The sequence below is a fragment of the [Actinomadura] parvosata subsp. kistnae genome (genome assembly GCF_900323885.1).
Classification (GTDB): Bacteria; Actinomycetota; Actinomycetes; order Streptosporangiales; family Streptosporangiaceae; genus Nonomuraea; species Nonomuraea composti.
In genome coordinates, this window is sequence record NZ_OOHJ01000030.1 from 788,683 (window position 1) to 891,307 (window position 102,625).

The window sequence follows — 102,625 nt, forward strand, 5'->3', positions numbered from 1 at the left end:
CCTCACGCCCGAGCAGCTCCGGCATCCAGAACGCCCGCCACCCCTGCTCCTCCAGCTCCTGGACCGACTCGCGCATCCGCGCGGCCGGTTGGAACTCGAAGTCGAAGGTGTAGATGCCGAACGTGCCCAGGTTCAGGCCGTCGATACCACCCATGGGAAGTCCCCCCTGTACTCGTAGATCGATCCGATATGTGACACCGCCACCCCGATCCGGCCGCCGGCGGCTCAGAGCTGCGTGGCCAGCCAGATGGTGTGGGTGTCGAAGACGGTCTCGAACCGGCACGCGATCCCATCCACGAGGTGCCAGACGTGGACGAACCTGGCCGCTCCTACCTTGCCGGTCGTGCGGTTCACGCCGCGGTACTCGCCCTGGGCGAAGAGCCGGTCGCCCACCGGGGTGAGCTCGAACGTGGTGATCGTGAAGTCGGACCAGTCGACGGCGATCGGCGCCATCGCCTTTTCCACCACCTCCTGCGGGCTGTGGTAGGTGCCGCCGGTCGCGCCGCCGGCCGCCACCGTCCACGTGATGTCGGGTGCCAGGAGCTCCATGAACCCCTGCATGTCGCCCGCGGCCAGCGCCGCGTAGATCCCGGTGACGGTCCGGAGGTTGGTCCGCTCGGCCGGGGTGAGGGTCTTCGTCTCGGTTTCCATGATGTACGGCTCCTCAGTCGTTCGATCTGCTGCCGCCAGACCACTACCAAGAACTGCTCATTTCCCAGACCGTCCGGCCGCCGATTTCCGTCCACCGGGCGTACTGGAGCGGCACGCCCAGCCCGGGAGCACCGTCGCGCGGCCCGCACCATGGGCGTCTCATCCCGTGGCACAGGCTTGATCAGGATTGGGCACGGCGAGATGCCGCGGTGCCGGTGACGGGAAGGACTCCCGCCACGCAACGACGCGCGAACGAGGAGCAGCAGATGACGGCTGACCAGCACGACCTCGCCACCACCGTAGAAGCGGTCATCGACCGGATGCGCCGGATCGGCCAGGACCTCGACCCCCTCGACGGGGTCGCCTGCTTCAACCGGATGTACCTCCAGGTGACCGAGCTGGTCGCGGCCAACCTCGTGGAGGGCTTCTTCGACGACGCCCCCTTCGTCGAGCGCCTCGACGTCGTCTTCGCCAACCTCTACTTCCACAACGTCGACGCCGCCCCGCGCGGACACAAGCCCGAGGCCTGCTGGGCGCCGCTGTTCGAGGCCCGCGACGACCGCACCATCTGGCCGGTCCAGTTCGCCCTGGCCGGCATGAACGCCCACATCAACCACGACCTCGCCCTCGCCGTCGTCCAGACGTGCAAGGAACGCGGCACCACCCCCTCCACTCCCCCGGTCCACGCCGACTTCCTGAAGGTGAACGAGCTGCTGGCCAAGGCCGAGTCGCAGGTACGCCAGTCGTTCGAGACCCAGCTGGTGCGGCTGGCCACCAAGGACGCCGAGGCGCTCAAGCACATCGTCGGCAGCTTCAGCATCGCCCGCGCCCGCGACGCCGCCTGGGCCACGGTCACCATGCTCTGGCCCCAGCGCGACACCGCCTTCCTCTTCGACGGCTCGACCGCCACCCTGGCGCAGACGGTTGGCACCGCCGGCCGCCTGCTTCTCACCCCGGTGATCCCCCCGCCGGCGCAGTAGTCCGTTTCACGGCGCCGGCTTCGCGGGATCTCAGGCGTCGACGTCGGCCAAGTAGCCGGCGTCCGCGCTCGACCGGCTGGCCGGCTCGGGGTCGTCGTGAGTCTCGCCGGCCCGTCGTCAGGGACGGAGGTCGAGCCAGGCCGCCACCTCGTCCCCGTCCCTGGTCAGGGTGGCGCCCAGGTCGGCGAGGATCCGCCGCATGGGCGCGTTGCCGGCGGTGGTGCTCGCGTACAACCGGCGGGCGCCGCGCGTGCGGGCGAGGTCGGCGAGCTGGGCGAGCACGGCGGTGCCCACGCCCTGACCTCTGTGTGAGCGCCCGATCCAGATGCCGGCCTCCACGGCGTCGTCCAGCGGGTACAGCCGGGCGGCGCCGGCTGCGCGGCCGGCGAGCAGGATCACGTAGGTGTCCTCCACGGGCTCCGGGGCCAGCGCTCTCGATCGGTGGAAGCTCAGGAAGGCCTGGTGCCGCTCGGTCGTCCAGCCGTCAGGGCCCGGCACCGGGGGCATCACCTCCAGCGGGTCCGCGTCGGCCACCGCGCAGGCCAGCAGCTCCGGCAGCAGGCTCTCCGTCAGCCGCGCCATCCTCACCTCAGAGCGCACCGCTCCTCCTTCCGCCTCGTCGGGGTCACGACGGGTCGCGCAGGCATTCGGCGAGGAAGCGCTCCAGGCTCCACCACGCCCGCTCCGCCGAGCGGCGGCTGTACCGGATGCCGAGCTCCGGGCTGTCGGCCTGCTCCGCCATGAACGAATGGTAGGTGTGGCCGAAGGCGTGGAGCTGCCAGTCGGCGCCGGCGGCGGTGAGCTCGGCCGCGAGCGCCGTGACGTCGTCCGGCCGGGCGAACGGGTCCTCCCAGCCGTGGTAGACGGCGACCTTGCACGAGGTGGGCCGCGGCGTCCAGCCCGGCGGCGGGGTGAGCACGCCGTGGAAGCTCGCCACGCCGCGGACGGCCGCGTCGTGCCTGGCCAGGTCGAGGACGCACAGCCCGCCGAAGCAGAACCCGATCGCCGCCAGCCGGGACGCGTCCACCTGCGGCAGCCCCGCCACCGTGGCGACGACCGTGGACAGCCGGTCCGCCAGCATCGCCCGGTCCTGGAGGAACGGCCTCATGAGCGCGTCGAACTCCTCGGCCGTGGAGCCGGTGACGCCCTTGCCGTACAGGTCCATGACGAACGCCTGGTAGCCCCACCGCAGCAGCCGAACGGACATCTGCACCAGCACGTCGCTCCTGCCCTCGGCACCGTGGCAGACCAGCACGGTGGGCGCCGGCTCGGGGATCATGTCCCCGTGCAGCAGCAGCCCTTCCATCACGGCGGAGCCGTGACGGTACTCGACCGGCGTCGAGATCACCAACCCAGGTTTCATGTCCTCACGTCCTCTCTGCGGAAGCTCGATGATCTTGGCATGGAGCGCTCGCAGAACGATCACATGGCGCTGACATCCGTGAAATCGCTTCCTTAGTTTCACGACCGCCCGGTCGATCATGACCGGTCATCGCCCCCTGGTGACCATTCGCCGCACCCCGCTCAAAAGGCCGTCGATCACGCCGTCCGGGCCGCTTAGCGTCCCTTTGCCGCCGGACGGCGCGGTCAACCGTATGGCATTTCTCTGAACGGGAGCGGAAAAGACGATGCGTGGTAACCGATGGCGAACAATCCGCGGGCTGGCCACCGCTGCGATCCTCGGTGCGGGGGTGAGCCTGGTCGCCCTGCCAGGGCCCGCGTCCGCCGGCACGCCCGCGATCGACCGGCCGAGGTGCACCGGCTACGTGGGGCTGACCTTCGACGACGGGCCCACCCCCGGCAACACCCCGGCCCTGCTGAAAGCGCTGAAGGCGGCCGGGTTACGGGCGACCATGTTCAACGTCGGCCAGAACGTGCAGGCGAACCCGCAACTCGCCAAGGACCAGGTCGCGGCGGGCATGTGGATCGGCAACCACAGCTGGGACCACCCGTACATGACCCGGCTCGGCGCCGAGGAGCAGGCCGCGCAGATCTCCCGCACCCAGGACGCCGTCAAGGCGGCCACCGGGATCACGCCGCAGTTGTTCCGGCCGCCCTACCTCGACACCGACGACGCCCTGCGGGCGGTCGAGCGCCAGTACGGGCTCACCGAGATCAACGCCGACGTGGACTCCCAGGACTGGAACAACGCCACCGCCGCCCAGATCGTGGCGAGCGCCCGCAAGCTGCAGGCAGGCGACGTGATCCTCATGCACGACTGGCCGGCCGCCACGGTCGAGGCCGTCCCGCGCATCGCCGCCGACCTGCGCCGCCGCGGCCTGTGCGCCGGCATGATCTCCCCGGACACCGGCCGGGCGGTCGCGCCCCGCGACGTGCTCGCGCAGGCCCACACCGCCGGACGTGTCCAGGACCTGGGCACGAGCGTGCGCTACACCTGGCCGGGCGTCTCCTTCGAGGGCCGCTTCCGCGGCACCGGCGTCGGGATCGTGCTGAACGACGCCGCCAACGACTACGACGTCCAGGTCGACGGCGCCGCCCCGGCCACGCTGCGCACGCCGGGCAGAACCACGTACTGGGTGAGCGGTCTGCGCGACGGCACGCACACCGTGCGGGTCGCCAAGCGCACCGAGAGCCCGTGGCAGCCGGGCGAGTTCGGCGGGTTCGTCGCGGCTCCGGGTGGGCGCGTCCTCGACGGGCCCGCTCCCCGCGCGCGGCAGATCGAGTTCATCGGCGACTCCTGGACCGCCGGCTACGGCAACATGTCCACCGTCCGCGACTGCGGCGCGACCGGCGGCGTCAACCCCAACTCCAACGCCGACCAGACCTTCGGCGCCCTGACCGCCCGCGGGCTGAACGCCGACTACCAGCTCACGGCCTGGTCCGGCATGGGCATGGTGCGCAACTACAACGGCGGCAACCCGGGAACCACCTTCCGCACCTTCTACGACCGCACCCTCCAGGCCGCCGATTTGGAGGTGTGGCAGCCGCCGCGCGGCTGGCGGCCGCAGCTCGTGGTGGTCGGGCTGGGCATCAACGACTTCTCCACCGCGCTCAACCCCGGCGAGCCCTGGGCGGACCTCGACGCCCTCGCCGCCGACTACCGCGCCGCCTACCTGGGCTTCCTGGACACGCTCAGGGCCAGGTACGGCAAGAGCACCTACATCGTGCTGACCTACCCCACCATGTCCAACACCACCGCCCTGGCCGACTCCGTGCAGCAGATCGTGCGGCAGCGCAACGCCCAGGGGGACGGCCGGGTCAAGGCCCTGCACTACGACAACGCCGCGCTGGGGCTCGACCTGCTCGGCTGCGACTGGCATCCGTCCCTGCACGACCACAAGGCGCTGGCGGGCGCCCTCGGCTCGTTCATCGCCACCCTGCCCCTGAGGTGGTGAGCTCCTGAGATCCTCCCGCCCGGCCGCCGGGCGGGAGGGCGTCAGCTGGTCTGCGGCGGCTCGCGGAAGGTCATCAGCTGCCGGGACCGGTAGATGAACGACGGCGCCGTGTTGCCGCTGACCAGAATGTCGCTGATGGGAGAGCCCTCGTGGGCGACGAGCCCGATGCCCGACCTGATCTTCCCCTGGTAGTCGGGGACGAGCGGGCCCACGGTGTTGCCGGTGATCTCCACGGTGGTCAGCGGGTTGGCCTCGGTCTCGGACGCCCGGACGTACACGCCGCCGTTGCAGCCGGTGATCCGGTTGTTCCGGATGTGAACGGCCTCGGTGTTGAACGGCGTGATCGCGTCGTAGCTGGTGTTGTCGACCACGTTGTCCTCGATCCAGACCCGCGAGTGCCGCACGCCGGGCACGGCCGTGTGCGATCCGACGAGGGTGCCCCAGGGGCCCTGCGATCCCGACTTGTCGCACGTGTTGCCGAGGACGCGGATGTCGGTGCACGGGGTGTTGTCCCTCGCGCCCGCCCACGTGTTCTTGGCGCCGGCCAGGTCGAGCTGGATGGCCTCGCCGTGGTAGCGCTTGTCGGCGTACTGGGGGTCGAGCACCCAGCCGTACAGGGCGCAGCCGCTCACGGTGGCGTTCCGTACGGCGTTGAGCTCGATGGCGTGGTACCACTTGACGTTGTAGATGGTCAGGCCGACCAGCTCGACCCCCGACGTGTGCTGCATCGTGATGACGTTCGACGGCGGCGGCGTCCGGCCGTCCTGGAGGTACTGCCAGATCGGGTCCCAGGAGCCGCCGGTGATCCTGATGGTGCCCGGCGCGTCGTACCGCCCGGTCGTCGCGCTGGGAACGTGGTTGAGCACCATCGTCTCCGAGGTGCCCGGCGAGGTGAAGGCGGCGACGAACCGGGCGTTCGTCGCGTCCAGGTGGGTGTTGCCGCCCACGATCAGCCGCCCCTTGAGCACGTGGCGATGGTTCGCCGTGGCGCGGACGATGATCCGCCCCTGGGCGTCGCGCCCGGCCGGCCCGGCGATGCCGTTGGCGGCGTTGTCGAGCGCGCGGCGCAGCGCGACGACGACGCTGTCCTCGCCCGCCGGATAGGTGTTGACGGCGCCGGCCGCGTGAGCGGCGGGCGCCATGCGCAGGACGCCGCCGCCCGCCAATGCGGCCAATCCCAGTTTGACGGCTTCCCGACGGCCTAATTCCATGACGGTGTCTCCGATCCCCCGCGATTCGGTACGCCGCAGAAAAGCGGCCCTGGATTGAAACACGGGCCCGTTTTCCCGGTCAAGACAGCGCAATCGGGAAATCGCGCGGGCCGAAGGCGCGGCGTCTTTCGACGGCCGCGCCTTCGCCGGAATTCACCCGCGGGTTTTCAGTCCAGCCAGCGCCCGACCCCGCGCACGGTGATTTCGAGCAGCTCCGCCGGATCATCCGGATCGGGATAGTAGATGATCATCGTGGTGCCGGCCGGAAGCAGCATCTTGACGGCCTGGATGCACCCCGCCACCGCCTGCCGCTGCCGGTCGGGCCCGGTGCCGGTGAGCGGCACCGCGTCGCAGACGCCGCCCGGGTTGTTCATGACGAGCCGCAGCGTGGAGTCGCGCAGGGCCACCTCCCGCGTGGCGACGCGGTAGGCGAGCTGCGTCTCCAGGTGCCAGGCCGGAGGCGCCATGGGCAGGCCGAACTGCTGCCGGTACAGCAGGTCGAGGCGGTTCTCCAGGGCGGCGAGGTCGTCGTGCAGGCCGCTCTCGACCGTGTAGTTCGCCCATTTCGACAGGTCGTCGGCGGGGGGCAGGCTCGCGATCGGCAGGCCGTTCGCGTCGAGCACCCGCCCGGACTCGTCGACGATGTAGCCCTGGTTGTTGAGCTGCTTGATCGATTCGCTGACGTCCCTGAGCTTGCTCGCGGCGTCCGCGTACGGGCACTGCCCGCCCTCCTGGACGCAGCCGATGGGCAACATCCGCACCAGCGAGGTCGCCAGCGAGGACTCGTAGGTCGCCACGATGATCGTGCGGTCGGACATGTGGTGGAGCAGGTACATCGGCCCCCAGATCGAGTTGTACTCGGCGAAGCGCAGCTCCTCCGGGATGAGCGACTCCACGAAGGTGCCCTTCCACTGGCTCGCGTTCTCGTTCCAGTTGGGATCCTCCGACAGGTCGAAGGCTCCGGTGATGCAGTCCGAGAAGCTGGACACCCGGCCGCTGAGGGCGCCCTTGAAAGCGGACTTGCAATCGCTGATCATCCCGTACTGCTGGGCGGCGTTGAACAGGTCCAGCGCGGTCAGGCTGATGTACTCCTCGGCGAGACGGTGGGTCTCCGTCTCCCGGTCGGAGATCCCCGTCTTCGCGGCGGAGAACAGGGGGCTCATGACGACGGACAGGCACGCGTCCAGTGCCTTGCCGACGAACTGCCGCCGGCACTGCTCGGCGTTCGCGTGCGCGTAGCCGTCCGGGTCGTGCAGCGGCCCCTTGGGGTCGTTGAGAATGTCCTCCACGTAGGCGCTGCAGTCGTGGTATCCGGGCAGGCCGTCCTCCGGCCCCCATTTGCAGTGCCCCAGCCATTCGCCTTTCAGCGTGTTCAGGCGGCGCTGGGCCTCTTCCCGGTAGTGGTCGAACACCTCGGCGGCGATCCTGGCCGCTTCCGAGGCGCTGTTGCCGGCCCGGATCTGCGCAGCGTACGCGGTGTCGTAGGCGGCGTAGGCGCCGGCCGCGTCCTGCGCCGCCGAGACGGCGGACGCGCGGGCCCAGCGGGCTGACAGCGACGCCCTGCCGGCCGACTGCTGCGCCTGCTGGGCCGCCGCGGCGGCGGTGCGCACGGCCTGCGCGGCCCGTTCGGCAGAGGCGGCGGCGTCGCGGGCGTGGGCGACGGCCTCGGTGGCGTACGTCCGCGCCTGGTCGGCCGCTCGGCCGGCGGCGTTGGCGTACCCGATGGCCTCCTCCGCCGCGCCCCGGGCCTCCGCCGCGGCGGCCTGCGCGGTGCGGGCGAAGTCGACGGCGCGCTGCGCGATCTCCGACGTCTCGATCATCAGGGACGTGGCGATGTAGTTGTGGGTGGCGGTCGCGTAGTCGCGCTCGGCCGCGCGGTGCCGCTCCACCTCCAGGAACTCGGCCTGCATCGCCGTCGTGCCGGCCAGCGCGATCTGGGCGCCGTTGCGCACCTCGGTGCCGTTGGAGGCGTCGCCGGCGATCGCGCCGACCTTCGAGCGGATGTCCATGGTGTAGGCGGTGTTGTGCTTGACGTCCAGGAACTCCTGGAGGGCGCCGGGGTCGTCCGAGCGCAGGGCGAGGTTCGCCGCCTCCTCGGTCTGGGCGTGGCCGGCCTCGCGGGCCTCGGCGAGGATGCGGCCGACCTGCTCGCGCTGCTCGGCGGCCAGCTCGGGATAGTCGGGGTCGTCGAGGAAGGCGACGACGTCGGCCCACGCGCCGTCGAGGGCTTGCTGCGCGGCGGCTCTCATGGCGGGGGTGCCGGTGGGCATGAGACCGGTCAGGGTCGTGCGGTCGTCCTGCTCCTCGGCGGCGGCGAGCCCGGTCTTGACGAAGGCGACGGTACGGACGTCGTCGTCCTCGCCGAGCGCCGCCATGGCCGCCGAGCTGGTCCACGTGCCGGGCACGGTCGCGAAGTAGCGGGCCACCTCGCGCGCCTTGCGGGCGGCCGTCGCGATGTCGGCCTGCGGGTTCGCGGCCTCGGCGATCAGCGCGTCGATCTCGGGCGTGTGGTAGCGGCGCATCGGCGCCGCGAAGCCGCGGGCGTCGCCCAGGCGGGCCTCGGCGGCCTTCTGGCTGACGTGCCGGGCGAAGGACAGCTCGAGTTCGAGCTCGTGCTTGAGCCGTTCGGCGTCCGCCGCGCGTGCCGCCTTGTAGACGGTCTGCGCCGTCTCGGCGGCCTGCAAGGCGTCCTCCGCCGCGCGGTAGGCGTTGTTGGCGTGCTGCGTCGCCAGCTCGGCCGCGTTGACGGCGTTGCCCGCGTGCTCGGCCGCGCTCTTCGCGGCGCTCGCCGCCTGCTCGGCGTACGTCACCGCGCGCGTCGCGGCGTCCCGGGCCTTGCCGGCCGCGTCCTTGGCGATGTCGGCCTGGCGCACGGTCTCCTCGGTGGCGCGTTTCGCCCGCTCGGCGCTGGCTCCCGCGCGGGCCGCCGCCGCGAACGCGGCCTTGGCCTCGGCGCTGGCCTGCCCCGCGTACCGGCCGGCGGCCTCGGCGGCGCGCCCGGCGGCGGCGGTGTTCGCCCGCGCCGAGTCGGCGGCGGCGACCGCGGCGTAGGCCTGCTGCGTCACGGCGGTGATCTGGTCGATGGGCGAGAGCCAGGCGGTGATCTGCGGCCCGATCTGCTGCATGACCCGGTTGTGGTTCTCCGCGTCGGCGGCGGCCTTGGCGTCCAGCTCCGCCGCCGCCGCTGCCGCCCACGCCTCGTCGGACTTCGTGTGCGCCCGCGCCGCCGCGGTCGCCGCGCGTCCGGCGGCGCCGGCCGCCGCGCGGGCGGCCTGCGCGGCGGCCCGCGCGGCCTGGACGGCGATGCTGGAGGCGACCGCGGCGCGGTCGGCGGCCTCGGCCGCGCGCCGGGCCTGCCGCTTGGCCTCCGCCGACTCCTGCCCGGCCAGCGAGGCGAGGCGTTCCGCGTCCTGCGCGTCGGCCTTGGCCGCCGCGGCCTCGGCTTTCGCGCGGTCGGCCTGCGCGACCGCGGAGACCGTCTCGAACGCCGCGAGCCGGGTCGCCTCCGTGGCGCTCGCCCGCAGGTCGTTGAGGGTCTGGTTCTCGTTGTCCCTGGCCTGGGCCACGCCCCAGTCGATCTGGACGAATCTCTCCTGCATCTCCAGGCTGCCGTCCTGCAGCGCCCGGTTCGCCGCGGCCTGCACCTGCGGGCCGCCCTCCGCCATCGCGCGGTTGACGACCGCCCGCAGGTCCAGCTTGTACGGCAGCCGCCACCCCGACTCGATGAACTGCCCCAGGGCCTCGCGCGACCCGTTGCGCAGCACCGCGTTGGCGGCGGCCTTGACCTCGGGCCCGCCGGCCGCCTTCATCCGGTTCACGCCGGCGCGCAGGTCGATCTCCCGCGCGCTCTGCCAGCCGCCGTCGAGAAACTTTGACACGGCGCCGGAGTCGTCGGAGCGCAGCGCCGCGTTGGCGGCGGCGGCCACCTCGGCCTCGCCGTGCGCCTTGATGCGGCCGACCTGCTCGCGGTCGTCCTGCGCCGTGAGGCGGGGCAGCTCGGCCAGCATGGCGCAGATCGCCGCCTTGTCCCCGAGCAGGGCCTGCTCGGCGGCCGGGCGCACGTTCACGCCGCCCGTGACCCACGCCTCCAACACCACCTGGCGCTCGCACACCGGCGCGGCCGGCGGGTCCGCCGCCGCGGCCTCGGTGATCGGGCTGCCCACGAGAAGCAACGCGAGCACGCTGCCCACGACTCCCGTGCCACGTAACGCTCGATTCGTCTTCACGTCCACCGCTTCCGTCCACACGATCAAGGAATGGGGGAACGGCCGGCCCCCGGACGGTGGCCGGCCGTCACGTTGTCAGGCGACGACCCGCAGCTCCAGCAGGGTCTCGCGGCAGTTGTCGGGATAGTCCGGGTGTCCCTCGTCGCAGGTGGTGTCCGTACGCCCGAACTGCTCGCTCTCGTCCCGCTCGACGCGCTTGGTCCGCTCCGCGCCGGAGGACACGTTCACGACCGTCGCGTCCACGTCATGGCCGGCCCCTGGCGAGCGGCTGTCCCCCTGCACCTCGTAGACGTTCGGGATGCGCAGCTTCACCCAGCCGCCGGCGCCGAGCACCTTGAAGCAGACCGCCGTCACGCCGAGATGCGGCTCGCCGATCTCGGTCTGGCCGTTCAGCAGCCCGGGGAACACCTTGATCACGCCGACCCCGTTCTCGGGGGACACGGTGCACGAGACCCAGATGAGCCCGCCGTTGCCGGAGATCAGCTCGAAGTTGCGCGCCTCGGCCTCGTCCGTGCCCCAGTCGGCCTGGCCGGAGGTGCCCGCGTAGGCGTGCGGGAAGTTCAGGGGGTAGGCGTACCGCTCCACGATGGAGTCCTGGCCGATGACCGGCGTCACCGTGACCGGCACCACCCGTACCGGCGGGAGAGCCCGTCCGGCGAAGTAGGTGATCCCGTCGCCCGGCCGGTAGAGGAACAGGTGGCTCTGCCCGCCCGTGCCGCGGTAGTCGAAGGCGATCATGCGGTCCTTCGCCATCTCCAGGTCGTAGCCGCCGATGCCGGCCGAGCTGTGGAACACCGCCGTGAACGCGTTGCCCGCGCCGTGCTTCAGGATCCAGGCCGTCTTCCCGCCGGGACGGTAGAGCAGCAGGTGGTCCAGCCGCCCCGAGTGCTCGTAGTCGTAGGCGATGATCCGGTCGGCCGTGCTCTTCAGGTCGTAGCCGCCGATGCCGGTCGAGCTGTTGAAGACGGCTCTGAACGTGGTGCCCGTGCCGTGCTCGAGGATCCAGGCCGTCTCCCCGCCCGGGCGGTAGAGCACCAGGTGGTCCAGCTTGCCCGTGCCCTCGTAGTCGAAGGCGATGATCCGGTCCCGGACGTCCTTCATGTTGTAGCCGCCGATCCCGCCGTCGACGGTGGCGAAGACCGGCGCGAACGCGGCGCCGCCGCGCTGCAGGATGTGGACCGTGCCGATCCCCGGCCGGTACAGCAGCAGATGGTCCTGCTTGCCCGATCCCGCGTAGTCGAAGGCGATGATCTGGTCCTCGTCCCGCTTCAGGTCGTAGCCGCCGATGCCGTCCGAGCTGTGGAAGACGGCCTTGAACGTGGTGCCGGTGCCGTGCTCGAGGATCCAGGCCGTCTCCCCGCCCGGGCGGTAGAGCAGCAGGTGGTCCAGCTTGCCCGTGCCCTTGTAGTCGAAGGCGATGATGCGGTCCCGCGCGTCCTTCAGGTCGTAGCCGCCGATGCCCGTGGTCGAGGAGAAGACCGAGGCGTAGGTGCCGTCGGTGTTCCGCTTGACGATGGAGACGATCTGCGTGCCCGGCCGGTAGAGCACCAGGTGGTCGAGCTTGCCCGAATGCTCGTAGTCGAAGGCCACCACCTGGTCGCGGTCGTCCTTCAGGTCGTAGCCGCCGATCCCGGTCAGGCTGGACCCGTACTGGGCGAAGGACGTGGTGGGTTCGGGGGCGGCGGTGCGGATCCAGCTCGCCAGGTCGTCCACCCGCATCGCGTCGCCGCCGCGCGTCCCGTCGGCGGCGGCGCCGAGGCAGCCGCCCTGTCCCGAGCCGGAGCTGAGCCCGACGAGCTCCGCGCGGCTCCCGTTCGTGCGGAGCACCGGCGCGCCCGCGTCCCCCTGGCAGGCGCTTACGTCGCCGCTCGCCGCGCTCCAGCCGAACGAGCCGGCGGCCACGGTCCCGGCCACGACCGGCGCGGCGTGCAGCAGGCCGGGCGCCCACTGCTCGGCGGTCCGGCCGAAGCCGGCGACCTGCAGCGCGTCCCCCGAGACAGGGGCGGTGGAGCCGAGCGTGACAGGCGTGATGCCGACGGCCCGCAGGGTCAGCTTGACCAGGACGACGTCCCGGGTGGGGTGCGGGTGGATCCACTCCACCGGCAGCACCCGCCCGCCCGTACCGGACAGGTCCGTCCTGCCGACCGTGACCGTCGTCGCGGTCTTCGGCGCCCCGCTCGTCAGCGGCTGCCCCGGGGAGGCGAAGCAACTGGTGGCGGTGAGCACCCACTGCGGGCTGATCAGGGCTCCGGTGCAGCCGTGGGTCTCGCCCACGTTCACCTTCGCCACGAAGCCCCAGGTGCCGTCGGTCACGGGGCCGCCGCCCCGCACCGCCTGGGCCGGCGTCGCCCCTGCCCAGAGCACCGCCGAAGAGATGACCATCAGGAGCGAGAGGGTCGTGATGGGTAAGGACCGGATGATTCGCTGGAGTTTCACGGCTCGATTGTGAAGATCACGCCGTACGCGAACCAGGGCGTCACCCGGGCATAAGGCGGGCATTTCCCGCCTCAGCCCCTACGGCTCCGGGGTCAGCTCCTTGCGCGCGCTCGCCGCGGCCGCCACCACCGCGTCCTGCTGCGCCCCGGTCAGGCGCCCCGCCCGCACGAACTCCGCCGCCGTCCTCGCGACCGTGGAGACGAACGCCCCGTGGGTCGCGAACGGCGCCTGGTCCCACACCACGTCGAGGAACGTCAGGCCGTCGGTGCCGGGCGACGGGATCCCGCTGACCGGGACGTCGTACTTCGGCAGCCCGTCGTCGCGCCTCACGTTGGGCACGCCGGAGTCGATGCTCCCGAAGACGATCTGCGGCTCCACCCGGCGGAAGTAGGCGGAATGGGGCTGGGTGTCCCCGACGTACCACGGGCGCAGGGTGAAGCCGTGCGTCGTGAAGAGCGGGTCGCCCGCCGGGCTCGTACCGGCCGGCGTGATGGCGGCGCGCGCGTAGTCGCCGTCCCGCTTGAGGTAGCGGTAGAGCGACAGCTCGCGGTAGCCACCGCTCCCGGGGTCGCCGACGATCGGCATGAGCAGGGGGCCCCACATGACCGACTGCGTGTCCGGGCGGTCGAGGGCGCGCTCGATCCGGATGCCGAACGGCATCGACACCTCGACGACGTCCCCACGGCGCCAGGTGCGGCGCAGCGTCACGTACGTGCCCGGCTTCGCCGCCCCCACCGGCGCCCTGGTCCCGTTGACCAGCACGGTGAAGCCGTTGCGGGCCCAGGCGGGGACGCGCAGCCTGATGTCGAGGCGGCCGCTGCCGTCGATGCGCAGCCTCGTCCCGGCCTCGCGCGGGAAGGCCGTCTCCTGGGTCACGGTGAAGCCCTTCTCCGCCCACGTCACGGTCGAGGGCACGAAGAGGTTGACCCAGAGGGCCGAGCCGTCGGCCGACTTGAAGTAGACGGTGTCCTGGTACTTGGTGTGGTTCTCCAGCCCCGTTCCGCCGCAGCAGGTGCCGGTGTTGCCGTACGACCTGCTCGCGCCCGGCCCCACCGGCTGGAAGTAGGTGACCTGCGGGTTGCCCGTCGTGGCCGTGTCGGCCCGCGAGCCGGCGATCTGGTTGAGGACGGCCCGCTCGTAGTAGTCGACGTAGGCCGGGTCCCGGGTGTGGAAGAAGAGGTTGCGGGCCAGCTTGGAGACGTTGTAGACGGAGCAGGTCTCCGCGCCGCTCTGGGCGAGCGCGTTGGCGATGTTGTCCCGGTTCTGGAACATCTCCAGGTTGTTGTTGGAGCCCGGATAGTTCCCGCCGGTGCCGCCGTGCGAGAACATGCGGTGCGGGACGACCATGCCGAAGAAGTTCGCCGCCGCCCGCAGGTAGTCCGGGCCGCCGCCCTGCTCGAAGATCCGCAGGTAGCCGACGAAGTTGGGCACGTGCTGGTTGACGTGCAGCCGGGCCGGGCGGCGGCGGCCGAGCTTGGCGGGGTCGGTCACCACGAGGATGTCGCGGTTCTCGACGCAGGCGCCGAAGAGGGACTCCCGGTTGTCGAACAGCTTCGCCGTCTCCAGGTGCCGCTCGTCGCCGGTCAGGGCGTAGATCTCCGGGAACACCTCGTTCGCGCCGCCGTACTCGCCGGCGATGTAGGTGTCCCACATGAGGTCGAGGTCGCTCCTCGTGATGGGGCCCTCGTACTGCGGGTGGTTCTTGTCGCCGACGGTCAGGGCGAGGTGCGCCCACTCCGCCATCCTGACGACCACGTCCCGGGCCCGCTCGTTGCCGGTCAGGGTGTACGCGTCCAGCAGGCCCCGCATGATCTTGTGCTGGGTGTACCAGGGCGCCCAGACGTTCGTGTCGGGGTTGCTGCCGTACACGGCGAACCGGGGCGGCCCCAGCCGGATCACCGCGTCCTCCGGGACGGCGCCGAGATAGCCGGGATGGGTGGACACCCATAACCCGCCGCCGCCCTGCGTGACGGGGACGATGCCGGCGTCGCGGCCGTTCGGTGAGGAGTCGAGCGCGCTCGACCCGCCGTCCTCGTCGAAGCGGTACCAGGCGATGTTCCCGCCTCCGGTGGAGCCCGCGGCCGACGTCGTGAGGGACTGGACCTCAGCGGCGCCGAGGGCCCGGTCGAAGATGTGGAACTCGTCGATCGTCGCGTCGAGCAGCGGGTCGCCGTACTGGGAGCGGCCGATCCAGATGTTGCCGGGGACGCCGAGGCTCGTCGGGTCGAGCGACATGCCGGGGTTCGTGGCCACCGCCGCGCCGTTGACGTACAGCGTCCCGACGCCGCCCGCGAGGGTGACGGCCAGGTGCACCCACTCCCCCGCCGGCACGGCCGACGGGCCGGTGATCTGCTGCTCCTGGCCGCTGCCGCCGACGGTGATGGCGAAGCGCGGCGGGTTTCCCGCCGCGCCCGAGCGGGCCGTCAGGAACATGTTCACCGTCGTGTTCTGGCCGAAGTCGAAGATCCTGCTCCAGGTCTGTGCCGTGGCGAGGTTGACCCAGGTCGCGATCGTGAAGTCGGTGAGCTGCGACACCGCCTCCTGCGGCAGGCGCAGGTGCTCAGCGCCGCTGCCGCCGTTGAGTCGCAGGCCCTTGCCGAAGCGTCCCTCGACCCGGCCGATGACCGGCTCCTCCGGCTCATTGCCCCCGCCGGGCGTGTCCATCCGGGCGGTGATCGCGGCCTGGCACGCGGCCAGCTCGTCCACCATCCAGTCGAGCTTGTCCTTGAAGACCTGCTCGCCCTGGTCCGCGTACGCCTGGGCGAGGGCGCTCAGGTAGTGGCCGGCCCAGTGGCCGCTCAGCAGCCCGCCGTCCTCCCAGCCGCCGGGCAGCTGCAAGCCCGGCGGGTTCGGCCGGCCGGCCTGGTCGTTGAAGAGCATGAGGAAGCGGCGTTCGTCGTACGCCCGCAGGAACGCCTTCATCCGGTCCCGCTTCTCCTGCAGCAGGCCCGCGTTCAGGCGCACCTCACCGAGCGGGAACGGCCTGACCGGCGTGTTGCTGCCCGCGCCGACGTACGGGATCCCGGCGGCCCCTGGGGCCGAGGTCCGCGCCGCCGCCGGGAGCGGCCTGGCCGTCGCGGCCAGCGCCAGCCCGACGGCCGACGCGCGGACGAAGGTGCGGCGGCTGACTCCTGGCTGGTCGGAGGCTGTCATGGTCCGTCTTCCCTTCACTCGGCAGTGTTAGCGCTAACATTCCGTGGCCGACGTCAACCTGGGAGGCTGGGCCGAAGAGGACGTCTGATGACATCAGTAACCTTCGCCGGACATGATCGACCAGAGCGGCCCGGTAAAATGTTACTAAGGCGTTGCAAAGCAGGCCGGCCGTCATCCCCCACCCATGCCGGCTCCGGCTCAGTCGCCGGGCTTCCGGGTGTCGCCGCCGTCACGCTGGTGCCCGCGCCGCGCGTCCCGGTCGAAGATGCCCATGATCTCGCACGGCCCGCCCTCGGCGCCGATGGCGTGCGGCATCATCGTCGGGAACTCGGCGGCCTGGTTGGCCTCCAGACGGATGCGGCGGTGGCCCAGCATGAGAGCCGCCGTGCCGGACAGGACGACCAGCCACTCCCGGCCCGGATGGGCGCGCATACGGGCCGGGTTGTCGGGCGGCGGCTCGGTCAGGCGCCGGCGCATGACGGTCATGCCGGGGTCGCCCTTGACCGGCCAGCGCATCCAGCCCTGCGTGCCGTCGATCTTCGGGCTGATGACGACGTCGTCACTGGCGGTCTCGACCAGCTGGTCGAGTGAGGTGTCCAGGGCGCGGGCGAGGGTGACGAGCTGATCGAGGGCGAGGCGCCGCCGACCGTTCTCGATGCGGCTCAGCGAGGACTGGCTGAGCCGGGCACGGGTGGCCAGCTCCTCCAGGGACCAGCCCTGCGCGACCCGGAGGGCGCGGATGCGTTTGCGTACGAGGCTGTCCAGGTCCTCATCTTCTTGCTTCATAGGCAAGATGCTATGCCCATCGTGCAAGGCGTGGCTAACGTCGCCGATGGCGGCCTCGGCCTGCCTTGATCGAGAGGAACCTCATGAGCACCAACCACGCGGAAACCGGCGTGCCCGACGCGCGCCGGCTGCGCACCATCCTGATCGCCGTCTGTGTCGCGTTGATGGCGGTCATCGCCTCGGTGACCGGGCTGAACGTCGCCCAGCCCGACATGGCCGTCGAGTTCGGCGCCTCGCAGACCACCATCCTGTGGATCATCAACGTCTACACCCTCACCCTGGCCGCCCTGCTGCTCCCGCTCGGCGCGATCGGTGACCGGCTGGGCCGCAAGCCCATGCTGGTCAGCGGCCTGATCATCTTCGGGGCCGCCAGTGCGCTCGCGGGCCTGGCCCCGTCCGCCGACGTCATGATCGCCGCCCGCGTGCTCAGCGGCGTGGGCGCGGCGGTGATCATGCCGATCACCCTCGCCGTGATCACCTCGACCTTCCCCGACGAGCAGCGCGGCAAGGCGATCGGCGTGTGGACCGGCGTCGCCGGAAGCGGCGGCATCATCGGCATGTTCCTGTCCGCCCTGCTCGTGGACGTCGCGCACTGGCGGTGGCTGTTCCTGCTGCCCGTCGTCCTGGTCCTCGTCTCGCTCGGCATGATGCGATCGGTGCCCGACTCCCGCGAGCGCTCCGGGCACCCCTTCGACACCGTCGGCGCGCTGGCCTCCGTCGTCGCCGTCGTGGGCCTCATCTTCGTCCTCCAGGAAGGCCCGGAGCGCGGCTGGAGCTCCCCCGTCACCCTGGCCGCCCTCGTCGCCGGCCTGGCCGCCCTGATCTTCTTCGTGGTCTGGGAGCTGCGCCGCGCGGACGCGTCCCTCCTGGACGTGCGGCTCTTCCGCGAGCGCGGCCTGGCCGGCGGCTCCATCACGCTCCTGGCGGTCTTCGGCGTCCAGGCGGGCGTGTTCGTGGTGCTCTTCCCGTTCCTGCAAGCCGTCCTCGGCTGGTCGGGGCTGCTGTCGACGCTGGCGATGATGCCCATGGCCGTGCTGATGATGGCGACCTCCGGCCTGGCGCCCCACCTGGCCGCGCGCATCGGCGCCCGCGCCACCATGGCGACCGGGATCGCGCTGTTCGGCGCCGGTCTCGCCCTCATGGCCGGCATCGTCTCCGTCGACGGCGGCTACCCGTCCATCCTGCCCGGCATGCTCGCCATGGGCATCGGCATGGGCCTGGCCATGACGCCCTCCACCGAGGCCATCACCGGCTCCCTGCCCCGCGACAAGCAGGGGGTCGCCTCCGCGCTCAACGACATCACCCGCGAGTTCGGCACCGCGCTCGGCGTCGCCCTGCTCGGCGCCCTCCTGGCGAGCGGCTACCGCGGCGCCGTCGACGACCGGCTCGCCGGCCTCCCCCAGGGCGCGGCGGACGCCGCCCGCCAGGGCGTCGCCAACGCCATCGAGGCCGCCGGCAGCGCCGGCCCCCACGCGCGGGCACTGGTCGATGCCGCCCGGCAGTCGTTCGTCGAGGGCTGGCAGCAGGCGATGTGGGCGGGGGTCGCCGTCATGGGCATCCTGCTCGTCTACACCGCCGTCCGCGGACCGCAGCCTGCGGCCAAGGAGGAGACTCCTCCCGCACGGGTGACCGCGTAAGAGCTGCCCCGTCCGGCCATCACGCCCGCGCTCATCCGGAGGCGCCATGAACCGCGCCGGGTGACATGCCCGTCGCCTGCGGGGGCAGGAACGACAATCCGGCAGTGCGAGCGCGGCGGGAGGTCCGATGACAGAGGTGAGCGCCGAGTGTGAACGGGTGGCGCGGCGGGCGCTGGGCCTGACCGACCTGCGGCCCGGCCAGCTGGCCGCGATGACCGCGCTCGCGCAAGGCCGGGACGCCCTGGTCGTGATGCCGACCGGCGGCGGCAAGTCGGCGATCTACCAGGTGCCCGCGCTGCTCCTGCCCGGCCCCACCGTCGTGGTCTCCCCGCTGATCGCCCTGCAGCGCGACCAGGTCGAGGCGCTGCGCGAGCGCGACGAGGAGGCGGTGAGCCTGGACGCCGGCACCCCGGCCGGCGAGCGCAGGACGACCTTCGAGTCGCTGCGGGCCGGGGAGACGGAGTTCCTGTTCTGCGCGCCGGAGCAGCTGGCCAAGCCCGACGTCGTCCGCGACCTGGCCGCCGCCGGACCCTCCCTCCTGGTCGTGGACGAGGCCCACCTGATCTCCTCGTGGGGACACGACTTCCGGCCCGACTACCTGCGGCTCGGGGCGGTGGCCGAGGCGCTGGGCCGCCCGCCGATCGCGGCCCTGACCGCCACCGCCGCCCCGCCGGTGCGGGCGGAGATCACCGAACGGCTGGGCCTGCGCGACCCCATGGAGATCGTCCAGGGCTTCGACCGCCCCAACATCTCGCTCACGGTACGCCGGATGCTCGACGACCCCGCCCCCGACATCGTCGCCACGGTGCGCGAGGAAACAGGGCCGGGCATCGTCTACACGGCGGTACGCAAGCAGACCCACCGCCTCAGCGACCTGCTCACCGACGCGGGCGTGCGGGCCGCCCCCTACCACGCCGGGTTGCGCCGCTCGGAACGCGACGACGTCCACGGCCGGTTCATGGCCGGCGACCTGGACGTGGTGGTCGCCACGAGCGCGTTCGGCATGGGCATCGACAAGCCGGACGTGCGGTTCGTCCTGCACGCCGAGGTGCCCGGCTCCCCGGACGCCTACTACCAGGAGATCGGCAGGGCCGGCCGCGACGGCGACCCCGCCAGGGCGGTGCTGTTCTACCGCCCCGAGGACCTGGGCCTGCAACGCTACTTCACCGCGTCCGTACCGGACCTGGAGACTCTGACCGAGGTGGCGCAGGCCGTCGCCGAGGCCGGCGCGGGCACCGACCGCAAGACGCTGAGCACCCGTACCGGACTGTCGCCCCGCCGCCTGACACTCCTGCTCGACCTGCTGGAAAGAACCGGCGCCGTCCGCCTGTCCGCCCGCCGGATCGAACCGGCCCCCGACGCCCCCAGCCCGGAAACCGCCGCCGACCTCGCCCGCCGGCTGGCCGAACGCCGCCGCGACGTCGAACGCACCCGGCTGGAGATGATGCGCCACTACGCCGAGACCGACGACTGCCGCCGCCGCTTCCTGCTCGGCTACTTCGGCGAGCAACTCACCGACCCCTGCGGCAACTGCGACACCTGCCTCGCCGGCACCCCCGAACGCCGGCAGGAGGAAACCGGCCCGTTCCCCCCGCACGCCCGCGTGGAGCACCGCACGTGGGGGCCGGGCGAGGTCATCCAGCGCGGCGAGGACCGCCTGACGGTTCTGTTCGACACGGCCGGGTACCGCGAGCTGCAACTCGACGCCGTCCTCGAACAACACCTCCTCACCGAAACCTCGCCCTCATAATCCTTGAGGCCGGGCGGTTCTCGACGTTGCATGCTGGAACCTGGAGAGCTGGTTCTCGGAGGCCCAACATGACCGGGTTACTGTCGGTGGTCCTGGCATCGGGGCTGGCCTGGCTGATCGGCAGCCAGATCACCTACCGCTGGGACGACGTCAAACGGCGGCGAGAGCTCGATCTCGCCGCCGTCGAGAGCTTCTATCGCGCCTACGGATGCTTCATCGAGGTCTGGCGCCTGTGGAGCGCGCACAAACGCCATTCACAGCAGGTCACGACTCCGGACGACATGCAGTGGCACTGCCTGCAGCGCGCGGCGGCCGTGGAGGGCAGCCTCGAGGCGATATTGATCAAAATCGTGCTCGAGCGGCGGCTCACGGACGATGACCTGCGGCTGCTGGGCTGCTTCAGGCAGGCGTACCAGTCCCTGCGGGAGAGCATTCGCGCCGACAGTGAACTGCGATGGTACGCCAGTGACGGTGACGACGAGGCTTACCGCCGGTACCGGGCGTTCAAGGCACTCGCCATCTATGCGGCCGATCTCCTGCAAAGCAACCAGACGAGATGGTTCATCGGCAAGCGGCGCACGGACCTCCCTTCGGGGCGGGAGAGCGTCGGCTTCCTGCTGGCAGCGACCGACGTGGCCCGAACCTATGACTGGCTGGAGACAGCCGAGCGCATCCTCGACATCGAGTCCCTGGCACCACGCCGCACCGGCGCCCGCTCGTAGTCCCGCTCCCCCTGGCGGTACGACCGGTCGATCCGGCACCAGCGACTAGGAGGCCGACGTGCCCGCGGCTTGTTCCAGCACCTCCAGGACCGTGCCGGCCAGCAGCGTGACCTTGTAGGCGTTCCCCGATGCCGGCGTGCAGCGAGCGGCGGTCAGCGCGGCCGCCGCCGTGAACGGCTCGCCCGCCAGGACGGCCTCCTCCACCTCGCCCAGCCGCAGCGGGACCCGGGCGACGCCGCCGGCGCCCACCGCGGCGTGGCTGATCCGGGTGCCGTCCAGGACCACGCGGGCGACGGCCTCCACCAGTGGCCACTCGGCCTCGGAGCGGCCGGTGGCCCGGTGGTAGGCCGCGCGCTCGCCGGCGACGGGCGGCGGCAGGTGGATCGCCAGGAGCAGCTCGCCGGGGTCGAGGAGGTGGTCGCGGGACGGGTCGGAGCCGTCCCCGTACAGGCTGGCGATCGGGAGCGGGCCGCGGTCGTGCACCTGGACGGAGGCGTCATAGGTCAGCAGCGCCATGGCCAGGGACGACGGGTGCGGGGCCAGGCAGGGGCCGGTGTCGATCACGGCCGCGTACAGGGTGTCGCCGGCGCGGGCCGGGCAGGAGTTCCCGCCGTTCTGGTGGCAGGTGAAGGCGGGGTTGCGGTAGTACCGGCAGCGGTTGCGCTGCAGCAGGTTGCCGCCGACGGTGGCCACGGCCCGGATCTGGGGGGTGGCCAGCGCCTGCGCGGTGAGGGCCAGCGCGGGGTACGCGGCGCGCAGGCGGGCGTCGCGGGCGAGGTCGGCGATCGTGGTCAGCGCGCCGATGTGGGCGGAGCCGTCCGGCTGCCAGGTGATGCCGGACATGCCGGGCAGGTCGCGCAGGCCCGTCAGGTCCACGTGCGGGCCGGCGGCGGGCCGGCTCATCAGGTCGGTGCCGCCCGCGCGCGGCTCGCCGTCCCGGGCGGCCAGGAGGAGGTCGGCGGGGAGGAGGTCGGTGGGGACGGTCATCGGCCGATCCCTTCGACGAGCCCGAGGAGGCCGGCGGGCAGGAGGCTGGTGGGGGCGGTCATCGGCTGATCCCTTCGAGGAGCCGGTCGGGGCGGATGGGCAGGTCGTGGGGGCGCCAGCCGGTGGCGTTGTGCACGGCGTTGGCGACGGAGGCGGCCACGCCGACGGTGGAGACCTCGCCCAGGCCGACGCCGTGGCCGTTGACGTGCTCCCATCCGTCCTGGTGGAAGTGGATGGTCATCTCCGGGGTGTCGCCGATGCCGGGGATGTGGTAGTCGTCGAGGCCGGCGGTCAGCACGGTGCCGGTGACGGGGTCGGTGCGGCGTTCCTCGTACAGGGCGTAGCCGAGGCCCTGGATGATGCCGCCCTCGCACTGGTTGCGCGCCGGGCGTTCGGCGTAGATGCGGCCGGCGGCGATGCCGCCCCAGACGCGCAGCGGCCTGATCGTGCCCAGGCGGGTGTCGACCTCGACCTCGGTGACGTGCACGGCGCCGCTGAACCCGCGGCCGAGCGCCATGCCGTGCACCGGGAACGGGGTGAGGTAGCCGCCCCGGTCGCCGCGCCGCCGGCCCACGACCTTGGCGCCGGGCCGCAGGCCCTGGGCGCGCAGGAGGCGGGCGGCGTCGCGGGCGGCTGGGGCGACGGAGGCGGTGGTGCGGCTGCCGAGGGCCGGCGGTCCCGGTACGAAGCCGGACCTGCCGATCTCGACCCGGATCCGGTCGGCGGGCAGGCCGAGCTCCTCCGCCAGGACGCCGGCGATCACGGTGCGGGCGCCGGTGCCGATGTCCTGGGTGGCGGTGCGGGCCACGACCGTGTCGCCCTCGACCTCCAGCTCGACCTTGGTGGCGGGGGCGACCAGGTACATCCAGTTGGCGGCGGCCACGCCGACGCCGCGGCGGAACCGGCCGGAGCGTGACCCGGTGCGTGGCCGGTCGCGCCAGATGGGCAGGGCCGCCGCCCAGTCGTAGAGGGCGTGCCGCTTGGGGTTGCCGTCCCAGCGGCGGCGCAGCACGATGGGGTCCTCGTCGAGGCGGTGGGCCATCTCGTCCACGGCCTGCTCCAGCGCCCACAGCATGGGGGGCGCTCCGGGGCCGCGGAACGGCGTGCCGGGGGGCTCGTTCGTGACGATGTCGAAGTCCCGGAGGCGGCGCGGCGCGGTGCCGTACATGAGGCGGGCGAGCAGCGCGGCGGAGGAGCCGATGGCGACGCCGCCGCGGCCGTGCACGTCCATGGCGAGCGCGGACAATTCGCCGCCGCCGTCGGCGAGCAGGGCGATCCTGGTCCGGCTACCGGGCCGGCTGCCCGCGTCGGTGAGCTCTTCGGCGCGGCTGAGCACCACGCGGACCGGTGCGCGGCAGAGCCGGGCAAGCTCCACGGCGGCCACGGCCTCCACGGTGATCCCGGACTTGGCCCCGAAGCCGCCTCCTACGTGGTCGGCGACGACGTGGACCCGGCTCGCGTCCAGCTTCCAGCGCTTGGCCGCCTGCTCGGCGGCCAGGGCCACCGTCTGCGTGGACAGGTACAGGTGCAGATCTCCCCGCTCGTCCCAGCGGGCCACGCACGCGTGCGGCTCCAACGGCGTGTGCACCTGCACCGCCGTGCTGAACGTGCCCGTCACCAGCAGCGGGTCGGCGCGCCGCCGGGCGGCCTCGATGCGGTTCACCGCCGTACGGGAGCGCCGGCTCACCCCCGAGAACGGCCCGCGCACGTTGCCGTTCCAGCCGCCGGGCAGCGTCAGCCCCTCGCTGGAGCTGGGGGCGTGCTTCCTGCTCTGCTCGTCGTAGACGGGCGGGGCGTCCGGGGCGTCGTCGAGGGCGGCGGGGAGGGGTTCGTAGCCGATCCTGGCGCTTTCGGCGATGGCCAGGACCTCCTGGCGGGTGGGGGCGGTGACGGCGGCGATCGGCTGGCCGACGTAGCGGACGATCCGGTCGGGCGGCAGCAGGTCCACCACGTGGGCGTGATCCACCTCCACCGACGTGACCCGCGCGTGCGCCTGCGCGGAACGGATGATCGCGCCTTCGAGCTGGCCGTCCAGCCGGACGTCGGTGGTGTACCGGGCGTGGCCGGTGATCTTCTCCATGGCCTCGACCCGGGCGGGCGCCGCAGCCTCACCGTCGTGCTCGCCCCGGCAGGCGGCCTCGACGGCCGCGTAGATCCCCGCGTACGCGCCGCAGCGGCACAGATGGCCGGCCAGGGCGGCGGCGATCCGGTCGCGCGGCGGTGTGACGTCGCCGTGCTCGGCGCGCCAGGCGTCCACGAAGGCGGCGGCCTCCACCACGAAGCCCGGCGTGCAGTAGCCGCACTGCAGGCCGTCATGGGCGGCGAACGCCCGCTGGACGGGATGGTCCAGCCCTTCCGCCGTGGTGACCGCGCGGCCTTCCACCGCAGCGGCCGGCAGCAGGCAGCTCGCCTGGGGCGTGCCGTCCACCGCGATCGTGCACGCCCCGCAGACGCCGGTGCGGCACGCCGCCTTGGCCCCGGTCAGCCCCAGGCCGTCGCGCAGCACGTCCACGACCGGGTCGTCTCTCCCGGCGTCCGTCTCGTGCGGGACACCGTTCACCATGATCTTCATAGCTCTCCTGCTGACGTTGTCAACACGACATGTGGACAGTGTCAGCATTTGCGTTGACGTTGTCAACATGGCACGTCGTGAGAGAGTGGGAGCCATGATCGACGGCACCAGGACCCGGCTGATAGACAGCGCGCTGAGTCTGCTGCGCGAACAAGGATTGGACGCCGTGACGCTGCGCGCGGTCGGCGAGCTGGCCGGCCTGTCCCGCATGGCCCCCTACCGGCACTTCGCCGACAAGACGGCCCTGCTCGCGGCCCTCGCCGTCCGGGTCATCGCCGACCTCACCGCGCACCTCGCCGCCGCCGTGCTCCAGCACGGCGAGCACGAGCAGCGGCTGCGGGCCTTCTATCGCAGCTACGTCGAGTACGCCGTGGAGCACCCCGAGGAATACCGGCTCGTGTTCGCCTCGCAGTTCCCCGTCGGCCACCACCCCGAGCTGGAGGAGGCCGTCGACGAGGTGATGACCGCGCTCAGCCCCGACGTCGCCGGCCACGGCCCGCGCAGCAAGGCCACCATGGCGGCCCTGCTGGCCACCGCGCACGGGCTGGCCGAGTTCGCGACGCTCGGGCCGCTCGCCCACAAGGGCATCAGCCTGGACGACATCATCGACGTGATCGTCAAGGGCGTCGGCCGGCCCGGCTGAACCCTTCAGCGATCCAGCCGTGGCCCCCGCCCGCCGAATCCGCTCGTCAGGTGGTGGTTCGCCGTGCCCTGTGGAGGGCGGCGCGGGCTCGGGCCGCCATGGCCTCGTCCACCATGTCGCCCTCGAAGACGATCGCGCCCGCGCCGCTCGCCTGAGCCTGCTCCATGGCGGCGAGCAGGCGCTCGTAGCGGGCCAGCTCCTCCGGGGTGGGAGAGAAGACCTCGTTGATGACGGGCACGTGGGAGGGATGGATGACGATCATGCCCTCGTAGCCGAGCGAGCGGTTCTGCTCGGCGAAGGCGCGCAGGCCGTCGAGGTCGGCGATGTCCGTCCACAGCCCCGCGACGGGGCACGGCACGCCCGCGGCCCTGGCGTCGAGCAGAACGCGGGCGCGCAGGGCCAGCGTCTCCGTGCCGGACGGGCTCCAGCGGTAGCCGACGGCCCGCTCGACGTCGCCGCCCTTGCCGGTGACGGCGCCGAGGTAGGCGACGCGCGGCGCGGCGCGGGCGATCTCGTACGCCTCGCGCAGCGCCGCCGCGCTCTCCAGCAGCGGGACGAGGGCGATGTGCCCGTCGGGCAGGCCGTGCTCGCGCTCGCACCAGCTCAGCAGCCGGTCGGCCAGCCGCACGTCGTCGGGGCCGTGCACCTTGGGCAGCACCACGGCGGTGAGGTGGGGGTGGGCGACGGCGCGCAGGTCCTCGGCGCCTGCCCAGCCGTCGAGCGGGTTGACGCGGACGAGGAGCGCCAGGTCGCCGGTCGTGTTCGCGACGGCTTCGGCCACGGCGGCGCGGGCGGCGGCCTTCCCGTCCGGGGGGACGGCGTCCTCCAGGTCGAGGATGGCGGCGTCGGCCCCGGCGGCCTCGGCCTTGGCCAGCCAGCCGGTCCTGGTGCCGGGCACGAACAGCAGCGAACGCAGCGGCGGGCGTCCGGACGGCACTCCACCACTCCGCGGCGGGCGTTCGGAGGGCGCCTCACTGCTCCCCTGCGGGCGTTCGGACGGCACCCCACTGCTCTCCTGCGGGCGTTCAGATGACACCGCGTCGCTCCAGCTCCGCGAGCTCGTCGGCGGGCAGGCCGAGCCAGTCGCGGTAGACGAGCGCGTTGTCCTCGCCCAGTGCGGGGCCGGTGCGCCAGATGTGGCCCGGCGCCTGGCGGAAGTGCGGGAGCGCGGCCTGCATGCGGACGGGCCCAAGGTCGGGGTCGTCAACGGTGACGATGTCGCCGCGTTCGGCGTAGACGGGGTCGGCGACGATGTCGGCGGCGGTGAAGACGCGCGAGGCGACCACTTCCGCCTTGGCGAACGCGCGCAGGCACTCCTCGGTGCTGCGGGCCGCCACCCAGGCGCGCAGCTCGGCGTCCAGCCGTTCCCGGCCGGCGAGCTGCTGGGCGGTGGTGGCGTACTCCTGCTCGGGCAGGCCCAGGAGGCGGACGACGTTCAGCACCGACCTCAGCGTGGCGGAGGTGACGGTGATCCAGTCGGCGTCGGCCGACAGGTAGGTGTTGATGACGGCGGCGGGGGCGACGGCGAGCTGGTTGCCGGACCTGCCGGGGACGACGCCGAGCTGGTCGTGGGTGATGACCTGCCATTCGACGAGCCGGAACAGCGGCTCGAACAGGGCCAGGTCGATCCATTCCCCGTCGAAGGAGGGGTCGTTCGCGCGGCGGTGCAGGGCGGCGAGCACGGCGTAGGCGCCCATGAGGCCGGTGACGGCGTCCCCGTGGGAGAAGCCGGTGTGCACGGGGGGCCCGTCCGGGAAGCCGGTCAGGTGCACCACGCCACTGCGGGCCTCGCCGACCTTGCCGAAGCCGGGCGCGTCGTCCTGCGCGCCGAAGCCGCTGACCTGCAGCAGGACGGCCTTAGGGTTGATGCGGTGCACGCTGTCCCAGTCGAGCCCCCACGCCCGCAGCCGCGACGCGCGCAGCGTGACGATGACGACGTCCGCCCAGGCCACGAGCCGCTGGGCGACCTCGCGGCCGTCGGGGTCGTGCAGGTCGAGCGTGACCGAGCGCTTGTTGCGGCCGGCGACCTTGAACCACAGCGGCACGCCGTCCCGGGTGGGCCCCATCGCGCGGGCGGCGTCGCCACTGCCGGGCGGCTCGACATGGACGACGTCCGCTCCCTGGTCGGCGAGCAGCGAGCCGGCCAGCGGCCCGGCCACCACGTGGGCGAACTCGACCACCTTCAACCCGCGCAACTGCCCGCGCTGTTCAACGGCCACGCAACGACTCCTTCGACCTGCTCGACTTCGGCCTGCTCGACCTCGACCTGCTCGACTTCGGCCCGCTACGGCTTCGGCCGCTCGGATCCGGCCCGCTCGACGGAGCTTCATCGTGCACAGGTGCGGCGATGCGGGTCCAGCACAGGAAGCGGATTAATTCATGCGCTTCCCGGATCAATGGGTGATCCAGGCCGCGCCCTCCGGCACCTCCCGCCCTTCGGTGCGGGCCTCGTCCAGCAGGTCGAGGAACGCGGCGGCGGCGGGCGGCAGGGTGCGGCGGGCCCGTACGACGATGTCGAGCCGCCGCTCGACGGCGGGGCCGACCAGCGTGCGGTGCACCACGTGCCCGGGCCCCAGCAGCGGCAGCACGAGGGCGGGCATGGCCGACACGCCGAGCCCGGCGGCGACCAGCCCGCCCACCGTCGCCACGTTCCCGGCCTCCGCCGCGGGAGCCACCACCGCGCCGGCCTGCTCGAACGCCGCGTCGGTGAGCCGGCGCACGCTGGACTCGGGGCCGACGGCCAGGAACGGCTGGGCGGCGAGGTCCTCCCAGGTGACCTCGTCGCGGTCGGCGAGCGGATGGCTCTCGGGCAGCACGGCGCGGAAGCGGTCGCGGATCAGCGGCCGGTGCTCCAGCCGGTCGGAGGCGGCGCCGACGGTGGTGACGGCGAAGTCGGCGTCGCCGTTCAGCACCTTGCCGAGCACGGCCCGCTCCAGGCCGTCCATGATGCGCACGCTCACGCCGGGCCGCCGCCCGCGGAATGCGGAGATCAGCCGGGGCAGCAGCACGGCCGCGACGGACGGGAGGGTCGCCATGGCCACCACGCCGGACTCGCCCAGCAGGTAGCGGCGCAGTTGTTTCATCCCGGACCGGTGGGCGTCGACGATCTGCTCGGCCACGCGCAGGGTCTCGCGGCCGGCGGCGGTGAGCTGCACGTTGCGGGTGTCGCGCTCCAGCAGCCGGACGCCGAGCACCCGTTCCAGGTCGGAGACGGCGCGGCTCAGCGTCGACTGGGAGACGCGCAGGCGCGCGGCGGCGGCGGTGAACCCGCCGGCCTGCGCGACGGCGACGTAGGCGGCGAGTTGCCGCAGGCTGGTGTCCACAGCTCACCACTTTTGCGCATAGCGCATGGATAAATCCACCTTTGATGGTGGACGTGAAACGTCGCCGCTCGGAAACTTGCCCGTAACCTCCCGCCCGGCGAAAGGCGCCAGATGATCGCGATACTCGGCTTCCTCACCATCGGCCTGTTCCTGGTGCTGACCATGACCAGGCGCGTATCGGTGCTCACCGCGCTCGTGCTGGTGCCCGTGGCCACGGCGCTGGTGGGCGGCTTCGCCTCCGGGATGGGCCCGATGATCCTGGAGGGGCTGGGCAAGGTCGCGCCCACGGGCATCATGATCGCCTTCGCGGTCCTGTACTTCAGCCTGATGATCGACAGCGGCCTGTTCGACCCGCTGATCAGGGGCATCCTGCGCCTGGCCAAGGACGACCCGCTGCGCATCGCGGTCGGCACCGCCGTCCTGACCATGTGCGTGGCCCTCGACGGCGACGGCGCCTCCACCTTCCTCATCACCGTTTCGGCCCTGCTGCCCGTCTACAAGCGGCTCGGCATGAGCCCGCTGGTGCTCACCGGCGTCGTCGCCCTGGGCGCGGGCGTGATGAACATGGTGCCCTGGGGCGGGCCCACCGCCCGCGCGATGGCGGTGCTGAAGCTGGACGCCTCCCAGGTGTTCGCCCCGGTGCTGCCCGCCATGGTCGCCGGCATCGCGTGGGTGCTGGTCGCGGCGTACCTGATCGGGCTGCGCGAGCGCCGCCGCCTGGGCGCGGCGTCCCTGCCCGCCGAGCCCCAGCCCGAGCCCGAGCCGGTACGGGGAGACGGGCCCGGCACCCAGCTCGCCCCGGAGCGCAGGAGCACGGCCCTGACCGTGTTCAACCTCGTGCTCACCGTCGTGCTGCTGGTCGCGCTGGTTCTGCAGGTGATGCCGCTGCCGGTGCTGTTCGTGCTCGGCTTCGCGATCGCCGCCGTCGTCAACCTGCCCACCTGGGAGAAGCAGCAGGCGCTGCTCGACAAGCACGCCAAGAGCGTCGTCCTGGTCACCACCATGATCTTCGCGGCCGGCGTCTTCACCGGCATTCTCAACGGCACCAAGATGATCGACCAGATGGCCACCGCGTTCGTCGGCGTCATCCCCGACTCCTTCGGCGGTCACCTGCCGCTGCTCGTGGCGATCACCAGCATGCCGCTCAGCCTCGTCTTCACCCCCGACGCCTACTACTTCGGCGTCCTGCCGGTGCTGGCGCAGACCGCCGCCGGCTTCGGCATCGACTCCGCCGAGATCGCCCGGGCGGCCGTCCTCGGCCAGATGACCACCGGCTTCCCGCTCAGCCCGCTCACCGCCGCCACGTTCATCCTGGTCGGCATGAGCGGGGTGCAGCTCGGGCAGCACCAGCGCTTCATCTTCGGCTGGGCGTTCGCCACCACCGCCGTCATGACCGTCGTCGCGCTGCTGACCGGCGCCATCTCGTTCTGAGGAGACCCCTTCATGACGTACGGCCACGTCCTCGCCGCCCTGTCCACCGCGTTCACCACGCTCACCGCGCCCGCCGCCCCGGCCGACCCGTTCTTCTCCTACGAGCGGCCCGCCACCTACGAGGTGCGCACCGAACGCGTCCAGGTGCCGCTGCGCGACGGCGGCCACCTGGCCTGCGACCTGCACCGGCCCGCCGCCGAGGGCCGCTTCCCGGTGATCGTGTACGACTACACCGCCTACGACCAGCTCGAAACGCTCGGCCGGGCCGCGGCCTGGTTCGTCGCCCGTGGCTACAACGCCGCCGTCTGCAACGCCCGCGGCTCCGGCGACTCGCCCGGCCACCTCGACCCGTTCAGCGCCCAGGAGCAGCGCGACAACTACGACCTCATCGAATGGCTGGCCGTGCAGCCCTGGTCCACCGGCAAGGTCGGGCAGACGGGCGTCAGCTACGGCGGCCACTCCTCCCTGCTCGTCGCGGTCAACAAGCCGCCCCACCTGGCCGCGATCATCCCCGTGGACGGCATCAGCGACTGGTACGAGAACACGATCTACCGCGGCGGCATCTACTCGGCCAGGATCCGCGACTGGCAGCGCGCCGTCGCCCCCGACACCCTGACGACCTACGCCCAGCACCCGCTCTACGACGACTTCTGGCGCGAGCGCAGCGTCAAGGCCCGCTGGAAGGACCTCGACGTTCCGGTCCTGGAGATCGCCGGCTGGTACGACCGCTACCGCCAGGCCATGGTGGACAACTTCCGCGCCCGTCCCCGTAACGTCTGGCTCGTGGCCGGGCCCTGGCAGCACGGCTGGCCCGCCGGGCAGCCCGCCGACATCGGCAACGGCGCCTACCTCGCCTGGTGGGACCGCTGGCTCGGCGGACGCCGGGACGCCCCGCTGCCCGCCGCCAAGGTCACCTCCTACGAGGCCGGCGCCGGCGGCGGCTGGAAGAGCTGGTCCACCTGGCCGCCGCCGGGCGCCCGCCGGGAACGGCTCGGCCTCGGCGGCGACGGCACGCTGACTCCCCGCCCCGGCGCCCCCGCGGTGCGTCGCTTCGCCGTCAACACCGACGAGGCGCCCGCGACCCCGGACGAACGCCTGACGTTCCAGACGCAGCCCTACGGCTCCGACCTGGTCCTGACCGGCGAGATCACCGCCGAGGTCCGGGCCGCCTTCACCGCCACCGACGGCAACATCGCCGTCGTCGCCGAGGACGTGCGCCCCGACGGCACGGCCACCCGCATCACGCAGGGCTGGCTCAAGGCCAGCCACCGCTTCGGGCACACCCGCGCCGTCCCCGTCCGCCCCGGCAAGACCTACGACCTGACGATCCGCACCTGGCCGACCCACTACCGGCTCGCCGCCGGCCACAGCCTGCGCGTCACCGTCTCCAGCGACGACTACCCGGAGATCGACTCCGACGCCCCTGCGGGCCACGTCGACCTGCGCCTCGGCCGCGGCGGCACCGGCATCACCCTCACCACGTGGACGGAGCCGCGATGACCCGCCTGCGCGCCTTCCTGACCGCGATCGCCGTCCTCTCCGTCACCTTGGTGCCGGGAACCCCCGCGACCGCCGCCTCGGGCGGCCGGGCCTGCGAAAACCTGACCGCCGTCCGGCTGCCGCACACGACGATCACCACCGCCGAGTCCGTGCCCGCCGGCGCCTACACCGCTCCCGACGGCCGCGCGCTGCCGTCCGTGCCCGCGTTCTGCCGCGTCCACGGCGTCGCCAGGCCGGTGCCCGGCTCCACCATCGGCTTCGAGGTGTGGATCCCCCGCCGGTGGAACCAGCGGCTGCTGATGTACGGCAACGGCGGCTACAGCTCCGCCATCGACTTCCCCTCCATGGGCGGCGCCGCCCTCGCGGCCGGGTACGCCACCGTCGGCACCGACACGGGCCACACCGGCGACGACCCCGACGTGTTCGTCCAGGGAGCGGCCAACCCGGAGATCATCGTGGACTGGGGGCACCGGGCCGTCCACGAGACCATCGTCAACGCCAAGCTCCTCGTCGAGGCCCACACCGCGACCAGGCCCCGCTACTCCTACTTCGTCGGCTGCTCCACCGGCGGCCACCAGGCCCTCATGGAGGCCCAGCGCTACCCCGACGACTTCGACGGCATCGTGGCCGGCGCGCCGGGCAACAACCGGGTGGCGCTCAACGCCGGCTTTCTGTGGCAGTTCCTGGCCAACCACCAGCCCGGGGACGACACCGCCCCCATCGTCCCGGCGGCGAAGCTGCCGCTGCTCACCCGAGCCGCGGTCGAGCAGTGCCGCTCCGGCACCGACGATTTCCTCACCGACCCGCGCCGCTGCGGCTTCGACCCGGCCGTGCTGCGCTGCCGCTCCGGCGACGCCCCCACCTGCCTGACCGCACGCCAGATCGAGGCCGTACGGACCATGTACGCCGGAGCCCGCGACCCGCGCACCGGCAAGCAGGTCTACCCGGGCTGGCCCGTCGGCAGCGAGGCGCCCGTGGTGGACGCCGCCGGCACGGTCCGGTCGGGATGGAGCGGCTACTGGGGCGGCACCGAGCCCGCCCGCGCCAACTTCTGGCGCTACTGGGTGTTCGGCGACCCCGGCTGGAACTGGTGGGACTTCGACTACCACCGCGACCTGCGCCGCGCCCAGGACAAGCTGGGGCGCGTCATCGACGCCACCGACCCCGACCTGCGCCCCTTCCGCCGCAGCGGCGGCAAGCTCCTCATGTACGCGGGCTGGGCCGACCCGGTCGTCTCGGCGTACGACACCATCGACTACTACCGCCGGGTCGTCGCCGTCACGTCGGGCGGCCGCGCCCGCGACACCGCCACCTTCGCCCGGCTGTTCCTCGCCCCCGGCATGACGCACTGCGGCGGCGGCCCCGGCCCGAACACCTTCGACAAGCTGACGCCGATCGTCGGCTGGGTGGAGCGGGGAACGGCCCCGGCCGAGATCCCCGCCACCAAGTACGTGAACGACGACCCGGCCGCGGGCGTCGTGACGACCCGCCCCCTCGTGCCGTTCCACATGACGGGGTGATGTCGAGAACGCTCCGGCCGCTCCGCCCCCTTCGCGTGCGCAGCCACACGGAACACCCACGCGAAGGGGGCCTACGACCGGGCCATCGGAGCTCGTCGATCCGCCCCGGCTGGAGGTTCGTCATGCGCGACGGCAAGATCGCCGAGCACCGCTCCGCCCGGCCATGAGCCGCGAGTCCGGTATCGGACAGGCCGGCCGCTGGGCAAGTGGCCCGGGAGGTCGCACGATGGGCTGAGGGTCGCGAGGAAGGACGCCGCCATGTCCGTGCTGTCCACCAGGCTCACCGAGAAGTACGCCATCCCGTACCCGTTCGTCTGCGCGGGGATGTCGTTCGTGGCCGAGTCGCCGGAGTTCGCGGCGGCGGTCACCAACGCGGGCGGCATCGGCGCGATCGGCGCCGCGCTGCTGCCCCCGGAGCGGCTGCGGGAGATGATCCGCGAGGTACGGGAGCGCACCGGGGGCCGGCCGTTCCACGTCAACCTCATCACCTTCTTCCCCACCGGCGAGCTGGTCGAGGTGTGTGCGGAGGAGCGGGTGCCGATCGTCTCCTTCCACTGGGGCCATCCGCCCGCCGACCAGCTCAAGCTGCTGCGCGAGGCCGGAGTGTCGGTGTGGGAGCAGGTCGGCTCCGCCGACGCGGCCCGGCTCGCGGTGGACGACGGGGCCGAACTCGTCGTCGCGCAGGGCTGGGAGGCCGGCGGCCACAACTACGGCGGCCTGCCGACCATGGTGAACGTCCCGGCCGTCGTCGATGCCGTGGGCGGGCGAGCGCTGGTGCTGGCGGCGGGCGGGATCACCGACGGGCGCCAGGTCGCCGCCGCCCTGTGCCTGGGCGCGGACGGCGTGTGGGTCGGCACCCGCATGGTCGCCTCGCAGGAGGCCCGCGTGCATCCGGAGCACCACCGGCGGCTGGTCGCCGCGGCCGGGGACAGCGCGGTGCTCACGTCGATCTTCGGGCTGGAGTTCCCGCGCTTCAACCCGATGCGGCTGCAACGCAACCGCGTGGTCGCCGAGTGGGACCACCGGCTGGCGGAGATCCCCGCCGACCTCGACTCCCTGGAGCAGGTCGGCACCACGGTCGTGCAGGGCGAGCCGGTGCCGGTGCGCAAGTTCCCGCTGATGCTGGCGGTCGCGGAGACCGAGGCCGACTGGGAGGAGATGCCCTGGCTGATGGGGCAGGGCGTCGGCCTCATCCACGACATCAAGCCCGCCGCCCGGATCGTGGCGGACATGATGGAGCAGGCCGAACGGGTCCTGACCGGCTTCGGCACCGGGCCCGCCACCTGACCGGCCTCGGCACTGGGTTTACCACCTGACCGGCTTTGTCACCTGATCGGTGGGCTCAGGTGTCGCCCGCGCGCAGCACCTCGCTCAGCCGTCGCCGGCGGCGCAGCGCCGACTCGACGGGCACCACGACGGCGACCGCCGCCAGGAGCACGGCCGCCACCAGGCCGAGCGCCCACCACGGCGGCGCCGGGGTGAAGTCCGCGCCGGTGAGCAGGGGCAGGGCGAGCGAGCCGAACGTCAGGCGGGCGAGCAGCACCCCGAGCAGCGGGCCGCCCACGGCGGCCAGCGCCACCGGCGGCAGCAGCTCTCCCGCCGCGACCCAGCGCGCCTCGCGGGGCCGCAGGCCGAGGGTGCGCAGCCGGGTGAGGGTCTGCCAGCGCTCCGGCGCGCCGGCGGCCGTGCCGAGCGCGAGCCCCAGCAGGCCCAGGACCGGCAGGGTCACGGCCGCGACCCACGTCAGCCGCAGCAGCCCCGAGGCCAGCGGGCTGTCCACGGTCGCGTGGCCGAGGGCGGTCGCATGGCCGAGGGCAGTCGCGTGACCGAGGGCAGTCGCATGGCCCAGGGCGGTCGCGTGGCCCAGGGCGGTCGCGTGGCCCAGGGCGGTCGCGTGGCCGAGGGCGGCGCCGAGGGTGAGCGCGTACGAGGCGAGGGCCGCGGCGGTCACGAGCACCAGCAGCGGCAGCACCCGGGCCGAGGCCGCCGCCGCCCGCGCCGCTCCGAACACCGCCAACGGCCGGCGCGACCGCAGCAGCCGCCTGAGCACGAGCCGCGTGCCGACGGGCAGCGCCCGCGCCAGCAGGAGCGCGCCCGCGATCGCGCAGAGGGCGGGCGCGCTCGCGGGCAGCACCCCGCCGCCGACCCCGCGCTGGTACAGGGCGACGGCGGCGCCGGTCGCGGCCAGCAGCACGCCGGCCTCGACAGCGGCCCGCCGCAGCCGCGCGGTGTTCCGCAGCCACCGGCGCGCGCTCCGGTTGGCCGGGACGCGGCGGTCCCGGGTGGCGCGGGCGGCGGTGAGCGTGCCGAACGCGGGTCCGGCGGCGACGGCGGTGACCACGACGGGGGCCGTCCACTGCCAGGAGACCCCCGGGGCGACGGCCAGGGCCAGGCCGAGCCCGGCCGCCGTGGCGAGCAGCGCCATGACGGCGGATTCGAGCAGCAGCTCGCCCCCGATCACCGGCAGCGACATCCCGCGCTGCCGGGCGGCGGCCAGGGCGCCGGCGCGGCGGCGTACCAGCAGGTCGGCGGCGAGGAGCAGGACCAGGACCGCGACGGCGAGCAGGGTGAGGAGCAGGACGGACGCCTGCGCGAACGCGGCGCCGACCTGGGCGCTGACGTTCCGCAGCACGCCGTCGAGCCCGGTCTCCCACTTCAGCGAGCCGTCCCGGGCGCCGGAGGAGCCGGAGGCCGCCTTGAGCGCGACCACCTTCGCGATGACCGACGGGACGGCGTCCCAGGTGAGCCGGGCCGGCTCGGGCGTGAACCGGACGGTGCGGCGCAGCTCGTCCTGACCGAAGGCGAGCCGGGCGTCGGGCAGCGACTCGCGGGACAGCAGCCCGGCGAACCGGGTGCCTCCCGTGCCGTCGGCGCCGGCGACGGGGCTCAGCAGCGCGGGGACGAGCCGCCAGGCCGGGTCGGCGCTGTCCTGGGGCCGGAAGATGCCGCTGACCTGGGCTTTCTTGACGTTCCCCTGGTCGTCGGCCAGCGGGATGCGCGCGCCGGGGCGGAGCTGGAGGGCGGCGGCGTCCGCCTCCGACAGGCCCACCTGCACCGGCCACGGCGGCGCGCCGTAGGGCACCTGCGCGGTCTCGGAGGCGGTGGGCTCGGGCGGTCCGCCCGCGATCCAGCTCACGGCGGGCCCGCCGTCGCGGGCCAGGTAGGCGAGCTGGAAGGTGCGCAGCACGCTGCCGTCGGTGATCTTGAGGGTGGGGCTGATGACGGTGGCGACGGGGGGACGCAGGACGGCGCGCAGGCCGGGCCGAGCTCGTCCGTCGCCCTGGTGCGGAAGTCGTCGACGTCCTCGGCGAGGCGGGGGTGCCGGGCGCGACTGCCGCCCGGCCCGTCGTCGGCCTCCATGCGGGCGTGGACCTGGAGGTCGGCGCCGCTGCCGCGGACCGCGTCCCGGACGGCGGCGTCGGCGGTCGCGGACACCAGCGGCGGCACCGCTCCCGCGAGCAGCGTCACGACCGCCACGACGACGGCGGCCAGGAGCAGCGGCCCGGCGTCGGCGCGGGCGCGCCCGGCGACGCTGGGCCAGTGCGGCACCGGGATCCGCACGCCACCGGCCCTGCGCAGTGCCGTGAAGACCCCGGCACCGGCCCGGCGCGGTGCCGGGGTCCTCCCGGGACCCGGCCGGCGCGGTGCCGGGGTCTTCATGACGCCACCCGCAGGTGCGCGGCGTCGGCGCGCCGGGCCTGGACGGCGACCACCGCGCCCACCGCCAGCGCGCTCCCGGCCAGCAGCCCGCCGAGCAGGGCGGCCTCGGCGGCCCACGGCCAGACGGGCAGTACCTCGGGCACGGGGCGGCGCCGGTGTCGGAGCGGACGAGCAGCGGCGCGACGACGCGGGTGGCCAGCGCGCCGACGACCGCGCCCACCGCGAGCAGCGGCACCAGGATGCCGACGTGCTGGCCGAGCAGCACGGCCCGGATCTCGCGCCGCGTCATCCCGAGCCCCCGCAGTCGCGCCACCTCGACCGCGCGGGCCCGCAGGTCGAACGTCACGTGCAGGACGATCCCGGCGATCATCAGCAGCACCGCGGCCGGGACGAGCAGCCGGAGCACGGCCGGCAGCCCCGCCTGCAGCGGGCCGCCGGTGAGCCGGGCGGTCTCGGACGCGCGCGTGGTGACACCGCCGAGGCGCAGGTCGGTCTTGGCGGGCCGGCCGACCCACCAGGCGTCCACGGGCACGTCGAAGTCGCCGCTGACGGCGAGGGCGCGGGACAGGGCGTCGAAGTCGGCCAGGACGGCCGCGGCGCCCGGGGCGGACGGCACCGCGGGCAGCACCTCGGCCACACTGACCCGCACGGGGGTGAGTCCGACGGTGAGGTCGAGCCGGGAGCCCGGCCGGGCGCCCGCCTCTTCGGCGAAGCGGGCGGAGACCGCGACGGGCACCGGGCCCGGGGCCGGGAAGGCGGTGGCGACCAGGTTCCTGGCGGCGTCCGGCGGGCCTTTCAGCGCGACGGTCGTGGTCATCCGCAGCTTGGTGCCGGCGGAGGTGCCGGTCAGGGCGACGGCGGGGTTGCCGAGCTGCCCGGGGGCCGGACCTGCCGAGGTGGCGGTCCATTGTGGCGTCTCCCCGGTTGTTCCCGGCACGGTGAGCGTCACGGCGACGCGGCTGTCCCCCGCAGGCGCTTCCGTCCAGGCGGAGTGGCCGGTGCCGACGTTCCCGGTGTCGATCGCGAACGGAAGGGACACCGCGACGAGGCGGAGCCCGCCGGCCGTCGCGCAGTCCGGCAGCGGGTGCGCCCGGCCGTCGAGCGGCACGGGCGCGCCGGTGCACGGGGTGCGCAGCCCGGTCGCGTCCTGGAGCAGCAGCCGGGGTGTCACGGTGAGCGGCGTCGGGCCGGTCGCGTTCCCGGTCAGGGTGAGCGCGGCGCCGGCCGGGACGGGAACGCCGGCGGCGCGGGCCGGCGGCGCGAGCCGGGCGCCCACGGCGCTCCAGGTGCGGCCGCCGTCCAGCCGGCCGCGCAGCAGCGCCCCGGCGCGCGTGGTGTCGACGGCGATCAGCCGCGGCGGGTCGCCGGCGCCGCCGAGCCACTGCCCGACCGCGATGCCCCGGTCGGTGGCCGGGCTCACCTCTCCCCCACTGGCCGCGCCGACCAGCGGGCCCTGCCCGGCCGCGGGCGGGGCGGTGAGGGTGATCGCGAGATCGGTGCCGACGGACAGGTCCGCCTGGTCCTGCTGGGAGCGCTGCCACGTGGCGTCGAACCCGATCCCGTACGTGGCCGCCGCGCAGCCCAGCCCGACCAGCAGCCCCGCCGCGACCGCCTGCGGCCGGCGGGCGGCCTCGAACGCGGCCAGCGGCACCATCAGCCCGCGAGCCCGGCGGGCCAGGCGTTCCACGAGGCGCAACGCGGGCCACACCAGGCGCAGCGCCACCGCGGAGCCGGCGATGAGCAGCAGCGCGGGCGCGAGCACCCGTACGGCGTCGACGGGCGACCCCGAACCGGCCGGCTGGTCGCGCAACTGCCACCAGCCCACGGCGGCGAGCGCCACGAGCAGCAGGTCGGCGCCGGAGCGGGCGAGCAGCTCCCGCCGCCCGCGCACGCCCGCGGCGGAGGGGCCCGCAGCGAGGGGACGACGAGCACCGCCGCCAGCGCCAGCGCGGCGCCGGCGACGGACAGCACCTGCGCGGCGTTCACGCCGGCGGGCGCGGCGAGCCCGGCCTCCGCCATGGGGGCCAGCCGGGTCAGCCCGGCGTGCAGGGCGGACGAGGCCGGGATCGCGGCCACGGCGGCGAGCACGGCCAGCGCGCCGGCCTCGGCCAGCGCGGCGCCGGCGAGCTGCCCGCGGCCGACGCCCAGCGCCGACAGCAGCGCGGTCTCGCCGGCGCGCACACCGGCGCTGAGCCGGCCGGCGAGGGCGAGAGCGGTCGCGGTCAGGACGAGGCCGATGGCGGCGACGGCCAGCACCGCGGCCGTGGTGACCCGCTGCTGGTCGTGGGCGGCCAGCAGGGTCGCGGGCAGCCGGGAAGCGACGCGCTGGATCCGTACCCGGTCGCCGAGCGTGCGCCCCAGCCGGCGGTCCGCGCCGAGCACGGCCTGGGTGACGGCGTCGAGGTCGCGGACGGTGGCGGCGGACAGGTCGGGGTGGGCGGTGATCTCCAGCCGGTCGAGCGTGGAGCCGCCGCCGAGCAGGTCGGCGAGGTCCACGAGGAACGGCCCGTACGCGTGGACGGGCTGCGCGGAGCGCCCGTCGCGGTAGGCCGGGTCGAAGCCGGTGCCGGTGAGGGGGTCGCGGTCCCAGCCGGTGCCCGGCAGCGGGCGTACGATCCCGACCACCCGCACCTCGGCGCTCTCGTCGGGGTCGTCGGCCAGCTCCCTGCCGAGGCGGACCCGGCTGCCGGCGGCCAGGCCGAGCCGGCGCGCGGTGCTCTCCAGGACCACGGCCTCGGCCGGCGCGGCACCCGCGCGCGGCAGCCGTCCGCGGACGAGCTGGGCGCGGGACGGCAGGTCCGCCACCCCCGACAGGTACGCCACCGACGGGACACCCGCGCCGGGGAGCGCCCGCATCACGGACGACGCGCGCGCGGCCGTCGTCGCCGCGAACGGGGCGAGGGCCGAGGTCAGCACGTCGCGGGTGTCGTCGGCGACGGATCGCGCGTGCTCGCCGCGGATGGTGACGGTGTAGGCGGTGACGTCGACCTGGTCGGCGCCGGCGCGCGCGGCGGCGGTCTCCAGCGCCTGCTCGGCGGTACGGGTGAGCAGGAGGGCGCAGGTGCCCAGCAGCGTGGGGCCGACCACGGCGACCGCGAGGAGGGCCGCCAGCAACGGCCATTGCGCACGGGCCCGCCGGGCGACCAGCTTCAGCACGGACGGCTCTCGCTGGTCAAGACTCGCCCCGGCCGTCGGAGCGCTGGTCGAGCCGCACACCGGGATGCCCGTCGAGCCGCCCATCGAGCCGGCCGTCGGAGTGCTGGCCGAGCTGCACACCTGGATGCCCGTCGGACTGCCCGTCGAGCCGCGCGTCGGACTGCCCGTCGAGCTGCCCGTCGAGCTGCCCATCGTTGATGCGGATCACACGGTCCGCCAGCGCGAGCATCGTCGGATCGTGCGTGGAGACCAGCGCCGTGACCCCTTCGGACTCCACCACCCCGCGCAGCAGCGCCATCACCGACAGCCCGGTCTCGGCGTCGAGCTGCCCGGTCGGCTCGTCCGCGATCAGCAGCCGGGGCGAGCCGGCCAGCGCCCGGGCGATCGCCACCCGCTGCTGCTGCCCGCCCGACAGCTCGCCGGGCAGCTGCTCGGCGTGGGCGGCCAGCCCGACCAGCTCGAGCAGCAGCGCGACCCGCCGCTCCCGCTCCGCCGCCGGTACGCGGGCCAGCCGCAGCGGCGCGCCCACGTTCTCGGCGGCCGACAGCACCGGGATCAGGCCGAAGGTCTGGAAGACGTACGAGACCTTCTCCCGGCGTAACAGGGACAGGCCGTCCTCGTCGAGGGCGGTGACGTCGGTGCCGTCGACGAGGACGGTGCCGGAGTCGGGGCGGTCGAGGCCGCCGATGATGTTGAGCAGCGTGGTCTTGCCGGAGCCGGACCGGCCGACCAGGGCGGTCATGGTGCCGGGCGCGAGGTCGAACGTCACGTCGCGCAACGCGTGCACGGCGGTCGCGCCGCTGCCGTACCGGCGATGCACGCCCCGCACGCTGACCAGGGGCCCGCCACTCATCCAGCCTCACCGCCGCTCATCCAGCCTCACCGGCACTCATCCGGCCGCACCGCCGCTCATCCGGCCGCACCGCCGCTCATCCGGCCTCGCCACCGTCGGGGCGGATCGCGACGTGGTCGGCCTCCAGCACCAGCCGGACCCGCCGCGTCAGCGCCAGCGCCTCCCGGTAGTCGCGCGGGACCTGGATCCGGCCCGCGCGGTCCATCACCGCGTACTCCTCGGCGATGACCCGCTGGGCGCCGTCGTCGCCGGTGGCGGTGCGCCGCAGCACCTCGCTGCTCGTGCGCCCGTCGCGGATCGCCACCGTCCGCTCCACCTGCCCGCTGACGGCGGGATCGTGGGTGACGATGACGACGGTGACGCCGAGCCGCCGGTTGACCTCCCGCAGCAGCCCGAACACCGCGGCCGACGTGGCGCTGTCGAGCTCCCCGGTCGGCTCGTCGGCCAGCAGCACCCTGGGCTCGTTGGCCAGGGCCACCGCGATGGCCACCCGCATCTGCTGCCCGCCGGACAGCTCCGCGGGCCGCCGGTCGGCGCAGTCGGCGACGCCGAGCAGGCCCAGCAGCTCGGCGGCCCGCTTGCGGCGGACCCGGCCGGGGGTGCGGGCCGCCGTCATCGGCAGGTCGACCATCTGCCGCGCGGTCAGGTACGGGATGAGGTTGGCGGCCGTCTGCTGGCGGACGAACCCCACGGTGTGCCGCCGGTAGCGGACCCGGTCGGCCCGCGACATGTCCAGCAGGTTCCACCGGTCGACGCGCACCCGTCCGGCGGTGGGGGCGTCGACCCCGGCCAGGATGGACAGCAACGTCGACTTGCCCGACCCGGACGCCCCGACGACGGCCACCATCTCGCCGCCGTCCACGACCAGGTCCAGCCCCTGCAGCGCCTGCACCTCGACCGACCCGGACTGGTAGATGCGCACCAGGCTCTCGCAGACGATCAGCGCGTCGCGCCCGAACTCGGGCGCCTTCGCGGGCGGCTGCGGCAGGGACAAGGGCGTGCCCGTCTTCGCCAAGCGCATCCCCCCTCCTCACCCCTGCGCCGCTCATGATCCGGTGCCAGACTCTACCGTCCCCGCGAACCGGGCCCTAAGCCCCTTCCCCTTTCAGGGGTTCTGGAAGGTCACTTCCGGGTTGGCGGGCGACGGGCCGTCCAGGAGGGGCTGGTGCTCGCCGTTCAGGTGCTGGTCGAAGAAGGCGCCCACGTACGCGGTGGTGATCTCCCCCGACCGCTTGCCCGGCAGCGGCGCGGAGGGGTCGGTGATTCCGGCCTGCGCGCCCAGGACGGGCAGGTCGATGAAGGTGAAGTGGCCGGCGTCCGCGACGGTCAGCCAGCGCTTCCAGCCGTTCAGGCGCGGCCAGTCGCGCGGCCAGGTGGTGTCGGCGGAGCCGGGCGAGTGCTGGGCCTTGGTGCCGAGCATGAGGAACGGCCGCCCGCCGAGGCCCTTCGCCGGGACCGGGTCGAAGAACGAGCCGTCCAGGTTCGCCCCGGCACGGACGCGCCGGTCGGTGGCCATGACGCTGGCGGCGGCGTTGCCGCCGAGCGAGTGGCCGGCCGCGCCGATCCGGCGCGGGTCGATCATCTGCCAGTGCTTCCAGGCGGGCGCGGAGCGGCGGGGACGGGTGAGCCGGTCGATGACGAACGACAGGTCGGCCGCCCGCCCGGCCGCGGCCTTGCCCATCAGCTCCTTCTCCGCGTCGTCGGAGGGGGCGCTCTCCACGGTCCGGCAGGCGACGCAGGTCAGGGTCCGGCCGCCGGGGAAGCTCGTGCCGAACGACTCGTAGGCGTGGTCCACGAGGGCGACGACGTACCCCTTGGAGGCGAGGTCCTCGGCGAGCGTGGTCAGGGTGGCGCGGTTGAGCGTGAATCCCGGCGACAGCACCACCAGGGGGTGCCGGCCGCCGACGGGGCGGGCGCTCAGGTGCGCGTTCGTGCCGACTCCGGCGAGCTGCCCGGGCTTGATGACGCGGTCGAGCTTCTGCCCCTCCAGGAGGAGCCGGGCCTCCTCGAGGGTCATGTACGGCGCCGTGTCCCCGCCTGTCCGGGCCGGGAAGTACACCGACACCATCAGCTCGCGGGCGGCTGTGGGCACCCACGGGTCGCGGCGGCCGGTGTCGACGAGGTGCAGGGTGTCGCGCCCGACGTCGTACCGGCCGGTGGGGTGCGGGATCGCGAGCCGCACGTCGGCGGCGGCGGGTGCTGACATCGTCGCGGCCGTCACCGGCAGGGCCAGGGTCAGGGCGAGGAGGAGGGCGGCGGAGTCGCGCCGGGTTCTGATCATGCCCAGCACTGTAGGAACGGCGCCGCCCCGCCCGGCACGCCCGAAAGTCCAGCTCACCCCCTGACTTTCGTCAGGGGTCGCACGGACTCGCGCCCTATCATCGCCGGGTGATCGAGCTTCAGGAATCCCGGGAGATCGCCTGCCCGGCCGCCCGCGTGTGGGCGGTCGTCGCCGACTACGGTCAGGATCCGCGCTGGCGCGAGGGTGTCGAGACGATGGTGCCGAGCCCCGAGGGGATCGTCGGGGTGGGCACGACCACCGCCGAGGTGATGCGGTTCGCGGGACGGACCTACCGCAACGGGGGCGAGGTCGTCCGGGTGGAGCCGGGGCGCTCGTTCGGGTGGCGCACCACGTCCGGGATCGACGCCGAGGGCGGCCGGCTGGTCGAGCCGCTCGGCGCGGACCGGTGCCGCTTCACCTTCCAGGTGCGCGTCACCCCGCGCGCGACCTCCGAGCGGCTGCTGGAGCCGGTGCTGAGGTGGTTGTTGCGGCGCTCGATCCGCGCCGACCTCCGCCGGCTGGCCGCTCTGTGCGGCTCGTGACGGCGAACGGACGCGGACGTCCGCGACGTACCGGGTGACGTCGCCGCCGCCCTGCGCCGTCCTGGAGGTCAGGAGGGGTCGCGGGTCAGGGCCAGCAGCTCGCGTAGCACGTCCTCGGCGAGGTCGGTGAGGGAGCGCCGCTCGTCCTCGCGCAGCCAGCGGATGAACGCGACCTTGAACACGGTGACGCCCGACTCCGCCGCCAGGGTGGCGGCGAGGTCGTCCACGCCTCGCGCGCGCAGGGCGTCCGCGAGCGCCGCGGCGAGGCTGGCGAGCTTGTGCCGCTCGCGTTCCTGCAGCGCCGGGTTCTGGTCGATGACGGCCTGCCGGCTGCGCGAATGGGGGCGGCGCTCGTCCGGGAAGGAGGACGTCGCCGAGCGCAGCGCGGAGGCGACGATCTCCATCGGGGACGCGTCGGGCGGCGCGGCCTGCACGCCGTCGAGGAACGCCTGGGTGAACAGGTGCTGGCCGTGGAAGAGGACCTCGCGCTTGTCGCTGAAGTGGCGGAAGAAGGTGCGCTCGGTCAGGCCGACGGCCTGTGCGATCTCCGTGGCGGTCGTCTGCTCGAACCCCTGGGTCGCGAACAGGTCGAGTGCGGCCTCCTGCAGCCGTTCCGCGGCCCCGGGCTCCCAACGCGTCATGCGATCAAGTCTAGTGATGACAGCGACCGACATGCGGGGGTACGGTGATGTCTGTGACTGACGTCAGTCACAGACATCACTTCCGGAAGAACGCGCTCCGCCCTGGCGGCGGTGCGCCGAAGGAGAACCCTCATGCGCGTTTTCGTCACTGGAGCCTCCGGCTGGATCGGCTCCGCCGTGACCGACGACCTGCTCGCCGCCGGCCACGAGGTCACCGGCCTGGCCAGGTCCGACCGCTCCGCCGCCGCCCTGGAGGCCAAGGGGGCCTGGGTCCGCCGCGGCGACCTCGACGACCTCGACGGCCTGCGCCTCGGCGCCCAGGACGCCGAAGCCGTCATCCACCTCGCGAACAAGCACGACTGGGCCGACCCGGCCGGCACGGCGGCGGCCGAGCGGGCCGCCGTCCAGACCATGGGCGAGGCGCTGGCGGGAACCGGCCGCCCGTTCCTGGTCGCGGCAGGGGTCGCCGGGCTCGCCCAGGGCCGGCCCGCCACCGAGGAGGACGCGTCCCCGCACCACGGCCCCGGCTCGCCCCGGGGCGGGAGCGAGAACCTGGCGCTGGAGTTCGCCGGCCAGGGCGTGCACAGCGTGAGCCTGCGCTTCGCGCCGACCGTGCACGGCACCGGCGACCACGGGTTCATCGCGATCCTCTCCGCGATCGCCCACGAGAAGGGCGTCTCCGCCTACCCGGGCGACGGTGCCAACCGCTGGTCCGCCGTGCACGTGCGCGACGCGGCCCGCCTGGTCACGCTCGGCCTCGGCAAGGCGCCGGCGGGCTCGCGCCTGCACGCCGTCGCCGAGGAAGGCGTCCCGACCCGGGCGATCGCGGAGGCGATCGGGCGCGCGTTCGACCTGCCCGTCAGCTCGATCGACCCCGCCGACGTGCCGGGGCACTTCGGGTGGATCGGCACGTTCTTCGGCATGGACCTGGCGGCGACCAGCACCGCGACCCAGAACCTCCTCGGCTGGACGCCCACCGGCCCGACCCTCGTCGAGGACCTCGACGCGGGCGCGTACGCGATCACCCGCTGACCCCGCGGTCGTCACATCGAGGGCGCCCGCACCTGGCGCGACCCCGGACCGGCCGCCGCGCGGGCGGCGACCGCTTCCTGGGCGTGATACGTTGAATAAACGTTTACTCAACGAGGTGGGAAGTGTCCAGGACGCGAAGCGAGCAAGCGGTGTGGCGGCGGGAGCAACTGCTGGACGCGGCCCTGCGGGTGTTCGCCGACAAGGGCGTCGACGGCGCCACGGTCAAGGACGTGGCGCAGGCCGCCGAGGTGACCCCGGGCCTGCTGTACCGCTACTTCGACAGCAAGGAGGCGATGGTGGAGACCCTGCTGGCGGAGCGGGGTTTCCTGCCGCGCCTGCGTGAGCTGCGCTCACAGGCCCGCGACAGCCGGCCGGCCGTCGTGGTGCTGACGGAGTTGCTGGCGGAGTTCGACCGGCTGCTGGCCGACAACGCCGAGCTGATGGCGGTGTTCTTCAGCGCCGCGCAGGCCCGCGCGCCGCTGGCGACGCTGGCGGCTGAGGGCCGGCGGCTCATCGGCGACTTCCTGATCGAACGCGTCGCCGCCGGCGAGCTGCGCCCGCACGACACGGCCACGGCGGCCCGCACCCTGTTCGCCGCCGTCGCCGTCAACCGGCGGCTGGGCACCCCCATCGACGTCGCGGCCCTGGTCGGGCTGCTGTTCCCGGAAGAAGGATGAGATGCGCGCACAGTGCTGTGTCGTCGGAGGCGGGCCCGCGGGCATGATGGCCGGGCTGCTGCTGGCCCGCCAGGGCGTGGAGGTGGTGGTGCTGGAGAAGCACGCGGACTTCCTGCGTGACTTCCGCGGCGACACCGTCCACCCCTCCACCCTGCAGCTGTTCGCCGAGCTGGGCTGGATCGAGGAGTTCCTGGACCTCCCGCACACGAGGATGCCGCAGGTGACGGTCAACATGGGCGGCCGCGACGTCACCTTCGCCGACTTCACCCGGCTGAACGTGCGCTGCCCGTACATCGCGTTCATGCCGCAGTGGGACGTGCTGGACTTCCTGGCCGCCAAGGCCGCCGCGTACCCGTCCTTCCGGTTGCTGCGCCGCGCCCGCGCCACGGACCTGATCCCCGAGCGGGGGCGGGTGACCGGCGTCCTGGCCGACACCGCCGACGGCCCGCTGGAGGTGCGGGCCGACCTGGTGATCGGCGCCGACGGCCGCCACTCCACCGTACGCGACCGCGCCGGCCTCACCCCCGTCGGCTCCTCGCCTCCCATGGACGTCTTGTGGTTCCACCTCCCCCGCCACCCTCAGGACCACGTGCCCTTCTTCCAGGGCGGCAAGGGGGCGCTGATCTCCATCGACCGCGGCGACTACTGGCAGCTCGCCTACGCGATCCCGGCCGGCGCGTTCGCCGAGCTCAAGGCCGCCGGGCTGCCCGCGTTCCGCGAGCGGGTGGCACACCTGGCGCCCGCCCTGCGCGACCGCGTCGAGCACCTCGGCGACTGGGCGGCGGTGCACCATCTGAGCGTGCGCGTGGACCGGCTGCCGCGCTGGCACCGGCCGGGGCTGCTGTGCATCGGTGACGCCGCCCACGCCATGTCGCCCGCCGGCGGCGTCGGCATCAACCTGGCCGTGCAGGACGCGGTGGCCACCGCCAACCTGCTGGGCCCGCTCCTCGCCCGGGGCGGCACCCCCGAAGACGCCGACCTGGCCCGGGTGCAGGCGCGCAGGGAACGCGCCGCGCGGATCACCCAGGCCTTCCAGCTCGGCATCCTGCGCGACCTCTACCCCAAGGACCTGGGCGACGACACGACCGGGCACGTGCCCCCGATCTTCACCGCGTTCCGCACGCTGCCGCCGCTGCGCCACCTTCTCGGACGTTTCATCGGCCTGGGCGTCCGTCCCGAGCACATCGCCGCGTAAGAGGGCCGTGATGGAGCTGCGGGCCCGCCCCGCCTCCGTCATCGCCGGCTGAGCACGGTGCTGCTCAAGGGCAGGCGGGTGTGACGTCGCCGGAGCGTGCCCGGATCGCGCTGGTGGCGCGTTCGATCGTCTCGCTCGGGTACGGCGTCGTCCTGCTGGTGCCGTAGAAATCCCAGTAGAAGGCGTTCAGGGCCGCCGCGACGGGCGCGTACCGGCGGATGATCGTGGCGGCGGCCGGCGGGGCGCCGGTCGGGTCCGCGCCCGCCGCGCACGCGCGGATGTAGTCGTTGCGGGGCCGCTGTTTGCCGTCCGGCGGCGTCGGCACTCCGCAGACGTGGGTGACGAGCCAGTTGACCAGGCGCGTCATCGCGTAGGCGAGGTCGTGGGTGCGGTTGCGGCGCAGGAAGCCGCGCTCCTGCTCGGACAGGTCGAAGCGGGAGGAGGTCGCGAGGCCGAGGTCGGCGAGGTAGAGGCGGTCGCCGTCGGTGAGGATGTTGCCGAAGTGGCCGTCGAAGTGCATCAGCTCCTGGCCGTTCATGAAGGCCACGTCGGTGAGCAGGCGCGACTCGACCATGGCGATCGCCTCGGTCGCGGCGTCGTGGCCGGCGGCGAGTTGCGCGGCGAGCCAGGTGTCGAGGGTGTGCGGGATGTACTCCTGGAACAGCACGATGCTCGCCGACGCGCGGGCGAGGGCGTGCAGCCGGTCCCCCACCGCCGCGGATCCGTCCCAGTAGCGGACGGCCGCCTCGACGTCGGCGTGCTCGCCGGTCGGCGGCGGCGCTCCCGGCAGCACCCGCCAGTGGTACAGCAGCGGGAAGGCGGCGCCGCGGCCGGTCAGGACCCAGGTGGTCGTCATGACGCTCGCCGCCAGCTCGCGCCAGGCGCCGAAGCCGGGCGAGCCGATGGCGGCGATGCCGTACTGGCAGAACGGCGGCAGCCCGAACAGGTTCGCGGTGGACATCACGTTGCCCGGGCGGCGTTCGAGGTCGGTCAGGGGGATGCGCTTGGCGAAGACGGGCACGCCGCCGACGTCGAGCAGTGCCGAGGTGCCGCCGATGCCGGAGCCCAGGGGCCGCGCCCGCGCCAGCGCCTCGCCGAGCCGCCGGTCGCTGTGCAGCGCGAGCGCGCTCGCGACGTCGCCGTACCTGCTGATTCGCGCGCGCGGAGACATGTCTTGCTGGTCCAACGGCGGGCACCCTTCGTGATCGGCTTCGCGGGGTAGACGCTACCCCGCGTCCGGCTCGTAGCGGCCCGGCGCGAGCACCCCCCGCGGGTCGAACAGCTCCTTCAACCGGCCGAGCACCTCGGGCGGGCCGCCGGCGGTCATGTGGTCGACATCCAGCCGGTACGGCAGCCAGCCGTGCTCGGCGAACCGGCGGTGCAGCAGGCCCAGCGCCTGGTGGGCACGGGCCGCCCCGGTCTTGGGGAACAGGCACGACACCGCGAGGTCGATCACGTCGCCGGAGATGGCGTTGACGGTGGCCTGCCAGCGCGTGCCGGTCTCGGCGCCCACCTGGCGCACCAGCGTCCGCGCCCGGGCGACCGCCGCGCCCCGGAACGGCAGCAGCGGCAGGAAGAACAGGTAGCCGGTGCCGGGGTTGGCGTCGACGCCGCCCGACGTCGTGCCGAACCAGTCACGCAGCACCGCCTCGTTCCCGCCCGGGTCGCCGCCGAGGCAGCGGCGCAGCTGGTCGGGCAGCTGCTCGCCGCCCGGGTGCGCGCACACGTCGTCGAACAGGCCGCTGCCGCCGGCCCGGCGCAGCAGCAGGTCGCGGGCGAGCGCGGCCAGCTCGGGGTCGCCGTCCACGCAGCAGTACGCGGTGCACTCCTCGGAGTCGCCCGACTGGTAGATCTTCAGCACCCCGCCGACCAGCCGCTGCCCCCGGTAGTCGCGCAGCTCGTCCACGACCTCGGCCAGCCGGCCCGCGCCGAAGCGGAGCCGTACCAGGTGCAGGGCGCGCGGCCTGGGCAGCAGCCGGATCACCGCGGCGGTCACCACGCCGAAGCTCGACTGCGCGAACAGCGGCATCAGCGCGGGGCCCACCTCGTGCCGGTACGGCACCACCCGTCCCTGCCCGTCGGGCCAGCTCCCCAGCCGCAGCAGCCGGCCGTCGGCCAGCACCACCTCGAGCCCGGCCACGTCCTCGCAGCGCTGGCGGCGCAGCCCGACGCCCCGCTCCAGCGCGTTGCCCACGATGCTGGTGTGCGCGGAGGAGGCGGTGACGTTCAGCATGTACGCGCTGCCAGCGAGCAGCCCCGCCAGCCGGCCCTGGGTGACGCCCGGCTCCACCACGGCGGCTCCGACGTCCAGGTCGAGGTGGCGGACCCGGTCGAGCCGCCGCAGATCGAGCAGCACGGCGCCGTCGCGGACCGGCTCGCGCGAGCCCAGCCCCCAGTTGTGCCCCGTGCTGAGGGGGTGGAGCGTCACGCCGGGGACGGCCGTGCGCAGGATGGCCCGGACCTGCTCCACGTCGGCGGGGCGGAGGGTGCCGAGCACCCGCCGTGTCCGGAACATGCCGACGTTGGCGCCCGTGTCCGCCTGGCCCGTCGCTCCTAGCCGGTGACTCCATTCGCGCAGCCAGCGTTCCGCCTCGCTCACGCCTGGTGCTCCTCTTCTCCCGGGTCGCTATGCCTGCCGTTTTCCTACGGGGAGTGTTCGATCGACTACGAACAGGTATCGTACGAGTATGCCGGCCGTACTCGGCCACGGCTGCGGGCGGCGAGGTCAGGCCCGGCACAGGCCCATGAAGTCCCTGCGGGCCAGCGTGTCGCGCTCGAAGACGCCCTTGAGGTGCAGGGTCGTCATCTTCGCTCCCGCCGCCCGCACGCCGCGCAGCGTCATGCAGGAGTGCTCGGCGACGACCTGGCAGGCCGCCCCCATGCAGTCGAGCCGGGTGGACAGGCTCTCGACGATCTGCTCGCCGAGCCGCTCCTGCACCTGCGGCCGGGCGGCGAAGCCCTGCGCCATGCGGGCCAGCTTGGACAGCCCCACGATGGGCGCGCCCGGCGACGGCAGGTAGGCGACGGTCATGCTGCCGGTGAAGGGCAGCAGGTGATGCTCGCACAGCGAGATGAACGGCAGGTCCGTGACCGCGATGACGCCCGACTGCGCGGACTCGGCGGGGAAGGTGACCTCCAGGTGCCGGCCGGGGTCCTCGCGCATCCCGGCGGTCAGCTCGTACAGGGCCGACACGAGCCGGGCGGGGGTGTCGGCGAGGCCGGGGGTGTCCAGGGGCAGGCCGAGCGCGGCCATCAGCCGGCGGGCGTGCGCCGGGGCCTGGTCGATGGCGACGGCCTTCTCGATCGTCATGACGCCGCTCGCCTGAGCGAGGGATCGCGCCGGCCGTCGCCTGGCACGTACTCGGCCGCGTTGACGTGGGTCTCCGTCACCCGGACCCGGCCGACCCGCGCGCCCGCCGCGCGCTCGCGTCCGTCCAGGATCGCCTCGGACGCCCTGGCCAGCAGCACCGCGACCGCCTCCACCGTGGGATGGGGCAGGTCGCGGACGTAGGGGGCCTGGCCGAACAGGTAGACCTTGCTGCCGTGCGCGGCCAGCAGCGGCGCGAGCGGGTCGTCGGCGCCCAGCATGGCGCCGTGGTCGAGGTGCGCGTCGATGAACGCGCGCAACTCCTTCTTGAACGGGCCGAACTCGACGATGGTCTGGTCCGCGCTCAGCTCCTCCGCCTCGACCACGACCTCGGCCCACCACGAGTGGCCGTGCAGGCTGTGGCACTTGCCGCCCAGATGGGGCAGCCGGTGAGCGGTCTCGAAATTATGGCGGACCCGGATCCGATGCGTCATCAAGCGCCTCTCTGTCGTAGTGGGTCGGGTCGGGGGTGGCGCTGCGGGCGTACGCGCTCCTGCGGGTCATGCACGCGATGCAGGTGCCGCAGTGGACGGGACCGTCGAGGTAGCAGGTCCAGCTCTTGTGCATGGGCGCGCCCAGGCGCGCGCCGTAGGCGACGATGTCCTCCTTCTGCATGCTGATGAACGGCACCTCGATCCGCGGGGTGTGGAACCCCCGGGAGGCCAGCCGCACCATCTCCTGGTACGCCTCGAAGAAGTCGGGCCGGCCGTCGGGCATGGGGTAGCCCTCGCGGGTGTGGTGCACGCCGAGCGCCACCACCTCGGCCTGGCGGGCCGTGGCGACGGCGACGGCCATGTCGAGGATGAAGGCGTTGCGATTGGGGATGGTGATCGAGCGCAGCGCGGCGTCGGAGGGGACCAGCGTCGGCACCTGCTCGTCGGGGTCGGTCAGCGAGCACCCGGTCAGCAGGGGGCTCAGGCCGGTGATCGTCACCGTGTGGTGCTCGGCCTCCAGGTCGGCGGCCACGTCCGCGCCGGCCGCGAGCTCGGGTGCGCGGTGCCGCTGGCCGTAGTCGAAGGAGAGCAGCAGCAGCCGGTGCGTCCTCGCGTAGTGGACGGCCAGCACCGTGGAGTCGAGCCCGCCGGAGAAGAGCACGACGGCCAGGGGCGCGGGGGTGCCGTCAGGACGGGGAGCGGATCGGGGAAGCCTCACATCCCCACTCTAAGTAATCGAACAATAACAGAGAGTTACGGATCCGACAGATTGGCGTCACTGTCAGCAATCAAAGGCTCACCCGAGAACGCGGCCGGCCCCGTTGCCGAGCGAGATATCTTTCATCGCCGCCCCGCACCTTGGTTGAATACTTTCACCCCTGCTTCCCCTCAACCCCCCGGAGGGAACAGCTCGTGAAAACCATCACTCGCTTATCGGCCGCCGTCGTAGCGGTCTGCCTGGCCCTGCTCGGCCCCGCGAACCCGGCGGCGGCCGCGAGCACCATCGTCGACAACGCCACCGCGGGCCAGTTCACCGCCGGCGCCGACTGGGGCACCTCCGCGTGGTCGGCGCAACGCTACGGCGCCGACTACCGGTTCGCCACCCCGAACACCGTCGCCAGCGACGCCGCCTGGTTCCGGGCCTCGATCCCCGCGGCCGGCCCCCACCTGGTGGAGGTCTGGTATCCGGCGGACGCCGGCTACAACAGCGCCACCCCGTTCGTGGTGGCCACCGCGGACGGCACCCGCAGCGTGACCGTCGACCAGCGCGCCAACGGCGGCCGCTGGGTCAGCCTCGGCACGTTCACCCTGGCCGCCGGCGACTACAACGTGGTCGGCGTCAGCCGCTGGACCAGCCAGCCCGGCTACGTCGTCGCCGACGCCATCCGGCTCACCCCCTCGACCGGCGGGGCCGCGTTCTCCCTGCCCCTGCCGCGCGGCGCGCTGCCCCGCAGCGAGTACGACGACCCGCACCACGACTACCCCGCCATCGACCTGCCGGTCGGCACCGGCACCCCCGCCTACGCCGTCCGGGCCGGCACCGTGACCGTCATCGACGACAGCCTGTGCGGGCGCGGCATCAACCTGACCGGCACCGACGGCGCCATCTACACCTACTGCCACTTCTCGTCGTGGTCGGTCTCCAACGGCGCCTCGGTCGGCGTCGGCCAGCAGATCGGGCTGACCGGCAACACCGGCAACTCGACCGGCCCGCACCTGCACTTCGGCATCCGCACCGGCAGCACGCGGCGCTGCCCGCAGAACTTCCTGCTGGCCATCTACGACGGCACAACCCCGCCGGCGGCGAGCAGCCTGCCCACCACCGGCTGCTTCTACGCCAGCCGCACGACGGAGCCGGTCATCCCGCTGGGCTGAGCCCGGACATCAGGGCGACGACCGTGTCCACGTCGTCGCCCTGACGCGGCAGGCGTCGTCCCCGGGCCTCAGAGCCCGCCGGGCGAGCCCGTTCATTCTCGACGCACCGCCATCGGCGTCGCGCGAGCCTGAGCGGGACGGCATGGCCGGGTTCCAGCGCGGTCACCGCAGGGCGGCCAGCGTGTGGAGCGGGTCGTCCAGGAGGCCGGCGAAGGCGAGCTCGGCGGCTCCGGCGAGCGTGGTGTCCTCGCCCAGGGCCGTCACGGCCAGGCGGACGCGTTCGCGTGACACCGGCAGCACGTGCGCGTCGATCCGCGCGCGGACGCGGGCCGCGGCCGCCGGGTAGACGTCGCTGAGCATCCCGCCGAAGACCACGAGCGCCGGGTTGAACAGGTTGATGAGGTTGACGACGCCGACGCCGAGCCAGTCGCCGACCCGGTCGAGGGCGTCCCGCGCCCGGGTGTCACCGGCCGCGGCGAGGGCGACGACGGCCCGGATGCCGTCGCGCCCGATGAGGCCGTTCGCGCGTCCGGCGTAGTCGAGCAGCGCCTCCTCCCCCACCTCGGCCTCCAGGCAGCCGCGCGACCCGCACAGGCACGGCCTCCCGTCGAACGGGTTGACCAGCATGTGCCCGAGCTCGCACCCGTAGCCCGCGTCGCCGTCGAGGAGCTTCCCGCCGACGATGATCCCCCCGCCGACGCCGACGTCGCCGTGCAGGTAGATGAGGTTGTCCACGTCCCGCCCGGCACCCCGTACGTGCTCGGCGACCGCACCCAGATGCGCCTCGTTCCCCACCTCCACGGGCAGCCCGAGCCCCAGCCCGGCGGCGAGCTCCGGCCCGAACGCCTGGTCCTCCCAGCCGAGGTGCGGCCCGTACCGGACCGTCCCGTCCGCGCGTTTGATCAACCCGCAGTACGACGCGCCGACCCCCACGCACAACCCGTCCGCCCCGGCGACCAGCTCCCGCCCGAAGCCCGCCAGGACGCCGACGACGTCCTCCAGATCGACCCCCGCCCGCGTCCGCACGGCCGCACGCCGGTCGAGCACCCGCCCGCCGAGCCCGACCCGCGCCGCGAGCAACCGATCCACGGCGACGTCGAAGGCGAGCCCGTACACCTTCTCCTGCTCGGGCATGACGACGATGGACGGCCGCCCCGCCCGCCCCTGCCCGGTGGGGACACCCTCGCGGACCAGCCCGGCCGCGATGAGCTCGCCGGTAAGATCCATGATCGTGCTCCGGTTGAGGCCCATCCGGCGGCTGAGCACCGCCCGCGACACCGCCCCTTCCTTGTGGACGCACCGCAGCACCTCGCTCAGGTTCCGCTGCCGCACCTGCTCCTGCGTCCGCACACCCGCCGCCGCTCCCGTCACCCCCGCCAGCTTAGAGCTTGCCGCCCTTTCGACCACAACGTCCAGGTCGGTGGGCTCGAAGCGGGGCACCACATGCACGGGGGTTCTGCCAGACCGGGTCGCCGCCGGCTTGCCAGAGTTCACGCTAGTAGCCCCGAGCGCGCCCGGGACACCTGCACCGCGGTCCGCATGACGTGGGCCGCCGGCTCGCCTCGGGTGGGTAGCCGGTCGCCGGCACAAGGACCTGGAAGGGCGGGCGGCTACCATGATGTCCGCTCGTTGGGGGGTGATGGCTGTCGTGGCTGATCGGCATCGGAGGGCCGCGGCGCTGGCGCCGTTCGTGGCGAGGGTGAGTGACTACGAGCTGGGGCCGGTGGGCGTTCATCGGGGGCTGCCCTCCTCCACGTTGTCGATCACGATCCCGCGGTCGGAGGCCGTGGAGATCGGGTGGCTCGGGCGGCCGGGCTCCGGGCGGCGGTTCGAGGCGGCGGTGGCCGGGCTGCATCTGGGGGCGGCCGAGCTGCGGCAGCGGGGCGGGGCGCGAGGGGTGTGGGTGACGCTCAGCCCGCTGGGGGCGGTCGCGTTGCTGGGGGTTCCGGCGTCGGAGCTGGCGGGGGATGTCGTCGAGCTGGCGGAGGTGGCGCCGGCGATGGCGGAGTTGCCGGAGCGGCTGGCGGGCTGCGGGTCGTGGCCGGAGCGGCGGGCGCTCGTCGAGAACGCGCTGCTGGCCGGCCTGGTCCGGAACGAGGGGCGCGCCGGTGGGCCCGCGCTCCGTGCCGTGCTGGGGGCGTTATCGGCGACGGCGAGGGTGGAGGAGGCGGCGCGGGCTCTGGGGTGGTCCAGGCGTTATCTGAGCCGTACGGTCCGGGCCGCGTGCGGGGTGACGCCGAAGGAGTACCAGCGGCTGCTCCGGTTCGAGGCCGCGCGGGGTGACCTGGTGGCGGGTGCCCGTGCGGGGGCGGTCAGTCTGGCGGCGGTCGCGGCGGGGGCGGGGTTCGCCGATCAGGCGCATCTCACGCGGGAGTGGCGGGCCATGGCGGGATGTACGCCGGCCGCGTGGCTGCGCGCGGAGGGCATGGCCGGGTAAAGGTCCCAAATCTTCAAGCTCGGCCGCGGCGCCCCTGGAGACGATGGGCCTACGTTGCTTTCGTCTACCAGGAGGACCGCTCATGTCCGTCCGCCGCGTCATGCCCGACATCCGTTCCGAGGCCATGGAGGAGAGCCGGGACTTCTACGCCCTGCTCGGGTTCGAGGAGGTCATGAACCTCGGCTGGGTCATGACGCTCGCCTCCCCCACCACGCCGACGGCGCAGGTCACGTTCATCAGCCAGGACCGCAGCGCGCCGGTCGTGCCCGACCTGAGCGTCGAGGTGGACGACGTGGACGCCGCCTATGCGGCGGTGCAGGCGAGCGGCGCGGAGATCGTGCACGCGTTGCGGGACGAGGAGTGGGGGGTGCGCCGGTTCTTCGTGCGCGATCCCAACGGCCGGGTGGTGAACGTGCTGAGCCATCGGTGAGCGCTCAGCCGTGAGCCTGCGCGCGTACGGAGGCGCCCTTGCGCAGGATCCAGGGCACCAGCGCGCGGTGGATCGGTGACAGCGCCGTCCAGACCACGCGTCCCAGTGGCCGGTCGTACCGGAGGAAGGTGGCCGCCGCCACCTGTCCTTCGGTGGCGCGCACCACGATGTGGGCGGTCAGGAACCAGGACGCGGCCTCCATGCGGATCCAGTCGGGGCCGCGTTCGGCGATGCGCCAGCCGGCGACGGTGTCCGGCGACGGCCGCGGGCTGAGGCGCAGGCCGAGGAAGCCGCTCCAGATCAGCCGCTCCGAGGCGTTGGGCACGTCGCCGAACATCGCGCGGGCCCACTGCTCGGGCGTGGCCCGGACGTCGGTGGCGAGGGTGAAGTGGTCGGTGTAGCCGGACAGCGGGCTGAGCTCGCGGACGGCGGCGGGAATGGTCGTCACGCTGGTCTCCGTTCGTCTATACGCTACCGTATACATCGAGGTTAGCCCCAGTTATACGGTGCCGTATAGACGGTGGACAGGGTGAGGTGGGACACATCGTGGGCGCGATCCGGACACCACGCGACAAGTGGATCGAGGCCGGGCTGCAGGCCCTGGCCGCCGGAGGCCCGGACGCCGTGCGCGTCGAGGCGCTGGCCAAGCGGCTCGGCGTCACGAAAGGCGGCTTCTACGGATATTTCGCCGACCGCGACGCCCTGCTGACCGCGATGCTGGACACCTGGGAGCGGGAGAGCATCGACGAGGTGATCGAGCGCGTCGAACGCGAGGGCGGCGACCCGAAGGCCAAGATCCAGCGGGCGGGCATGCTCACCTTCTCCAGCGACCGCCTGCTGCCCATCGACCTCGCCGTACGCGGCTGGGCCAGGCGCGACGAGGCGGTCGCCGAGCGGCTGCGGCGGGTCGACAACCGGCGCATGGCCCTGCTGCGCGAGATGATCGGTACGTTCTGCGCCGACCCCGACGAGGTCGAGGCCCGTAGCGTGCTGGCGTTCTGCGCGGCGATCGGCGCGCACTTCCTGGCCGCCGACCACGCCGGGCGCACCCGCGCGCAGGTCCTCGCCCACGCCGCCGACCTGCTGCTCGACCGCCCCCGGCCCGCCGCCGGGAGCTGACCCGGCGGGCGCGCAGGCGCGAGGCCGCCGGCGCGAGGCCCGTCCGGGGCGATGGCGCGGGGCCGCCGGCGCGAGGCGCGTCCGGGGCGATGGCGCGGGATCGCCGGCGCGAGGCGCGTCCGGGGCGATGGCGCGGGATCGCCGGTGCGGCGTATCGTCGGCGTGTGATGGGTGAGCAACCGCAGCCTCCGCCCGTCGGCGCGTTCGTCGTCCGGATCAAGGCCGGCAGCGTCGCACGCCAGGGCCGGGCGAGCCGGCTCCTGTGGGGCCTGGGGATCTGCCTGGCGCTCGTGATCTGGTTCCTGGCCAGGCCCTGGTTCGTCACGACCCCGCAGGAGAGCGGCGGGTCGGCGGTGCTGGGAGCCGTCGCGTACGTGGTGATCGGCCTCGCCGCCGTCGCCCTGCTGCTCGCCTCGCACGCCGCGTGGATGTTCGCGTTCGAGCTGGTCAGGCCGCGTTATCTGCGGATCTCGGCCGAGGGCGTCGAGCTCGCCCGCGGCCTGCGTCATGTGCGGTTCGCCTGGCCGCGCATCGCCTCGGTCGCGATCGTCCCGGGCGCCGGGCGCAAGCCGCACGCCACGTTGGTCCTGCGCCCGGTGTTCGACTTCGCGGGTCCCGACCCGTTCGAGGGGCAGCGGTTGTCCTGGACCTCCGCGCGCTCGCCGTGGCGGGACAAGGCCACCGACACGATCGGCCTGTGCCGTCTCGACGAGCTGAACACGACGCCGGGGCGGCTCGACGCCGCCCTCCGCCACTTCAGCCCCCGCCCTGTCACTCCCGGCCCGGACGGGCCTGGGGCGCCTGGCCGGCCGGGCGGCTGATCAGAGGAAGACGCGCGCGACGTCGAGCCACGTCCGCGCGTCCTGGCCGACCGCCGTGAGGCCGGTCTCGGCCAGGGGCCTGCGCCGCGTGACCCGGAGGCAGAAGTCGAGCGCGCTGCCCTGAACGCGTTGCGCGGCGTCCTCCGGCCCCCACGCCCAGGTCTCGCCGTCGGGGCCGGTCAGCTCGACCCGGAACGGCTCCGCCGGAGGCGGCAGCTGGGCGGCGTGGAACGACAGCTCCCGCCCCATCACGCCCAGCAGCGCCACGTGCCGGAGCCGGTTCGTCGGACGGTGTTCGACACCCAGCGTGTCGAACACGTCCTGCCCGTGCGCCCACGTCTCCATCAGCCGCAGCGGCACCATGAGCGTCGCGTCCGCCTGCGAGCCGTACCACGGGAACACCTGATCAGCCGGTACGTCCCGGAGCCGCGCCGCCACCTCGCGCCGCCCGGCACGCCACTGTTCGAGCAGCACCGAACGCGGCCGGGCCGCCCCGGCGGCGGCGTCGAGATCGGCGTACCGGCTGCCCGCGGCCTCCGCCTGCTTCAGCACGGCGTCGAACTCCTCCGGCGCCCGCAGGGCGATGAGCACGTTCGCGTCGGCGGCCGCCAGGTGGGCGATCTGGTGGGCGATCGTCCATCCGACCGCCGGCGTCGGCTTCGACCAGTCGTCCTCCGCCGCCACCAGGGCGTCGAGCTCGTCCCCTTCGGCCACCAGGTCGTCCAGCGCCCGGTCCAGCTCCACCCCGGACATGTCAAGGCCGTAGTTCACCATCGATGCCGCCCCCATCCGCATTCGTCCCCTTGAAGTCGTTCCGTCCAGCATCCCAAAGATCGAACATCCGCGACCTCTCCCCCTGCACATGCGACGGAACGGGCTCGACCCGCCGCAGCACACGCCGCGGGTGACGTGGTGATCGTCACGGCTCGAGGCGGGCCGGCTCGAACTCCAGTGGCCCGCCCAGCGTCCGCCGCACCGGGGACCGCCGCACCCGTTCGGCCACCGCCTGGTGCTGGGCCTGGCTCACCGGCGGGTCCAGGACCAGGTCGTAGCGGAAACGCGTGACCGTCTCCTGGCGGTCCAGCGTCACCACGACCTTCGCCTCGGTGCCGATGAGCCCCATCTCCTCCAGCGCCATCCGGGCCGTGATGGTCATGCACGAGGCCAGCGCGGCCTCCAGCAGCTCGTGCGGTCGCAGTCCTGCCGTGCCGCCCACGCCGTTCTTGAGGGTGTCCGCCCGTCCTGTGTTCCGCCCCGCGCGGAACTCGACCTGGTACGGCGTCGTCAGCGCCCGCGCTTCCACCATGGCCTGTTCCTCCCGATCGCTCGACTCGACTTGGGAACCTAGCGGAGGAGTCCAAGCAATGAGAATGTCATCTCACTCTTCGGGAAGAGGGCCCGCGGTGAGCAGGAAGGCGGGCGGTGCGTCGCTCCACTCGGGGACGTCGAGCGCGTTCAGGGCTGCGGCGATCTTGCGCTCCTCGTAGGTGAAGTGGGATTCCACGAGCGCCGCCAGGCCGTCCAGCTCGCCTTGCACGTCCCGGGTCCGGACGTCGCCGAGACCGTCCACGAGGCGCTGCAGTCTGCGCAAGGTGTCGCTGACGATCCGGTGGTCGCGGGTCAGCTCCTCAAGGACCGGCCGTAACTGCGGGAACCGTTCGGCCAGCGCCGGGAAGGCCGTCGCGTCCTCGCCGGAGTGGTGGCGCTCCAGGGCCGAGCAGAACGCCAGGCAGTGGGCCGCCAGCTCGGGGGCTCGCGCGGAACGGCTCGCCAGGTAGGCGGAGGCGTCCTCGCGGAGGGTGGCGAGCTCCTCGCGGAGCCAGGCGTGCACGGTGATCAATTGGTTGCCGAACGCGGTGAGGCGGTCGGCGGGGGTGGGAGTGTCCATGGGTGTCCCATGTTTCGGCGCCTCCATGCCCTCGGCGGCCTGCTTGCCGGGTGCACCGCGACGCTGACGACGGATCCCATCACTCTTGTGATCGTCCGTCAAGCCGGGGGGAGGGGCGCAGGGCTGTGGTGATGCGGGTGCGCAGGGCGTGCAGGGCCTGGCGGAGCTCGGCCGGTTCGATGGCGGTGAGGTCAGCGTCGAAGGTGAGCAGGAGCCCGGCCAGGCCCGGCCACGACCACGCGCCGAGCGTGAGCCGGCAGGTGGTGGCGGTGACGTGCTCGACGGTCGATCCGCCGGGGGCGAACCTGGCGACGGTGGACGCGAGCAGGGCGAGGACGGCCGAGCCGCGGCAGGGCCAGGCGGCGGCCTCGTCGCCGCGGTCGGGTGCGGTCATGACGAAGGCGGCGGGGTCGCCGTGCGGGAGGTCGCGCCGTTCGAAGGGGTGTGCGTGGGCGGGTGCGACCGGATGCGGTCCACGCGCATGGCGCGCCGGCGGCCGACGGCCGGGTCGTAGGCGACCAGGTACCAGCGGGCGGCCCAGACGACGAGGTCGTGCGGCTCCAGCGTGAGCGTGGCGGGCTCGCCGTCGCCGGTGCAGGACACGCGCAGAAGGTGCCGCCGGTTGATCGCGCCGCCGACGGCGCGGACGGTCCCGGCGTCGATGGGCGGCGCGGGGAACTCCCAGTAGTTGCGGGCCGGGGAGACGGTGAACGCCTCGGCGCGCAGGCGGCTGCGCGGGAATCACCTGGTGCAGCGTGGCCAGGGCACGGGCCGCGTTCTCACGGACGCTCCGCTACGGTCACGCGCTCGGAGTCGTCGTGCTGTACCTGGTCACGGCGTTCGTGGCGCTCGCGCTTCCCCGGCGATCGGGCGGATGACGGGCCGTTGACAGCCTTCGGGGAGAGATCTACGATCCGATCGAATCGATTCGCTAAGCTCCGCACCCCCTCTCAGCAGCGCCCTTTCCGCCACCGGGCCGTGACTGCGCGCCCAAGTACGGAATCGATTCAGCAAGGGCTGCGACTCCCCGAAGGAGCCACGCACGATGACGAACACCCGACGACCGCCCCTCAGCCGCCGCCTGCCGCAAGCCGTGGCCGCGGCCCTCATCGCCGTCCTCCTCCCGGCCGCCCCCGCCTCGGCGCGGGCCGCCGACGAGGCCATCAGCGTCGACTTCTCCGTGGCCGGCGGCGCGCCGACCTACCGCGCGTCCGGCTGGATCTACGGCATGACGGAGAACGCGGCGGCACCCGCGGACCACTTCTTCCGCGACGTGAAGTTCCGGTACATGCGGGCCGGCGGCGCGCAGCTCGGCTCGCCCGGCGGCTGGGTGGCCGGAAGCTACGACCGCAGGTGGAACGCGACGCTGGCCCAGGCCCGCCGGACGATCGCGCTCGGCGGCCAGTTCGTCATCCTGCCGCACGACCTGTGGGGCGCCGACGGCTACCCCATCTCGCGTTTCCCGGGCGACAACGGCGACTGGTCCGACTACGACGCCTTCCTCACCCGGCTGATCAACGACGTGCGGGCGGCCGGCATCACCGTGCAGTGGGACATCTGGAACGAGCCGAACCTGTCCCTGTTCTGGAACCGTCCGCAGTCCCAGTACTTCGAGCTGTGGCGGCGCAGCTACCAGCGCATCCGCGCCGCGTTCCCGAGCCACCTGATCGTCGGCCCGAGCTGCGCCTGCGTGCCCTCCACCACGCACGCCTTCTGGAACGCCTACCTCGACTTCGTGCGCGCGAACAACGTGGTCCCCGACATCGTGAGCTGGCACTCGCTGCCCGGCGACCCGGTGGCCAACGTGGCCGCCGCCGACACCACGCTCGGCTCGCGCGGCATCGCGCACCCGCGCCCGTACCAGATCAACGAGTACGGCGCCACGAACGAGCAGAACCCGGGCGACGGCGCCTGGTACATCGCCCGCCTGGAGCGGGCCGGCGCCGACGGGCTGCGCGCGAACTGGGCGAGTGCCGGCAACCTGCACAACGATCTGGCGAACCTGCTCGTCCGTAACAGCGCCGGCCAGCACCTGCCCAAGGGCGAGTGGTGGGCCTACCGCTTCTACGGCTCCCAGACCGGTCAGATCGTGTCGGTGACGCCGAGCCCGGCCTACGACGCGTTCGCCACCAAGACGTCTGGGACCGCCAAGGTCCTGGTGGGCGGTGGCGGGACGACCGGCAACGTCGCCGTCGGCCTGCGGCGGCTCGGCGCCACGAGCGGCATCGTGCAGAACAACCAGGTCCGGGCGGTCGTGCAGCGCATCCCGTACAACGGCGGCGGCGCGGTGCAGGGGCCGGTCACCGTGCAGAACACGGTCCTGACGCTGTCGGGCGACGGCGTCACGCTGAACCTGCCGCACACCAACGCCGACGAGACGTTCACCATCACGCTCCTGCCGCCCTCCGAGGGCGGCTTCCAGTCGGTCGCCGTCGCCCAGCACTCCCAGCAGTGCCTGGACAACACGGGTCTGAGCACCGCCGACGGGAACGTGCAGCAGCAGTACTACTGCGAGGGCGGCGACCAGCAGCTGTGGAACTTCCGCCCGGTCGCGGGGGTGGCCAACATGTTCACCCTGGTCAACCAGCAGAGCGGCAAGTGCCTTGAGGTGAGCGGGAGCTCCACGGCCGACGGCGCGCCGGTCAGCCAGCGGTCCTGCGCCGACGGGGCGCAGAACCAGCAGTTCACCCTGCGCAAGGTCACCTACGGCGGCAACGACCCCCACGACTACCAGCTCGTCGCCCGGCACAGCGGCAAGTGCGTCGACGTGAGCACCGTCTCCACCGCGCCCCGCGCGCCCGTCCACCAGTGGACGTGCAACCCGGCCGGCCAGGCGAGCCCGCTCAACCAGACGTGGCGGCTGTGGGGCCGCTGACGGCGGCGCGCCGTTCGTGGGCGGCGGCGAGGATGAGGTAGGCGCTGGCCGTCCAGGTGTAGGCACGGTCGCGCAGCCCCTCCCCCGTCTGCGCGTCGAAGTTCTCGGCGAATCCCGATTTTTCGCACAAAGCACGGAATCGGGCGCTGATCTCGTCGGCCAGGGCCGGGTAGCCGGCGCGGCGCAGCCCGTCCTCGATCAGGACGGTCGAGGGCGCCCAGATGGGGCCGCGCCAGTACCCGTCGTCCTGGTAGTGCGGCGAGCCGGGCAGCTCGGTCGCCAGCCCGAACGCGGTCAGGTGCCGCTCGATGCGGGCGGCCAGCGCCGCCCGGACCGGCGCGGGCAGCTCCTCCCCCAGCACGATCGGCATGAGGTCGAGCAGGCTGGAGCTGCCCCAGGTGCGGCCGGTGAGCGCGCCGCGGGCGACGAACCGCTCGCCGTCCCACAGCTCGGCGAGCAGCGCGTCGCGCATCCGGTCGGCCTGCTCGCCCCACCCGGCGTCCGGCGCGAGCCGGGCCAGCTCGCGCAGCTGGAGGACGAGGAAGGCGGCCAGGTCGGCGGTCTCGACGACGCGCTCGGGGTCGAAGGTGGTGGCGTTGTCCCAGCCGCTGTCGTTGCCGTGCTGGTAGTGCGGCAGCTCCCGGCCGGGGGCGCGGCGGGCCTCCAGCCAGAACGTGGTCCAGCGCGCCAGCGGCTCGTACGCGTCGGGCCCGGCGGGCAGGCGGCCCAGGGCCCAGCCGTGGATGGGCGGTTTGACGAAGTTGTAGAGGATCTCGGAGTGGGTGACGGAGTCGGGCAGCGCGCCGGCGGCGTCCTGGTGGTCGAAAGGCAGCCGGTACTGGTCCCAGGCCAGCTCGGGCAGCCCGTCGGCGAGCGCGAGGGCGTTGAAGCAGTGGTCCCAGCTCCACACCTTGTCCATCCAGTGCTTCGACATGAGCACGGCGGGGCGGGTGACGAAACCGGCCGGCCGCACGGTGGCCGACCACAGCACGTAGGCGGCCAGCTCGGCGGCGGGCGTGCGGTCGGTGCGCCAGGGCGCGACCGCGGCCACGAACGCGTCGAAGTCCGCCCGCGCGGCCTTGACCACCTGCTCGAAGGGGCCGGTGCCGGTGTAGGGGGCGCGGGCGGTCTCGTACTCCTCGATGGCCAGCTCCCAGTCGCCGTCGAGGACGAGGCCGCGTTCGGCGGTGGCCAGCGCCTGCGTGCCGAGCTGCTCGGCCTGCCCGGACAGGAGGGTGACGCGGTAGCGGCGCCCGGTCTGGTAGACGGTGAAGACGGACGAGCCGTCCACGGGGTCCTGGTAGAGGTACGGCCCGCTGAACGGCGTGAGCACCGGGTCGGCGGCCAGCAGGCGCAGCCCGAGTCCCCGGCCGCGCACGCGTACGGTGTCGGTGCTCTCGTAGGCCAGCTCGATCCGGCCGTGCTCGCCGGCCCAGGTGAGCCGGTGCGGGGTGGCGGTGATCGCGGCGGGCGCCGTGGGGGTCAGCTTCAGGATCGGGTGCATGCCGGTCTGGTGGGAGACCAGGTGCACGTCCTCGGCGTAGGTGTGCTGCGCCACGACAGGCGAGAAGCCGAACCATGATCCGCGATGGCTGAACGGGATGTCCCGCAGGGAGAACACCGGGCCGGAGGCGGCGGCGGTCATGAAATGAGGGTCCCTTCTCAATCTTTGACGGCCCCGGCGGTGACGCCGGCGGCGACGTAACGCTGGGCGATCACCAGCAGGACGGTGGCGGGGACGGAGGCGATCACGGCGGTGGCCATGATCGCGTTCCACTCCTGGTTGTTGTTGCCGATGTAGTGGTAGATGCCGAGGGTGATGGGCTGGTGGTCGCCGCCCTGGTCGAGGGTGGAGGCGAAGACGAAGTCCGACCACGCCCACAGGAACGCGAACAGCGACACCGTGATGATCGAGTTGCGGGAGACGGGCAGCACGATCGACAGGAACGTCCTTACGACCCCCGCGCCGTCGGTGCGGGCGGCCTGCAGCAGCTCCTCGGGGATGCCGGACATGAACGTGGCCAGGATGAGCACCGCGAACGGCACGGCGAGGGTGGAGTCGGCGACGATGAGGCCGGGCACGGTGTTGAGCAGGCCGGTGTTGAGGAAGATGGCGTAGAACCCCATCGCCATGATGATCCCGGGGATCATCTGCGCCACGAGCAGCACGAAGCTCAGCGCCCCGCCGCCGCGCGGGCGCAGCTTGGCCAGCGAGTACGCCGCCGGCGCCGCGACCAGCAGGGTCAGCGCCACCGTGCCCAGCCCGACGACGAGGCTCACCCCGAGGTAGGGCAGCTGCTGGTCGAGCACCGCCCGGTAGCCGTCCAGGGTGCCGTCGATCGGGAACCAGTTCGGCGGCGACTTGCGCATGTCGGTGTCGCGGGTGAACGACACGTTGATCATCCAGTAGACCGGGAACAACATCACGGCGGTCAGGACGACGCCCACCACGCTCTTCCAGCGCCTCATGCCAGGGCCTGCCTGCGCTGCACGCGGATGTAGACGAGCCCGAAGGCCAGCGCCATCACGATGAGCAGGTTGCCGACGGCGGCGCCCGGCCCGAAGGACGGCACGAGGTTGCCGAAGCCGAGCCGGTAGGACCAGGTGGCGAACGTGGTGGACGCGCCGCTCGGCCCGCCCTTCGTCATGATCCAGATGATGTCGAACACCTTCAGCGTGTAGACCAGGCCGAGCAGCAGCGTGATCGCCGACACCGGCCGCAGCAGCGGGAACGTGATGCGCCAGAACCGCTGCCGGCCGTTGGCCCCGTCCAGCGCGGCGGCCTCGTACACGACCGCGGGGATCGCCTGCAGGCCGGAGTACAGAACCACGAGGTTGAACGGGACGCCGATCCAGATGTTGGCGATGATCACCGACCACAGCGCCCAGTCCGGCGAGGTCAGCCAGTTCACCGGCCCGAGCCCGAGCCACGACAGCGCCGCGTTGACCACGCCGGAGTCGCTGTTGAGCATCCACGACCAGGTCGAGGCCGACACGATCAGCGGCAGCAGCCACGGCACCAGGAACAGCGCCCGCAGCGTGGCCGACAGCGGGAAGTGCCGGACGAAGAACAACGCCAGCGCCAGCCCGATGCCGAACTGGAAGACCAGCGACACCAGCGTGAAGACCACGGTGTGCCACAGCGCGGGCCCGAAGGTCGCGTCGCCGAACACCTTGGCGTAGTTGCCGAACCCGGCGAAGGGCGCGCCGCCCTGCACGAAGGAGCGCACGGTGTAGGTGCGCAGGCTCAGCTCGACGTTGCGGAACAGCGGGTAGGCGTAGAAGAGCAGCAGGTAGAGGACGACGGGGGCGAGGAACGCCCAGGCCGCCCACTGCCCGGACCGCGCGCCGCTGGATCGGACGCGGCCGGATCGGGCGCGGGCGGCCCGGGCAGGCGCCGCCGTCCGGATGGTGTCGCTCATGCCGTCACTGGGCCGCGGCGGTCTGCGCCGCCGTCATCGCTTCCTGCGGCGATTTCGATCCGCTCAGGACGGCCTGCACCGCGCCCCACATCGGCTCGGAGATCTTCGGGTACTTGGTGCCGAGGTCGTCGCTGGTGCGGCCCTTGGCCGCCTTGACCGCGTCCACCCACACCTTGAGGTCGGGCGTGGCCGCCACCTGCTTGGCCTGCACGGCCTCGGTCGGGGCGACGTAGGACAGGGTCGTGGTGGTGGTGAGCGAGTTGTCGGTGCTGGTCAGGCAGGTCACCAGCTTCTGGGAGGTGGCGTAGCGGCCGGTGTCGGCCTGCACGGGGATGCTGACGAACTCGCCGCCGGTCGGCGCGGGCGCGGTGCCGCCCGTCTTTCCCGGGATGGGGATGATCCCGTACGGGAAGCCGGCCTTCTTGGCGTTGGCCAACTGCCAGGTGCCGTTCTCGGCGAAGGCGTAGTCGCCGGTGGCGAACTCCTGCCAGCTCGTGGTCTGGGTGTTGCCGATGACCGAGTTGGGGGCGTACCCCTTCTTCAGCCAGTCGCTCCACAGCGTCACCGCGGAGACGCCCTCGGGGGAGTCGAGCTTGGTCAGGCTCGCGCCGGAGCCCCAGAACCAGGGTAGGAACTGGAAGCTGCCCTCCTCGGTGCCGATCGCTGAGAACGTGATGCCCTTCTTCCCCTTCGCCTTCACCTTCTCCAGCGCGGCGGTCAGCGACGCCCAGTCCTTGACGGAGGCGATGTCCACCCCGGCGGCCTTCAGGACGTCCTTGTTGTAGTACAGGGCCAGGGTGTTGGCGCCGATCGGGACGCCGTAGGTCTTGCCGCCGCTCTGCCCCGCGGCCAGCAGGTTCGGCGCGATGGCCGACACGTCGAGCTTGTTCTCCTCGGTGGTGGTCAGCACGCCGGCCTCGGCCAGGGTGGAGACCACCGGGTTGTCCACGATGAGCACGTCCGGGGAGTTGCCCTGCTGGGCGGCCAGCAGGGCCTTGTTGGTCAGGTCGCTGGTGTCGTAGCCGGTGCGCTCGACCTTGACGCCGGCGCCGGTGCCGCACTTCTCCAGCAGCTTCACCCACTCCGAGGTCTTGTCGTACTGCGGGTACGGGTCCCAGATCGTGTAGGTGCCGCCGCCCGCGGTCTGCCCGGCGCTCGTGGTGCCCGCGCCGTCGCCGCCGCCGGACGTGGACGAGCAGGCGACCAGCCCGCCCATGGCGGCCACCACCGCCAGGCTCGCGCCGGCCGTACGCCGGCTCCTTGCCGCTGATCTCATTGAGCTGACCTCCGCTGACAGGCGTTACGCGGCCGTTTCGAGGTGATGTCGAATCGATTCGTCGAATCGATTCGCCTGAACATAGGCCCGCTCCCCCGCCCGCGTCAATGCGTGCGCGGGCAAGGATGCGGAGCCGTTGCGTGAGAACGCGCGCAACGCCCCTGGGTGCCGCCGCCAGAACCGGTTCGACATACGATGGTCCGCGACCGGCAGGTTCGGACGAGGAGCACGGTGAACATCGGAGAGATCGCCAAGCGGGCGGGCGTGTCACGCAGCACGGTCTCCTACGCGCTCACCGGCAAGCGCCCGGTGTCGGAGGAGACCAGGCGCCGCATCCAGGCGGTCATCGACGAGCTGGGCTACCGGCCCAACGCCTCGGCCAGGGCGCTGAAGGAGGGCCGCACCCGCACGATCGGCCTGGTCATACCGCCCGCCGGGCAGCGCCTGACCGACATGCAGCTCGGTTTCGTGGCCAGCGTGGTCGACGCCGCCGCCCGCGCCGACCTCGACGTCCTGCTGTCACCCTCGGGCGGCGAGCACGACCGCTCCTTCGAACGCGTGGTCAGCGGCCGGCGCGTGGACGGCGTCATCCTCATGGAGATCCGGCTGGAGGACGACCGGGTCGCCCGGCTGCTCGACAGCGGCGTGCCGTTCGTCGGCATCGGCCACACCCGCCACCCGGAGGAGATGTCCTGGGTGGACGTCGACTACGACACGCTCATCGCCAAGTGCGTGCACCACCTGGCCGACCTCGGCCACCGGCACGTGGCGCTGGTCAACCGCAGCGCCGAGCTGGTCGCCGCCGGCTACGGGCCCGGCCACCGCGCGCAGGCCGGCTTCGACCGCGCCGTGGCCGAGCGCGGCCTGCACGGCGTGCGGGTCTGCTGCGCCGACGACGTCCAGGCCGGGCAGACCTGCCTCCAGCAGCTCCTCGCCGCGCACCCCGAGCTGACCGCCATCGCCACCATCAACGAGGCCGCCGTCGCCGGCCTGTACCGGGGCCTGGCCGAGGCGGGGCTGAGCGTGCCGCGCGACTTCTCCATCGCCGGGGTGGCGGCGCGGCACTGGGCGGAGAGCGTGCACCCGCCGCTCACGGCCGCCGACGTCCCGGCCGACGAGATGGGGGCCCGCGCGGTGGAGCTCCTCATCCAGCGCATCGCCAACCCCGCCACCCCGCACCGCCACCTCCTGCTCGCCCCACCCGTCTCCCTCCGCAGCACCACCGGCCCGGCGCGTCCCCGCGCCTGACCGCCTCCCTCCGCAGCACCACCGGCCCAGCGCGTCCCCGCGCCTGACCGTCCCACTGGGTAGCACGACCGGACGGCGCGCCCGCGCCGACTCGCGGAGGTTTGTGGCTCTTGACCGTCCCCGGGCGGGACGCTTATGGTCCAGGTCGAATCGATTCGACCAAGATTCGTCCCCCTCCCTGAACGGGAACGCGCATGTCTCACCCCCGGTCCCGGCGGGCCCGCGCCCGCCTGCGCCACGTCCTCCTCGCCTCCGCCCTCGCCCTGACCGCCCTGCCAGCGGCCGCCTTACCGGCCGGCGCCACCGCCGCCCCCGACCTCGTCCTGCACTACGACTTCGAGGGCGACCTGTCCGGCGGCACCGTCACCGACCGCTCCCCCTCCGGTCTCGACGGCACCCTGGTCAACCCCGGCTCCGCCGCCACGGCCACGGGCCCGGACGGCGGCCAGGCGCTGTCCCTGCCCGGCGGCCCGGCCGGTTCGGCCACCGCTCCGTACGTGTCCGTCCCCAACGGCCTGTTCCGCGACCGCCACGCCATGACGATCTCGGCCTGGCTCAAGTGGTCGGGCGGCCCCGACTTCCAGTGGGTCTACAACCTCGGCAAGGACGCCGCCACGGCCACCTTCGTCACCCCGTCCTACGCCGGCGACGCCACCACCCGCTCCTCCATCAAGCCGGTCAACGGCACCGCCGAGGTGGGCGTGCCCGGCGCGCAGAAGCTGCCGGCCGGCCGGTGGGTCAACCTCGTCACCACGATCGACGGCGAGACCATCACCTACTACGTCAACGGCGCCGCCGTCGGCAGCGCCGCCGCCCGGCTCGACCTGGCCGCGGTCATGCACGCCGACGGCAACACGACCTCCGGTTTCCTGGGCAAACCGTTCTGGGGCGGCCACCCGTTCCTGGCCGGTGAGCTGGACGACTTCCGCGTGTACGGCGCCGCCATGACCGCGGAGCAGGTCGCGGGCCTGGCCGGTGACCACCTGGCCACGCTCACCGCGGTCGAGCAGACCACGTTCGAGGTCACGACGTACCCGGAGATCGCGCCGGACCTGCCGCAAGCGGCGCAGGCGCAGTTCTCCGACGGCATCCGCCGCCGCGTGCCCATCACTTGGGACGCCGTCGATCCCGGCCGGTACGCCGAGCCCGGCCAGTTCACCGTCAAGGGCACCGCGCGCGGCGTCGCCGTCCAGGCCACGGTCAAGGTGATCGGCAACGACCTGTCCGTCGACCTCGGCGCCGAGACGGGCCCCTTCCACGGCGGCGCGTCCGGCACCCTGTACGGCGTCTACGGCGAGGGCGTCCCGAACCGCAACCTGCTCGAAGGCATCAACCTGCGTACCGTCTCGACCAAGGCGCAGGACGGCCCGCAGCACCCGGGCGCCGACGCGCTGGAGGTGGTCAAGCCGCTGGCCGACGCCACGGACGGCGACGTGTACATCTACATGACCGACATCTACCGCGGTTTCCCCTACCAGTGGCCCGGCAGCACCCCCGAGGCCCGCCTGAACGACTTCAAGGCGAAGATCGCCAAGCAGGTCGACCAGGTCCTCAAGCTCGACCCGAAATATCAGGACAACATCGTCTTCGTGCCGTTCAACGAGCCCGAGGGCAACATGTTCGGCACCGGCGAGTGGAGCTACAACCGGATCAGCTGGCTCAACGACCCCCAGTACTACTTCAAGGCGTGGGACGAGGTCCACGCCCTCATCAAGGGCAAGATGCCGGGCGCCCGCATCGCCGGCCCCAACACCAGCGTCCTGTACGCCCAGGTAGAGGGGTTCCTGCGGCACACGGTCGCGGCCGGCACCGTGCCCGACGTCATGACCTGGCACGAGCTCGGCGACCCCGCCCGCATCCGCACGAACGTGGCGAAGTACCGCACGTGGGAGCGCGCGATCCTCGGCGACCGGCGCCTGCCGATCAACATCAACGAGTACGCGTTCAACTACCACACCTCGGTGCCCGGCCAGATGATCCAGTGGGCGTCGGCCATCGAGGAGTCGAAGGTGGACGCCGACATCGCGTACTGGAACATCGACGGCAACCTGTCCGACTCCGCCGTGCAGGCGACCCGCGGCAACGGCCAGTGGTGGCTGCTCAACGCGTACGGGCAGATGACCGGCGACACGGTCAAGGTCACGCCACCACGCCCCGACGTGAGCTACACCCTCCAGGGCGTCGCCACGCTCGACAAGGCGAAGGCGCAGGCCAGAGTCCTGTTCGGCGGTGCGTCAGGCAAGGCCGGCGTCCGGTTCGACAACGTCGACACCGCCCTGTTCGGCGGCAGCGTGCACGCGCTGGTGCAGGAGATCCCGTGGACCGGGCAACTCGGCGACTCAGCCCAGCCGCAGGTGCTCGCCGAGCTGGACCGGCCGGTACGCGACGGCTCCGTGAGCTTCTCCTTCGGCGACACGCTGCCCCGCCTCAGGGAGGCGTCGGCGTACCAGATCATCCTCACCCCGGGCGGGGGCCCGGCCGCCCCGGCGACCAAGCTGTGGCAGGCCACGTACGAGGCGGAGGACGCCGCCCACACCGGCGCGCCGTACTACCGCAACGGCCCCGAGGGCTCCCCCGCCGACGTCGCCAAGTTCTACACCTCCGGCGGGTACGACGTCGGCGGCCTGCGCACCGGCTCGACCCTGGCGCTCGACTTCAAGGTGTCCGTGCCGCGCGACGGCGTGTACGACCTGTCGGTCTTCGCCAACTCCCTCAACACCTTCGACGCCGTACGCGAGCAGGGCCCCACCAACGTCTTCCTGCGCGTGGACGGCGGCGCCGAGCAGGAGCTGCACCTGCCCCTGGGCTACAAGTGGGTGGTCTGGGACCACGCCGACACGAAGGTCACGCTGACCAAGGGCGAGCACGTGCTCACTCTGGCCGCGCGCAGCCTCGACGGCGTTCGCGCCACCAAGGGCGACGCCATCGTCGACAAGCTCGACCTGTCCCTCGCCAACCCGGCGGCGGCCGAGTCGGTCTACCAGGCCGAGTACGCCACCCTCGGCGGCGCCCGTACCGACTACAGCCGAAGGACGGGGCACATCACGCTCAAGAAGGACCAGAGCGCGACCTTCTGGGTCTACTCCCCCGGCGACGGCGAATCCACCCTCCGCCTCGACACCCTCGGCGGCGGCCGGGCCTGGCTCGACGTCAACGGCCACCGCCTCACCGGCGTCAACGCCTCCGCGACGGTGAAGGCGTTCCTGTCCGGCGGCGTCAACAAGATCACCGTGACGGGGCGGTCCGGCACGCTCCGCCTCGACCGCCTGCGCGTCGCCGACACCGCCGGCACGCTCAACCCCACCTGGTACGAGGCCGAGTCCGCCCGCCTCGCCGGCACCGCTCACATCATGACGCACCCGCTGGCCGGCGGTGGCAAGGCGGTCACCGGCATCGGCGGCGCCCCCGGCAACGCCAACACCCTCACCTTCGACGTCACCGCCCCCAAGCCCGGCACGTACGCCATGACCGTCCGCTACTCCAACCCGGAGCAGTCCCCCGCCTCCCACTACAACCCCGACCCGCTGGCCCGCCACGCCGAGATCACCGTCAACGGCGCCCCGCCCCAGCGGGCCTGGTTCCCGCACACCTTCCACGCGGGCAACTTCTGGGAGCTGACCATCCCGATCCAGCTCAAGAAGGGCGCCAACACCGTCACCTTCGGCTCCCACGAGCTGCCGAACTTCGACGGCGACACCTACATCTCCGACACCTTCCCCGACATCCTGCTCCGCTCCGCGTACGCGCCGAACGTGGACAGGATCGCGGTGACACCGCTGTCCCGCTGACGCACGCCGGGCGGCCCTCACCCGATGTCCTCGGTCGCTCATTGTCGGTCGAGGACGCGGGTGAGGAATTCCTCGAAGGTGGTGGGGGTCGCGGTCTGCGCGGTACGCGGCCGGCGCATGGCGATTCTGCGTTCGGCGACGTCGAGGGTCATGGCGGTGGTGCCGTCCGCCATGTGCGGGGAGAAGCCGGCGGCCAGCAGGCGCTCGCGCATGGTGGCGGCGTCGATCTGCTCGTAGCGGGCCTCCGGCCGGCCGAGGGCCCTGCCGATCGCGGCGGTGATCTCGGTGAGGGTGACGTCCCGGGGGCCCTGCAGTTCGAGGGTACGGGCGCCCGCCTTGCGCCGGCCGGTGAGCAGGTCGGCGGCCACGGCGCCGATGTCGGCCGTGGCGATGGCGGGCAGGGGCAGGTCCGCGGGGATCAACCCGTGGGCGGTGCCGGTGGCGCGTACCTCGTCGATCATCGGCAGGGCGTTCTCCATGAACCAGCCGGGACGCAGGTGGGTCACCTCCGGGCCGGTCAGGGTGTCCAGCGCCTCCTCCAGCGGGCGCAGCCCCCATACCGGGCCGCGGGCCCCGTCATGGTTGGCGGCCCAGCCGCTCAGGCTGACGATCCGGGCGAGGTCGCCGAGCCCGCCGAGCGCCTGCCGGAAGGCGTTGATGACCCGCCGCTGGTATGCGGGGAAGTCGGTGCTGCCGGGAATGATCCCTGGCGCGATCATGACGAACGCGGCGTGGGCGCCGGCGAAGGCGGCACGCAGGCTGCCGGGGTCGTCGGTGCGGGCTTCCGCCGCTTCGGCGCCGTGCTCCACGTACCGCTGGAGGCGGTCGCGGCTGCGGCCCAGCACCCGGACCTGTTCACCGGTGGCGAGCAGCGCGTCGGCGACGGCGGAGCCGGTGTCGCTGGTGGCGGATGAGACGACGATCATGGTGTTCCCTCACAAGAAATGCGTGTGCGATGTACGGCGTCGACGACCGGCCGGGCGCCGACCGCATACGGGTCGGTCGGGCACCGACCGCATACGGGTCGGCCGGGTGGCCGGGCGCCGGTCGGTCAGGCGGCGGTGAGGGCCGCGAGGAGGGCGAGCCGGTCGGCCGACGGCGTGCCGGCCCCGGCGGCGCTGATGATCAGGCGCTGCCCCGGGTCGTCGGGCAGGCGGAGGATCTCCTCGTTCAGCTCCAGCTCTCCCACGACAGGGTGGCGGTAGCGGCGCACGGTGTGCAGGCAGTCACGCACGGCGTGCTCGCGCCACAGGCGCGCGAAGTCGTCGCTGCCGGTCGCCAGCTCGGAGACGAGCTGGTGCAGGGCGAGGTCGTCGGGACGTTCGGCGCTGGCCAGCCGCAGGTAGGACGCGAGGTCCCCGGCCTGCCGCTCCCAGTCGGCGAACAACTCGCGAGAACGCGGGTCGAGGAAGACCCGTCGTGCCTGGTTGGGCGCCCCCGGTGTGCCGATGGCGGCGATCTCGTCGCTCGTCAGGCTCCACAGCGCGTACCCGAGCGGGTTGCCAGCCAGGATGTCGGTACGCCGCCCGACGAGCACGACGGCGCTCAGGCTGCCGGCGATGAGGTCGCGGACGGGAGCGCGGACGTGGTCCTCCTGACCGGTGCCCCGCACCGGCGGAAGAGCCCGCGCCAGCCGGTAGAGGTGCGCGCGCTCGTCCGGGGACAGTCTGAGTGCCCGAGCGAGGGCGTCGAGGACCGAGTCGGAGACCTGGTGGCTCTCGCCCTGCTCCAGGCGGGTGTAGTAGGTCGTGCTGAGCCCGGCCAGCGCCGCGAGCTCCTCACGCCTGAGGCCGGGCACCCGGCGCCGGTCGCCGTAGGAGGGCCGGATGCCGAGCTCCTGCGGCGTCACCGCGGCACGACGTGCCCGCAGGAACTCGCCCAGCTCCTGCGACGACGACCTGCCTGCCATCACCCCTCCATTATCCCTCGTCACGCGCGGGCCTCACCTGGTCGGGCCAGGGCACGGGCCGGTACGGTACGGGCACCCACCGGGCCTCACCGTCGCGGAAGGCGATCCGTCCGATGCCGGGGAAGGGCAGGTGCGCGCCGCCGACCGTCCAACCCCGCGTCCGGATCTCCTCCAGGACGCGCTGCCGCGCGGCGCGGGCGCCGGCCCGGTCACTGTCGATCTCCATCGCGACGTGCGGGGCGCGCAGCTGGACCGTGTGGTTGTGCATGGTGTCACCCCACATCAGCAGCCGCTCCCCTGCACCGTCCAGCAGGTAGCCGCTGTGGCCGGGGGTGTGCCCGTGGAGATCCACCGCGGTCACCCCGGGCACCGGCTGCTCGCCGAAGGCGAACGTCTCCAGGCGACCGCCCGCCCGATAGGGCGCCAGGGCCTCGGCGGCCCACCGGTGGATCTGCCCCCGCACGCCCTCGGCCACGACGTCGTCCAGCCAGTGGCGGGCCTCGAGTGCCGCCACGTGCACGGTCGCCGAGGGGAACGCCGCCTCCCCGTCCGCCGTCACCAAACCGTAGGCGTGATCGGGGTGCAGGTGCGTGATGAGGACGTCATCGACCTGCTCCGGCCCGGCTCCGGCGGCGCGCAGGTTGTCCGGCAGCCGACCGGTGCCCGGGCCGAGGGAGGCGCCGGCGCCGGCGTCGACCAGCACGAGGCGCCCGCCGGACCGGAACAGGAACGCGTTCACGGCCGTCGCCAGGTCGCCCTCCGGCGGCAAGAACCCGTCCGCCAGCAACGCGGCGATCCGCTCCGGCGGCTCGCCGTGCATGTCGGCGGCGAAGATCGGCAGCGCTCCGTCGTAGACGGTGGTCACCGTGACGGCGCCGACGCGGGTGCGCGCGAATCCCGGCGCCTGAGCTGAGGTTGTCGCGGTCGTACTCATGGCCTCAGTATTCGAGGGGCCGGCCGTCGCGTGCCTGCCCATGGCGTGGATAGGCAAGCATCACCTCCGGGCCGTCCGCGTGGACGCGCCGGCGCGATCTGTCACCATGGGGCGGGCAGGGACATGCTCACCGGGGCAGGGGTGCCGATGACGAATGAGCTGATCGCTTTCTCGGTCGCGTCCTTGCTGGTGTCCATGGCGCCGGGCCCCACCACCGTGGTCATCCTGCGGCAGTCGATCCGGTCGGGACGGGCCGCCGGGGTGGCGACGGTCCTGGGCAACGAGACCGGCTGGCTGCTGTGGTGCCTGGCGGCGGCCCTGGGGCTGTCCGCGCTGCTGCTGGCCTCGCAACTGGCGTTCGACATCATGCGGATCGCCGGCGCCGTCGTCCTGGTGGGCATCGGCGCGCGGACGCTGTGGCAGGCGCGCTCCCCGCACGATCCCGCCACCGGCGTCCGCACCGCCGTGCCTGCCGGGACGTCCTTGTGGGGCTGCTACCGCATGGGGCTCCTGACCAATCTGGCGAACCCGAAGGCCGGCGTGTTCGCGCTCTCCTTCCTCCCCCAGTTCGTGCCGGACGGGGCGCCGGCGCTGCCGACGCTGCTGCTGCTCGCGCTGGGTTCGGCTGTCATCGACCTGGTCTGGTACCTGGGCATCGTCCGGCTGGTCTGCGCCGCCCGGAGGCTCTTCGCGCGGCCGGCCGTACGGCGGTGGCTCGAATACGTCTCGGGCACCGTCCTGATCGGGCTGGCCATGCGGCTGGCTCTGACGAGCAGGACGTGAGACGGGCGGGACGGGTCAGAGCCCGGCATCGTGCACGATGAGGGCCAGCTGCACCCGGTTGTCCAGGCCCGCCTTCGTCAGGATGCGGGAGATGTAGCCCTTCACGGTGCCGACGCTCATGTGCAGGTCACCGGCGATCACCGCGTTCGGCTTGCCCTGCGCGACCGCCAGCGCCACCTCGCGCTCCCGCTCGCTCAGCCGGTCCAGCACCTGCCGGGCGTCGGTACGCCGCCGGGTCTCCTGCTCGGGCATCAGATGCGCGATCAGCTTGCGGGTGATGCTCGGCGACAGGATCGGCTCGCCCGCCACGACCTTGCGCACCGCGTCCACGATGCCCTCCGGCGGGGTGTCCTTGAGCAGGAAGCCGCTCGCGCCCGACCGCAACGCCTCGAACACCAGCTCGTCGGCGTCGAACGTGGTCAGCACCACCACCTCCGGCGCCCCAGGACGGGCCCGCAGGCGCCGGGTCGCCTCGATGCCGCCGACGCCGCCCATCCGCAGGTCCATGAGGACCACGTCGGGCTCGTGCTCGGCCACGGCGCCCTCCACCTCGGCGCCGTCGGCGACCGCCCCGACGATGTGCAGGTCGGGGGCGCCTTTGAGCATCAGGGTCAGGCCGGCGCGGACGAGGGCGTCGTCGTCCACGATCAGGACCCGGATCGGCGCGCTCTCGTCGGCTCTCACCCCGGCCATGCTAACGAGCCCGGCGCCCCGCCGCCGCCGAAGCCGTGCCCCTACCGCCACGAGGCTCGCTCCCCCGCCCTCATCGAGGCCACGGCAGCCGGGCCACCAGCCGGAATCCGCCGTCGGCCGTCTCCCCCCTCTCCAGCCGGCCGCCCGCCAGCGACGCCCGCTCCGCCAGCCCGATCAGCCCCGCCCCTGCCCCGGTCCCGGCGAGGGTTTCCGCCGCGTTCCCGTCGAGAGCCCCCGCGTCGGATTCCGCCTCCGTCCCGGCGGAAGCGGGCGGTCCGCTTTGTGGTGGGTTGCGCACCTCGACGACCAGCTCGGTCCCTTTCGTGCCGGACACGAGCACGGTGACGGGCCGGCCGGGCGCGTGCTTGCGCGCGTTCGTGAGCCCTTCCTGCACGGTACGGTACGCGGCGCGGCCCACCACGTCCGGCACCTCGGACAGGCGTACCCCGTGATCGTGCAGCTCGACCCGCATCCCGGCCCGCCGCGACTCCTCCACGAGCGCCCCGAGATCCAGCCCGGCCGAGGGCGCCTCAAGACCGGCGACCGGTGCGGGCGTCGGCGGGAGGGCCGGGTCGCGGAGGACCGAGACGACCGCGCGCAGCTCCTCCAGCGCCTGGCGGGCGCTCGTCCCGATCACCCGGGCCGCCTCCGTGACCTCGCCCGGCGTCGCGCTCGCGTTGAACTCCAGCGCCCCCGCGTGCACGGCGAGCAGCGACAGCCGGTGGGCGAGCACGTCGTGCATCTCCCTGGCGATGCCGAGCCGTTCGGCGCGGCGGGCCTGCTTGGCGCGCGCCCGCTGCTCGGCCTCCGCCCGGCGGGCCCGCTCGGCCAGCGACAGCAGCAATTCCCTGCGGGTACGGGCCAGCATCCCCCACGCGGTCACCGCCACCCCGAACAACACCGCGACCAGCGCCCACACGGCGTAGGGGGCGAGCCCGGGCGGCCGTAACGCGAACCTGACCAGCGACGCCGCCACCCCCACCGCCCCCACGGCGATCGCCACGCGCGGCGGCCGGTACAGGGCCGCGATCAGCGCGGCGACGCCCGCCGCCACGGACGCGGACGCGGCGGGCACCGACAGCGCGATCACCGCCAGCCCCGCCGGCACCGGCCACCTGCGGCACAGCCACAGCCCCGCGCAGGCGAGCGCGCCGCCCACGACGTCGGCGACCAGGTGCCAGCCGGGGCCGCCCGCCGGATCCCCCCAGATCACCGCGACCGCGGCGGCGCACGCGGGCACGAGCCCGCCCAGGCCCGCGACCCAGCCGCTCCGCGACCGCAGCCGGCCGATCCGCGCCTCATCCGCGCCGGTCTGGAACACAACCGCCGATCGTAGCCCGCCCTGCGTCCCCCACGTCAGCAACCGAAGTCACGACGAGCCACGACCAAAGTCGTCAGGAAGGTGTCCGGACGGCCGGCGCGGCAGCGACGCGGGCTGCCACGCTCCGGCCCTTCGCCCGCAGCGGCCGGCACCCGCCGCCCGGCACGCTGGGCCCATGAACGCACCCGACCCGCCGAAGGGCGGCCGCCGTGCCGCGCTGCTGCTTGCGGTGATCACCCCGGTCATCGCCGAGCTCACCCTGGGCAACCCGCCGCTCAGCCGGATCTGGCTGATGCTCCTGTGGATCCCGATCTACGGCGCCGGCACGGTGCTGATCCGGGAGCTGGTCCGGCGGCGCCGCGGGGGCTGGCCGTCGATCCTGCTGCTCGGGCTGGCGTACGGCATCGTCGAGGAGGGGCTGGCGCTGCAGGCGCTCAGCAGCCCCACCATGTACGGGGTGGCCGGGTGGGCGCCGAGGATCCTCGGGCTGAACAGCGCCTACGCCGAGCTCAACCTGCCCTACCATGCCGTTTTCAGCGTGGCGCTGCCGATCCTGCTCACCGATCTGGCGTTCCCGTCTTTGCGGGAGCGGCCCTACCTGAAGCGGACGGGGGTCGTGGTGGCCGCCGTGGTGTTCGTGCTGGGCGGGGTGCTGCTGCGGCTGACCGTGGCGGCCTCCATCGACCCCGGCTACCAGGCACCGGCCGTGGTGCCGGCCGCGTACGTGGCCGCCGTGGCGCTGCTGGCGGTGGTGGCCCTGGGCGTCCTGCCGTCCCGTCCCGCACCCCGGACGGGCTCCCACCCCGCGCCCGAGCCCGCGTCCCGGCCGAAACCGTCCGGGGCGGCTCCCGTGCCGTGGGTGGCGGGGGTGCTCGGGCGGGCGTGGGGTTCGGGTACCTGGCGCTGCTGTTCCCGTTCGGCGGGCCGTTCGGCCCGCCTTCACGCACGGTGGCTGGGTGGCGGTGCCGATGCTGGTCGCGGCGGCGGTCGCGGTGACGGCCGGGTGGCTGGTACGGCGGTGGGCGGCGAGCGGCGGGTGGACGGACCGGCACAGCCTCTTCCTGACCGGCGGGGCGCTGGCGGGGCACACCGCGTTCGGAGTGGTGGCCAACGCCGCCACGCTCGCCGACAAGCTTGAGCTGTCGGCTCTCGGGGTCGTCATGATCGCGCTGCTGGCGCTGCTCGGCCGCCGTACGGAGAAAACGGCGCGAAAAATCTCCCGGCGGATGTAGAGAACGCCGCCCCGGCCCCGACCTACCCGTGAAGGCAACGAGAACAGGAGCAGGACATGCGCAAGATCATCTTCTGGGTGCACACCTCCGTCGACGGCCACATCGACGGCCCGAACGGCGAGTTCGACTGGCCCGTGATGGGCGAGGAGCTGTCGGCGTACTCCGAGACGCTGAGCGAGCGCTGCGACACCTTCCTGTACGGGCGCGGCGTGTGGGAGGGCATGGTGGCGTTCTGGCCGAACGCCGAGTCGGTGTCGGACCACCCGCACGTCCTGAAGTTCGCGCCGCGCTGGCGCGACACGCCGAAGATCGTCTTCTCGACGACGCTGAAGGACGACGACTGGGCCGCCCGGATCATCGGCGACGACCTCGCCGACCAGGTCACCGAGCTCAAGCAACAGGACGGCAAGGACCTGCTGCTCACCGGCGGCTCCGGCCTGGCCGCCGCGCTCACCGAGCACGGCCTGATCGACGAGTACCACGTCGCGGTGCACCCGGTCGTGCTGGGCGGTGGCCGCCCGCTGTTCGCCCAGGACGCGCGGCGGCTGGGGCTGCGGCTGGTCGAGTCGCGCACCTGCGACGGCCAGGTCGTGGTCATGCGGTACGAGCGCGCCTGATGACTTTGTGCACCGTTCCTTCGTCCGCGGCCTCCTCCGCCACGAACAGTCCACATTCGATGCCGGCGATCCGCCGGACGGGGGACGTCATGCCCGCACGCCCGTCCGAGATCGCCCGCGCCAGCACGGACTGGGAGGAACCGCATGACCGAGCACCACCACGATCGGGCACCCCGCCGCTCCCGGCCCGGGGACGGCCGCCCGTGATCCTCGACACCGGAACCACCGCGAAGGCCCTCGCCACGGGAGGCGGGCTGATCACGGGCGCGGCACTGATCATCGCGATGAGCGGCGGCACGTCCCCCGCCGCCGCCTCGACCGACCCTGGACAGATGGGCGCCACCAACTGCGAGCCCGCCTCCCCAATGGGCCAGGACGGGAGCCCGCCCGGAACGCTGGGGGCCGGCGGCGACGGGAACGACCTCGGCCTGCCCGGGGCATCCGCCCGGCGGACCGGCAAGGACGGGAGCGGCCCCGCCCAGCGGACCGGCCAGGGCGGGAGTGACCTTGGCGTGCTCGGGTTGTCCGCTCGGCAGGCCGCCAACGCCGGAATCATCGTCGATGTCGCCGCCCAGCTTCAGCTGCCCCGGCGGGCCGCCGAGATCGCGGTCGCGACGGCGCTGCGGGAGAGCCGGCTCGACAACAACGCCGTCTCCGCCGAGGGCAGGTCCTTCGGCCTGTTCCAGCAGACGCCCGCGGCCGGCTGGGGCACCCGCGAGCAGGTCACCACCCCCGGCCACGCCGCCCGTTCCTTCTACAAACGGCTCGTCGGCGTACGCAACTGGGCGACCCTGCCGCTGACCCAGGCCGCCGCCACCGTACAACGGCCGCGCGCCGACCTGCGCGGCGCGTACGCCAAGCATGAGAAGCTCGCCAGGAAACTCGTCGCGTCCTTATGGCCGGAGCGGGGGTTGGCGGCGGGTAAGCAGGACACGCGCCCCCTTTCTGAAGGCATGCGCCCCGGCACCATGCCCGAACAGGGCGCGGGCCTCCCCCAACGGGACGCGGGCCGGCCGGAGCGACGTACCGGCCTGCCCGGGCGAGAGGCGGGCACTTCCGAGCGAGGCGCGGGCCTGTCGGGCGATGCGCTTGAGCCGGGATGTGGCGAGATCGGTGCCGCCTCGCTCGCGGTGAGCGCCGCCCTGGCGCAGCGCGGCATCCCGTACTCCTACGGCGGCGGCGGGCCCGCCGGCCCCGGCTACGGCATCGGCCGCGGAGCGCGGACCAAGGGGTTCGACTGCAGCGGGCTCACCGAGTACGCCTGGAGCAAGGCCGGGGTCAGGATCGGTGGCACCACGTACGAGCAGGTCGGCAAGGGCCTTAAGATCCCCCGCTCCCAGGTCCGCGCCGGCGACCTGGTCTTCTACGAGACCGACGCCTCCCGCCCCGGCCCCGACCACGTCGGCCTGGCCGTCAGCAGCACCGAGATGGTGAACGCACCCCGCACCGGCACCGTCGTCCGCCTCGACACCATCGACCGGCCGAGCTACGTGACGGCGGTACGTCCCTCCGCGATGGAACCCGGCCGCCGATAGACCACCCCCTCGGTGCCCCCTGGCCCGATGGCTTGCACCTGGTGGCATGCGGTTACCGCATCGCCTTCCTCCGATGCACGATCACCGCCGCCCCTAGGACGAGGACCGCATACGCGCAGGTCACGGCCAGGCCCGCCCACGGCGGGAGCGGATAATAACCCCCGAGCGGCGACAGGACCACATCCACGTGCTCGAACGTCGGAACGCTCTGGGTGATCGCGAACCCGGCGGCAGGGGTGACCGCCAGCAGCCACGGCGCCAGGCCCGCGACGGCCAGCAGGTACGGCAGGACGACCAGCGCGACGGCCGGCACGGCGGCGACAACCGCCCGGCCGACCAGCGCAGCCAGCCCCAGCGCCAGCACGGCGACCGCCGCGGTCAGGGCTCCGAACCCGGCGATCACCCGCAGCTCGGTGGCCAGGGTGATCGGCTGGATCGGGTTCTGGTGCGCACGCAACAGCGCCAGCCCGGCGGGAACGACGACCCCGGCGGTCACCAACCCCGCCACGAACCCCACCACCCCGACCACCACAGCCTTCGCCACCAGCAACCGCACTGGGAGCTGCCCGACCGGGGGACGACTCATCGGCGCGGGCTCTCCCGACGTCCGCGCCACAAGGCCCTCGGCCGGCAACCACTCGCTGGACAGAGGCACGTCCGGCGAGCGCTCGGACGACGGGAGCTCCGACGACGGGAGCTCCGACGACGAGCGCTCGCCGGGCAAGGGCACGGCCGACGGGCGCTCAGACGGCAGATGCTCACCCGGCGGACCGTCGGACCGCTGACGCTCCGACGACAACCGCTCGCCAGGCAAACCCACGCTCGGCGAGTGCTCGGACGACGGACACCCGCCCGGCAGCCGCACGGACGGCGGACGCACGGACGGCGGACGCACGGATGGCAGACGCTCACCCAGCGGACCGTCGGACCGCTTGGGCTCCGACGACAACCGCTCGCCAGGCAAACCCCCGCTCGGCGAATGCTCGGACGACGGACACTGGCCCGGCAGCCGCACGGATGGCGGGCGCACGGATGGCGGGCGCTCGGACGGCGGGCGCTCACCCAGCGAGCCCTCCGACGGCAGGCGCTCCGACGACAGCCGCTCATCGAGCGAACGCGCCGCTGGCAGGCCCTCGGATGGCAGACGCTCACCCAGCGAGCCCTCCGACGGATGACGCTCGCCCAGCAGGCGCTCGCCCAGCGGGTGCTCCGACGGCAACTCGGCCGGCAGCCGCATGGTCGACAAGCGCTCGCCCGACTGGTGCTCGGCCGACTGGTGCTTGGCCGGCGGCCGCTGGCCCGGCTGGTGCTTGGCCGGCGGCCGCTGGCCCGGCTGATACTTGGCCGGCGGGCGTTCGCCTGGCAGGTGGCTCGCCGGTCGGCCGGTGCGGGTGCGGGGGTGTGGCGGGGTGCCGTACATGGACGCTGTCACGAGCACCAGCGTGAGCCCGACAGCTCCGCCGAGCAGGGTGAGGTCGGCGCGTAGGCCGCCCTGCATCGTGGCGGGGCCGATGTCGCCTCCGCCGGTCACGACTACCTTGCCGTCAGGTCCCGCGACGGCCGCGCCGGGGTGGTGCGGGGTCTTGCCGTCGGGGCCCAGGGTGACGCCGACGTCGTCGTGCTGCCACGTCCCGTTCGTGCCCTGGAGTCGTATCTGGTCGAACGTCGCGGTGGCCTGGGCGAAGGCTTGGGCCGAGCCCCACAGGACGCCTGGCGAGGTGGCGAACAGTCCGATCTCGACCGTTTCCGGCAGCCCGGCCAGCTCGACCGTGCCGACGCGGCTCCACGTCTGGCCGTTGCCGGACTCGTAGCCGGTGAGGGTGTCGGCCGTTCTGGTGAGGCGCAGCCACCGTGTTCCCCGGGCGGGGCTGCCGGCTGTGTCGTGGGTGAAGTTGTGTTGCATGCGTACGCCGTGATTGCCGGTGATCATGACGGCCGCGTACGGGCTGCCCTGTTTGAGTGTCGGTCTGATCAGGAGGCCGGCCTTGCCCCACGGCACCACTCCTTTCTTGACGTTGCGGACGCCGGGCACGACGTCCGGCATGCGCATTTGTCCGGTGAGGTCCGACACCCGGGCGGTGATCGTGCCGTCGCCCTTGAGGGGCTGGTGGACGAAGTAGTACTTGTCGTTCACCGCTGTGCCGTCGGGGCCGGTCAGGGGTGCGGGGCAGGGGCCGTCGCCGCGCCACGTCACGCACGTGCTGCGGGCTCCCCCGGCTACCAGCAGCCCGAGCGACACGGTGACCAGCACGGACGCCACCATGGTGAGCACCAGGCGGCGTGCGGAGCGGAAGTCGGCCCACGCGGCGCGCAGCAGGCGGGGGAAGCTGTCCGGCCGCCGGCTGGATCGGTAAGACGATTCTGGGGTCATGCCGGACGGTTGTACGCAGCTCCGGGTCGCGTCCCGGTCGCAAGAGGCGCGACCCCATTGCGACCGACCCTGCCCCCGGGGCTTGGCCGCGACCGCACCACGAGCTCGCTTCGCCCCGCCGCGCCCCTCCGCGACTCTTCCATGCCCCGCCGCGCCCCCTTCGCGACTCTTCCATGCCCCCGCCGCACCTCCTCCACGACTCTGCCGTGACCCCGCCGCACCTCCTCCACGACTCTGCCGTGACCCCGCTGCGCTCTGCCGCGACTCTGCGGCGCCCCTTGCTGCGCTCCTGCCGGATCTCTGCCGCGCTCCTGCTGCCCTTCCACTGCGACCCCGCTGCGACCCTGCTGCGACCGAGGCTCTGGCATCGTGAAGGGCATGCCTTCCCGCCCCGTCGGCCGACCCGAACCCTGCCCGGCCGGCCGACCCGAACGCGATCCCGCCAACCGATCCGCACGCTGCATAGCCGGTCGACCCGAACGCTGCCCCGCCAACCGATCCGGAGGCTGCATGGCTGGTCGACTTGAGCGCTGCCCCGCCCGACATGGCGCCCGCCGACCAGCGCGTCGATGCGAGCGCCGGCCCGCCCGGCGTGGCGCCAACCGATCAGAGCGCCGATTCGGGCGCCGGTCCGGCCGTGCGACCACCCTCGGTGGGACGCGGTGAGGGTGCTGGTGGTCGAGGACTTCGAGGTTCTTGCCCGTTCCGTCGCCACCGGGTTGCGTCGTGAGGGCATGGCCGTGGATGTCGTGCTGGACGGCACCGCCGCCTTCGAACGCCTCGCCGTCACCCGCTACGATGTGGTGGTCCTCGACCGGGACCTGCCCGGAGTGCACGGGGACGAGATCTGCCGCCGGCTCGCCCACGGCCGGTGCGAGACGCGGGTGCTGATGCTCACCGCGTCCGGCACGATCGAGGATCGCGTCGGCGGGCTCAGTCTCGGCGCGGACGACTACCTGTCGAAGCCGTTCGCGTTCGCCGAGCTGGTCGCGCGGGTGCGGGCGCTGGGCCGTCGCGCCGGCCCGCCGGTGCCGCCCACCCTGGCGTGGGGGGACATCACGCTCGATCCGGCCCGCCGGGTGGTGTTCCGGGCGGGGCGGCGGCTGGAGCTGAGCCCGCGGGAGTTCGCGGTGCTGGAGTGCCTGCTCGCCGTGCCCGGCCTGGTCGTCTCCGCCGAGGAGCTGCTGGAACGCGTCTGGGACGAGGCCGCCGACCCGTTCAGCAGTGCCGTGAAGCACACCGTGCACCGGTTGCGGGCCAAGCTCGGCGATCCGCCCGTGATCGAGACGGTCCGGGAGGGCGGCTACCGGGTCGGGCCGGCATGACGTCCAGGCGGCGGGCCGGGAGGTCGTTGCAGAAGCGGCTGGCGCTGGCGTACGCGGCGGGCATCTACGCCGCCGGGGTGCTGGTGGTCGTGTTCGTCGACGTCCCGCTCGTCGGTATCGACGCGGCCGTTCCCAAGGACGGGTCCGCGCCGACCTCCGTCACCACGTCCGGGATCAGCCTGCCGCAGCTCCTGGTGGGCTCCGCCGTCGCCCTGGTCGTCCTGATCCCGGTGGCCCTGGCGCTCGGTTGGTACGTCGCCGGCCGCTTCCTGCGGCCCCTGCGCGCCATCACCGCCACCGCCAGGAGCATCTCCGCCGGGGACCTGCACCGGCGGCTGGGCCTCGGCGGCCCTGCGGACGAGCTGACCGAGCTCGGTCACACTCTCGACGACCTGTTCGCCCGCCTCGAGGCCGCCTTCGACGCTCAGCGCCATTTCGTCGCCAACGCCTCCCATGAGCTGCGGACTCCTCTCGCGGGGCTGCGTACTCTGCTCGAGGTCGCCCTCGCCGACCCCGACGCGGATGCGGATGACCTGCGGGCGGTCTGCCAGGAGGCGCTGGCTCTGGGCGAGCACCAGGAACGGCTGGTGCGGGCGCTGCTCGCCCTGGCCACCAGCGAGCGCGGCATCGGGCGCCTGGAGACCCTTGACCTCGCCCGGGTCACGCGGCAGGTGCTCGCCTCTCGTCGGGACGAGGCGGCGCGGACGGGCGTGGAGCTGACGGGGCAGCTGGCGCCCGCGATGACGGCCGGGGATCCGGGGCTGGTGGAGAGCCTGATCGCCAACCTGATCGACAACGCCATCCGCCACAACCGCGCGGGCGGCCACGTGAAGGTCATCACGCACCCATCCGGGGAGGGGACGGTCCGCGCCAAGACGGTCGAGGCTGGGGCGCCCGAGGCTGAGGCGGTCACGGCTACGGCGGTCAGGGCTGGGATGGTCGGTGCTGAGGCGGTTGGTGCCACAGCGGCCTGTGCTGCGGCGAGCGACACTGGGACATCCGCCGCCAGGGCAGTCGGAGCTGGGGCGGTCGAGGCTGGGGCGGTCGAGGCTGGGGCGGTCGAGGCTGGGGCGGTCGAGGCGGTCGAGGCTGGGGCGGTCGAGGCTGGGGCGGTCGAGGCTGGGACGGTCGAGGCTGGGACGGTCGAGGCTGGGGCGGTCGAGGCTGGGACGGTCGAGGCTGGGACGGTCGACACCAGGGTGGTCGAGGTTGCGGGGCCCCACATTGGGGCGGTCGTCACCATCGTCAACAGCGGGCCGGTCGTCCCTCCGGGCCAGGTCCGGCGCCTGTTTCAGCCCTTCCAGCGCCTGGCCCCCGAGCGGCACGGCCGCCGCGACGGTTACGGTCTCGGGCTGGCGATCGTCGATGCCGTCGCCCGGGCTCATCGCGCCACGATCACGGCCGCCCCCCGCCCCGAAGGCGGGTTGACTGTCACGGTGGAGTTCGGGCGGGGCCTGCCTCCCGCCGAGCCGTGAGACGGTCTCAGAGGGGGACCTGCCAGCGCAGCCGCGTCCCGCCGCCCGCCGGCGACTCCAGGTCGGTGGTGCCGCCGAGCCGCGCGGCCCGTTCCTCGATGTTGCGCAGGCCGCTGCGGCGGCCGCCCTTGCCCAGCCCGACGCCGTTGTCGGTGACCAGCAGGGTGAGCTGCCGGCCGCCGGCCTCGACGGACACGTCGGCGCGGGTGGCGTGGGAGTGCCGTACGACGTTGGACAGGGCCTCGCGCAGGACGGCGACGAGCTGTTCCCCGATGGGCTCGGACACGAGGGTCTCGATCTGGCCCTCCATCCGCAGGCCGGGCATGAACCCGAGATGGCTGCCGGCTCCTTCGAGCAGGCCCACGATCTGCCCGCGCAGGCTCGGGGTGGCGTCGTCGTGGGAGCCTTGCAGGGCGAAGATGGACGAGCGGATCTGCCGGATCGTCTCGTCGAGCTCGTCGATGGCGTGCTGGAGCCGTTTGGCCGCCTCGGGCCGCTCCACCAGCCGGACGGTGCTCATGAGCGTCATGGCGGTGGCGAACAGCCGCTGGATGACGACGTCGTGCAGGTCTCTGGCGATGCGGTCGCGGTCTTCGAGCAGGCCGAGCCGTTCGGCGTCGCGGCGGGCCTCGGCGAGCTCCAGCGCGATCGCGGCCTGGCCGGCGAAGGCGCGCAGCATCTGCTGGGCCGCCCCGCTGAACGGTAGCCGCCCGCTCCGCTTGGCCATGACGAGCACGCCGCGGATGGCGGGTGCGGCGCCGAGCGGCACCACCAGGACCGGCCCGTAGCCGAGCCGGCTGAGAGGGGAGCCGGGGTAGGGGGCGCTCTGCAGGTCGGGGCTGGACAGCGGCTCGCCCTGGGTGAAGGCGTCGCCGACGAGCGTGCCGGTGATCTCGACGGTGTCGCCGAGCACCTCGTCCGCGCCCTCGCCCTCGGCGACCCGGACCACGAGCGACTGCTTCGTCTCATCCGGCAGCAGCACCTCGACCAGGTCCGCGTCGCTCATGTGGCGGGCGTGGCCGGCCACCACGGCCAGCACCTCGCGCGGGTCCGCGCCGGACAGCAGGCTCGTGGTCACCTCCGCCGACGCCTGCAGCCAGGTCTCCCTGCTGCGTGACTCCTCGTACAGGCGGGCGTTCTCGACGGCGACGCCGGCGGCGGTGGCCAGGGCGATGACGACGGCCTCGTCCTCCTCGTCGAACTCGCCGCCGCCGCGCTTCTCCGTCAGGTACAGGTTGCCGAACACCTCGTCGCGCACCCGGATCGGCACCCCGAGGAACGTGCCCATCGGCGGGTGGCCGGGCGGGAACCCGTAGGACTCGGGGTGGTCGGAGATGCGGCTCAGCCGCAGCGGCCGGGCGTCCTTGATGAGCAGGCCGAGCAGGCCGAGCCCGTGCGGCCAGTGCTCGATGCGGGCGATCTCCTCCTCGGTGAGGCCGACGGGGATGAACTGCAGGAGCGTGTTCTCCTGCCCGACCACGCCGAGCGCGCCGTAGCTGGCGTCGACCAGCGTGGTCGCGGTCTCGACGATGCGCCGCAGCACCGTCTCCAGGTCGAGGTCGCTGCCGACCGAGACCACGGCCTCCAGCAGCGCGTGCACGCGATCTCTGGTGGCCAGCACCGCCGTCAGCCTGGTCTGCAGCTCCGCCAGCAGCTCATCGAGCCGCATCTGCGGCATCAGCGGGCTCTGCTCACCATCCACGCGGCCAGTCTCGCATCACGGTACGGTGCTGCCTAGACGCCCTCCCCCCAACGGGAACACCGGGATCCGGGTGGCGATCCGCTCTCACCCCATCGGATGCGTGCGGCGTGTCGCGGCGGGGTGCGCGAGAGTGATCGAGAGGGTGTGTTAGCCTGGAGGCGTTGCAGTTATGGTACCCATAAAGACTTTATGCGCGCCTGACGGATTCTTCATCAGGCGCGTTTTTGTTTGCCGGTTTCTCCGGGTGGGCTCATTGCGGCGACACGAGATTCACGCGGTGTGAATCTCTCGTTTCCGGCACTGTCTGAAGGAGATCGACATGGCCACCGGCACTGTGAAGTGGTTCAACTCGGAAAAGGGCTTCGGCTTCATCGCGCAGGACGGCGGCGGCGCCGACGTCTTCGCCCACTACTCCAACATCGTCGCCAACGGCGGCTACCGTGAGCTGACCGAGGGTCAGAAGGTCAGCTTCGACGTCGTCCAGGGCCAGAAGGGCCCGCAGGCCGAGAACATCGTCTCCGCCTGAGGCTGATGAGCGCGTGATGCCGGGCCGCACCGGAAAGGTGCGGCCCGGCATCGGTGTTTTCTAGTCGCAGTGCTCGAACGGGCTGTCGTAGACGGACGAGCCCACCTTGCCACCCCATTTGACGCATTCACCCGCCGCCGCGGCCCGCACCGGGCCCGCGTAGTAGGCGAAGTTCCCGCTGTCGGTGATGCGGGTCTTGCCCTGCACCTCCAGGTACGCGCTGGTGGCGCTGGCCGTGCCGATCGACGTCTTCTTGATCGTGGCCACGCAGTTGTTGCCGTTGGCGGCGTTGTAGAGCAGGTGGACCGTCCCGGCCGAGCCGAGCGCGGCGCTGTCGATCACCTTGTAGCCGCTGCCGCACACCGACTCGGGCGTGTGCGGGTTCGTGGTGCCGCCGCCGCCCGTGACGTACTGCATGAACGTGGTCCAGTTCCAGTAGCCGCCGGGGTCGGTGTGGTCGGTGCCGGGCACCTGGTTGTGGCCGACGATGTGCGTGCGGTCCTTGGGGATGCCGTAGCGGTCGGCGATGTTGCGGGTCAGCGCGGCCGACGAGCGGTACATCGCGTCGGTGAACCACGTGGCGTCGTCGACGAAGCCCTCGTGCTCGATGCCGACCGAGCGGCGGTTGTAGTCGCCGGCGTGGAAGGCGCGGTCCTTCTCCCTGACCATCTGGGTGACGGCGCCGTCGGAGGAACGCACCACGTAGTGGGAGCTGACCTTGGCCGCCGGGTTCTGGAACCAGGAGATCGTCCCGGCGTAGGAGCCCTGCGTCACGTGGATGACGATCCGGTCGATCGCGTCGCTGGACGGGCGGCTGGAGACGGCGTAGTTGGCGCTGTTGGCGGGTACCCACGTGGCCTGCGGGTAGTCCGTCGAGGCCGCCAACGTGCCGGGGCCGTCGAGGTCCTTGGCCTTGGCGTAGGCGCCGCGGTCGGGCTCGACCGTTCGGGGCTTGACCGTGACGCTCTCGCCGCCCGCGGTGGTGCCGCGCACGCCCTCGGCCAGCAGGTCGTAGACGGTGTCGGCGTACAGGCGGGCCACGTCCGGCGACGTGGCGCCGCCGTAGCGGGCGATCGGCACGTACCACTCGGCGGGGTCCTTGCGGGCGGCGGCGTCCAGGCCCGCCTCGTCGGCGTAGGCGCGCAGCACGGCGGCGCCGCCGGTGATGTTGGCGGCGTCGTCGCTCTTCAGCTCCGCCACCGGCAGGTCGGTGAGGGTGGCCGCGCGCTCCAGTGTCCGGGACGCGACCAGGTGCATCAGGCCGTAGCCGCCGCTGGCGCTGGGCCGGCCGTCGTGGCCGTCCAGGTGGGTCTCGGCGTAGGCGAGCGAGACCAGCAGGTCGCGCGGCACCTCGTACGTGGCGGCCGCCTTGGCGAACGCCCCCGAGACGGGGCCGTCGAGGGACGTGGCCGCGGCCGGGCTCCCCATGAGCAGCGCGGCGGGGATCAGCACGCCGGTCAGCAGCGCGGCTGAGCGGCGCAGTCGGGCTCGCACAGTGGTTCTCTCCTCAGGAAGTTCTCGATCGTGGGGGGACGCGCTCAGTCGCAGTGCTCGAACGGGCTGTCGTAGACGGCCGAGCCCGCCTTGCCGCCCCACTTGACGCACTTGCCGGCCGCCGTGGCCTGCACCGGGCCCGCGTAGTAGGCGAAGCTGCCGCTGTCGGTGACCCGGCTCTTGCCCTGCACCTCCAGGTACGCGCTGGTGGCCGTGGCCTTGCCCAGCGACGACTTCTTGATGGTGGCCACGCAGTTGGTGCCGTTGCCCGCGTTGTAGAGCAGGTAGGCGGTGCCGGCCGAGCCGAGCGCGGCCGAGTCGATCACCTTGTAGCCGGCGCCGCAGACCGAGGTCGCGGTGTGCGGGTTGGTGCCGCCGCTGCCGCCGCAGGAGTTCTTCGAGGTGAGCGTCTGGTTCGGGTAGCCGAAGGTGGCGCCGTTGAAGACGGCCTTGCGGATGTTGCTCGGGTAGCTGGTGCCCTGGCGGACCTCGTAGTGCAGGTGCGGGCTGATGTTGTTGCCCGGCTTGCTGGTGTTGCCGACGGTGCCGATCTTCTGGCCCTGGGCGACCTGCGCGCCGGCGGCGACGGAGCGGGAGTTCAGATGCGCGTAGTACGACGTCCAGCCGCCGCCGTGGTCGATCTTGACCAGGTTGCCGTAGCCGTTCGTGGAGCCCTGGTGGGCGGAGATGACCACGGTGCCGGCCGCGGCGGCCACGACGGTGTCGCCCAGGTCGGCGGAGGCGCTGCTGCCGCGGTTGAAGTCGATCTCGTACGAGCGGTGCGCGCTGCTGCCGCTGGAGTTGCCCGTCCAGCTCTGGCCGCAGGGGAAGGGGAGCTGGAAGCTCGGCGCGGCGAGGGTCGAGACCTCAGGGACGTCGACCTGGTTCGGCGGGTCGTTCTGGTCCGCGGGCGGGGTGGAAGGCGCGGCGGATGGTGACGGGGCCGGCGTCGGCGCGGCCGAGGCGGCCTGTCCGGCCGCGAGCCCGCAGACCAGGACGAACACCGCCGTGAGCACCCTGCTGGGTCGCATAAGGATCCTTTCCGTACGGCTCAGGGACGGGAACCGCCCCGCGCCGATCATGATCAAGTGGATCTCTCGACGTGCGCTTGCTGGGGCTCAAGATTGCGAGTACGGCGTACAAAGAACATCCAAAATCGGTATAAAGGCTCAACCCGGCAATGGTTGCAATTACCTCCAGCCAAGGAGTAGGTGCGGTCATAGTGGTCGATCAACCAGCCTTCGGCGTCCTCGGGCCGTTACAGGTCCGGGCCGCGGACCGGAGCCTGCGCGTCGGCGGCACCAAGCCGCGGCTGCTCCTGGCGACCCTGCTGCTCGACGCGAACCAGGTGGTCGGCTCCGACACGCTCGTCGAGGTCCTGTGGGCCGGGAACCCGCCCTCGTCCGCGACGGCCAACCTGCGCACGTACGTGAGCTCCTTACGCGGGGTCCTCGGCACGGCCGGGGCCCGCATCGCCGCCCACCCCTCCGGGTACGCGCTGGAGGTGGCGGCGGAGCGGCTGGACCTGCTGCTGTTCGAGGACCTGGTGGGCAGGGCGCGGGCCGCCGGGCGTACCGAGACGGGCGCGGCGCTGCTGCGTGCGGCGCTCGACCTGTGGCGCGGCCGGCCACTCAGCGACCTGCCGGCCAGCCCCGCCTGGGACGCGCGGCTGCGCGCCCTCACCCAGGCCAGGCTCGGCGCGGCCGAGGAGCTGGTCGCCACGCAGCTCGCCGTGGGCGAGCACGCCTGCGCCATCGACGGCCTGCGCGAGCTGATCGGCGAGCACCCGTACCGCGAGGATCTGTGGCAGCAGCTCATCCTGGCCCTGCACCGCGGCGGGCGGCGGGCCGAGGCGCTGCACGCCTACACCGTCATCCGGCAGCAGCTCGTGGACGATCTCGGCATCGAGCCGGGCCAGGACCTGCGCGAGGCCCATGCCCGCGTCCTGGCCGAGGACACCCTCCCAGACCCCGCCGTGTCTTCAAGCATCAACACGGGCGTGGGCGCGGGAACGGGCGCTGCGCCAGGCGTGGGCGTGCCACCGCCGCACCAGCTTCCGGCCGACGTCGCGGACTTCACCGGGCGGGCCGCCGCCGTCGCCACCCTGACGGGTTTCCTGTCCGCCGGGGAACGGCAGCCGGACGGGCCGCCCGCCATCGCCGTGGTCGTCGGCCCGCCCGGCGTCGGCAAGACGGCGCTGGCCGTGCACTGCGCCCACGCCGTCCGCCCCGGCTACCCCGCCGGGCAGCTGCACCTGTGCCTGGGCGGCACCGAGGAGGCCCCGGCCGACCCGGCGGACCTGCTGGCCGAGGCGCTGCGGGCGCTGGGCGTCGGCGGCGCCGCGATGCCGCCGACCGTGCACGAGCGCTCCGCCCTGTACCGCTCCCTGCTGGCCGAGCGGCCCATGCTCGTCCTCCTCGACGACGCCGCCGACGCGGCCCAGGTGCGCGCCATGCTGCCGGGTAGCGGCAGCGCCGTCCTGGTGACCAGCCAGCGGCGCGTCACCGAGCTGCCCGGCGCGCTCCTGCTGGAGCTGGACGTGCTGCCGCCCGGCGAGGCCGAGGAACTGCTCGGCCGGATCGTCGGCGAGCGGCGGGTGGCCGCCGACCGGGAGGCGGCGCTGGCGATCCTCGACGCGTGCGGCCACCTGCCCCTGGCCATCAGGATCGCCGGCGCCCGCCTGGCGGGCCGGCCCGGCTGGCCGCTCGGCGTGCTCCAGCGGCGCCTGGCCGACGAGGCCGCCCGGCTCGACGAGCTGCGCGCCGGCGACCTGGAGGTGCGCGGCTCGTTCGAGCGCAGCACGCGGCGCCTGACGGGCGAGGCGGCGACGGCGTTCCAGGCGTTCGGCCTGCTCGGCCGGCCTCGGTGCCCGGCTGGGTGGCCGACGCCGTGCTGGGCCGGCCCCGTACCGAAGCCGTCGTGGACTCCCTCGTGGACGCCAGCCTTCTGAGGCTGGCCGGCACCGACGCGCTCGGCCAGCCCCGTTACCAGGTGCACGACCTGATGCGCTGCCAGGCCAGGCAGCACGCGGGCGGCGCGGCGCAGCGGCGGGCGATCGCGCGCGTGCTCGACGGCTGGGCCGGCGCCGCCGGTCACGCCACCGCCCGGCTGCCCACGACGCTGTTCAGCCTGACGCCCGAGGGGCCCGCCTCGTGGAGCCTGCCCGGCGAGACGCTCGCGCAGCTCACCGCGGACCCGCTGGCGTGGTTCGAGGCGGAGCGGGAGTCGCTGGTGGAGGCCGTGCGGCTGGCCGCCGGCAGCGGCCTGGCCGGCTCCGCGTGGAAGCTGGCCGCCGCCCTCGTCCCGTACTTCGACCTGCACTGCCGCCTGGAGGAGTGGCGGCTGACGCACCGGCTGGCCCTCGACAGCGCCCGCGCGGCCGGCGACCGGCGCGGCGAGGCCGCCATGCTGCGCGGGCTCGGCCAGGTGTGCCTGTACCAGGACCGCTACGCCGAGGCCGACGACATGCTGCGGCGGGCCAGGGCGCTGTTCCGCGAGCTGGGCGACGCGCGCGGCGAGGCGATCTCGATCTGCGGGCTGGGCGCGGTCAGCCAGTTCTCCGGGCGGCACCTGCGGGCGCTCGGCTCCTTCCGGCACGCGCTGGCCATGTTCCTGGCCGTCGGCGACCGCGGCGGCGAGGCGTACGCGCGGCAGGCGATCGGGCGGATCTTCCTGTCGCTGCGGGACCTGCGGCAGGCGTCCCGGTGGCTGGAGGAGGCGCTGCGGCTGGCCAGGGAGCTGGGCGACACGCACCGGGAGGGGTGCGTGTCGATGCACCTGGGCCGCCTGCACGACATGAAGGCCGACGCCGGGGCGGCGATGCGCTTCCAGGGGCGCGCCCTGGACATCTTCGAGCGGCTCGGCGACCGGCACTGCGGCGCGTACGCGATGCAGAGCCTGGGCGGGCTGCAGGCGGCCAACGGCGAGCGGTCCGGCGGCTCCGACCGGCTGCGGGCGTCCCTGGTGATCTTCCAGCAGCTCGGTGACCGCAGCGGGGAGGCGGCGACGTTCCAGACGCTCGGCGAGCTCTACCGCTCGGCCGGGCGCTCCGCGCTCGCCTCCCACTACCTGCACCGCGCCGTCGAGCTGCGCAGGGAGCTGCGCGAGCACCGCTCCCCGGTCCCCTAGTCGGCGGGGCCGTAGAGCGCGGCGATGTCCTTCGAGGAGGCCCACCGGCTGTAGGTGGGCGACTGCGGCCAGCCGTCGGGCGAGTCCTGCCACTCCTCCTGACGCCCGTACGGCAGCAGGTCGATGAGCGCGAAGGTGTGGCTGAGCTGCTCGGTGCCGCGCCCGTCGGTGTGCCAGGTGCGGTACACGGTGTCGTCGTCGTCGCGCAGGAACACGTTGACGGCGAAGCCGCCGCCGGCCGGCGCGCCGACGTCGGCGCCGAACGGGCTGTTCGCGGTGGAGTACCAGGTCATCCGGTTGCCGACGCGCCGCTTGTACGCCAGCGCCTCGTCGATCGGGCCCTGGGTGACGACGACGAAGCGGGCGTCGTAGGCGTCGAGGAAGTCGAGCCGGGTGAACTGCGAGGTGAACCCCGTGCAGCCCGGGCACTGCCACTCCTTGCCCGGGAACCACATGTGGTGGTAGGTGATCAGCTGCCGCTTGCCGTCGAAGACGTCCGCCAGCCGGATCGGGCCCTGCTCGCCCTCCAGGGTGTAGTCCGGCATCCGCACCATGGGCAGGCGGCGGCGCTGGGCGGCGATGGCGTCGAGCTCCCGGGTCGCGGCCTTCTCCCTGGCGCGCAGCGCGTCGAGCTCCCGCCGCCAGGTGGCGGCGTCGGTGACGGGCGGGAGTGCGTTCGTGGTCATGGGTCCCTCACTGATCGGTTGCGCGGGCCTTGCGTGAGTACGGACCGCGCGGGGCCGCGAAACTCATCGGTGCGGCCCCAACCGGTGAAAGATGTGGCCCCAACCGGTGCAGGATGCGGCCTCAGCCGGTGAGGCGCGGGATGACCTTCTCGCCGAACAGCCGGATCGCGGCCAGCACGTCGTCCTGTGGCAGCCCGCCGATGTCGATCAGCACGAGGTGCGCGTCGAGGCCCAGCAGCTTCTGCTGGGCGTTGAGCCGGTCGGCGACCTCGCCGGGGTCGCCGCAGATCGCCGCGCCCTCCATCAGCGCGTCGATGTCGATCCGGCCGCCGTCGCCCCGCCACGGGCTGGCGAAGGCCGCGTACGCCTCCAGGTAGGGGCGCCAGTGGTCGCGGGCGCCGTACTCGGCGACGTACACGTGACTGGGTAAGGCGACCCGGCCCGGGTGGTCGCGCCGGTAGCCGGCCACGACGTCGGCGTACACGCGGGGATCGCGCAGCGTGCTCGGCAGCATGAGCGGCAGGCCCAGCTCCGCGGCGAAGGCGGCGGAGGCCGCCGAGCCGCTGCCCACCCACAGCGTCGGGTGCGGCCGCTGGATCGGGCGCGGCGTGGTGGTCACGCTCTCCAGCGGGCTGCGGAACGTGCCGCGCCAGGTGACGTTCTCCTCCCGCAGCAGCTTCAGCAGCAGCATCAGGTGCTCGTGGAAGCGGGGCCGCAGGTCGGAGGGCGCGATGCCGAACGCGACGTCGGTCTCCTTGGACACGCCGCGGGCCACGATGAGCTCGGCCCGGCCGCCCGACAGCACGTCGAGGGTGGCGACCTCCTCCGCGACGCGCACCGGGTCGTGGTGGGCCAGCAGCGTGACGCCGGTGGACAGGCGCAGCGTGCTCGTGCGGGCCGCGATCGTGGCGAGCAGCAGCTCCGGCGCGGAGATGATGTAACGGGTGAAGTGGTGCTCGCCCACCGCCACGCCGGTGAAGCCGGCCTGCTCGGCCACCACGGCCTGCTCGACGACGGCGCGGACGCGCTCGGGCTCGGACGGTGCTCGCCCCGTACGTGGATCCGGCAGATGATCCCCCAGGATCAGCAGGTAGACCTCCACAGACCAGGACTCTACCTGCGGGAAACCGCCTGCCGCGCGGGGCCGGAGCGAGCGGGGAACGGGCGGCCGCGCGGCGCCGGGGCGTGCGGGAGCCGGCGGTCGCGCGGCAGGCGGGCGCGCGGGAGACCGGCGGTCGGGCGGCAGGCGGGCGCGGGAGGGGTCAGCGCAGGGTGAGCGGGGTCTCGGAGCCGATCCGGGTGAGCTTGCCGGGGTTGCGGACGTAGTACACGCCGGTGATGCGGGAGCCTTCGACGCTGACCGTCAGGACGCCGTCGATCTCGCCGTTCACGCGCAGCACGAGCGCGGGGTTGCCGTTGAGCACGGCGGGGTCGCCGGTGAGCGTGACCTGGGCCTTGCCGATGCCGCCGATGATGAAGCGGGCCACCTTGCCGGCGCCGAGGATCGGCCGCGGCGCGGCCTGCTTGACGCCGCCGCCGTCGCTGATCAGGACGACCTCGGGCGCGAGCACGTCGAGCAGCCCTTGCAGGTCGCCCGTCTCGAACGCGCGCCGGAACGACTCCAGCGCCGCCCTGGCCACGTCGGGGGACACGATCTCGCGCGGCCGTCGGGCGTCGACGTGCCGGCGGGCGCGGTGCGCGATCTGCCGCACGGTCGCGGGGGTCTTGCCGACGGCGGCGGCGATCTCGTCGTAGCCGACGTCGAAGACCTCGCGCAACACGAACACGGCGCGCTCGGTCGGCGCCAGCGTCTCCAGCACCAGCATCAGCGCCATCGACACGCTCTCGGCCAGCTCGGCGTCCTCGGCCACGTCCGGCGCGGTGAGCAGCGGCTCCGGCAGCCACGGGCCGACGTAGTCCTCCTTGCGGCGCTTCATCGTGCGCAGCCGGTCGAGGGCCCGCCGGGTGGTGATCCGGACGAGGTAGGCGCGCTGGTCCTGCACCTGGTCGAGGTCCACCTTCGTCCACCGCAGCCACGTCTCCTGGAGCACGTCCTCGGCGTCGGCGGCCGAGCCGAGCATCTCGTAGGCGACGGTGAACAGCAGGTTGCGGTGCGTGACGAACGCCTCGGTCGCGGGGTCGGACAGCTCGGCGTGCGGCCCGTCCGTGGCCGCCGACGCCGGTTCGCCGCGCTCGTTCATGTCCCGCTCCCGCCTGATCGACCCCATTGTGCTCGTTCACGAGACGCCGCCCGCCACCGGGGTGTGACATGCGCGTTCGGTGGTGTACGTCACACGGCCGCGCTGTCACACGGAGGGGGGTCACCGGCGCCTCATGGTTGTCGGACACCATGAAGGACAGGAAAAGATCATGAGCAAGGTGTGGTTCGTCACCGGTTCGTCACGCGGCCTGGGCCGCTGCTTCGTCGAGGCCGCGCTGGCCCACGGGGACCGGGTGGCCGCCACCGCCCGTAGCGTCGACGCCCTGGAGGAGCTGACCGCCACCTACGGCGACAACGTGCTCCCGCTGGCGATGGACGTCACCGACAAGGCGGCCGTCTTCGCCGCCGTCGAGCGGGCCCGCGAGCACTTCGGCCGGCTGGACGTCATCGTCAACAACGCCGGCTACGCCCAGGTCGGCGCGGTCGAGGAGCTGAGCGAGCAGGAGCTGCGCGACCAGATGGAGACCAACCTGTTCGGCGCCGTCTGGGTGATCCAGGCGGCCCTGCCGACCCTGCGCGAGCAGCGCTCGGGCCACATCATCCAGCTCTCGTCGGCCGCCGGCCTCATCGCCATGCCCCTCGGGGGCGCCTACCACGCCTCCAAGTGGGCGCTGGAGGGGCTCAACGAGGCCCTGGCCGGCGAGGTCGCCGAGTTCGGCGTCAAGGTCACCATCATCGAGCCGGGCGGCTTCGCCACCCGCGCCGGCCAGAACCCCGACCCGCTCAACAACGGCCACATGGCCCAGCCCGACCCCGCCTACGACGCCCTGCGCCGGCGTCTGGGCGCGATCGCCGGCAAGCAGCCCGCCGGCGACCCGGCCGCCGCCGCCCAGACCCTCATCAAGATCGTCTCCATGGCCGAGCCGCCGCTGCGGGTCCTGTTCGGCCAGGGCTTCTACCCGATGATCCAGCAGGCGTACGCCGACCGGCTCAAGGAGTGGGCCGACGGGCAGGACCTCTCGGCCCAGGCGCAGGGCAACCTCGGCGCCGCGAGCCGGTAACCCCGGGCCCGCCCGGACCGACATATGCCGCATTCCGGGCATATGTGGAGATCCCGGTCCGTCAGGCCCGTTTCCGAGACATGCCCCGGGGAGATCGCGTACGGTGACGCGTTGACCACCGGCCAAGCCCGCAAGCCTCCCCGGAGCCTGCTCTCATGCGAACCGCCACGGCGATCCTCTCCTTCGTGCTCGCCCTCGCCCTCCTGCCCCTCCAACCGGCCGCCGCCGCGTCGCTGCCCGGCGGCAAGAGCACCTACGTCGTCTCCCAGGGCCACCTGAAGGCGTCCTCCCGGGAGAACTGGGTCCGCCTGGGCACCTACCGCTTCGCCGCGAACGGCACGGTCAGCGCCTCGTCGTACCTGTGGTGGCAGCGCCGTCCCGAGGCCAGGCAGCGCACCGGCATGGTCCCCGACAAGAGCTGCACCACCAAGGCGGGAGGCTCGGCCTCCCGCCCCCGCATGTGCCGGGTGCTCACCGCCGGCGGCTACACCGGCGCCCCGGACGAGAGCCGCACCGGCACGTTCACCATGGCCGGCGACGTCCTCACCATCCGGTGGAAGATCGCCCAGGCGTGGACGGAGCAGTGGTACGTCCGCCGCTCCCCCGACGGCAAGCTGACCCGCCTCGACCTCAAGGGCAGCACCCTGGCCACGCACGGGTACGGCTACGGCAGCAACGCCGCGATCGGCACCCGGCGCGCGATGAGCTCGGTCAAGGCGTTCCCCGGCGCGCTGCGGCAGGACCTGACGAGCTGGGCCGGCGACAAACTCGTCACCTCGAACAACCAGCCGTTCAGCCTCTCCTCCTTCCGCGCCTGCACCACCACGACGTCGTGCCTGACGTACCTGCAGCCGTCGTCGCGCAGCGCCTGCCAGAAGTCCGGCGGCTGCCCGAACTACGGCGGCGGGACGAAGGCCGACATCAGCTCCATCCAGTACTACCTCACGAAGATCTCCAACTCCGACCGCCGCGACACGATGTGGCACTGGTGCACCTGCCTGGCGATGGAGCGCCGCGAGTTCTGCTACACCGGCAACTCCCACGTCAAGCCGCTCATGCAGGTCATCGACGACAGCGGCGCCTTCCGCGGCTGGGTCGGCGCCGAAGCGTCCTTCTCGACCGGCTCGTCCAGGAAGGCCGACATGCTGGCGGTGTTCCGCCTCACCGACTTCCGCTGATCCGAGACGGTTCAGGCGCGGACGACGGCGACCGGGCAGCGGGCATGGTGCAGCACGCCCCGGCTGACCGAGCCGAGCAGCGCCGAGCCGAGGGCGCCGCGCCCGTGCGAGCCGACCACCAGCAGACCGGCGCGTTCGGAGGCCGCCGTCAGCGCGTCCACCGGATGCGCGCACGGGACGTCCTCGACCACCCGCGGGTGGTCCGGGCCGAGCACCTTCAGCCGGTCGCGGATCACCTGCGACTGCAGGGCGCGGATGTCGTCCAGGTCGTACGGGATGTCCGGGGCGTAGGCGTGCACGGGGAGCTGCCAGGCGTGCACCACCCTGAGCGTCGCGCCCCGCAGCAGCGCCTGCTCGCCGGCGTAGGCGAGGGCCGGCTCGCACTCCGGCGAGTCGTCCACCCCCACCACGACCTCCTCGCTCGCGGGCAGGTGCGCGCCGCGCACCACGACCACCGGGCAGCGGACGTGCCCGGCCAGGTGCATGCTCACCGAGCCCAGCAGCGCCCCGGCGAACCCGCCCAGCCCCCGGCTGCCGACCACCAGCGCGGCGGCGTCCCCCACCTGCTCGGCCAGCACCTCGGCCGGCCGGCCCGCCACCTGCCGGGTGGTGACCTCGACGGCCGGCTGCCGCTCCCGTATCAGCGCCTCCGCCTCGTCCAGCACCTGCCGACCCGCGCGCAGCAGCAGGTCCGGCAGGTCGGCGCCGGGGGGCTTGCCGACCTGGTACCACGAGGTGTCGGCCACGTGCACGACCCGCAGCGGCAGGCGCCTGCGTGCGGCGTCGCCGGCCGCCCACTCCACGGCGGCACGCGAGGCCACCGACCCGTCCGCGCCCACGATGATCATGTTTCCTCCTCCTTCGTCACGCCTCCCATCGCACCACGCGCCTCCCGCTCCCGTCAGGGCCGGAGGTCGCGCCCACAAGGGCCGAACGGCCCTGTCCGCCACCGGCGTGAGCGCCTTTACAACGTAGATTCGTTATGCGCCTCTTAGGCGGCGCCGGCAAGCAGGTCGTCGAGCACGTGCAGGGCCCGCCACGCCGTCGTCATGCCGAACCGGGCGGAGAAGCGCACGACCGCCCGAAGGTCCTCCGGGGTGGCGCCGGCGCCGAGGGCCCGGCCGACGTGGGCGCGGAAGCTCTCCTCCAGGGTCTGGTAGAGCACGTCGACGGTCATCGTGATGAAGGCGCGCTCCCGTACCGACAGCAGACGCATATTGGCGCGCATGCGTGACTGCAGGTCCATGTAGCGGGCGAAGGGGGCGTCGAGGGCGGCCACCTCCTGCCGCATGCGCTCCGGCAGCGGGCTGCCGGAGCCGGCGGCGTTCACCTCGTGGGCCTGGCCGGTGGGGCGGGGCAGGTCGTGCTCGCGCTCCAGCTCGACCAGGCGGGCCAGCGCCGACTGGGCGGCCGGGTAGCCGCTGTCGTAGGCGACGAAGCGGAGCAGCTCGCGCAGGTCGTCGGCGGAGACGCCACTGTCCAGCGCCGCCAGCACGTGCCGGGTGAAGGGCAGGCCGAGGGTCTGCCGGCAGACGTCGGCGGTGAGGTTGAGCAGGGCCTGCTCGCGTGCGGTCAGCTCGGTGATCTCGGCCTGGAGCAGGCTGTCGGTGGCGGCGCTCATCTCGTCGAACGTCGCGTCCATCACCTGGGTGTGCATGAAGGTCCTCCATGAGTGAACAACTGTAGCGCTACGACTGTAGGGCAACAGGTGTTCACTCACAAGAGGCAGGACTGATGTGGATCTATCAGGGCAGTTCACGGTCGTGATGGATGAAGGGCTCGTCCTGCTGATGGCGTGGGGGCAGTTCCTGGCGCTGCTGGTCGTGCTCGGGTACGTGCTGCTGAGGCGGCAGTCATGAGGGCGGGCTGGGTGGCCCTCGCGCTGGCCGTCGGGGCGGCGGGGTGTTCGAGCCCGGCGTGGAACGACCGCGACTACGAGCTGAAGGCCGCCGCCTCCGCCGAGACGGTCGGCTCGACCGTCGAGGTGGTACGGCTCGCCGTGGGCGGCGGCGGGCGGCTGACGCGGCCGTACCTGAAAGTCGTGCTGACGAACGCCGCCGGGCAGGTGCAGAGCGTCAACGACCAGTTCGGCGGCGTGCAGCCGCCGTCCGAGCGGGCGGAGAAGCTGGGCGAGCAGTTGCTGCAGGTCACCGAGCGGGCCGAGAAGGAGATCTCCGGGCTGCTGGTGGAGGTGCGGCGCGACCGGGTGGAGGACCCGGCGGCGGCGGTGCGGCGGCTGGCCGGGCTGGGCGAGAGGTTGCGGGGCTTCCAGGAAGAGTACGAATGAAGAAGTTCCTGGGCATCACGCTGGGCATCCTGACCGCGATCGGCGGGTTCGTGGACATCGGCGACCTGGTCGCCAACGCGCTGGTCGGCTCCCGGTTCGGCATGTCGCTGGCGTGGGTGGTGGTGCTGGGCGTGCTGGGCATCTGCGTGTTCGCCGAGATGTCCGGACGCATCGCGGCGGTCTCCGGGCGTGCGGTGTTCGACCTGGTACGCGAGCGCCTCGGCCCCAAGGCCGGCCTGGCCAACCTCGGGGCGTCGTTCTTCATCCTGGGCCTGACCGTGGCCGCCGAGATCGGCGGCGCGGCGCTGGCCCTGGAGCTGGCCACCGGCGTGAACTACCTGCTGTGGGTGCCGGGCGTGGCGTTCGTGGCGTGGCTGGTCATGTGGCGGGTGAAGTTCGAGACCATCGAGCGGGTCTTCGGGCTCGGCGGGCTGGCGCTGGTGGTGTTCGTCGTCGCCCTGTGGCAGCTCGGGCCCGACTGGGGGCAGCTCTGGCAGCAGGCCGCCCGGCCCGCGCCGCCCGAGGGCGAGGCCGTGCCGACGTACTTCTACTACGCGATCGCGCTGCTGGGCGGGGCCATGACGCCGTACGAGGTGTTCTTCTTCTCCTCCGGCGGCGTCGAGGAGAAGTGGACGCGCTCGGACCTGTCGGTCTCGCGGGCGAACGTGTTCATCGGCTTCCCGCTCGGCGGCCTGCTGTCGCTGGCCATCGCCGCGTGCGCGGCCACCGTGTTCCTGCCGGTGCACGTGCAGGTGGACTCGCTGGACCAGATGGTGCTGCCGGTCGCGCTGGGCGTCGGCCAGATCGGGCTGGCGCTGGTGATCCTCGGCGTGTTCGCGGCCACGTTCGGGGCGACGCTGGAGGTGGCGCTGTCGTCGGGCTACTGCCTGAGCCAGTATTTCGGCTGGCAGTGGGGCAAGTTCGTGCGGCCGCGCGAGGCGGCGCGGTTCCACGCCACCATCCTCGTGGTGATGATCGTGGCGACGGCGCTCATCCTGACGACCATCGACCCGATCATGGTGACCGAGTACTCGCTGGTGTTCTCGGCGGCGGCGCTGCCGCTGACGTACCTGCCGGTGCTGATGATCGCCAACGACCGGGACTACATGCGGGACAAGGTGAACGGCAGGCTCTCCAACACGCTGGGGACGATATTCATGATCCTTCTTGTCGTGGTGTCCATCGCGGCGATCCCGCTCATGCTGGCCACGAAGGCGGGCCAATGAGTGGGCCGGCGGGGCGGGCCCGCGTGCTGCACGCGCAGCTCCACCTGCTGGACCGGCAGGTGGTGCACGACCACGACGGC

87 protein-coding genes (1 of these 87 cut by a window edge) are annotated in these 102,625 nt (G+C 73.1%); 37 read left to right on the forward strand and 50 right to left on the reverse strand.

The window, feature by feature from the left end; all coding sequences use genetic code 11:
- Together KIS93_RS59400 and KIS93_RS59405 are read right to left on the reverse strand one after the other, a co-directional pair.
- A protein-coding gene (locus KIS93_RS59400; protein ID WP_080039822.1) for a TIGR03620 family F420-dependent LLM class oxidoreductase crosses the window boundary here: on the reverse strand, nt 1–154 show its beginning. The gene continues 740 nt to the left of window position 1, outside the view; 154 of the gene's 894 nt are visible here — the first part of the coding sequence; the start codon lies at nt 152–154; its stop codon lies beyond the left edge, outside the window.
- 71 nt (nt 155–225) lie between these two features.
- Nucleotides 226–651, reverse strand: coding sequence for a nuclear transport factor 2 family protein (locus KIS93_RS59405; protein ID WP_080039823.1), 426 nt, complete (start codon nt 649–651; stop codon nt 226–228).
- Between the two features lie 266 nt (nt 652–917).
- Here KIS93_RS59405 and KIS93_RS59410 point away from each other — a divergent pair, with 266 nt between their 5' ends.
- The gene (locus tag KIS93_RS59410; protein ID WP_080039824.1) at nt 918–1,631 is read left to right on the forward strand and encodes a DUF5995 family protein; all 714 of its coding nucleotides are present in this window, start codon (nt 918–920) and stop codon (nt 1,629–1,631) included.
- Between the two features lie 117 nt (nt 1,632–1,748).
- Here KIS93_RS59410 and KIS93_RS59415 read toward each other — a convergent pair whose 3' ends face one another.
- A complete protein-coding gene (locus KIS93_RS59415; RefSeq protein ID WP_222108122.1) occupies nt 1,749–2,231 on the reverse strand; it encodes a GNAT family N-acetyltransferase in 483 nt (160 codons plus the stop codon).
- A gap of 25 nt (nt 2,232–2,256) precedes the next feature.
- A complete protein-coding gene (locus tag KIS93_RS59420) occupies nt 2,257–2,994 on the reverse strand; it encodes a dienelactone hydrolase family protein (protein WP_080046859.1) in 738 nt (245 codons plus the stop codon).
- 265 nt (nt 2,995–3,259) lie between these two features.
- On the opposite strand from KIS93_RS59420, the gene KIS93_RS64175 reads away from it, so the two are divergent.
- On the forward strand, nt 3,260–4,987 hold the full coding sequence (locus KIS93_RS64175) for a polysaccharide deacetylase family protein (protein ID WP_080039826.1): 1,728 nt from the start codon (nt 3,260–3,262) through the stop codon (nt 4,985–4,987).
- 41 nt (nt 4,988–5,028) lie between these two features.
- Here the strand turns inward: KIS93_RS64175 and KIS93_RS59430 are convergent, their stop codons facing one another.
- The 5 genes from KIS93_RS59430 to KIS93_RS59450 form a co-directional block, all read right to left on the reverse strand.
- The gene (locus KIS93_RS59430) at nt 5,029–6,198 is read right to left on the reverse strand and encodes a right-handed parallel beta-helix repeat-containing protein (protein ID WP_080039827.1); all 1,170 of its coding nucleotides are present in this window, start codon (nt 6,196–6,198) and stop codon (nt 5,029–5,031) included.
- Between the two features lie 167 nt (nt 6,199–6,365).
- On the reverse strand, nt 6,366–10,424 hold the full coding sequence (locus tag KIS93_RS59435; protein WP_155127766.1) for a DddA-like double-stranded DNA deaminase toxin: 4,059 nt from the start codon (nt 10,422–10,424) through the stop codon (nt 6,366–6,368).
- A gap of 75 nt (nt 10,425–10,499) precedes the next feature.
- Nucleotides 10,500–12,860 (reverse strand): S1 family peptidase, encoded by a 2,361-nt coding sequence (locus KIS93_RS59440; RefSeq protein WP_186405104.1) that lies wholly within the window; start codon nt 12,858–12,860, stop codon nt 10,500–10,502.
- A 78-nt stretch (nt 12,861–12,938) separates the two neighbouring features.
- Nucleotides 12,939–16,013, reverse strand: coding sequence for a beta-L-arabinofuranosidase domain-containing protein (locus KIS93_RS59445; protein ID WP_080039830.1), 3,075 nt, complete (start codon nt 16,011–16,013; stop codon nt 12,939–12,941).
- 198 nt (nt 16,014–16,211) lie between these two features.
- Nucleotides 16,212–16,799 (reverse strand): helix-turn-helix domain-containing protein, encoded by a 588-nt coding sequence (locus tag KIS93_RS59450; protein ID WP_186405105.1) that lies wholly within the window; start codon nt 16,797–16,799, stop codon nt 16,212–16,214.
- Nucleotides 16,800–16,882: 83 nt separating this feature from the next.
- Between KIS93_RS59450 and KIS93_RS59455 the strand changes: the two genes are divergently transcribed.
- The 3 genes from KIS93_RS59455 (at nt 16,883) to KIS93_RS59465 (ending at nt 20,908) form a co-directional block, all read left to right on the forward strand.
- Nucleotides 16,883–18,436: an MFS transporter gene (locus tag KIS93_RS59455; protein ID WP_080039831.1), complete on the forward strand. Its 1,554-nt coding sequence runs from the start codon at nt 16,883–16,885 to the stop codon at nt 18,434–18,436.
- A 127-nt stretch (nt 18,437–18,563) separates the two neighbouring features.
- Nucleotides 18,564–20,186, forward strand: coding sequence for a RecQ family ATP-dependent DNA helicase (locus KIS93_RS59460; protein WP_080039832.1), 1,623 nt, complete (start codon nt 18,564–18,566; stop codon nt 20,184–20,186).
- Nucleotides 20,187–20,254: 68 nt separating this feature from the next.
- Nucleotides 20,255–20,908: a hypothetical protein gene (locus tag KIS93_RS59465; RefSeq protein WP_080039833.1), complete on the forward strand. Its 654-nt coding sequence runs from the start codon at nt 20,255–20,257 to the stop codon at nt 20,906–20,908.
- Nucleotides 20,909–20,953: 45 nt separating this feature from the next.
- On the opposite strand, the gene KIS93_RS59470 is transcribed toward KIS93_RS59465, so the two are convergent.
- Nucleotides 20,954–21,895, reverse strand: a complete 942-nt coding sequence (locus KIS93_RS59470; RefSeq protein ID WP_080039834.1) for an FAD binding domain-containing protein — start codon at nt 21,893–21,895, stop codon at nt 20,954–20,956.
- 58 nt (nt 21,896–21,953) lie between these two features.
- Nucleotides 21,954–24,467 (reverse strand): molybdopterin-dependent oxidoreductase, encoded by a 2,514-nt coding sequence (locus tag KIS93_RS59475; protein ID WP_186405106.1) that lies wholly within the window; start codon nt 24,465–24,467, stop codon nt 21,954–21,956.
- Nucleotides 24,468–24,561: 94 nt separating this feature from the next.
- Between KIS93_RS59475 and KIS93_RS59480 the strand changes: the two genes are divergently transcribed.
- Nucleotides 24,562–25,110: a TetR/AcrR family transcriptional regulator gene (locus KIS93_RS59480; RefSeq protein WP_186405107.1), complete on the forward strand. Its 549-nt coding sequence runs from the start codon at nt 24,562–24,564 to the stop codon at nt 25,108–25,110.
- 46 nt (nt 25,111–25,156) lie between these two features.
- Here the strand turns inward: KIS93_RS59480 and KIS93_RS59485 are convergent, their stop codons facing one another.
- The 3 genes from KIS93_RS59485 to KIS93_RS59495 all read right to left on the reverse strand — a co-directional run bounded on the left by KIS93_RS59485 (nt 25,157) and on the right by KIS93_RS59495 (nt 28,433).
- Complete coding sequence (locus KIS93_RS59485; protein WP_222108123.1) at nt 25,157–26,047, reverse strand: HpcH/HpaI aldolase/citrate lyase family protein; 891 nt, start codon at nt 26,045–26,047, stop codon at nt 25,157–25,159.
- Nucleotides 26,048–26,135: 88 nt separating this feature from the next.
- Nucleotides 26,136–27,329 (reverse strand): CaiB/BaiF CoA transferase family protein, encoded by a 1,194-nt coding sequence (locus KIS93_RS59490; RefSeq protein ID WP_080039836.1) that lies wholly within the window; start codon nt 27,327–27,329, stop codon nt 26,136–26,138.
- Between the two features lie 174 nt (nt 27,330–27,503).
- Nucleotides 27,504–28,433: a LysR family transcriptional regulator gene (locus KIS93_RS59495; RefSeq protein ID WP_080039837.1), complete on the reverse strand. Its 930-nt coding sequence runs from the start codon at nt 28,431–28,433 to the stop codon at nt 27,504–27,506.
- Between the two features lie 111 nt (nt 28,434–28,544).
- On the opposite strand from KIS93_RS59495, the gene KIS93_RS59500 reads away from it, so the two are divergent.
- From KIS93_RS59500 to KIS93_RS59515, 4 genes are all read left to right on the forward strand, one after another.
- Nucleotides 28,545–29,864: a CitMHS family transporter gene (locus KIS93_RS59500; protein WP_080039838.1), complete on the forward strand. Its 1,320-nt coding sequence runs from the start codon at nt 28,545–28,547 to the stop codon at nt 29,862–29,864.
- 12 nt (nt 29,865–29,876) lie between these two features.
- Nucleotides 29,877–31,364, forward strand: a complete 1,488-nt coding sequence (locus KIS93_RS59505; RefSeq protein ID WP_080039839.1) for a CocE/NonD family hydrolase — start codon at nt 29,877–29,879, stop codon at nt 31,362–31,364.
- Nucleotides 31,346–32,884: a tannase/feruloyl esterase family alpha/beta hydrolase gene (locus KIS93_RS59510; RefSeq protein ID WP_155127771.1), complete on the forward strand. Its 1,539-nt coding sequence runs from the start codon at nt 31,346–31,348 to the stop codon at nt 32,882–32,884. The genes KIS93_RS59505 and KIS93_RS59510 overlap by 19 nt, the downstream gene beginning before the upstream one ends.
- 258 nt (nt 32,885–33,142) lie before the next feature.
- On the forward strand, nt 33,143–34,171 hold the full coding sequence (locus tag KIS93_RS59515; protein WP_080039840.1) for an NAD(P)H-dependent flavin oxidoreductase: 1,029 nt from the start codon (nt 33,143–33,145) through the stop codon (nt 34,169–34,171).
- A gap of 55 nt (nt 34,172–34,226) precedes the next feature.
- Here the strand turns inward: KIS93_RS59515 and KIS93_RS64180 are convergent, their stop codons facing one another.
- From KIS93_RS64180 to KIS93_RS59540, 5 genes are all read right to left on the reverse strand, one after another.
- The gene (locus KIS93_RS64180) at nt 34,227–38,198 is read right to left on the reverse strand and encodes an FtsX-like permease family protein (protein ID WP_335673949.1); all 3,972 of its coding nucleotides are present in this window, start codon (nt 38,196–38,198) and stop codon (nt 34,227–34,229) included.
- Complete coding sequence (locus KIS93_RS68675) at nt 38,198–39,700, reverse strand: ABC transporter permease family protein (RefSeq protein ID WP_335673947.1); 1,503 nt, start codon at nt 39,698–39,700, stop codon at nt 38,198–38,200. The genes KIS93_RS64180 and KIS93_RS68675 overlap by 1 nt, the downstream gene beginning before the upstream one ends.
- Before the next feature lie 16 nt (nt 39,701–39,716).
- Nucleotides 39,717–40,553: an ABC transporter ATP-binding protein gene (locus KIS93_RS59530; RefSeq protein ID WP_230466275.1), complete on the reverse strand. Its 837-nt coding sequence runs from the start codon at nt 40,551–40,553 to the stop codon at nt 39,717–39,719.
- 76 nt (nt 40,554–40,629) lie between these two features.
- Nucleotides 40,630–41,574 (reverse strand): ABC transporter ATP-binding protein, encoded by a 945-nt coding sequence (locus KIS93_RS59535; RefSeq protein ID WP_080039841.1) that lies wholly within the window; start codon nt 41,572–41,574, stop codon nt 40,630–40,632.
- A gap of 84 nt (nt 41,575–41,658) precedes the next feature.
- A complete protein-coding gene (locus KIS93_RS59540; RefSeq protein WP_155127777.1) occupies nt 41,659–42,834 on the reverse strand; it encodes an alpha/beta hydrolase family protein in 1,176 nt (391 codons plus the stop codon).
- 107 nt (nt 42,835–42,941) lie between these two features.
- Here KIS93_RS59540 and KIS93_RS59545 point away from each other — a divergent pair, with 107 nt between their 5' ends.
- Nucleotides 42,942–43,376 (forward strand): SRPBCC family protein, encoded by a 435-nt coding sequence (locus KIS93_RS59545; RefSeq protein ID WP_080039842.1) that lies wholly within the window; start codon nt 42,942–42,944, stop codon nt 43,374–43,376.
- A 68-nt stretch (nt 43,377–43,444) separates the two neighbouring features.
- Here the strand turns inward: KIS93_RS59545 and KIS93_RS59550 are convergent, their stop codons facing one another.
- On the reverse strand, nt 43,445–44,017 hold the full coding sequence (locus KIS93_RS59550) for a TetR/AcrR family transcriptional regulator (RefSeq protein WP_080039843.1): 573 nt from the start codon (nt 44,015–44,017) through the stop codon (nt 43,445–43,447).
- 132 nt (nt 44,018–44,149) lie between these two features.
- On the opposite strand from KIS93_RS59550, the gene KIS93_RS59555 reads away from it, so the two are divergent.
- The 3 genes from KIS93_RS59555 to KIS93_RS59565 all read left to right on the forward strand — a co-directional run bounded on the left by KIS93_RS59555 (nt 44,150) and on the right by KIS93_RS59565 (nt 46,921).
- Entirely contained in the window at nt 44,150–45,049 is a 900-nt protein-coding gene (locus KIS93_RS59555) for an SDR family oxidoreductase (protein WP_080039844.1), read from the forward strand.
- Between the two features lie 122 nt (nt 45,050–45,171).
- Nucleotides 45,172–45,726 (forward strand): TetR/AcrR family transcriptional regulator, encoded by a 555-nt coding sequence (locus KIS93_RS59560; RefSeq protein WP_186405108.1) that lies wholly within the window; start codon nt 45,172–45,174, stop codon nt 45,724–45,726.
- Between the two features lies 1 nt (nt 45,727).
- Nucleotides 45,728–46,921, forward strand: a complete 1,194-nt coding sequence (locus KIS93_RS59565; protein ID WP_080039846.1) for an FAD-dependent oxidoreductase — start codon at nt 45,728–45,730, stop codon at nt 46,919–46,921.
- A 64-nt stretch (nt 46,922–46,985) separates the two neighbouring features.
- Here the strand turns inward: KIS93_RS59565 and KIS93_RS59570 are convergent, their stop codons facing one another.
- From KIS93_RS59570 to KIS93_RS59590, 5 genes are all read right to left on the reverse strand, one after another.
- Nucleotides 46,986–48,107: a serine/threonine protein phosphatase gene (locus tag KIS93_RS59570; RefSeq protein WP_230466276.1), complete on the reverse strand. Its 1,122-nt coding sequence runs from the start codon at nt 48,105–48,107 to the stop codon at nt 46,986–46,988.
- Between the two features lie 39 nt (nt 48,108–48,146).
- On the reverse strand, nt 48,147–49,520 hold the full coding sequence (locus tag KIS93_RS59575) for an FAD-binding oxidoreductase (protein ID WP_155127780.1): 1,374 nt from the start codon (nt 49,518–49,520) through the stop codon (nt 48,147–48,149).
- Nucleotides 49,521–49,646: 126 nt separating this feature from the next.
- Nucleotides 49,647–50,231, reverse strand: a complete 585-nt coding sequence (gene folE / locus KIS93_RS59580; protein WP_080039848.1) for a GTP cyclohydrolase I — start codon at nt 50,229–50,231, stop codon at nt 49,647–49,649.
- Nucleotides 50,228–50,722, reverse strand: a complete 495-nt coding sequence (locus KIS93_RS59585; RefSeq protein WP_080039849.1) for a 6-pyruvoyl trahydropterin synthase family protein — start codon at nt 50,720–50,722, stop codon at nt 50,228–50,230. The genes folE and KIS93_RS59585 overlap by 4 nt, the downstream gene beginning before the upstream one ends.
- On the reverse strand, nt 50,694–51,440 hold the full coding sequence (locus KIS93_RS59590) for a 7-cyano-7-deazaguanine synthase (protein ID WP_080039850.1): 747 nt from the start codon (nt 51,438–51,440) through the stop codon (nt 50,694–50,696). Before KIS93_RS59590 ends, KIS93_RS59585 begins: the two co-directional genes overlap by 29 nt.
- A 194-nt stretch (nt 51,441–51,634) precedes the next feature.
- On the opposite strand from KIS93_RS59590, the gene KIS93_RS68170 reads away from it, so the two are divergent.
- Entirely contained in the window at nt 51,635–52,597 is a 963-nt protein-coding gene (locus KIS93_RS68170) for a golvesin C-terminal-like domain-containing protein (protein WP_080039851.1), read from the forward strand.
- 162 nt (nt 52,598–52,759) lie between these two features.
- Here the strand turns inward: KIS93_RS68170 and KIS93_RS59600 are convergent, their stop codons facing one another.
- On the reverse strand, nt 52,760–53,968 hold the full coding sequence (locus KIS93_RS59600; RefSeq protein WP_080039852.1) for an ROK family protein: 1,209 nt from the start codon (nt 53,966–53,968) through the stop codon (nt 52,760–52,762).
- A 277-nt stretch (nt 53,969–54,245) separates the two neighbouring features.
- Between KIS93_RS59600 and KIS93_RS59605 the strand changes: the two genes are divergently transcribed.
- Nucleotides 54,246–55,034, forward strand: coding sequence for a helix-turn-helix domain-containing protein (locus tag KIS93_RS59605; RefSeq protein WP_230466277.1), 789 nt, complete (start codon nt 54,246–54,248; stop codon nt 55,032–55,034).
- An 82-nt stretch (nt 55,035–55,116) separates the two neighbouring features.
- Nucleotides 55,117–55,464 carry a VOC family protein gene (locus KIS93_RS59610; protein ID WP_080039853.1) on the forward strand — a complete coding sequence of 116 codons (348 nt, stop codon included), beginning with the start codon at nt 55,117–55,119 and terminating at the stop codon, nt 55,462–55,464.
- Between the two features lie 4 nt (nt 55,465–55,468).
- Here KIS93_RS59610 and KIS93_RS59615 read toward each other — a convergent pair whose 3' ends face one another.
- A complete protein-coding gene (locus KIS93_RS59615) occupies nt 55,469–55,912 on the reverse strand; it encodes a DUF2867 domain-containing protein (protein ID WP_230466278.1) in 444 nt (147 codons plus the stop codon).
- A gap of 86 nt (nt 55,913–55,998) precedes the next feature.
- Between KIS93_RS59615 and KIS93_RS59620 the strand changes: the two genes are divergently transcribed.
- Together KIS93_RS59620 and KIS93_RS59625 are read left to right on the forward strand one after the other, a co-directional pair.
- Nucleotides 55,999–56,583, forward strand: coding sequence for a TetR/AcrR family transcriptional regulator (locus KIS93_RS59620; protein ID WP_080039855.1), 585 nt, complete (start codon nt 55,999–56,001; stop codon nt 56,581–56,583).
- A 167-nt stretch (nt 56,584–56,750) separates the two neighbouring features.
- Nucleotides 56,751–57,404 carry a hypothetical protein gene (locus KIS93_RS59625; RefSeq protein WP_080039856.1) on the forward strand — a complete coding sequence of 218 codons (654 nt, stop codon included), beginning with the start codon at nt 56,751–56,753 and terminating at the stop codon, nt 57,402–57,404.
- Here KIS93_RS59625 and KIS93_RS59630 read toward each other — a convergent pair whose 3' ends face one another.
- The 5 genes from KIS93_RS59630 to KIS93_RS66985 all read right to left on the reverse strand — a co-directional run bounded on the left by KIS93_RS59630 (nt 57,405) and on the right by KIS93_RS66985 (nt 60,018).
- Nucleotides 57,405–58,193: a TIGR03084 family metal-binding protein gene (locus KIS93_RS59630; RefSeq protein WP_230466279.1), complete on the reverse strand. Its 789-nt coding sequence runs from the start codon at nt 58,191–58,193 to the stop codon at nt 57,405–57,407.
- A 130-nt stretch (nt 58,194–58,323) separates the two neighbouring features.
- Nucleotides 58,324–58,710 (reverse strand): OsmC family protein, encoded by a 387-nt coding sequence (locus KIS93_RS59635; RefSeq protein ID WP_080039858.1) that lies wholly within the window; start codon nt 58,708–58,710, stop codon nt 58,324–58,326.
- Between the two features lie 72 nt (nt 58,711–58,782).
- On the reverse strand, nt 58,783–59,292 hold the full coding sequence (locus KIS93_RS59640; protein WP_080039859.1) for a hemerythrin domain-containing protein: 510 nt from the start codon (nt 59,290–59,292) through the stop codon (nt 58,783–58,785).
- Between the two features lie 79 nt (nt 59,293–59,371).
- The gene (locus KIS93_RS59645; RefSeq protein ID WP_080039860.1) at nt 59,372–59,686 is read right to left on the reverse strand and encodes a WCX domain-containing protein; all 315 of its coding nucleotides are present in this window, start codon (nt 59,684–59,686) and stop codon (nt 59,372–59,374) included.
- Complete coding sequence (locus KIS93_RS66985; protein ID WP_080039861.1) at nt 59,683–60,018, reverse strand: WYL domain-containing protein; 336 nt, start codon at nt 60,016–60,018, stop codon at nt 59,683–59,685. Before KIS93_RS66985 ends, KIS93_RS59645 begins: the two co-directional genes overlap by 4 nt.
- A 319-nt stretch (nt 60,019–60,337) precedes the next feature.
- Between KIS93_RS66985 and KIS93_RS59655 the strand changes: the two genes are divergently transcribed.
- A complete protein-coding gene (locus tag KIS93_RS59655; RefSeq protein ID WP_080039862.1) occupies nt 60,338–62,167 on the forward strand; it encodes an RICIN domain-containing protein in 1,830 nt (609 codons plus the stop codon).
- Here KIS93_RS59655 and KIS93_RS59660 read toward each other — a convergent pair.
- From KIS93_RS59660 to KIS93_RS59675, 4 genes are read right to left on the reverse strand one after another with little or no spacing between them, the layout of a single operon-like run.
- Nucleotides 62,136–63,812 carry an amylo-alpha-1,6-glucosidase gene (locus KIS93_RS59660; RefSeq protein ID WP_080039863.1) on the reverse strand — a complete coding sequence of 559 codons (1,677 nt, stop codon included), beginning with the start codon at nt 63,810–63,812 and terminating at the stop codon, nt 62,136–62,138. The two genes, KIS93_RS59655 and KIS93_RS59660, sit on opposite strands and share 32 nt — an antisense overlap.
- Before the next feature lie 17 nt (nt 63,813–63,829).
- On the reverse strand, nt 63,830–64,636 hold the full coding sequence (locus KIS93_RS59665; RefSeq protein WP_080039864.1) for a carbohydrate ABC transporter permease: 807 nt from the start codon (nt 64,634–64,636) through the stop codon (nt 63,830–63,832).
- Nucleotides 64,633–65,589, reverse strand: coding sequence for a carbohydrate ABC transporter permease (locus KIS93_RS59670; RefSeq protein ID WP_080039865.1), 957 nt, complete (start codon nt 65,587–65,589; stop codon nt 64,633–64,635). The genes KIS93_RS59665 and KIS93_RS59670 overlap by 4 nt, the downstream gene beginning before the upstream one ends.
- Before the next feature lie 4 nt (nt 65,590–65,593).
- Nucleotides 65,594–66,865 (reverse strand): sugar ABC transporter substrate-binding protein, encoded by a 1,272-nt coding sequence (locus KIS93_RS59675; RefSeq protein WP_080039866.1) that lies wholly within the window; start codon nt 66,863–66,865, stop codon nt 65,594–65,596.
- A gap of 231 nt (nt 66,866–67,096) precedes the next feature.
- Here KIS93_RS59675 and KIS93_RS59680 point away from each other — a divergent pair, with 231 nt between their 5' ends.
- Entirely contained in the window at nt 67,097–68,113 is a 1,017-nt protein-coding gene (locus tag KIS93_RS59680; protein WP_080039867.1) for a LacI family DNA-binding transcriptional regulator, read from the forward strand.
- A 194-nt stretch (nt 68,114–68,307) separates the two neighbouring features.
- Nucleotides 68,308–71,901, forward strand: coding sequence for a LamG-like jellyroll fold domain-containing protein (locus KIS93_RS59685; RefSeq protein ID WP_080039868.1), 3,594 nt, complete (start codon nt 68,308–68,310; stop codon nt 71,899–71,901).
- Nucleotides 71,902–71,939: 38 nt separating this feature from the next.
- Here KIS93_RS59685 and KIS93_RS59690 read toward each other — a convergent pair whose 3' ends face one another.
- The 3 genes from KIS93_RS59690 to KIS93_RS59700 form a co-directional block, all read right to left on the reverse strand.
- Nucleotides 71,940–72,827: an NmrA family NAD(P)-binding protein gene (locus KIS93_RS59690; RefSeq protein ID WP_080039869.1), complete on the reverse strand. Its 888-nt coding sequence runs from the start codon at nt 72,825–72,827 to the stop codon at nt 71,940–71,942.
- Between the two features lie 125 nt (nt 72,828–72,952).
- On the reverse strand, nt 72,953–73,810 hold the full coding sequence (locus KIS93_RS59695) for a helix-turn-helix domain-containing protein (RefSeq protein WP_080039870.1): 858 nt from the start codon (nt 73,808–73,810) through the stop codon (nt 72,953–72,955).
- 10 nt (nt 73,811–73,820) lie between these two features.
- On the reverse strand, nt 73,821–74,744 hold the full coding sequence (locus KIS93_RS59700) for an MBL fold metallo-hydrolase (RefSeq protein WP_186405109.1): 924 nt from the start codon (nt 74,742–74,744) through the stop codon (nt 73,821–73,823).
- A 147-nt stretch (nt 74,745–74,891) separates the two neighbouring features.
- Between KIS93_RS59700 and KIS93_RS59705 the strand changes: the two genes are divergently transcribed.
- The gene (locus KIS93_RS59705; protein WP_080039872.1) at nt 74,892–75,527 is read left to right on the forward strand and encodes a LysE family translocator; all 636 of its coding nucleotides are present in this window, start codon (nt 74,892–74,894) and stop codon (nt 75,525–75,527) included.
- A gap of 15 nt (nt 75,528–75,542) precedes the next feature.
- Here KIS93_RS59705 and KIS93_RS59710 read toward each other — a convergent pair whose 3' ends face one another.
- Together KIS93_RS59710 and KIS93_RS59715 are read right to left on the reverse strand one after the other, a co-directional pair.
- Entirely contained in the window at nt 75,543–76,220 is a 678-nt protein-coding gene (locus KIS93_RS59710) for a response regulator (protein ID WP_080039873.1), read from the reverse strand.
- 70 nt (nt 76,221–76,290) lie between these two features.
- Nucleotides 76,291–77,541 (reverse strand): sensor histidine kinase, encoded by a 1,251-nt coding sequence (locus tag KIS93_RS59715; protein ID WP_080039874.1) that lies wholly within the window; start codon nt 77,539–77,541, stop codon nt 76,291–76,293.
- A 175-nt stretch (nt 77,542–77,716) separates the two neighbouring features.
- Between KIS93_RS59715 and KIS93_RS59720 the strand changes: the two genes are divergently transcribed.
- The 4 genes from KIS93_RS59720 (at nt 77,717) to KIS93_RS59730 (ending at nt 80,925) form a co-directional block, all read left to right on the forward strand.
- Entirely contained in the window at nt 77,717–78,679 is a 963-nt protein-coding gene (locus KIS93_RS59720; protein ID WP_186405110.1) for a hypothetical protein, read from the forward strand.
- Complete coding sequence (locus KIS93_RS68175; RefSeq protein ID WP_281262018.1) at nt 78,642–78,773, forward strand: hypothetical protein; 132 nt, start codon at nt 78,642–78,644, stop codon at nt 78,771–78,773. The genes KIS93_RS59720 and KIS93_RS68175 overlap by 38 nt, the downstream gene beginning before the upstream one ends.
- 56 nt (nt 78,774–78,829) lie before the next feature.
- A complete protein-coding gene (locus tag KIS93_RS59725) occupies nt 78,830–79,390 on the forward strand; it encodes a dihydrofolate reductase family protein (RefSeq protein WP_080039876.1) in 561 nt (186 codons plus the stop codon).
- A gap of 203 nt (nt 79,391–79,593) precedes the next feature.
- On the forward strand, nt 79,594–80,925 hold the full coding sequence (locus tag KIS93_RS59730) for a C40 family peptidase (RefSeq protein ID WP_080039877.1): 1,332 nt from the start codon (nt 79,594–79,596) through the stop codon (nt 80,923–80,925).
- Between the two features lie 52 nt (nt 80,926–80,977).
- On the opposite strand, the gene KIS93_RS59735 is transcribed toward KIS93_RS59730, so the two are convergent.
- Nucleotides 80,978–83,296 (reverse strand): DUF1349 domain-containing protein, encoded by a 2,319-nt coding sequence (locus KIS93_RS59735; RefSeq protein ID WP_186405111.1) that lies wholly within the window; start codon nt 83,294–83,296, stop codon nt 80,978–80,980.
- A 662-nt stretch (nt 83,297–83,958) separates the two neighbouring features.
- Between KIS93_RS59735 and KIS93_RS59740 the strand changes: the two genes are divergently transcribed.
- Together KIS93_RS59740 and KIS93_RS66990 are read left to right on the forward strand one after the other, a co-directional pair.
- Nucleotides 83,959–84,621, forward strand: coding sequence for a response regulator transcription factor (locus KIS93_RS59740; protein WP_080039878.1), 663 nt, complete (start codon nt 83,959–83,961; stop codon nt 84,619–84,621).
- Nucleotides 84,618–86,096: a sensor histidine kinase gene (locus KIS93_RS66990; RefSeq protein WP_246005544.1), complete on the forward strand. Its 1,479-nt coding sequence runs from the start codon at nt 84,618–84,620 to the stop codon at nt 86,094–86,096. Before KIS93_RS59740 ends, KIS93_RS66990 begins: the two co-directional genes overlap by 4 nt.
- Before the next feature lie 7 nt (nt 86,097–86,103).
- Here KIS93_RS66990 and KIS93_RS59750 read toward each other — a convergent pair whose 3' ends face one another.
- A complete protein-coding gene (locus KIS93_RS59750) occupies nt 86,104–87,798 on the reverse strand; it encodes a sensor histidine kinase (RefSeq protein WP_329607742.1) in 1,695 nt (564 codons plus the stop codon).
- Between the two features lie 319 nt (nt 87,799–88,117).
- Here KIS93_RS59750 and KIS93_RS59755 point away from each other — a divergent pair, with 319 nt between their 5' ends.
- A complete protein-coding gene (locus KIS93_RS59755) occupies nt 88,118–88,324 on the forward strand; it encodes a cold-shock protein (RefSeq protein WP_080039881.1) in 207 nt (68 codons plus the stop codon).
- A gap of 60 nt (nt 88,325–88,384) precedes the next feature.
- Here KIS93_RS59755 and KIS93_RS59760 read toward each other — a convergent pair whose 3' ends face one another.
- A complete protein-coding gene (locus tag KIS93_RS59760) occupies nt 88,385–89,818 on the reverse strand; it encodes an N-acetylmuramoyl-L-alanine amidase (RefSeq protein WP_222108125.1) in 1,434 nt (477 codons plus the stop codon).
- A gap of 44 nt (nt 89,819–89,862) precedes the next feature.
- The gene (locus tag KIS93_RS59765; RefSeq protein WP_186405112.1) at nt 89,863–90,849 is read right to left on the reverse strand and encodes a M23 family metallopeptidase; all 987 of its coding nucleotides are present in this window, start codon (nt 90,847–90,849) and stop codon (nt 89,863–89,865) included.
- A gap of 191 nt (nt 90,850–91,040) precedes the next feature.
- Between KIS93_RS59765 and KIS93_RS66995 the strand changes: the two genes are divergently transcribed.
- Together KIS93_RS66995 and KIS93_RS67000 are read left to right on the forward strand one after the other, a co-directional pair.
- Nucleotides 91,041–92,768 (forward strand): AfsR/SARP family transcriptional regulator, encoded by a 1,728-nt coding sequence (locus KIS93_RS66995; protein WP_246005545.1) that lies wholly within the window; start codon nt 91,041–91,043, stop codon nt 92,766–92,768.
- Entirely contained in the window at nt 92,750–93,946 is a 1,197-nt protein-coding gene (locus KIS93_RS67000) for a tetratricopeptide repeat protein (protein ID WP_246005546.1), read from the forward strand. The genes KIS93_RS66995 and KIS93_RS67000 overlap by 19 nt, the downstream gene beginning before the upstream one ends.
- Here KIS93_RS67000 and KIS93_RS59775 read toward each other — a convergent pair.
- The 3 genes from KIS93_RS59775 to KIS93_RS59785 all read right to left on the reverse strand — a co-directional run bounded on the left by KIS93_RS59775 (nt 93,943) and on the right by KIS93_RS59785 (nt 96,833).
- Nucleotides 93,943–94,632 (reverse strand): DUF899 domain-containing protein, encoded by a 690-nt coding sequence (locus KIS93_RS59775; RefSeq protein WP_080039882.1) that lies wholly within the window; start codon nt 94,630–94,632, stop codon nt 93,943–93,945. The genes KIS93_RS67000 and KIS93_RS59775 overlap by 4 nt on opposite strands.
- 121 nt (nt 94,633–94,753) lie before the next feature.
- Nucleotides 94,754–95,734, reverse strand: a complete 981-nt coding sequence (locus KIS93_RS59780; protein ID WP_186405113.1) for an LLM class flavin-dependent oxidoreductase — start codon at nt 95,732–95,734, stop codon at nt 94,754–94,756.
- A gap of 160 nt (nt 95,735–95,894) precedes the next feature.
- Nucleotides 95,895–96,833 (reverse strand): RNA polymerase sigma-70 factor, encoded by a 939-nt coding sequence (locus KIS93_RS59785; RefSeq protein ID WP_080046871.1) that lies wholly within the window; start codon nt 96,831–96,833, stop codon nt 95,895–95,897.
- Between the two features lie 169 nt (nt 96,834–97,002).
- Between KIS93_RS59785 and KIS93_RS59790 the strand changes: the two genes are divergently transcribed.
- Nucleotides 97,003–97,854, forward strand: a complete 852-nt coding sequence (locus tag KIS93_RS59790; RefSeq protein ID WP_080039883.1) for an SDR family NAD(P)-dependent oxidoreductase — start codon at nt 97,003–97,005, stop codon at nt 97,852–97,854.
- A 155-nt stretch (nt 97,855–98,009) separates the two neighbouring features.
- Nucleotides 98,010–99,032, forward strand: coding sequence for a hypothetical protein (locus tag KIS93_RS59795; protein ID WP_080039884.1), 1,023 nt, complete (start codon nt 98,010–98,012; stop codon nt 99,030–99,032).
- Between the two features lie 11 nt (nt 99,033–99,043).
- Here the strand turns inward: KIS93_RS59795 and KIS93_RS59800 are convergent, their stop codons facing one another.
- Together KIS93_RS59800 and KIS93_RS59805 are read right to left on the reverse strand one after the other, a co-directional pair.
- Nucleotides 99,044–99,880, reverse strand: coding sequence for a universal stress protein (locus tag KIS93_RS59800; protein ID WP_080039885.1), 837 nt, complete (start codon nt 99,878–99,880; stop codon nt 99,044–99,046).
- A gap of 143 nt (nt 99,881–100,023) precedes the next feature.
- Nucleotides 100,024–100,689, reverse strand: a complete 666-nt coding sequence (locus tag KIS93_RS59805) for a carboxymuconolactone decarboxylase family protein (protein ID WP_080039886.1) — start codon at nt 100,687–100,689, stop codon at nt 100,024–100,026.
- Nucleotides 100,690–100,768: 79 nt separating this feature from the next.
- Between KIS93_RS59805 and KIS93_RS68180 the strand changes: the two genes are divergently transcribed.
- From KIS93_RS68180 to KIS93_RS59815, 3 genes are read left to right on the forward strand one after another with little or no spacing between them, the layout of a single operon-like run.
- Nucleotides 100,769–100,891: a hypothetical protein gene (locus tag KIS93_RS68180; protein ID WP_268966980.1), complete on the forward strand. Its 123-nt coding sequence runs from the start codon at nt 100,769–100,771 to the stop codon at nt 100,889–100,891.
- Nucleotides 100,888–101,319: a hypothetical protein gene (locus KIS93_RS59810; RefSeq protein WP_080039887.1), complete on the forward strand. Its 432-nt coding sequence runs from the start codon at nt 100,888–100,890 to the stop codon at nt 101,317–101,319. Before KIS93_RS68180 ends, KIS93_RS59810 begins: the two co-directional genes overlap by 4 nt.
- Nucleotides 101,316–102,545 carry an NRAMP family divalent metal transporter gene (locus KIS93_RS59815; RefSeq protein ID WP_080039888.1) on the forward strand — a complete coding sequence of 410 codons (1,230 nt, stop codon included), beginning with the start codon at nt 101,316–101,318 and terminating at the stop codon, nt 102,543–102,545. The genes KIS93_RS59810 and KIS93_RS59815 overlap by 4 nt, the downstream gene beginning before the upstream one ends.
- Nucleotides 102,546–102,625 lie beyond the last annotated feature (80 nt).

What these genes read in the sequence shown, in the direction of transcription:
- KIS93_RS59405 (WP_080039823.1), bottom strand. Translation starts at nt 651, where the DNA reads ATGGAAACCGAGACGAAGACCCTCACCCCGGCCGAGCGGACCAACCTC.
- KIS93_RS59410 (WP_080039824.1), top strand. Translation starts at nt 918, where the DNA reads ATGACGGCTGACCAGCACGACCTCGCCACCACCGTAGAAGCGGTCATC.
- KIS93_RS59420 (WP_080046859.1), bottom strand. Translation starts at nt 2,994, where the DNA reads ATGAAACCTGGGTTGGTGATCTCGACGCCGGTCGAGTACCGTCACGGC.
- KIS93_RS64175 (WP_080039826.1), top strand. Translation starts at nt 3,260, where the DNA reads ATGCGTGGTAACCGATGGCGAACAATCCGCGGGCTGGCCACCGCTGCG.
- KIS93_RS59430 (WP_080039827.1), bottom strand. Translation starts at nt 6,198, where the DNA reads ATGGAATTAGGCCGTCGGGAAGCCGTCAAACTGGGATTGGCCGCATTG.
- KIS93_RS59445 (WP_080039830.1), bottom strand. Translation starts at nt 16,013, where the DNA reads ATGACAGCCTCCGACCAGCCAGGAGTCAGCCGCCGCACCTTCGTCCGC.
- KIS93_RS59450 (WP_186405105.1), bottom strand. Translation starts at nt 16,799, where the DNA reads ATGAAGCAAGAAGATGAGGACCTGGACAGCCTCGTACGCAAACGCATC.
- KIS93_RS59455 (WP_080039831.1), top strand. Translation starts at nt 16,883, where the DNA reads ATGAGCACCAACCACGCGGAAACCGGCGTGCCCGACGCGCGCCGGCTG.
- KIS93_RS59460 (WP_080039832.1), top strand. Translation starts at nt 18,564, where the DNA reads ATGACAGAGGTGAGCGCCGAGTGTGAACGGGTGGCGCGGCGGGCGCTG.
- KIS93_RS59465 (WP_080039833.1), top strand. Translation starts at nt 20,255, where the DNA reads ATGACCGGGTTACTGTCGGTGGTCCTGGCATCGGGGCTGGCCTGGCTG.
- KIS93_RS59470 (WP_080039834.1), bottom strand. Translation starts at nt 21,895, where the DNA reads ATGACCGTCCCCACCGACCTCCTCCCCGCCGACCTCCTCCTGGCCGCC.
- KIS93_RS59475 (WP_186405106.1), bottom strand. Translation starts at nt 24,467, where the DNA reads ATGAAGATCATGGTGAACGGTGTCCCGCACGAGACGGACGCCGGGAGA.
- KIS93_RS59480 (WP_186405107.1), top strand. Translation starts at nt 24,562, where the DNA reads ATGATCGACGGCACCAGGACCCGGCTGATAGACAGCGCGCTGAGTCTG.
- KIS93_RS59500 (WP_080039838.1), top strand. Translation starts at nt 28,545, where the DNA reads ATGATCGCGATACTCGGCTTCCTCACCATCGGCCTGTTCCTGGTGCTG.
- KIS93_RS59505 (WP_080039839.1), top strand. Translation starts at nt 29,877, where the DNA reads ATGACGTACGGCCACGTCCTCGCCGCCCTGTCCACCGCGTTCACCACG.
- KIS93_RS59515 (WP_080039840.1), top strand. Translation starts at nt 33,143, where the DNA reads ATGTCCGTGCTGTCCACCAGGCTCACCGAGAAGTACGCCATCCCGTAC.
- KIS93_RS64180 (WP_335673949.1), bottom strand. Translation starts at nt 38,198, where the DNA reads ATGGTGCCGCTGGCCGCGTTCGAGGCCGCCCGCCGGCCGCAGGCGGTC.
- KIS93_RS59530 (WP_230466275.1), bottom strand. Translation starts at nt 40,553, where the DNA reads ATGAGTGGCGGGCCCCTGGTCAGCGTGCGGGGCGTGCATCGCCGGTAC.
- KIS93_RS59535 (WP_080039841.1), bottom strand. Translation starts at nt 41,574, where the DNA reads ATGCGCTTGGCGAAGACGGGCACGCCCTTGTCCCTGCCGCAGCCGCCC.
- KIS93_RS59540 (WP_155127777.1), bottom strand. Translation starts at nt 42,834, where the DNA reads ATGATCAGAACCCGGCGCGACTCCGCCGCCCTCCTCCTCGCCCTGACC.
- KIS93_RS59550 (WP_080039843.1), bottom strand. Translation starts at nt 44,017, where the DNA reads ATGACGCGTTGGGAGCCCGGGGCCGCGGAACGGCTGCAGGAGGCCGCA.
- KIS93_RS59555 (WP_080039844.1), top strand. Translation starts at nt 44,150, where the DNA reads ATGCGCGTTTTCGTCACTGGAGCCTCCGGCTGGATCGGCTCCGCCGTG.
- KIS93_RS59565 (WP_080039846.1), top strand. Translation starts at nt 45,728, where the DNA reads ATGCGCGCACAGTGCTGTGTCGTCGGAGGCGGGCCCGCGGGCATGATG.
- folE (WP_080039848.1), bottom strand. Translation starts at nt 50,231, where the DNA reads ATGACGATCGAGAAGGCCGTCGCCATCGACCAGGCCCCGGCGCACGCC.
- KIS93_RS59585 (WP_080039849.1), bottom strand. Translation starts at nt 50,722, where the DNA reads ATGACGCATCGGATCCGGGTCCGCCATAATTTCGAGACCGCTCACCGG.
- KIS93_RS59610 (WP_080039853.1), top strand. Translation starts at nt 55,117, where the DNA reads ATGTCCGTCCGCCGCGTCATGCCCGACATCCGTTCCGAGGCCATGGAG.
- KIS93_RS59625 (WP_080039856.1), top strand. Translation starts at nt 56,751, where the DNA reads ATGGGTGAGCAACCGCAGCCTCCGCCCGTCGGCGCGTTCGTCGTCCGG.
- KIS93_RS59630 (WP_230466279.1), bottom strand. Translation starts at nt 58,193, where the DNA reads ATGGGGGCGGCATCGATGGTGAACTACGGCCTTGACATGTCCGGGGTG.
- KIS93_RS59635 (WP_080039858.1), bottom strand. Translation starts at nt 58,710, where the DNA reads ATGGTGGAAGCGCGGGCGCTGACGACGCCGTACCAGGTCGAGTTCCGC.
- KIS93_RS59640 (WP_080039859.1), bottom strand. Translation starts at nt 59,292, where the DNA reads ATGGACACTCCCACCCCCGCCGACCGCCTCACCGCGTTCGGCAACCAA.
- KIS93_RS59645 (WP_080039860.1), bottom strand. Translation starts at nt 59,686, where the DNA reads ATGACCGCACCCGACCGCGGCGACGAGGCCGCCGCCTGGCCCTGCCGC.
- KIS93_RS59655 (WP_080039862.1), top strand. Translation starts at nt 60,338, where the DNA reads ATGACGAACACCCGACGACCGCCCCTCAGCCGCCGCCTGCCGCAAGCC.
- KIS93_RS59660 (WP_080039863.1), bottom strand. Translation starts at nt 63,812, where the DNA reads ATGACCGCCGCCGCCTCCGGCCCGGTGTTCTCCCTGCGGGACATCCCG.
- KIS93_RS59665 (WP_080039864.1), bottom strand. Translation starts at nt 64,636, where the DNA reads ATGAGGCGCTGGAAGAGCGTGGTGGGCGTCGTCCTGACCGCCGTGATG.
- KIS93_RS59670 (WP_080039865.1), bottom strand. Translation starts at nt 65,589, where the DNA reads ATGAGCGACACCATCCGGACGGCGGCGCCTGCCCGGGCCGCCCGCGCC.
- KIS93_RS59675 (WP_080039866.1), bottom strand. Translation starts at nt 66,865, where the DNA reads ATGAGATCAGCGGCAAGGAGCCGGCGTACGGCCGGCGCGAGCCTGGCG.
- KIS93_RS59685 (WP_080039868.1), top strand. Translation starts at nt 68,308, where the DNA reads ATGTCTCACCCCCGGTCCCGGCGGGCCCGCGCCCGCCTGCGCCACGTC.
- KIS93_RS59690 (WP_080039869.1), bottom strand. Translation starts at nt 72,827, where the DNA reads ATGATCGTCGTCTCATCCGCCACCAGCGACACCGGCTCCGCCGTCGCC.
- KIS93_RS59695 (WP_080039870.1), bottom strand. Translation starts at nt 73,810, where the DNA reads ATGGCAGGCAGGTCGTCGTCGCAGGAGCTGGGCGAGTTCCTGCGGGCA.
- KIS93_RS59700 (WP_186405109.1), bottom strand. Translation starts at nt 74,744, where the DNA reads ATGAGTACGACCGCGACAACCTCAGCTCAGGCGCCGGGATTCGCGCGC.
- KIS93_RS59705 (WP_080039872.1), top strand. Translation starts at nt 74,892, where the DNA reads ATGACGAATGAGCTGATCGCTTTCTCGGTCGCGTCCTTGCTGGTGTCC.
- KIS93_RS59710 (WP_080039873.1), bottom strand. Translation starts at nt 76,220, where the DNA reads ATGGCCGGGGTGAGAGCCGACGAGAGCGCGCCGATCCGGGTCCTGATC.
- KIS93_RS59720 (WP_186405110.1), top strand. Translation starts at nt 77,717, where the DNA reads ATGAACGCACCCGACCCGCCGAAGGGCGGCCGCCGTGCCGCGCTGCTG.
- KIS93_RS59725 (WP_080039876.1), top strand. Translation starts at nt 78,830, where the DNA reads ATGCGCAAGATCATCTTCTGGGTGCACACCTCCGTCGACGGCCACATC.
- KIS93_RS59735 (WP_186405111.1), bottom strand. Translation starts at nt 83,296, where the DNA reads ATGACCCCAGAATCGTCTTACCGATCCAGCCGGCGGCCGGACAGCTTC.
- KIS93_RS66990 (WP_246005544.1), top strand. Translation starts at nt 84,618, where the DNA reads ATGACGTCCAGGCGGCGGGCCGGGAGGTCGTTGCAGAAGCGGCTGGCG.
- KIS93_RS59755 (WP_080039881.1), top strand. Translation starts at nt 88,118, where the DNA reads ATGGCCACCGGCACTGTGAAGTGGTTCAACTCGGAAAAGGGCTTCGGC.
- KIS93_RS59765 (WP_186405112.1), bottom strand. Translation starts at nt 90,849, where the DNA reads ATGCGACCCAGCAGGGTGCTCACGGCGGTGTTCGTCCTGGTCTGCGGG.
- KIS93_RS59775 (WP_080039882.1), bottom strand. Translation starts at nt 94,632, where the DNA reads ATGACCACGAACGCACTCCCGCCCGTCACCGACGCCGCCACCTGGCGG.
- KIS93_RS59785 (WP_080046871.1), bottom strand. Translation starts at nt 96,833, where the DNA reads ATGAACGAGCGCGGCGAACCGGCGTCGGCGGCCACGGACGGGCCGCAC.
- KIS93_RS59790 (WP_080039883.1), top strand. Translation starts at nt 97,003, where the DNA reads ATGAGCAAGGTGTGGTTCGTCACCGGTTCGTCACGCGGCCTGGGCCGC.
- KIS93_RS59795 (WP_080039884.1), top strand. Translation starts at nt 98,010, where the DNA reads ATGCGAACCGCCACGGCGATCCTCTCCTTCGTGCTCGCCCTCGCCCTC.
- KIS93_RS59800 (WP_080039885.1), bottom strand. Translation starts at nt 99,880, where the DNA reads ATGATCATCGTGGGCGCGGACGGGTCGGTGGCCTCGCGTGCCGCCGTG.
- KIS93_RS59805 (WP_080039886.1), bottom strand. Translation starts at nt 100,689, where the DNA reads ATGCACACCCAGGTGATGGACGCGACGTTCGACGAGATGAGCGCCGCC.
- KIS93_RS59810 (WP_080039887.1), top strand. Translation starts at nt 100,888, where the DNA reads ATGAGGGCGGGCTGGGTGGCCCTCGCGCTGGCCGTCGGGGCGGCGGGG.
- KIS93_RS59815 (WP_080039888.1), top strand. Translation starts at nt 101,316, where the DNA reads ATGAAGAAGTTCCTGGGCATCACGCTGGGCATCCTGACCGCGATCGGC.